This is a genomic window from Caldimonas taiwanensis NBRC 104434 (genome assembly GCF_001592165.1).
Taxonomy (GTDB): domain Bacteria; phylum Pseudomonadota; class Gammaproteobacteria; order Burkholderiales; family Burkholderiaceae_C; genus Caldimonas; species Caldimonas manganoxidans.
In genome coordinates this window covers 1-115,343 of record NZ_BCWK01000008.1, presented here as the reverse complement: position 1 = coordinate 115,343, position 115,343 = coordinate 1, and the positions used below count along the sequence as shown (strand labels likewise).

The 115,343-nt window shown below is 65.4% G+C and carries 97 protein-coding genes, 1 other RNA gene and 1 pseudogene (1 of these 99 running past the window's edge); 75 read left to right on the top strand and 24 right to left on the bottom strand.

Annotated features, from left to right (window positions below; translation table 11 throughout):
- Positions 1–5,882, top strand: partial view of a hybrid sensor histidine kinase/response regulator gene (locus CTA01S_RS08965; RefSeq protein WP_062194697.1) — the 3' portion only. 247 nt of this gene lie to the left of the window's left edge; 5,882 of the gene's 6,129 nt are visible here — the last part of the coding sequence; its start codon lies off the left edge, out of view; it ends in the stop codon at positions 5,880–5,882.
- Between the two features lie 22 nt (positions 5,883–5,904).
- On the top strand, positions 5,905–6,966 hold the full coding sequence (locus tag CTA01S_RS08960; RefSeq protein WP_062194694.1) for a GGDEF domain-containing protein: 1,062 nt from the start codon (positions 5,905–5,907) through the stop codon (positions 6,964–6,966).
- Here the strand turns inward: CTA01S_RS08960 and CTA01S_RS08955 are convergent.
- Positions 6,963–8,453 carry a cryptochrome/photolyase family protein gene (locus CTA01S_RS08955; RefSeq protein ID WP_062194691.1) on the bottom strand — a complete coding sequence of 497 codons (1,491 nt, stop codon included), beginning with the start codon at positions 8,451–8,453 and terminating at the stop codon, positions 6,963–6,965. The genes CTA01S_RS08960 and CTA01S_RS08955 overlap by 4 nt on opposite strands.
- A 36-nt stretch (positions 8,454–8,489) precedes the next feature.
- Between CTA01S_RS08955 and CTA01S_RS08950 the strand changes: the two genes are divergently transcribed.
- The 6 genes from CTA01S_RS08950 to CTA01S_RS08925 are packed head-to-tail and all read left to right on the top strand — an operon-like array spanning position 8,490 to position 13,010.
- A complete protein-coding gene (locus CTA01S_RS08950) occupies positions 8,490–9,071 on the top strand; it encodes a YqgE/AlgH family protein (protein ID WP_019560845.1) in 582 nt (193 codons plus the stop codon).
- Positions 9,064–9,471, top strand: coding sequence for a Holliday junction resolvase RuvX (gene ruvX, locus CTA01S_RS08945; RefSeq protein WP_198150838.1), 408 nt, complete (start codon positions 9,064–9,066; stop codon positions 9,469–9,471). Before CTA01S_RS08950 ends, ruvX begins: the two co-directional genes overlap by 8 nt.
- Positions 9,468–9,974, top strand: a complete 507-nt coding sequence (gene pyrR / locus CTA01S_RS08940; RefSeq protein ID WP_062194684.1) for a bifunctional pyr operon transcriptional regulator/uracil phosphoribosyltransferase PyrR — start codon at positions 9,468–9,470, stop codon at positions 9,972–9,974. The genes ruvX and pyrR overlap by 4 nt, the downstream gene beginning before the upstream one ends.
- A 20-nt stretch (positions 9,975–9,994) precedes the next feature.
- On the top strand, positions 9,995–10,957 hold the full coding sequence (locus CTA01S_RS08935; protein ID WP_019560842.1) for an aspartate carbamoyltransferase catalytic subunit: 963 nt from the start codon (positions 9,995–9,997) through the stop codon (positions 10,955–10,957).
- On the top strand, positions 10,954–12,273 hold the full coding sequence (locus CTA01S_RS08930) for a dihydroorotase (RefSeq protein WP_062194682.1): 1,320 nt from the start codon (positions 10,954–10,956) through the stop codon (positions 12,271–12,273). Before CTA01S_RS08935 ends, CTA01S_RS08930 begins: the two co-directional genes overlap by 4 nt.
- A gap of 2 nt (positions 12,274–12,275) precedes the next feature.
- Complete coding sequence (locus tag CTA01S_RS08925) at positions 12,276–13,010, top strand: lysophospholipid acyltransferase family protein (RefSeq protein WP_062194681.1); 735 nt, start codon at positions 12,276–12,278, stop codon at positions 13,008–13,010.
- A gap of 12 nt (positions 13,011–13,022) precedes the next feature.
- Here CTA01S_RS08925 and gpmA read toward each other — a convergent pair whose 3' ends face one another.
- Positions 13,023–13,766, bottom strand: coding sequence for a 2,3-diphosphoglycerate-dependent phosphoglycerate mutase (gpmA, locus tag CTA01S_RS08920; protein ID WP_019560839.1), 744 nt, complete (start codon positions 13,764–13,766; stop codon positions 13,023–13,025).
- Between the two features lie 135 nt (positions 13,767–13,901).
- On the opposite strand from gpmA, the gene CTA01S_RS08915 reads away from it, so the two are divergent.
- From CTA01S_RS08915 to CTA01S_RS08895, 5 genes are all read left to right on the top strand, one after another.
- The gene (locus tag CTA01S_RS08915; RefSeq protein WP_062194679.1) at positions 13,902–14,312 is read left to right on the top strand and encodes a rhodanese-like domain-containing protein; all 411 of its coding nucleotides are present in this window, start codon (positions 13,902–13,904) and stop codon (positions 14,310–14,312) included.
- A gap of 10 nt (positions 14,313–14,322) precedes the next feature.
- Entirely contained in the window at positions 14,323–14,592 is a 270-nt protein-coding gene (grxC, locus tag CTA01S_RS08910) for a glutaredoxin 3 (protein ID WP_019560837.1), read from the top strand.
- A 101-nt stretch (positions 14,593–14,693) separates the two neighbouring features.
- Positions 14,694–15,164, top strand: a complete 471-nt coding sequence (secB, locus tag CTA01S_RS08905; protein ID WP_019560836.1) for a protein-export chaperone SecB — start codon at positions 14,694–14,696, stop codon at positions 15,162–15,164.
- A 21-nt stretch (positions 15,165–15,185) separates the two neighbouring features.
- Entirely contained in the window at positions 15,186–16,178 is a 993-nt protein-coding gene (locus CTA01S_RS08900) for an NAD(P)H-dependent glycerol-3-phosphate dehydrogenase (RefSeq protein WP_026330174.1), read from the top strand.
- Positions 16,179–16,218: 40 nt separating this feature from the next.
- The gene (locus tag CTA01S_RS08895; RefSeq protein ID WP_026330173.1) at positions 16,219–17,190 is read left to right on the top strand and encodes a Bug family tripartite tricarboxylate transporter substrate binding protein; all 972 of its coding nucleotides are present in this window, start codon (positions 16,219–16,221) and stop codon (positions 17,188–17,190) included.
- Positions 17,191–17,203: 13 nt separating this feature from the next.
- Here the strand turns inward: CTA01S_RS08895 and CTA01S_RS08890 are convergent, their stop codons facing one another.
- Positions 17,204–17,674: a tRNA (cytidine(34)-2'-O)-methyltransferase gene (locus tag CTA01S_RS08890; RefSeq protein ID WP_019560833.1), complete on the bottom strand. Its 471-nt coding sequence runs from the start codon at positions 17,672–17,674 to the stop codon at positions 17,204–17,206.
- 34 nt (positions 17,675–17,708) lie between these two features.
- Positions 17,709–18,434, bottom strand: a complete 726-nt coding sequence (locus CTA01S_RS08885) for a ComF family protein (protein WP_062194677.1) — start codon at positions 18,432–18,434, stop codon at positions 17,709–17,711.
- A gap of 24 nt (positions 18,435–18,458) precedes the next feature.
- Between CTA01S_RS08885 and CTA01S_RS08880 the strand changes: the two genes are divergently transcribed.
- The 8 genes from CTA01S_RS08880 (at position 18,459) to CTA01S_RS08850 (ending at position 24,907) form a co-directional block, all read left to right on the top strand.
- Complete coding sequence (locus CTA01S_RS08880; protein ID WP_371326089.1) at positions 18,459–19,370, top strand: class I SAM-dependent methyltransferase; 912 nt, start codon at positions 18,459–18,461, stop codon at positions 19,368–19,370.
- A gap of 219 nt (positions 19,371–19,589) precedes the next feature.
- The gene (locus CTA01S_RS08875) at positions 19,590–20,054 is read left to right on the top strand and encodes a DUF2244 domain-containing protein (protein WP_062194844.1); all 465 of its coding nucleotides are present in this window, start codon (positions 19,590–19,592) and stop codon (positions 20,052–20,054) included.
- Between the two features lie 29 nt (positions 20,055–20,083).
- Positions 20,084–21,256 carry a cytochrome c oxidase subunit II gene (gene coxB / locus CTA01S_RS08870; protein ID WP_371326090.1) on the top strand — a complete coding sequence of 391 codons (1,173 nt, stop codon included), beginning with the start codon at positions 20,084–20,086 and terminating at the stop codon, positions 21,254–21,256.
- A 26-nt stretch (positions 21,257–21,282) separates the two neighbouring features.
- Positions 21,283–22,932: a cytochrome c oxidase subunit I gene (gene ctaD, locus CTA01S_RS08865; RefSeq protein WP_019560828.1), complete on the top strand. Its 1,650-nt coding sequence runs from the start codon at positions 21,283–21,285 to the stop codon at positions 22,930–22,932.
- A 25-nt stretch (positions 22,933–22,957) separates the two neighbouring features.
- Positions 22,958–23,068: a cytochrome oxidase small assembly protein gene (locus CTA01S_RS16895; protein ID WP_019560827.1), complete on the top strand. Its 111-nt coding sequence runs from the start codon at positions 22,958–22,960 to the stop codon at positions 23,066–23,068.
- Between the two features lie 4 nt (positions 23,069–23,072).
- Entirely contained in the window at positions 23,073–23,702 is a 630-nt protein-coding gene (locus CTA01S_RS08860; protein WP_019560826.1) for a cytochrome c oxidase assembly protein, read from the top strand.
- Entirely contained in the window at positions 23,699–23,956 is a 258-nt protein-coding gene (locus CTA01S_RS08855; RefSeq protein ID WP_084362369.1) for a DUF2970 domain-containing protein, read from the top strand. Before CTA01S_RS08860 ends, CTA01S_RS08855 begins: the two co-directional genes overlap by 4 nt.
- Before the next feature lie 66 nt (positions 23,957–24,022).
- Complete coding sequence (locus CTA01S_RS08850) at positions 24,023–24,907, top strand: cytochrome c oxidase subunit 3 (protein ID WP_019560824.1); 885 nt, start codon at positions 24,023–24,025, stop codon at positions 24,905–24,907.
- A gap of 100 nt (positions 24,908–25,007) precedes the next feature.
- Here the strand turns inward: CTA01S_RS08850 and CTA01S_RS08845 are convergent, their stop codons facing one another.
- Complete coding sequence (locus CTA01S_RS08845) at positions 25,008–25,229, bottom strand: twin transmembrane helix small protein (protein ID WP_019560823.1); 222 nt, start codon at positions 25,227–25,229, stop codon at positions 25,008–25,010.
- Between the two features lie 29 nt (positions 25,230–25,258).
- On the opposite strand from CTA01S_RS08845, the gene CTA01S_RS08840 reads away from it, so the two are divergent.
- The 5 genes from CTA01S_RS08840 to CTA01S_RS08820 are packed head-to-tail and all read left to right on the top strand — an operon-like array spanning position 25,259 to position 29,374.
- Positions 25,259–26,008, top strand: coding sequence for an SURF1 family protein (locus tag CTA01S_RS08840; RefSeq protein WP_019560822.1), 750 nt, complete (start codon positions 25,259–25,261; stop codon positions 26,006–26,008).
- Positions 25,965–26,672 carry an SCO family protein gene (locus tag CTA01S_RS08835; RefSeq protein WP_019560821.1) on the top strand — a complete coding sequence of 236 codons (708 nt, stop codon included), beginning with the start codon at positions 25,965–25,967 and terminating at the stop codon, positions 26,670–26,672. The genes CTA01S_RS08840 and CTA01S_RS08835 overlap by 44 nt, the downstream gene beginning before the upstream one ends.
- Before the next feature lie 9 nt (positions 26,673–26,681).
- Entirely contained in the window at positions 26,682–27,839 is a 1,158-nt protein-coding gene (locus CTA01S_RS08830; RefSeq protein WP_062194674.1) for a COX15/CtaA family protein, read from the top strand.
- Positions 27,840–27,857: 18 nt separating this feature from the next.
- Complete coding sequence (gene cyoE, locus CTA01S_RS08825; RefSeq protein WP_062194671.1) at positions 27,858–28,757, top strand: heme o synthase; 900 nt, start codon at positions 27,858–27,860, stop codon at positions 28,755–28,757.
- 8 nt (positions 28,758–28,765) lie between these two features.
- Positions 28,766–29,374 carry an SCO family protein gene (locus CTA01S_RS08820; protein ID WP_232301031.1) on the top strand — a complete coding sequence of 203 codons (609 nt, stop codon included), beginning with the start codon at positions 28,766–28,768 and terminating at the stop codon, positions 29,372–29,374.
- 93 nt (positions 29,375–29,467) lie between these two features.
- Here CTA01S_RS08820 and CTA01S_RS08815 read toward each other — a convergent pair whose 3' ends face one another.
- From CTA01S_RS08815 to CTA01S_RS08800, 4 genes are all read right to left on the bottom strand, one after another.
- Entirely contained in the window at positions 29,468–30,919 is a 1,452-nt protein-coding gene (locus tag CTA01S_RS08815; protein ID WP_062194664.1) for a GntP family permease, read from the bottom strand.
- A gap of 20 nt (positions 30,920–30,939) precedes the next feature.
- Positions 30,940–31,977 (bottom strand): patatin-like phospholipase family protein, encoded by a 1,038-nt coding sequence (locus CTA01S_RS08810; protein ID WP_062194661.1) that lies wholly within the window; start codon positions 31,975–31,977, stop codon positions 30,940–30,942.
- 108 nt (positions 31,978–32,085) lie between these two features.
- Positions 32,086–33,015: an RNA polymerase sigma factor RpoH gene (gene rpoH / locus CTA01S_RS08805; protein ID WP_019561373.1), complete on the bottom strand. Its 930-nt coding sequence runs from the start codon at positions 33,013–33,015 to the stop codon at positions 32,086–32,088.
- A gap of 116 nt (positions 33,016–33,131) precedes the next feature.
- Positions 33,132–34,148, bottom strand: coding sequence for an LLM class flavin-dependent oxidoreductase (locus tag CTA01S_RS08800; RefSeq protein ID WP_062194654.1), 1,017 nt, complete (start codon positions 34,146–34,148; stop codon positions 33,132–33,134).
- A 147-nt stretch (positions 34,149–34,295) separates the two neighbouring features.
- Between CTA01S_RS08800 and imuA the strand changes: the two genes are divergently transcribed.
- The 26 genes from imuA (at position 34,296) to CTA01S_RS08670 (ending at position 63,955) form a co-directional block, all read left to right on the top strand.
- Positions 34,296–35,075, top strand: coding sequence for a translesion DNA synthesis-associated protein ImuA (imuA, locus tag CTA01S_RS08795; RefSeq protein WP_062194650.1), 780 nt, complete (start codon positions 34,296–34,298; stop codon positions 35,073–35,075).
- Positions 35,011–36,336, top strand: coding sequence for a Y-family DNA polymerase (locus tag CTA01S_RS08790; protein WP_062194647.1), 1,326 nt, complete (start codon positions 35,011–35,013; stop codon positions 36,334–36,336). Before imuA ends, CTA01S_RS08790 begins: the two co-directional genes overlap by 65 nt.
- A gap of 11 nt (positions 36,337–36,347) precedes the next feature.
- The gene (locus tag CTA01S_RS08785) at positions 36,348–39,509 is read left to right on the top strand and encodes an error-prone DNA polymerase (protein WP_062194840.1); all 3,162 of its coding nucleotides are present in this window, start codon (positions 36,348–36,350) and stop codon (positions 39,507–39,509) included.
- A gap of 63 nt (positions 39,510–39,572) precedes the next feature.
- A complete protein-coding gene (locus tag CTA01S_RS08780) occupies positions 39,573–40,664 on the top strand; it encodes a 6-phosphofructokinase (protein ID WP_062194838.1) in 1,092 nt (363 codons plus the stop codon).
- On the top strand, positions 40,661–41,584 hold the full coding sequence (locus CTA01S_RS08775; RefSeq protein ID WP_019561379.1) for an ion transporter: 924 nt from the start codon (positions 40,661–40,663) through the stop codon (positions 41,582–41,584). Before CTA01S_RS08780 ends, CTA01S_RS08775 begins: the two co-directional genes overlap by 4 nt.
- 33 nt (positions 41,585–41,617) lie before the next feature.
- Positions 41,618–42,658 (top strand): dihydroorotase, encoded by a 1,041-nt coding sequence (pyrC, locus tag CTA01S_RS08770; protein WP_062194644.1) that lies wholly within the window; start codon positions 41,618–41,620, stop codon positions 42,656–42,658.
- Positions 42,659–42,666: 8 nt separating this feature from the next.
- On the top strand, positions 42,667–43,419 hold the full coding sequence (locus CTA01S_RS08765) for a DUF3025 domain-containing protein (RefSeq protein WP_062194641.1): 753 nt from the start codon (positions 42,667–42,669) through the stop codon (positions 43,417–43,419).
- Positions 43,418–43,748: RNase P RNA component class A (gene rnpB, locus CTA01S_RS08760), an RNA gene on the top strand. The genes CTA01S_RS08765 and rnpB overlap by 2 nt, the downstream gene beginning before the upstream one ends.
- A 16-nt stretch (positions 43,749–43,764) precedes the next feature.
- Positions 43,765–45,021 carry a multidrug effflux MFS transporter gene (locus tag CTA01S_RS08755; RefSeq protein WP_019561382.1) on the top strand — a complete coding sequence of 419 codons (1,257 nt, stop codon included), beginning with the start codon at positions 43,765–43,767 and terminating at the stop codon, positions 45,019–45,021.
- Between the two features lie 240 nt (positions 45,022–45,261).
- Entirely contained in the window at positions 45,262–45,693 is a 432-nt protein-coding gene (mraZ, locus tag CTA01S_RS08750; protein ID WP_019561383.1) for a division/cell wall cluster transcriptional repressor MraZ, read from the top strand.
- Between the two features lie 5 nt (positions 45,694–45,698).
- Positions 45,699–46,661 carry a 16S rRNA (cytosine(1402)-N(4))-methyltransferase RsmH gene (rsmH, locus tag CTA01S_RS08745; RefSeq protein ID WP_019561384.1) on the top strand — a complete coding sequence of 321 codons (963 nt, stop codon included), beginning with the start codon at positions 45,699–45,701 and terminating at the stop codon, positions 46,659–46,661.
- A complete protein-coding gene (gene ftsL, locus CTA01S_RS08740; protein WP_019561385.1) occupies positions 46,658–46,954 on the top strand; it encodes a cell division protein FtsL in 297 nt (98 codons plus the stop codon). Before rsmH ends, ftsL begins: the two co-directional genes overlap by 4 nt.
- On the top strand, positions 46,951–48,774 hold the full coding sequence (locus tag CTA01S_RS08735) for a peptidoglycan D,D-transpeptidase FtsI family protein (protein WP_019561386.1): 1,824 nt from the start codon (positions 46,951–46,953) through the stop codon (positions 48,772–48,774). The genes ftsL and CTA01S_RS08735 overlap by 4 nt, the downstream gene beginning before the upstream one ends.
- A complete protein-coding gene (locus CTA01S_RS08730) occupies positions 48,774–50,255 on the top strand; it encodes a UDP-N-acetylmuramoyl-L-alanyl-D-glutamate--2,6-diaminopimelate ligase (protein ID WP_019561387.1) in 1,482 nt (493 codons plus the stop codon). Before CTA01S_RS08735 ends, CTA01S_RS08730 begins: the two co-directional genes overlap by 1 nt.
- Positions 50,252–51,697: a UDP-N-acetylmuramoyl-tripeptide--D-alanyl-D-alanine ligase gene (locus tag CTA01S_RS08725; RefSeq protein ID WP_062194635.1), complete on the top strand. Its 1,446-nt coding sequence runs from the start codon at positions 50,252–50,254 to the stop codon at positions 51,695–51,697. Before CTA01S_RS08730 ends, CTA01S_RS08725 begins: the two co-directional genes overlap by 4 nt.
- Positions 51,691–52,869: a phospho-N-acetylmuramoyl-pentapeptide-transferase gene (gene mraY / locus CTA01S_RS08720; RefSeq protein ID WP_019561389.1), complete on the top strand. Its 1,179-nt coding sequence runs from the start codon at positions 51,691–51,693 to the stop codon at positions 52,867–52,869. The genes CTA01S_RS08725 and mraY overlap by 7 nt, the downstream gene beginning before the upstream one ends.
- A 22-nt stretch (positions 52,870–52,891) precedes the next feature.
- Positions 52,892–54,676: a UDP-N-acetylmuramoyl-L-alanine--D-glutamate ligase gene (gene murD / locus CTA01S_RS08715; protein ID WP_019561390.1), complete on the top strand. Its 1,785-nt coding sequence runs from the start codon at positions 52,892–52,894 to the stop codon at positions 54,674–54,676.
- Entirely contained in the window at positions 54,673–55,941 is a 1,269-nt protein-coding gene (gene ftsW / locus CTA01S_RS08710; protein WP_062194631.1) for a putative lipid II flippase FtsW, read from the top strand. The genes murD and ftsW overlap by 4 nt, the downstream gene beginning before the upstream one ends.
- A gap of 17 nt (positions 55,942–55,958) precedes the next feature.
- Complete coding sequence (gene murG, locus CTA01S_RS08705; RefSeq protein ID WP_084362380.1) at positions 55,959–57,044, top strand: undecaprenyldiphospho-muramoylpentapeptide beta-N-acetylglucosaminyltransferase; 1,086 nt, start codon at positions 55,959–55,961, stop codon at positions 57,042–57,044.
- Positions 57,041–58,450, top strand: a complete 1,410-nt coding sequence (murC, locus tag CTA01S_RS08700; RefSeq protein ID WP_062194625.1) for a UDP-N-acetylmuramate--L-alanine ligase — start codon at positions 57,041–57,043, stop codon at positions 58,448–58,450. The genes murG and murC overlap by 4 nt, the downstream gene beginning before the upstream one ends.
- Positions 58,447–59,415 carry a D-alanine--D-alanine ligase gene (locus CTA01S_RS08695; protein ID WP_019561394.1) on the top strand — a complete coding sequence of 323 codons (969 nt, stop codon included), beginning with the start codon at positions 58,447–58,449 and terminating at the stop codon, positions 59,413–59,415. Before murC ends, CTA01S_RS08695 begins: the two co-directional genes overlap by 4 nt.
- Before the next feature lie 24 nt (positions 59,416–59,439).
- Positions 59,440–60,180 (top strand): cell division protein FtsQ/DivIB, encoded by a 741-nt coding sequence (locus CTA01S_RS08690; protein ID WP_310732002.1) that lies wholly within the window; start codon positions 59,440–59,442, stop codon positions 60,178–60,180.
- A gap of 8 nt (positions 60,181–60,188) precedes the next feature.
- The gene (gene ftsA / locus CTA01S_RS08685) at positions 60,189–61,418 is read left to right on the top strand and encodes a cell division protein FtsA (RefSeq protein WP_062194622.1); all 1,230 of its coding nucleotides are present in this window, start codon (positions 60,189–60,191) and stop codon (positions 61,416–61,418) included.
- Between the two features lie 72 nt (positions 61,419–61,490).
- Positions 61,491–62,702: a cell division protein FtsZ gene (ftsZ, locus tag CTA01S_RS08680; RefSeq protein WP_019561397.1), complete on the top strand. Its 1,212-nt coding sequence runs from the start codon at positions 61,491–61,493 to the stop codon at positions 62,700–62,702.
- 116 nt (positions 62,703–62,818) lie between these two features.
- The gene (gene lpxC, locus CTA01S_RS08675; protein ID WP_062194619.1) at positions 62,819–63,754 is read left to right on the top strand and encodes a UDP-3-O-acyl-N-acetylglucosamine deacetylase; all 936 of its coding nucleotides are present in this window, start codon (positions 62,819–62,821) and stop codon (positions 63,752–63,754) included.
- 12 nt (positions 63,755–63,766) lie between these two features.
- The gene (locus tag CTA01S_RS08670; RefSeq protein WP_019561399.1) at positions 63,767–63,955 is read left to right on the top strand and encodes a hypothetical protein; all 189 of its coding nucleotides are present in this window, start codon (positions 63,767–63,769) and stop codon (positions 63,953–63,955) included.
- On the opposite strand, the gene ruvC is transcribed toward CTA01S_RS08670, so the two are convergent.
- Genes ruvC through dusB form a run of 6 tightly spaced genes read right to left on the bottom strand, consistent with a single transcriptional unit; the run spans position 63,949 to position 69,007 of the window.
- On the bottom strand, positions 63,949–64,500 hold the full coding sequence (gene ruvC, locus CTA01S_RS08665) for a crossover junction endodeoxyribonuclease RuvC (protein WP_019561400.1): 552 nt from the start codon (positions 64,498–64,500) through the stop codon (positions 63,949–63,951). The genes CTA01S_RS08670 and ruvC overlap by 7 nt on opposite strands.
- Positions 64,497–65,486, bottom strand: coding sequence for a phosphatidate cytidylyltransferase (locus CTA01S_RS08660; protein WP_019561401.1), 990 nt, complete (start codon positions 65,484–65,486; stop codon positions 64,497–64,499). Before CTA01S_RS08660 ends, ruvC begins: the two co-directional genes overlap by 4 nt.
- On the bottom strand, positions 65,483–66,112 hold the full coding sequence (locus CTA01S_RS08655; RefSeq protein ID WP_019561402.1) for a lysophospholipid acyltransferase family protein: 630 nt from the start codon (positions 66,110–66,112) through the stop codon (positions 65,483–65,485). Before CTA01S_RS08655 ends, CTA01S_RS08660 begins: the two co-directional genes overlap by 4 nt.
- A gap of 19 nt (positions 66,113–66,131) precedes the next feature.
- Positions 66,132–67,718 carry a bifunctional phosphoribosylaminoimidazolecarboxamide formyltransferase/IMP cyclohydrolase gene (gene purH, locus CTA01S_RS08650; protein ID WP_062194618.1) on the bottom strand — a complete coding sequence of 529 codons (1,587 nt, stop codon included), beginning with the start codon at positions 67,716–67,718 and terminating at the stop codon, positions 66,132–66,134.
- Positions 67,719–67,733: 15 nt separating this feature from the next.
- The gene (locus CTA01S_RS08645; protein WP_019561404.1) at positions 67,734–67,970 is read right to left on the bottom strand and encodes a Fis family transcriptional regulator; all 237 of its coding nucleotides are present in this window, start codon (positions 67,968–67,970) and stop codon (positions 67,734–67,736) included.
- Entirely contained in the window at positions 67,967–69,007 is a 1,041-nt protein-coding gene (gene dusB, locus CTA01S_RS08640) for a tRNA dihydrouridine synthase DusB (protein WP_062194617.1), read from the bottom strand. Before dusB ends, CTA01S_RS08645 begins: the two co-directional genes overlap by 4 nt.
- A 116-nt stretch (positions 69,008–69,123) precedes the next feature.
- Here dusB and CTA01S_RS08635 point away from each other — a divergent pair, with 116 nt between their 5' ends.
- A complete protein-coding gene (locus CTA01S_RS08635; protein WP_019561406.1) occupies positions 69,124–69,618 on the top strand; it encodes a YqaA family protein in 495 nt (164 codons plus the stop codon).
- Here the strand turns inward: CTA01S_RS08635 and CTA01S_RS08630 are convergent, their stop codons facing one another.
- From CTA01S_RS08630 to ugpB, 7 genes are all read right to left on the bottom strand, one after another.
- Positions 69,619–70,398, bottom strand: coding sequence for a slipin family protein (locus CTA01S_RS08630; RefSeq protein WP_062194616.1), 780 nt, complete (start codon positions 70,396–70,398; stop codon positions 69,619–69,621).
- Entirely contained in the window at positions 70,388–71,815 is a 1,428-nt protein-coding gene (locus tag CTA01S_RS08625; protein WP_062194612.1) for an NfeD family protein, read from the bottom strand. The genes CTA01S_RS08630 and CTA01S_RS08625 overlap by 11 nt, the downstream gene beginning before the upstream one ends.
- A 98-nt stretch (positions 71,816–71,913) precedes the next feature.
- Positions 71,914–72,672, bottom strand: a complete 759-nt coding sequence (gene ugpQ, locus CTA01S_RS08620) for a glycerophosphodiester phosphodiesterase (protein ID WP_062194610.1) — start codon at positions 72,670–72,672, stop codon at positions 71,914–71,916.
- Positions 72,669–73,739 carry a sn-glycerol-3-phosphate import ATP-binding protein UgpC gene (locus CTA01S_RS08615; protein ID WP_062194608.1) on the bottom strand — a complete coding sequence of 357 codons (1,071 nt, stop codon included), beginning with the start codon at positions 73,737–73,739 and terminating at the stop codon, positions 72,669–72,671. The genes ugpQ and CTA01S_RS08615 overlap by 4 nt, the downstream gene beginning before the upstream one ends.
- Before the next feature lie 12 nt (positions 73,740–73,751).
- Positions 73,752–74,606, bottom strand: a complete 855-nt coding sequence (gene ugpE, locus CTA01S_RS08610) for a sn-glycerol-3-phosphate ABC transporter permease UgpE (protein ID WP_019560938.1) — start codon at positions 74,604–74,606, stop codon at positions 73,752–73,754.
- 1 nt (position 74,607) lies between these two features.
- Positions 74,608–75,489: a sn-glycerol-3-phosphate ABC transporter permease UgpA gene (gene ugpA, locus CTA01S_RS08605; RefSeq protein ID WP_062194606.1), complete on the bottom strand. Its 882-nt coding sequence runs from the start codon at positions 75,487–75,489 to the stop codon at positions 74,608–74,610.
- A 110-nt stretch (positions 75,490–75,599) separates the two neighbouring features.
- Positions 75,600–76,916: a sn-glycerol-3-phosphate ABC transporter substrate-binding protein UgpB gene (gene ugpB / locus CTA01S_RS08600; protein ID WP_019560936.1), complete on the bottom strand. Its 1,317-nt coding sequence runs from the start codon at positions 76,914–76,916 to the stop codon at positions 75,600–75,602.
- Positions 76,917–77,193: 277 nt separating this feature from the next.
- On the opposite strand from ugpB, the gene CTA01S_RS08595 reads away from it, so the two are divergent.
- The 12 genes and pseudogenes from CTA01S_RS08595 (at position 77,194) to CTA01S_RS08540 (ending at position 92,946) form a co-directional block, all read left to right on the top strand.
- Positions 77,194–81,114: a DUF3683 domain-containing protein gene (locus CTA01S_RS08595; RefSeq protein WP_019560935.1), complete on the top strand. Its 3,921-nt coding sequence runs from the start codon at positions 77,194–77,196 to the stop codon at positions 81,112–81,114.
- Positions 81,115–81,129: 15 nt separating this feature from the next.
- Complete coding sequence (locus CTA01S_RS08590; protein ID WP_062194604.1) at positions 81,130–81,609, top strand: HIT family protein; 480 nt, start codon at positions 81,130–81,132, stop codon at positions 81,607–81,609.
- 98 nt (positions 81,610–81,707) lie between these two features.
- On the top strand, positions 81,708–83,405 hold the full coding sequence (locus tag CTA01S_RS08585; protein ID WP_062194601.1) for a ShlB/FhaC/HecB family hemolysin secretion/activation protein: 1,698 nt from the start codon (positions 81,708–81,710) through the stop codon (positions 83,403–83,405).
- Positions 83,406–83,478: 73 nt separating this feature from the next.
- Positions 83,479–83,895, top strand: a complete 417-nt coding sequence (locus tag CTA01S_RS08580; RefSeq protein ID WP_062194598.1) for a gamma-butyrobetaine hydroxylase family protein — start codon at positions 83,479–83,481, stop codon at positions 83,893–83,895.
- Between the two features lie 73 nt (positions 83,896–83,968).
- On the top strand, positions 83,969–84,700 hold the full coding sequence (gene ubiE, locus CTA01S_RS08575; RefSeq protein ID WP_062194595.1) for a bifunctional demethylmenaquinone methyltransferase/2-methoxy-6-polyprenyl-1,4-benzoquinol methylase UbiE: 732 nt from the start codon (positions 83,969–83,971) through the stop codon (positions 84,698–84,700).
- Positions 84,701–85,130: 430 nt separating this feature from the next.
- Positions 85,131–85,511 (top strand): annotated as a pseudogene (locus CTA01S_RS17060) (Tim44 domain-containing protein); the annotation flags it as partial.
- A gap of 204 nt (positions 85,512–85,715) precedes the next feature.
- Entirely contained in the window at positions 85,716–86,510 is a 795-nt protein-coding gene (gene epsE, locus CTA01S_RS08565) for a polysaccharide export protein EpsE (RefSeq protein ID WP_019560930.1), read from the top strand.
- Between the two features lie 9 nt (positions 86,511–86,519).
- The gene (locus CTA01S_RS08560; protein ID WP_084362367.1) at positions 86,520–87,932 is read left to right on the top strand and encodes a Wzz/FepE/Etk N-terminal domain-containing protein; all 1,413 of its coding nucleotides are present in this window, start codon (positions 86,520–86,522) and stop codon (positions 87,930–87,932) included.
- Positions 87,933–87,934: 2 nt separating this feature from the next.
- A complete protein-coding gene (epsG, locus tag CTA01S_RS08555; RefSeq protein ID WP_062194589.1) occupies positions 87,935–88,831 on the top strand; it encodes a chain length determinant protein tyrosine kinase EpsG in 897 nt (298 codons plus the stop codon).
- A gap of 37 nt (positions 88,832–88,868) precedes the next feature.
- Positions 88,869–90,455 carry an O-antigen ligase family protein gene (locus tag CTA01S_RS08550; RefSeq protein ID WP_062194585.1) on the top strand — a complete coding sequence of 529 codons (1,587 nt, stop codon included), beginning with the start codon at positions 88,869–88,871 and terminating at the stop codon, positions 90,453–90,455.
- Between the two features lie 35 nt (positions 90,456–90,490).
- Complete coding sequence (locus CTA01S_RS08545; protein WP_062194579.1) at positions 90,491–91,990, top strand: oligosaccharide flippase family protein; 1,500 nt, start codon at positions 90,491–90,493, stop codon at positions 91,988–91,990.
- A gap of 233 nt (positions 91,991–92,223) precedes the next feature.
- Positions 92,224–92,946, top strand: a complete 723-nt coding sequence (locus CTA01S_RS08540; RefSeq protein ID WP_062194575.1) for a hypothetical protein — start codon at positions 92,224–92,226, stop codon at positions 92,944–92,946.
- Positions 92,947–92,967: 21 nt separating this feature from the next.
- Here CTA01S_RS08540 and CTA01S_RS08535 read toward each other — a convergent pair whose 3' ends face one another.
- Both CTA01S_RS08535 and CTA01S_RS08530 read right to left on the bottom strand, forming a co-directional pair.
- Positions 92,968–94,314, bottom strand: a complete 1,347-nt coding sequence (locus CTA01S_RS08535) for a PIG-L deacetylase family protein (protein WP_062194572.1) — start codon at positions 94,312–94,314, stop codon at positions 92,968–92,970.
- Positions 94,311–95,381 carry a glycosyltransferase family 4 protein gene (locus tag CTA01S_RS08530; protein WP_062194567.1) on the bottom strand — a complete coding sequence of 357 codons (1,071 nt, stop codon included), beginning with the start codon at positions 95,379–95,381 and terminating at the stop codon, positions 94,311–94,313. The genes CTA01S_RS08535 and CTA01S_RS08530 overlap by 4 nt, the downstream gene beginning before the upstream one ends.
- Before the next feature lie 387 nt (positions 95,382–95,768).
- Here CTA01S_RS08530 and CTA01S_RS08525 point away from each other — a divergent pair, with 387 nt between their 5' ends.
- From CTA01S_RS08525 to CTA01S_RS17015, 10 genes are all read left to right on the top strand, one after another.
- Positions 95,769–100,457, top strand: a complete 4,689-nt coding sequence (locus CTA01S_RS08525; RefSeq protein ID WP_062194564.1) for a MupA/Atu3671 family FMN-dependent luciferase-like monooxygenase — start codon at positions 95,769–95,771, stop codon at positions 100,455–100,457.
- Between the two features lie 36 nt (positions 100,458–100,493).
- Positions 100,494–107,072 (top strand): type I polyketide synthase, encoded by a 6,579-nt coding sequence (locus tag CTA01S_RS08520; protein WP_062194561.1) that lies wholly within the window; start codon positions 100,494–100,496, stop codon positions 107,070–107,072.
- A gap of 74 nt (positions 107,073–107,146) precedes the next feature.
- Positions 107,147–108,133, top strand: coding sequence for a glycosyltransferase family 2 protein (locus tag CTA01S_RS08515; RefSeq protein WP_062194558.1), 987 nt, complete (start codon positions 107,147–107,149; stop codon positions 108,131–108,133).
- A 50-nt stretch (positions 108,134–108,183) separates the two neighbouring features.
- Positions 108,184–109,293 carry a DegT/DnrJ/EryC1/StrS family aminotransferase gene (locus CTA01S_RS08510; protein WP_084362365.1) on the top strand — a complete coding sequence of 370 codons (1,110 nt, stop codon included), beginning with the start codon at positions 108,184–108,186 and terminating at the stop codon, positions 109,291–109,293.
- A complete protein-coding gene (locus CTA01S_RS08505) occupies positions 109,280–110,011 on the top strand; it encodes a 4'-phosphopantetheinyl transferase family protein (protein ID WP_062194551.1) in 732 nt (243 codons plus the stop codon). The genes CTA01S_RS08510 and CTA01S_RS08505 overlap by 14 nt, the downstream gene beginning before the upstream one ends.
- Before the next feature lie 26 nt (positions 110,012–110,037).
- Positions 110,038–111,099, top strand: a complete 1,062-nt coding sequence (locus tag CTA01S_RS08500; RefSeq protein WP_198150832.1) for a glycosyltransferase 61 family protein — start codon at positions 110,038–110,040, stop codon at positions 111,097–111,099.
- On the top strand, positions 111,096–112,367 hold the full coding sequence (locus tag CTA01S_RS08495; RefSeq protein WP_062194544.1) for a glycosyltransferase family 4 protein: 1,272 nt from the start codon (positions 111,096–111,098) through the stop codon (positions 112,365–112,367). Before CTA01S_RS08500 ends, CTA01S_RS08495 begins: the two co-directional genes overlap by 4 nt.
- Positions 112,368–112,389: 22 nt before the next feature.
- Entirely contained in the window at positions 112,390–113,370 is a 981-nt protein-coding gene (locus CTA01S_RS08490; RefSeq protein ID WP_062194541.1) for a glycosyltransferase family 2 protein, read from the top strand.
- Positions 113,371–113,464: 94 nt separating this feature from the next.
- Entirely contained in the window at positions 113,465–114,727 is a 1,263-nt protein-coding gene (locus tag CTA01S_RS08485) for a glycosyltransferase family 4 protein (RefSeq protein ID WP_198150830.1), read from the top strand.
- A partial coding sequence (locus CTA01S_RS17015; protein ID WP_371326087.1) for a PKD domain-containing protein occupies positions 114,708–115,343 on the top strand: 636 nt, incomplete at its 3' end. The genes CTA01S_RS08485 and CTA01S_RS17015, both read left to right, overlap by 20 nt.

The window sequence follows — 115,343 nt, the reverse complement described above, 5'->3', positions numbered from 1 at the left end:
TGCTGCGGGCCAGCGAGGCGGCCATCCAGCGCTACATCCAGAAGCCCCAAAAGCTCGACGCCGCAGCGGTCGAGACCCTCGAGAAAGCTTCGTTCGGCTTGTTGGACTACCTCTCGCGCGTGCTGGCGGGCCGCAAGGTGTCCTGCGTGTCGTTGTTCCCCCAGTACCGCGCGGTGCAGGAGTTGGCCGGGGCCGATCGCATCCATCCGGCCGACCTGTGGAGCGTCGACTGGCATTGGACCGAAGTGGCCGATGTCGCCGGGGTTGGGCCGCGCAGTCCCGATGCGACCACGCGAGGCGAACTCGAGGCGTTGCTGCTGACGTTGATGCGGGGACGGTCCACGGCCCGTACGGCCCAACGCATGAGTGATTTGTGCGCCGGCCTCGGACTCAGTGCGCCGACGATGCACGCGGCCACGTTCTGGCGGCTGGCGGCGGCCTTCTTCGAAGCCCTGGCTCAGGGCCTGTTGCCGCTGGACGTCTATAGCAAGCGTGTGGCTTCGCGCATTCTGGCGCAGTTCGGCATGATCGAGCGCGGCGAGTCGGCCGTCTCCGAGCGCTTGGCGCAGGATCTGCTGTTCTTCTGTGCCCAGTGCCGCCCTCAGGAGGGGGCGGCCCCGCGTGTGCAGGCCGTGCGTCGCGCCTATGGTCTGGAAGACCATGAGCCGGTGGACTACGAGGTGTCGCACCTCGGCCGCTTCGATCCGGCGTTGTTGGTGCAGGCGCGCAAGCGTGTGGCCGCCGCCAAGGATGCCTGGTCGGCCGTGGCCGGTGGGGAGATGCATCGCCTGACCGGCTTGAACGAGCAGTTCAGCCTCGTGGGAGATTCCCTGCGCAAGATTTACCCCGCCGGTGAGTCTTTGGCCGAAGCGCTGATGCGCGCGGCGGCGCAGACGGTGGAGTCGGCCGCGGCGCCTGCGGCCGCACTGGCCATGGAGGTGGCCACCAGTGTGCTGTATCTGGAGGCCTCGCTCGAGGATGCGGACTTCGATGACCCACGGCTTGCAGAGCGCAGCCATCGCTTGGCCGAACGCATCGAGTCGGTACGTCAGGGGCAGCCCGCGCAGCCGCTGGAGCCCTGGATGGAGGATCTGTACCGCCGGGTGTCGGATCGCCAGACCATGGGCAGCGTGGTTCAGGAGCTGCGCGCTTCTTTGGCCGAGGCCGAAAAGCAGATCGATCAGTACTTCCGCCATCCGTCCGATCGCTCCGTGCTGGCGCCGGTGCCGGGCCAACTGGCCGCCATGCGTGGCGTGCTTTCGGTGCTGGGCATGGATCAAGCCTCGCAGGCCGTGCTGCGCATGCGCGACGTGGTCGACGAGTTGTTGGCCACCGAGGTCGATCCGCAATCGCCGTCGGCAGTGGCCACTTTCGAGCGACTGGCCGGCAATCTTGGGGCGCTGGGCTTCCTGATCGACATGCTCAGCTACCAGCCGCAGCTGGCCAAGTCGCTGTTCACCTTCGATGCCGAGCGGGGAGAGCTGCGCCCGGTGATGGGCCGCTCGACCGAGCCGCCGGCGCCGTCAGTGACGCTGGTGGAGCCCCGGCTGATCGAACAGGCCCAGGCCTTGGCCGCCCAGGTCGAGCGTGAAGATCTCTCGCTCGAAGCCCTGTCGGCCGAGCTGCAGCGCTTGTCCGACCAAGCCATGGTGGCGGACCAGCCGTCCCTGGTCGAGCCGTTGAATCAGGCCCATGCCGCCGTCGAGCAGGCCGCTCGCGGCCAGGCCGATCTGCAGACGGTGCGCGAGCAAATCGTGCAGGCGGTCACCGATTTCGTGTCCACCGCCTCCGATGCGGCGACCCTGGCGGCCGAGCCTCCCGTTGCTGCGGCGAGCGCCCCGGCGCCTGACGGGCGCTCGGGCCTGGAAGACGACGACGAGATGCGAGCCGTCTTCCTCGAGGAGGCCCAGGAGGTCATGGCCACGGCCGGGGCGGCCTTGGACCTGTTGACCCGCGCGCCCGACGACATCGAGCAGCTGACCACGGTGCGTCGCTCGTTCCACACGCTCAAGGGCAGCTCGCGCATGGTGGGCCTGCACGACTTCGGCGAAGCGGCCTGGGCCTGCGAGCAGCTGTATAACACCTGGCTGGCCGACCAGAAGCCTGCCACCGAGGACTTGTTGGCCTTCACGGGCGAGGTGCTCGATTATCTGGCCGCCTGGGTCGGTGAAGTCGCTGCGCGGGTGGAGCCCACGCATCACAGCGCCCCGGTCCGTGCGGCAGCCGACGCGATGCGTCTGGAGGGGCGGCGTCTGCCCGTGCATGCGCCGGGTGGACCGACGGCGGTATCGATGCCGGCGGAGTTGCCCGCGGCCGAACCGGCGCCGCCGCAAGCCGTGCCAGTGGACGTGCCGGCCTTGCACTTGGACCTGTCCGCGTTCGAGGATGCCGCAGCGCCCGTGGCGCCTTCCGAGCCGGCCGCAGCCGAGCTGCCGCTGGCGGTCGAGGACGAGCCGGTGCGCGAACCCTTGCCCGAGGTGAGTCTTGACTTCGGCAGCCTGGACCTGGATTTGGGGCTCATCGAAGCCTCCGAGCCTGCAGCCGCTGCGCCGCAGTCCGCCCAGCCGGGGCCCTTGCAGAGCGTGGCGCCGACCGAAGGCGCCGAGCCAACGTCCCACCCGGCGCAACCGAGTTCCGAACCGGTGAGCGACCAGGTCAAGATCGTCGGGCCCTTGCGTATCGGCATTCCGCTGTTCAACATCTATTTGACCGAGGCCGACGAGCTGTCGCGCCGGCTGAGTACCGAACTGGCCGAGTGGGCCTTGGAGCTGGACCGCCCGGTCGGCGAGGCTGCCATCGCCCACGCGCATTCGCTGGCGGGTTCCTCGGCCACCGTGGGCTTTACCGATCTGTCGCAATTGGCGCGCCGTCTGGAACATGCGCTGATGCGCGTGCAAGCCATCGGACATGGCGATGCCGAACAGGCCCGGCTGTTCGTCGATGTGGCCGACGAGATCCGTCGCTTGCTGCATCAGTTCGCCGCGGGTTTCCTGAAGGAGCCTTCGCCGGAGTTGCTGGCGCGGTTGGACGAGCATGAGCAGCAGTTGGCCCATGCGCTGGAGTCGATGCAGGCGGGGGGCGAGCTCCAGGATTCCACGCCGGGTGAGCTCCAGGATTCCACGCCGGGCGATTTGCTCCCGCGTGACCAAGCCACTGCCCGGGCTGAAGCCGAATCGGTCGGTGAGGCTGTCGGGCCGGCGGACGGGGAATTGGCCGCGCCGAGCTCGTCGGCCGAGCCGCCGTCTCGGTGGGATGCGCTGCCCGACTTGGGGCGCGCCGAGCTGCGGGACTTGTCGTCTTTGCCGAACTGGGCCCAGACCCAGGCCAAGCATGTCACCGGACTGCCTGGGCAGGGGCTGGACATCGACGACGACATCGATGCCATCGATGCGGTCGATGCCGACCTGTTCCCCATTTTCGAAGAAGAGGCCCAGGAACTGTTGCCTCAGCTGGCCAGCCAGTTGCGCGAATGGCTGCAGCAGCCTGGCAATGTCCAGGCAGGGCAGGCTTGCATGCGCACCTTGCACACCTTCAAAGGTGGCGCTCGTCTGGCCGGGGCGATGCGTTTGGGCGAACTCGCCCACCGCCTCGAGACCTCGATCGAACGCCTGCTGGCCCGTGGCGATGTGACCGCCGAGGAGGTGGAGCCGCTCCAGGCCCGCGCCGACGTGATCATGGCGGTGTTCGAAGCGCTGCGTCGCCAAGACGCCCAGGCCTATGCCGATGCCACGGCGGCGATTCAGGCCAGCCCCGAGGACGCGGCGGTGCTGGAGGCCCCGTCCTCGCCCTCGCCTTTGATGGAACACGTGGACCTGCCGATCGAGGAGCGGCCGGCCGAAAGCGTGGCGGCGACGGATCGCGGTCCTGCCCCTGCGCCGGAAGGGGGGGCGGCGCACGCTGCTGCGTCCGATGTCGAGCCGGAGATCGACTGGTCGCGGTTCGTGCAGACGGCCTCTGGGGCAGGGGCCGTCCAGACGGCCACGGCACGTGCCGCGGTGCACACCGGCCAAGCGGCCGTGCGGGTGCGCGCCCAGTTGCTCGACCGCTTGGTCAACCAGGCCGGCGAGGTGAGCATCACGCGCGCCCGGCTGGAGTCCGAGGTGCGCCAGATCAAGGGCTCGCTGAACGACTTGACCGACAACCTGGAGCGCCTGCGCCAGCAGCTGCGCGACATCGAATTGCAAGCCGAAACGCAGATGGCCTCGCGCATGGAGCAGGCCAAGGCCGAAGGCTTGGCTTTCGACCCGCTGGAGTTCGACCGCTTCACCCGCTTCCAGGAAATCACTCGCATGATGGCCGAGTCGGTGAACGACGTGGCCACGGTGCAGCGGGCGCTGCAGCGTGCGCTGGAGACCACCGAGGATGAGCTGGCGGCCCAGGCCCGTCTGACACGTGAATTGCAAGACGACCTGCTGCGCACCCGCATGGTCGAATTCGAAGGCTTGTCCGAACGCCTATACCGTGTCGTGCGGCTGGCGGCCAAAGAAACCGGCAAGCAAGTGCGCTTGGACATCGTGGGCGGCTCGATCGAAGTCGACCGCGGCGTGCTCGACCGCATGACCGCGTCTTTCGAACACTTGTTGCGCAATTGCGTCACGCATGGCATCGAGCTTCCGCAAGATCGGGTGGCGGCGGGCAAAGACCCGGTCGGAACCATCGTCGTGGCTTTGCACCAGGAAGGCAACGAAGTGGCCATCGAGTTCCGTGACGATGGGGCCGGCCTGAACCTGGCGCGCATCCGCGAGCGAGGCCGGGCCATGGGCCTGATCGGGCCGGATGAAGACCCCAGCGATGCCGATCTGGCCAACCTGATCTTCACGCCGGGCTTCTCCACGGCCGAGACGGTCACCGAACTGGCCGGCCGCGGCGTGGGCATGGATGTGGTGCGCTCGGATGTCCATGCCATGGGGGGCCGTATCGAAACCGCCACGGCACCCGGACAAGGCACGAGCTTCAAGCTGGTGCTGCCGCTGACCACGGCGGTCACGCAGATCGTGATGCTGCGTTGTGGCACCGTGACGGTGGGGGTGCCGGCCAACCTCATCGAGATCGTGCGGCGCGCCACCCCCGAGGAGGTTCAGCGGGCGTACGAGACCTCGGTCTATCTGCTGGGTGAGCAGATGCTGCCCTTCTTCTGGCTGGGTGCCTTGCTGCAAGCCAGCGGTCGCGGTCAGGAAGGGGGGCGCACCCAGCCCATCGTGGTGGTGCGCAGCGCCCAGCAGCGCGTGGCCCTGCATGTGGATGAGGTGCTGGGCACGCAGGAAGTGGTGGTGAAGAACCTGGGGCCCCAGCTGTCGCGACTGCCGGGTCTGGCCGGCATGACGCTGTTGGCCTCGGGGGCGGTGGCGCTCATCTACAACCCCGTGGCCCTGGCCACGGTCTACGGCGAGGAGGCCCGGGCCCTCACCGCGGCGGCGATGCAGCCGGGAGCCGAGGCGCAGCGCCAGGCCGACGCGGTCGAACGCCAACGGACTGCGGCTGGCGAGCCGACCACGCCGCTGGTGCTGGTGGTGGACGACTCGCTCACGGTGCGCCGCGTGACTCAGCGCTTGCTGGCCCGCGAGGGCTACCGCGTGGCGTTGGCCAAAGATGGCTTGGAGGCGCTGGAGCGGCTGGCCGAGGAGCGTCCCGCGGTGGTGCTCAGCGACATCGAGATGCCCCGCATGGACGGCTTCGACCTGGTGCGCAACCTGCGGGCCGATGCGCGTCTGGCCGATTTGCCGGTCATCATGATCACCTCTCGCATCGCGCAGAAGCACCGCGACTACGCCGCCGAGCTCGGGGTCAATCACTACCTGGGCAAGCCCTACAGCGAGGAGGAGCTGCTGGCATTGATCGGCCGATATGTCGCTCAAGCGGCCAGCGCCGAGCCGGTGCACTGACTCTGGACGGAGGGTGCCGCACATGCCTCGCACCGTCCCGTCGGCCATCGACCACCTGGCGGCCCTCACGGGCTACCGGGACCGCGATTTGCTGGACGTGACCCTGGCCCATGCCTTGATGGACCTGCTGGCGCCACTGAGCGTGGCGGTGTACAAGCTGGTCGGGGATGAGGTCGATCAACGCTGGCTCTTGCGTGCTCGGATCGATGCCGGGCAGCCGACGGCAGTGTCCGATCCGCCCTGGGTGGCTTTCGAGACCCTGCCACCGCGCGACACCCTGCCGCAGCACGAGGTCAGCCTGCGCCGACAGGCCCTCGTGGAACTCGGCCCAGACCCTCAGCAGAACCGGCCGATGGCAGTGACGATCTTCCCGCTGGTGGCCGACGGGGAAGGCTTGGGGGTGATCGAAGTGCGCACGGCGCAACGCTTGACGGCCGCCATGAAGCGCATGGTCGGCAGCATTCTGCGCATTTATCGCAACTTCCATGGTCTGCTCGACTACAGCGAGCGCGACACCCTGACCGGCCTGCTCAACCGCAAGACCTTCGATGAGGCCTTCCTCAAGACGGCCCACCAAGGCGGCGTTGCGGTGGCCGCCTCCGATGGCGATCGCCGCCACGGCGGGCTGGGCCCGACCAAGCACTGGCTGGGGGTCGTGGACATCGATCACTTCAAGCATGTGAACGATCGCTTCGGCCACCTCATCGGTGACGAGGTGCTGCTGTTGGTGGCCCGCATCCTGCGCAACACCTTTCGCTTCCACGACCGGCTCTACCGTTTCGGTGGCGAAGAATTCGTCGTGCTGCTGCGCTGTCCCCAGGAGGCCGATGCGGCCCATGCCTTCGAGCGCCTGCGCGCCAACATGGAGGCCTACACCTTCCCTCAAGTGGGGCGGGTGACGGTCAGCATCGGCTTCACCGAAGTCCAGCCCGGCGATGCGCCCAGCGCTGCGTTCGAGCGGGCCGACCGCGCCGTCTATCACGCCAAGCAACACGGCCGCAACCAAGTCTGCAACCACGAGGCCTTGGTGCGCAGTGGCGTGCTTGCGCCCAGTGGCAAGGTCGGAGACATCGAGCTGTTCTAAGGCTTGGAGCGTCCCACTTCCTTCACCACGGCATAGCGAGCCAGCGTGCGCTGGCGCGCCTGTTCATGCTGGACCAGCGGTGCCGGGTAGGTGGTGCCCAGCGTGATGCCGGCGGCAGCCAGGTCCACGGGCCGTGCCTTCCACGGCGCATGCACCAGCGCGTCGGGCAGTCGTGCCAATTGCGGCAGGTAGCGGCGAATGAAACGGCCGGCTGCGTCGAACTTCTCGCTTTGGGTCACCGGATTGAAGATGCGAAACCACGGCTGCGCATCGCAGCCGGTGGAGGCTGCCCACTGCCAGCCGCCGTTGTTGGCCGCCAGGTCGAAGTCGTTGAGCTTCTCGGCGAAGTAGCGTTCGCCCCAGCGCCAGTCGATGCCCAGATCCTTGACCAGGAAGCTGGCCGTCACCATGCGCAGGCGGTTGTGCATGTAGCCGGTCTGGTTGAGCTGGGCCATGGCCGCGTCCACCAGCGGGTAGCCGGTTCGCCCCTCGCACCAGGCGCGAAACAAGGCCTGGGCGGCTTTGCCTTGTTCCCAACGAATGCGGTCGTATTCCGGGCGGAAGGCACGGTCCACCACATGCGGATGGTGGTACAGGATTTGATGATAGAAATCGCGCCAAATCAGCTCGCTCAGCCAGACTTCGGCGCCCCGGGAGCCGGCCTGCGCACGCTGCCAAGCCAGGCGGACGAGCTCCCGAATCGACACCGTGCCAAAGCGCAGATGCACCGAGAGATAGCTGGGGCCTTTGATGGCTGGGAAATCCCGGTTCTCGTGGTAATGGTCGATGCGCCCCAGGAAATCCTCCAGCAGCCGGCGCGCACCCCAGCTGCCGGTGGGAATGGGCAAGTCGTGCAAGCCGCTGCTGGCAAAGCCCAGCGCGGCCAGCTCCGGCACGCCGGTGCGCAGGGCTTCGGGGCGCGCGGCCAGCGCATCGGCATGACGGGCCACCGGATAGGCGTACAGGTCCTCGGGTCTGAGCTTCTTCAGCCACGCGGTTTTGTAGGGCGTGAACACGCCGTAAGGCGTGCCGGCGGCCGTCAGCAGTTCGTCGGCCTCGAACACCACCTGATCCTTGCTCGAATGCCAGGCGATTCCCGCCTCGGCCAGGGCGCCTCGCACACGGGCATCGCGTTCGCGTGCCGCAGGCTCGTAGTCGTGGTTGGCATAGACCGCTTGGACCTGGAGCTGGCGCGCCAGTGCGACGATTTCCTCGCTGGCGCGTCCATGCCGCACGATCAACCCTCCGTCTTCGCGGCCGTGGCTGCGGGCCAAGTCGCGCAGCTGAGCGTCCAGATCGACCAGGCTGTCGCGGATGAACTCGACCCGGCGGTCGGCCCGGGGCAGGGGGTCGAGGATGTCCGTGTCGAAGACGAACGCACACCACACCTGCCGCGCCGAGCGCAGCGCATGGTACAAGGCGGCATGGTCCTGCGAGCGCAGGTCCCGGCGGAACCACACGAGTGCGGTGTCAAGGGACTTTTCCATGGGGTGCGATGTTGGCAGAGGAATAGAATTCCGACCATGGCTGCAGACCACCGTATCGACCTGACCAACCAGTTCCTGATCGCCATGCCCGGCATGGCCGACGACACCTTTGCCGGTGCGGTGGTCTACCTGTGCGAGCATACCGACAAGGGGGCGCTCGGCTTGGTGATCAACAAGCCCATCGACATCAAACTCAAAAGCCTGTTCGAGAAGGTCGATCTCACACTCGATCGGCCGGATCTGGTCGACGAGCCGGTCTATTTCGGCGGTCCGGTGCAGACCGAGCGCGGCTTCGTCTTGCACGAACCCCTGAGCGACGAAGGCGGCCACTACAACTCCTCGCTGCGGATTCCAGGCGGCTTGGAGATGACCACCAGCAAAGACGTGCTCGAAGCGCTTTCTCACGGCGCAGGTCCGAAAAAGGTGCTCGTCACGCTGGGCTACAGCGGCTGGGGCGCCGGTCAGCTCGAAGACGAAATCGCCCGCAACGGCTGGCTCACCGTGCGGGCCGAGCCGTCCATCATCTTCGACACCCCAGTCCATCACCGCTACGAGCGCGCGCTGTCTCTGCTGGGCATCGACCCTGGCATGCTCACCGGCGAGGCCGGTCATGCCTGAGCGGGCTCGGCAGTTCCTGGCCTTCGATTTCGGCACGAAGCGCGTCGGGGTGGCCAGCGGCAACACCTTGCTGTGTCTGGCTCAGCCCTTGGGCACCGTGACGGCCCAGGGCGAGGCCCGTTTCGAGGCCCTGGGTCGCTTGATTCGACAATGGCAACCCGAGGCGCTGGTGGTGGGCGTGCCCTTCCACCCCGATGGGGCCGAACACGAGAACACCCGTCGCGCGCGGCGCTTCGCGCGCCAGCTCCATGGCCGCTTCGGTCTGCCGGTGCACGAGGTCGACGAGCGCTACACCACCACCGAGGCACTGGCGGCCGGCGCGCGTGACGCCGATGCGGCGGCCGCCTGCCTCATCCTCGAGCAGTATCTGCGCGAGGCCACTCGGGAGACCCCTCCATGACCATGCTGCACCTCGATGCCGAGGCCTTGTATCTCGAATTGCGCCAGGGAGTGCGTTCCCTGCTGCGCCCCGAAGCCGTGCTGGTGGGCGTGTGGTCGGGCGGGGCTTGGCTGGCCGAACGCCTGCAGCGCGACCTGGGCCTGCCCGGGGAGCACGGCGTGATTTCCAGCGCCTTGCACCGTGACGACTTCGGCTCGCGCGGCTTGTCCGGCGCGGCCGATCACACTCGGCTGCCCTTCGAGGTCAAGGATCGTCACATCGTGTTGATCGATGACGTGCTCTACACCGGGCGCACCACCCGGGCCGTGCTCAACGAACTCTTCGACTTCGGCCGCCCGGCCAGCGTGACCTTGGCCGTGTTGGTCGATCGGGGGGGACGCGAACTGCCCATCCAGCCGGCGTTTTCCGCCGCTCGCGTGAGGCTGCCGGCCACTCAGCGCCTGCGTCTGGCCCGCGACGCGGCCGGCCATTTCAGTTTCGACCTCCAGACCGCCCAGCTCTGAGCCCAGCAACGACGCCGCCCATGCTCTACAAACGCAACCCGCAGCTCAACAAAAACGGCGAGCTGATTCACCTGCTGTCCATCGAGGGGCTGCCGCGCGACGTGATCCACCACATCCTGGATACCGCGGGCACCTTCCTCAGTGTGAACGAGCGCGAGGTCAAGAAGGTGCCGCTGCTGCGCGGCAAGAGTGTGTTCAACCTCTTTTTCGAGAACAGCACGCGCACGCGCACCACCTTCGAAATCGCGGCCAAACGCCTGTCGGCCGACGTGCTCAACCTCGACATTGCCCGCTCGTCCACCGCCAAGGGCGAAAGCCTGCTCGATACCATTGCCAACCTCAGCGCGATGCATGCGGACATGTTCGTCGTGCGTCACAGTGAGTCGGGCGCGCCCTATCTCATTGCTCAGCACTGCGCACCGCATGTGCATGTGGTCAATGCCGGCGACGGTCGCCATGCCCATCCCACGCAGGGGCTGCTGGACATGTACACCATCCGGCACTACAAGCGCGATTTCACCCAGCTGACGGTGGCCATCGTGGGCGACATCGTGCACTCACGGGTGGCGCGCTCGGATATTCACGCGCTGTCCACCCTGGGAGTGCCAGAGATTCGCGCCGTCGGCCCCAAGACCCTGGTGCCCAGCGACTTGCGCGAGATGGGCGTGCGTGTGTGCCATGACCTCAGGGAAGGCCTCAAAGGCGCCGACGTGATCATCATGCTGCGCCTGCAAAACGAGCGCATGAGCGGCGCGATGTTGCCCAGTGCCGGTGAGTTCTTCAAAAACTTCGGGCTGACCCCTGAAAAGCTGGCCTGGGCGGCGCCCGATGCCATCGTGATGCATCCTGGGCCCATCAACCGTGGGGTCGAGATCGACTCGGCCGTGGCCGATGGGGCGCAAAGCGTGATCTTGCCGCAAGTCACCTTCGGCATTGCCGTGCGTATGGCCGTGATGTCCATCATTGCCGGAAACGAAGCATGAAGATTCTGATCAAGAACGGCCGCCTGCTCGATCCGGCCAGCCAGACCGACCGCGTGGGAGACGTGGCCATCGCGGCGGGGCGCATCGTCGCGTTGGGCGCCGTCAGTGCGGACTTCCATCCCAACCGCACCATCGACGCGCAGGGCCTGGTGGTCGCCCCGGGGTTGGTCGATCTGGCAGCACGGTTGCGCGAGCCCGGGCATGAACACGAAGGCATGCTCGAAAGTGAAATGGCCGCGGCGGTGGCCGGAGGCATCACCAGCCTCGTCTGTCCACCCGACACCGACCCCCCGCTGGACGAGCCCGGCTTGGTGGAAATGCTCAAGTTTCGTGCCCGCAACCTCAACCAGGCCCGGGTGTATCCGCTGGGGGCACTGACGCGCCAATTGGCCGGCACCACGCTGACCGAGATGGCGGAACTCACCGAGGCCGGCTGCGTGGGCTTCTCCCAGGCCGAAGTGGCCTTGGCCGACACCCAGGTGTTGCTGCGCGCTCTGCAGTACGCCGCCACGTTTGGCTACAGCGTGTGGCTGCGTCCGCAAGACGCCTACCTGGGCCGCGGCGTGGCCGCCAGCGGGCCGGTGGCCACCCGGCTGGGCCTGTCCGGCGTGCCGGTGGTTGCCGAAACCATCGCCTTGCACACCATCTTCGAGCTCGTGCGGGCCACCGGTGCGCGTGTGCACCTGTGCCGTCTGAGCAGCGCCGCGGGCCTTGCCTTGGTGCGCGCCGCCAAAGACGAGGGGCTGCCGATCACTTGCGATGTCAGCATCAATCACCTGCACCTCACCGATGTGGACATCGGCTACTTCAATGCCGACATGCGTCTGACCCCCCCGTTGCGCCAGCAGCGCGACCGCGATGCCATCCGCCAGGGCTTGGCCGACGGTACCATCGACGCCCTGGTGAGCGACCACACCCCGGTCGATGACGACCAGAAGACCTTGCCCTTTGGCGAGGCCGAGCCCGGCGCCACGGGCTTGGAGTTGCTGTTGAGCTTGGCGCTCCAATGGGCAGAGGATAGTGGTGCGGGGCTGATGCGGGCGCTGGCCGTGCTCACCAGCGAGCCGGTGCGGGTGCTGGGCGAGGCGCTGGGGTCGCTGGCTTCCAGCACCGGCCGCCTGGTCGAGGGCGGCGTGGCCGATGTGTGCATCTTCGATCCGCTGGCGCGCTGGCAGGTGCGTCCTGAGGTGCTGCGCAGCCAAGGCCGGCACACGCCCTTCAATGGCTACGAATTGCCTGGACGGGTGCGCTACACCCTGGTGGGCGGACAGCTGGCCTACGAGGCGACCGAACGACACGCCCCGACCACCGCTTGAGCATGCTGCGTTCGCTGCGTGCCCTTGGAAGGCTGCTGCGGGTGGCCGTGCATGTGTTGCATGGCTTGCTCATCGTTCATTGGACGTTCGGCCGGCTCGATGCGGCCGCACGGCAGCAGCGCGTGCAGTGGTGGTCGCGTGCCTTGCTGCGGCATCTGGGCATCACGCTGGTCGTGCGCGGGACGCCCCGGCCAGGGGCCAAGCTCTTCGTGGCCAACCACATCTCCTGGCTGGACATCGTGGCCATCAATGCCACGGCGCCAGCGCGATTCGTCTCGAAGGCCGAGGTGCGCCATTGGCCCGTGCTGCATCGGCTCGTCACGGCCGCCGGCACCCTCTATCTGGAACGCGAAAAGCGCCGTGATGCCCTGCGTGTGGTGCATCAAGTCGCCCAGGCTTTGCACCATGGCGATACCGTGGCCGTCTTCCCGGAAGGCACCACGGGCACGGGCCATCAACTGCTGCCGTTCCATGCCAATTTGTTGCAGGCGGCCATCGCCACTGGCGTGCCGGTGCAACCCATTGCGCTGCGCTACAGCGACCGCCGTGAGGCGATCAGCTGCGCGGTGGCCTATGTGGGCGACACCACCATCGTGCAGTCGCTGTGGTGGGTGGCCCGTGCCGACGGCCTGCAGGTGACGGTCCATCTGCTCGAGCCGCTGGGCACGCACCACGCCGAGCGTCGCGCCTTGGCGCAACGCGCGCGCCAGGCGATCGAGCAAGCCTTGGCGGCTTGAGCCGCTGCGACTTCAGCCTTTGCCCTGGTTGGCCACGGCTGCTGCGGCCTGGGCGGCGGCTTCGGCATCGCCCAGATAGTAGTGGCGGATCGGCTTCAGATCGGCATCGAGCTCATAGACCAGGGGGATGCCGTTGGGGATGTTCACACCGACGATGTCGGTGTCAGAGATGCCGTCCAAGTACTTCACCAGCGCGCGGATGCTGTTGCCATGAGCGGCAATCACCAAACGCCGGCCGGCGCGAATCGAGGGGGCGAGCGTCTCGTTCCAGTACGGCAGCACACGAGCCACCGTGTCTTTGAGACATTCGGTCAGCGGAATGTCCTGCGGGCGCAGCCGCGCATAGCGGATGTCGTGGCGCTGGCCGCGCGGATCATCGGGGTCCAGCGCCGGCGGTGGCGTGTCGTAGCTGCGGCGCCAGATCAGCACCTGCTCGTCGCCGTACTGGCGAGCCATCTCGGCCTTGTTCAGCCCTTGCAACGCACCGTAGTGCCGCTCGTTCAGGCGCCAAGACTTCATCACCGGCAGCCAGGTGCGGTCCATTTGGTCCAGCACATGCCACAGCGTCCAGATCGCTCGCTTGAGCACCGAGGTGTGGGCCACGTCGAAATCGAAGCCGGCTTCCTTCAGGAGTCGCCCCGCTTGTTTGGCCTGCTCCACGCCAGTAGGCGTGAGCTCCACGTCGGTCCAGCCTGTGAAGCGGTTCTCCAGGTTCCAGGTGGACTCGCCATGGCGGATGAGCACGAGCTTGTACATGCGGGCAATCTCCTTGGCAAGACGATGATGAAACGGGCCGTGGGTGCGGCCGGAAAACCGCAAATTCTATAATCCGCCCCCGTTGCAACCCGGCGCGGCTTGCCGCGCCCCTAGTCACCGAGGGCGGACGTTTCCGTGGACTTCTTCATCAACAACTGGATCCTCATCTTGGCGGCTTTCGTCTCGGGGGGCATGCTCGTGTGGCCGCTGGTCACGCGCGGTGTGGCCGGCAGCACGGTCAGCCCCAGCCAGGCCGTGCTCTTGATCAACCGAGAGAAGGGTGTGGTCATCGACGTGTCCGAACCGGCCGAGTTCGCCCAAGGGCACATCAAGGATGCCAAGCACATTCCCTTCGGACAGCTCGAATCGAGCACGCAACTGCCTTCGAACAAGGCCCTGCCCCTGATCGTGGTATGCCCCACCGGCGCACGTGCTTTGCGCGCTGCGGCTACGCTTCGCAAAGCCGGCTATCAGAACACCCATGTGTTGGCCGGTGGCATGGCCGGTTGGCGTGAGGCCAACCTGCCGGTCGAAAAGTCCAGCTGAGGAACAGTCCGTGCCGATCGTGACGATGTACACCACTCAGGTGTGCCCTTACTGCATTCGCGCCAAGCAATTGCTGCAGCAGCGCGGCGTGCGTGAACTGCATGAAATCCGTGTGGATCTGCATCCCGAGGAACGCCTGCGCATGATGGAGCGCACCGGCCGGCGCACGGTGCCGCAGATCTTCATCGGTGACGTGCACGTCGGTGGCTGCGATGATCTGTACGCCCTGGACCAGCGTGGCGGGCTGGAGCCCCTGCTGCGGGGGCAGACCTCCGCTTGAGGTGATCGAGTCGTCTGCGGCCTCGGCCATAATCGACGGTCTGCAGCCCGCACACCATCCGTCGGTTGCGGGTTTTTCACTTTCCGAGGACGAACCCCATCATGGCCGAGCAAGACCAGACCCCCGTGTTCCAAATCCAGCGCGTCTACCTGAAAGACCTCTCGCTCGAGCAGCCCAACTCGCCGCAGATCTTGCTGGAGCAGGAACAACCCCAGGTCGAGATCAACCTGGGCGTCGATGCCAACCCCGTGGTCGAAGGCATCTTCGAAGTGGCCGTCACCGCCACCGTGCACACCAAGATCAAGGACAAGACCCTGTTCCTGGTCGAGGCCAAGGAAGCCGGCATCTTCGAAATCCGCAACATTCCGCAAGAGCAGCTCAATCCGATCATCGGGATTGCCTGCCCGCAAATCGTCTATCCCTACTTGCGTGCGGTCGTGGCCGATGCGATCACCCGGGCCGGCTTTCCGCCGGTGCACCTGGCCGAGGTGAACTTCCAGGCCATGTACGAAGCCCAGCAGGCCCAAACACAGACCAACGGCGGCGGCTCGCCCATCATCACCAGCGCCTGATCGTCGGGGTGCGCCATGGCCCTGAGTCTGAGCATCCTCGGCGCCGGTGCCTGGGGCACGGCACTGGCCATCCGTGCGGCTGAACGGCACCCCACGATGCTGTGGGCGCGCGATGCGGCCCAGGTCCAGGCGATGTCGGTGCAGCGCTGCAACCCACGCTATCTGCCCGAGGCGCCTTTTCCGCCGGGCTTGCAACTCACGGCGGATTTCGAGGCCGCTTTGGCGCATGCCGAAGGCGGGCTGCTGGTGATTGCCACGCCGATGGCGGCTTTGCGCGAGACGCTGGCCCGGCTGCCACGCACGGCCCGGGCCTGGTGGCTGTGCAAAGGCTTCGAGGCGGGCACCGGCTTGTTGGGCCACGAGGTGGCGCGCGAGGTCTGCCCCGAGGTCAGCGTGGGCGTCCTGTCGGGCCCGAGCTTTGCGCAAGAAGTGGCGCGTGCTCAGCCCACCGCGCTGGTGGCCGCCAGCACCGACGAAGCCTTGCGAGAGGCGGCCATCGAAGCCTTCCATGGCGAGGCTTTGCGCATTTATCCCTCGTCCGATCCGGTGGGCGTGGAAGTTGGCGGCGCGGTCAAGAACGTGCTGGCCATCGCCACCGGTGTGTGCGACGGCTTGGGCCTGGGACACAATGCCCGTGCGGCCCTCATCACCCGTGGCTTGGCCGAGATGACGCGCCTGGGCCTGGCGCTGGGGGCGCGGGCCGAGACCTTCATGGGACTGTCCGGCCTGGGCGATCTGGTGCTCACCGCCACCGGCGATTTGTCACGCAATCGTCAGGTGGGCCTGCGCCTGGCCCGCGGGCAGGCCTTGTCCGACATCCTGCGTGAACTCGGTCATGTGGCCGAAGGGGTCTATAGCGCGCGCACGGTGGTCCAACGTGCCCGCCGTGCCGGCGTGGACATGCCCATCTCGGCTGCCGTGGTCGAGTTGCTCGATGCCCGGCTGACGGCATCGCAGGCCGTGCGTCTGCTGATGTCGCGTGCCGTTACCGAAGAATTCAAACCCCCGGCCTGAGCCTGTCAGAGGGCCGGCCGATTTCTAGCAGGAAACACCGATGCGTAGACGACAGCTCTTGAAGGCGGCGGCTGCCGCCGCGCTTGCCGGCACGTTCAGCGCGCGCGCCGCAGACTGGCCCGCACGTCCCATCCGCATGATCGTGCCATTTCCTGCCGGCACCTCGCCGGACCTCATCGCTCGCCTGATCAGCGAACCCCTGGGGGCCGCCCTGGGTCAGAACATCGTGATCGACAACCGCCCGGGCGCGGGCGGCAACATCGGCACCGGGCTGGCGGCCAAGGCGGCGCCAGATGGCTACACCTTGCTCTTGACCATCCAAGGGCCGCTGGTCACGGCCCCGATGTTGAACAAGAGCCTGCCCTATGACCCCGTCCGCGACCTGGCGCCGGTCACCCTGGTGGCCACCAGCCCCAATGTGCTCGTCGTCGATCCGCGCCTGGGCGTGGAGACTCTGGACGATTTCGTGCGCTTGGCCCGCTCGCGGCCTGGTCAGCTCAACTATGGCTCGGTCGGCAATGGCAGCGCCTCCCATCTGGCCATGGAGCTGTTCAAGACGCGCGCCGGCATCGACCTCGTGCACGTGCCTTATCAAGGCTTCCCGGCCGTGATCAATGCCATTCTGGCGGGCCAAGTGCAGGCCGGCTTCATGGTGCCTGGGTTGGCGATGGGTCAGGTGCGCGCCGGCAAGCTCAAAGCGCTGGGCGTGACCACGCTGGGTCGCAGCAGCGCCTTGCCGGAGCTGCCCACCGTGGCCGAGCAAGGCTATCCCGGCTTCGAGGCCATCTCCTGGCAAGCCGTGCTGGCACCGGCGGGCACGCCCAAGCCCATCATCGATCGGGTGGCCGCGGAGCTGGTGCGCATCCTCAAGAGCGATGAGGTGCGCACCAAGATACTCGGTCAGTACTTCAGCGCGGTGGGGACCGCGCCGCAGGCTCTGGCGCACCTCATGCGCAGTGAGCGCGAGAACTGGAGCCGGGTGATCCGCGCCGCGGGCGTCCAGCCCGAGTGAGGCGACCCGCCGTTCACACCCCGCCGGCGTAGCCGAGCTGACGCCAGGCATCGAAGACCGCCACGGCGACCGCATTGCTGAGGTTCAGGCTGCGTTGGCCGGGCCGCATGGGCAGGCGCACGCGTTGCGAGGGCGCGAAGCGTTCGAGCAAGGCGGCGTCGAGCCCGCGGGTTTCGCAGCCAAAGACCAGCCAGTCCCCGGCCCGCCACTGCATGGTTGACAGCAGCCGGCTGGCTCGGGTGGTGAAGGCGAACAGACGGTCCGGCGGCGGCTTGGCGACCTGGAGCAAAGCCTCCCAGGAGGCATGCCGCTGCACGCTGGCGTACTCATGGTAGTCCAGCCCGGCGCGACGCATCAGGCGGTCTTCCATCGAGAAACCCAAAGGCTCCACCAGATGCAAGGTGCATCCGGTATTGGCGGCCAGGCGGATCACATTGCCCGTGTTCGGTGGAATCTCGGGCTCGACCAAAACGATGTGAAACATGGCGTGCATTGTCGGGCACCCGGGGGCCGGCTGCTCAGTCGTGCGGGCTGGGCGTGCGTGTCAACACCCAGGCCTGCACCGAACGTGCGCCGGCCGCACGCAAGGCCTGCGCCACTGCCGACATCGTGGCGCCGGTGGTCATCACGTCGTCCACCACGGCCACGCGCAAACCCTGCAGCGCCGCGCGCCGGGGGATCGGCACAGCGAACGCCCCCCGCAGGTTGCGCAGCCGCTGGCTCAGATCGAGCCCCACCTGGCTGGGCGTTTCGCGCTGGCGCTGCAGCAAATCGCTGCGCGCCGGGCAGCCCAACAGGACGCCCAGGCGCCGCGCCAGTTCCCAGGCCTGGTTGTAGCCCCGTTCGGCCAGACGAGCCGGCGCCAGCGGGACCGGCACGATGCAGTCCACCTGCACCGGCGGCTCTTGTCGCCGCAGGGCTGCATGCAGCTGTTGCGCCAAGGCGTCGGCCAAGTCCAGCGCATCGTGGAATTTGAATCGCTCGACCAATTCCTGCCAAGGATAGACATGGTCCCAGGCTGCCACGGCGCGCTCGAAGGCCGGTGGGTGCGTCACACAGCGTCCGCACCGGGCTTGGCCCTCGGGCGCGGGCAATGCGCAGCTCTGGCAGCGCCAACGCGCGGGCGCAAACCGCTGCAGACAGTCGCCACAGATGCGGGCCTCCTGCCAGCTGCGACAGATGGCGCACTGGCTGGGCAGGTGGCGCCCGAGACGTTCGGCGGCATGAACCCAGCGGGTGAACATGGGCCCTCAATATACTGCCGGCCCATGCCGGATCCGATTGCACCGACGGCCGCCGCGCCGACTTCGCCCCGCTTGCGTGACCTCGACCCCGTGGCTTGGGCCGCCTCGTGTCGCCGATGGGGCCCCACGGCACCATGGCTGCACGAGGAAGTGGGGCGGCGCATGGCCTCGCGGTTGGACATTGTGAAAACCCGGCCGGCACGCATCCTCGACTGGTGGGCCGCTCGAGGCGGCAGCCACGAGCTGCTGCGGCGCCATGCCCCGACGGCACGCCTGCAGGCGGTCGAGACCCCGGCCGTGCTGCACAGACGGGCCCAGTCCACGGCCTGGTGGCAGCGCTGGTGGGCGCGGCGCGATGCCGTGCTGGCCGACGATGCCGTGCCGCCGCGCTCGGCCCAGTTGCTGTGGGCCAACATGATGCTCCACTGGGCTGCCGATCCGGTCGAGGTGATGCAACGCTGGCATGAGGCCCTGGACATCGACGGCTTCGTGATGTTTTCCTGTTTCGGGCCGGACACCTTGCGCGAAGTGCGCGCCGTCTTTCAGCGCATGGATTGGGGGCCGGCTGGCGTGGACTTCATCGACATGCACGACCTGGGCGACATGCTGGTCCACGTCGGCTTTGCCGATCCCGTGATGGACATGGAAACGCTCACGCTGACCTGGGACGACGGCCAGCGCATGCTGGCCGAGCTGCGCAGCCTCGGGCGCAATCTCCATCCGCAGCGTTTCGCCGGCTTGCGCACGCCGCGCTGGCGCGAGCGCTGGCTGTCCGAGCTGCCCCGCAGCCATGACGGTCGCTGGTCATTGACCTTCGAGATCGTCTATGGACATGCGTTCAAGCCGGCGCCCAGCGTGAAGATGGCGCCGCAAGCCCGTGTGTCTTTGGACGACATGCGCGCCATGGTGCGTCGATCCCGCCCTGCGGGCCGGTGAACGCCGCAGCCAGTGGAGCTGCCGCAGCCTTGAGCTGCCTCAAACGGCATTGTGAGGGTTGTTTGCGGTAAGTTAAACTCTCGTAGTTTGGTTGGGTGGCTTCCCCATCGGCTTCGTGTGCGGGCGCTTCCGAACCAGGTGAGTGGAGCAGTAGCACCCATGGCGGTGGCCACTTCGGCAAAGATCCCTCGCGACAGTGCCCCCGCAGCGGGAGCTGCCTTGGCATTGTCCGAAGACCCGCCGCAATGGCTACTCAAACGCAACTGCTGCCTCACGCCACGCCAACTGCTGAGGATCTATGCGGGGTTGTGCGTGGTGTCATTCGGCATCGCGCTGGTGTTTTGGGCCTTTGGGGCTCGTCTGGTGTTGCCGTTTGCCTGGCTCGAGATGGCCGGCCTGGGGCTTGCCTTGTGGGTCTATGCGCGCCATGCGCTCGATCGTGAAAGCATCGTCATCGAGCGCGGGCGGGTGCATGTCCGACAAGAAGTGGCAGGCCGCGTGACCCAAGTCACTTTCGAGGCGCATCGTGTCCGTGTGGGGCAGCGCGGTGGTTCGCAGGCGCTGGTCGAGCTGGCCAGCGCGGGCCAGGAAGTGGCGGTGGGGCGGCACTTGCGAGCGGAGCGGCGAGCCCAACTGGCCGACGAATTGCGCGCAGCCCTGCGCGGTCCGCACGGGCAGGGGTGAGCTGGGGTTTGGAAACTGAGATGACCACGATGAAGATCATGAAAGCTCTTTGGCAGCAGGCGCGACGTCTGGGCCTCGGTCTCGGGGCCTGGGCGGCCTCTGGCGCCGCGCTGGCGTCCGTCAACAGCCTGCCCGGCGGCCCGGCCGTCAATCAGCTCAACCTGCATCCGCCCGTCACGCGCATCGCCGAGGAGCAGCACTTCCTGCACTGGATGATGCTGATCATCTGTCTGGTGATCTTCGTCGGTGTCTTTTCGGTGATGTTCTACTCCATCCTGAAGCACCGCAAATCGGTCGGCGCCAAGGCCGCCAGCTTCCATGAGAGCACCACGGTCGAAGTGATCTGGACCATCGTGCCCTTCCTCATCGTGATTGGCATGGCCCTGCCGGCCACCAAGGTGGTGGTGGCGATGAAAGACACCACCAACGCCGACATCACCGTCAAAGCCACCGGTTACCAGTGGAAGTGGGGGTATGACTACCTCAACGGAGAAGGCGCGGGCATCTCTTTCCTCTCCACCCTGGACGTCACCCATCGCCAGATGTCCGACGCTGGCCAGCCCGCCGGTGACGACTACCTGCTCAAGGTCGACAACCCGTTGGTGGTGCCTGTCAACAAGAAAATCCGCATCATCACCACGGCCAACGACGTGATCCATGCCTGGATGGTGCCGGCCTTCGGGGTCAAGCAAGACGCCATTCCCGGCTTCGTGCGCGACACGTGGTTCCGGGCCGAAAAGACCGGCGACTATTACGGGCAGTGCGCCGAGCTGTGCGGCAAGGAGCACGCCTACATGCCCATCCATGTCAAAGTCGTCACCGAAGAGGAATACGGCAAGTGGGTCGACGAGCAACGCAAGCTCATGCAAGCCAAGGCCGATGATCCCACCAAGGTGTGGGAGCTGGCCGACCTCATCGCCCGTGGCGAGAAGGTCTATGCCGCCAACTGCGCGGCCTGCCACAAGGCCGATGGGTCTGGCGCCGGTCCGATCAAGGCCCTGGTGGGCTCTGCGGTGGTGCTCGACTCCGACAAGAGCAAGCAAATCCACATCTTGCTCAATGGTGCGGGCAACGGTGCGATGCCGTCCTGGAAACAGTTGAGCGACACTGAAATTGCCGCGGTGATCACCTATACCAAGAATGCCTGGACCAACCGAACCGGGCAGATCGTGCAGCCGGCTGAAATTACCGCCGCCCGCTGAGCAGTTGAAGAAAGGACCGACGAAACATGAGCGCTGTTCTCGACAACCACGGTCATGCAGTGGGCGGTCACGCCCACGGCGACCACGCCCATGACCATCCGCATGGCTGGCGCCGCTGGGTCTTCGCCACCAACCACAAAGACATCGGCACCCTGTACCTGCTGTTCAGCTTCACGATGCTGATGGTCGGTGGTGTGCTGGCCCTGCTCATCCGTGCCGAGCTCTTCCAGCCTGGGCTGCAAGTGGTCAACCCCGAGCTGTTCAACCAGCTCACCACGATGCACGGCCTGATCATGGTCTTTGGCGCCATCATGCCGGCCTTCGTGGGATTTGCGAACTGGATGATCCCGCTGCAGATCGGCGCCTCCGACATGGCCTTTGCGCGGATGAACAACTTCAGCTTCTGGCTGATGATTCCCGCGGCCATCATGCTCGTGGCCTCGTTCTTCATGCCCGGCGGCGCGCCTGCGGCCGGCTGGACGCTGTATGCGCCGCTGACGCTGCAGATGGGGCCCTCGATGGATGCCGCGATCTTCGCGATGCACATCATGGGCGCCTCGTCCATCATGGGCTCGATCAACATCATCGTGACCATCCTCAACATGCGTGCCCCGGGCATGACGTTGATGAAGATGCCGATGTTCTGCTGGACGTGGCTGATCACCGCTTACTTGCTGATCGCGGTGATGCCCGTGCTGGCCGGCGCCATCACGATGACGCTGACCGATCGTCACTTCGGTACGGCCTTCTTCAATCCGGCCGGCGGCGGCGACCCGGTGATGTATCAGCACATCTTCTGGTTCTTCGGCCACCCCGAGGTTTACATCATGATCCTGCCGGCCTTCGGCATCATCAGCCACATCGTGCCGGCCTTCGCTCGTAAGCGGCTGTTCGGTTACACCTCGATGGTGTATGCCACGGCCTCGATCGCCATCCTGTCGTTCATCGTGTGGGCCCACCACATGTTCACGACGGGCATGCCCGTGACGGGCCAGCTCTTCTTCATGTATGCGACCATGCTGATCGCCGTGCCCACGGGCGTGAAGATCTTCAACTGGATCGCCACGATGTGGAAGGGTTCGATGACCTTCGAGACCCCGATGCTGTTCGCCGTGGGCTTCATCTTCGTGTTCACGATGGGCGGCTTCACCGGTCTGATGCTCTCGATGGCCCCCATCGACATCCAGCTGCAAGACACCTACTACGTGGTGGCTCACTTCCACTATGTGCTGGTGGCCGGCTCGCTGTATGCCTTGTTTGCCGGTTACTACTACTGGTCGCCCAAGTGGACCGGCGTGATGTATTCCGAGACCCGCGGCAAGATCCACTTCTGGGGCTCGTTGATTTTCTTCAACATCACCTTCTTCCCGATGCACTTCCTGGGCCTGGCCGGTATGCCGCGTCGCTATGCCGACTACCCGATGCAGTTCGCCGACTTCAACGCGATCGCTTCGATCGGCGCCTTCGGGTTCGGCCTGATGCAGGTCTACTTCTTCCTGTTCATCGTGCTGCCGGCCATGCAGGGCAAGGGTGAGAAGGCGCCACAGCGCCCCTGGAACGACCCGGACGGCCAAGGTGCCGAGGGCCTGGAGTGGGAGGTGCCCTCGCCGGCGCCGTTCCACACCTACGAGACGCCGCCCAAGCTGAATGCGGCAGCCAACAAGGTGGTGGGCTGAGCCGACGGCGCGGAGGACTTGCACCATGACGCCTGAGCAGCGCAAGCGCAACGTTCGCCTGGCTTTGATCCTGGCGAGCGTCGTGGTGGCCTTCTTCGTCGGCTTCATCGTGCGCATGGTTTATTTCGGTGGCTGAGGACATGGCCGCGCAACACGAGGCAAACCGCAGCGCCATCCGCCGGGACAACCGGCGCATGGTGGGCAAGCTGCTGGTCATCACGGTGGTGATGTTCGGCTTCGGCTATGCGCTGGTGCCGATGTATCGGGCCATTTGCGATGCCTTGGGCATCAATGTGTTGTCCTTGAGCGAGCGGCAAGTGCCCGGGACTGCCTCCACTCGAGGCGCGGCCGTCAACACCCAAATCGACACTTCGCGCACCATCACGGTGGAGTTCGACGCCAACGCCCGCGGACCTTGGGACTTCAAGCCCGCGGTGCGTTCTCTCACGGTGCACCCTGGGGAATTGGCCACGGTCATGTACGAGTTTCGCAACGTGCAAAACCGTACGATGGCGGCGCAAGCCATACCGAGCTATGCCCCCAAACAGGCCACGGCCCACTTCAACAAGCTGGAGTGCTTTTGCTTCAACGAATACACCCTGCAGCCGGGGGAGTCCAAGCAGTGGCCGGTGGTTTTCGTGATCGACCCCAAGCTGCCTCGTGATGTGACGACGATCACCTTGTCCTACACCTTCTTCGAGGTCAAGGGCAAAGGCATGGCGTCGGACCGTTTGCAGTCGGCGGCCGTGGCGCAGGAGGCACGTCTGTGAGTGCGCCCGATCCACGGCCGGGGGCCGATTTGCGCGAAGCCGTGCGACGCCGCGGTTCGTGGTGGCAGACGGTCAAAGCCGTCGCTTGGTCGTTCTTTGGCGTGCGTCGCTCGGCCGACCATGCGCAGGACGTGAACACGCTCAATCCCTTGCATGTGGTGCTGGTCGGCCTGGTGCTGGCGGCGCTGTTCGTGCTGGGGCTCATCGCGCTGGTGAACTGGGTGGTCGGCAGTGGGGCGGCCGCCGGGGTTTGAGGACGATTGAACACGCTCCGTCCAAGATGCGGAGCCAAGAATCGAGAAGAGTTCTTAGGAGAAAACATGTCGGCAGCGACACATCAGGGCCAGACGCCTTACTACTTCGTTCCCGGGCCTTCGCGGCACCCGGTCATGGCCGCCATCGGCCTGTTTTTCGTGATCCTCGGCGCCGGACAGTGGGTCAATGGCCACACCTGGGGCGCCTACTCGCTGCTTTTCGGTCTGCTGTGGTGGGTGGTGGTGCTGTTCCAGTGGTTTGGCGATGCCATCCGTGAAAGCGAAAGCGGCTTGTACAGCGATCGGATCGATGTCTCCTACCGCTGGAGCATGAGCTGGTTCATTTTCTCGGAGGTCATGTTCTTCGCGGCCTTCTTCGGGGCTTTGTACTGGGCGCGCGTGCATGCCGTGCCGATGCTGGCCGATTTGAACCATCAGATCCTGTGGCCCGACTTCAAAGCCCTGTGGCCCAGCCAGCAGCCGGGTGTGACCGCCTCTCCGGCCGGTACCGTCGAGCCTTTCCAAACCATGGGGCCCTGGCCGCTGCCGACGATCAACACCGCCTTGCTGCTGGCCTCCGGTGTGACGCTGACGATCGCGCATCACGCCCTGCGCGAGAACCAGCGGGGCAAGACCATCGCCTTCATGTGGCTGACCATCTTGCTGGGCGCCACCTTCCTGGTCGTGCAGGGGTATGAATACATGCATGCCTACCGCGACCTGAACCTCAAGCTGTCCTCGGGCATCTACGGTTCGACCTTTTTCATGCTCACTGGCTTCCACGGCTTCCACGTGTTCGTGGGCATGTTGATGCTGTTGTTCATCACGTTGCGTCTGCACAAGGGCCATTTCACCGCGGAGCGCCATTTCGGCTTCGAGGGGGCCGCCTGGTATTGGCACTTCGTGGACGTGGTCTGGCTGGGCCTGTACGTCGTGGTGTACTGGATGTGATCCACGCGCGCCCCGGGATCCGAGGGGCGGCTTGTAATGCACAAACGCCGCTGCGCTTGCAGCGGCGTTTGTCCATCAGGGCAGACGGTCGGACCGGGGGCTACTTGACCAGCGGCACACCAGTGGGCTGAATCCAGCCGAGCTGGTAGGCCAACAGAATGCACAGGAACAGGGCGATGGACAGGCCAACGCGCAAGCTCAGTGAGCGCACCATGTTGTTGGTCTTGGGCTTGCCGTCGCGACCGTCTCGCATCATGAACACCAAAGCACTGGCCAGGCTGGCCAGGATGAGCACGAAGGCGACGACGATGAAGACTTTCATACACGGCATTATGCGCCGAGCCGCCGACCATGGCTGAGTCCTCAGGATCGCGGCGTTGGCGGGCCTGGGTCGTGCTGGCGGCCACATTGGTGGGCATGGCCGTCACGGCGTCCCTCGGGCGATGGCAGCTCGACCGGGCGGCGCAGAAGGAGGCTTTGCAGGCGCTGCTTCGTGAGCGCGCCAGTTTGCCACCGGTGCGTCTGGACACGCTCACGCCGGGAGCGCCGGTGCCAGAGGATTGGCTGCACCGCCGAGCGCTCGTGCGTGGGCAGTGGCTGAGCGGCCACACGGTGTTTCTCGACAATCGCCAGATGGTCGGGCCTCAGCCGGGTTTCTTCGTTCTGACGGCCCTGGTCGTCCAAGGGCGTGGTGATGTGCTGATCGTGCAGCGCGGATGGGTCCCGCGCGATGGGCGCGATCGCACACGCATTCCCAGCATTCCGACGCCCGAGCATGAAGTGGTCGAGCTGGTCGGCCGGATTGCCCCCCCGCCGGCCAAGCTCTATCAATTCGCGCAGGAGTCCTCGGGGGTGATCCGGCAAAATCTCGACCTTCAGCGCTACGCTGAGGAAATCGGCCGGCCGGTGTGGCCGGTCACTCTCGTCCAGACCGAATCGGCACCGGGCGTTGCAGATGGCCTGTTGCGCCAGTGGCCCGAACCCTCGGTGGATGTTCACAAGCACTACGGCTATGCGTTCCAGTGGTTCGCGCTGTGTGCACTGATGGCAGGTTTGTATGTCTGGTTCCAAGTCCTCCGTCCCCGGCGCCGACGCGGCTGAGGCCACCGTGGCGGCTCGTGAGCTCGAGCCCTTGAGTTTCACGGTGCACAGCATGCCGCGTCCGGGCCTGGACGAACGCAAGCGCCTGGGGCGCTTGAAAATGCTGCTGGTGCTGCTGGTTTGCGCCGCCCCGGTGATCGCTTCGTATTTCACCTACTACGTGATCCGGCCGGAAGGGCGCACGAACTACGGCCACTTGATCGATCCGCAGCGGCCATTGCCCGCGCTGAACTTGCGCGACTTGCACGGTCAGCCCGTGGCGGCCGACAGCTTGCGGCATCAATGGTTGATCGTCGTGGTCGGCTCCAGTGCGTGTAATGCCGTGTGCGAGCGCAACCTGTATTTGCAGCGCCAATTGCGCGAGATGACCGGCAAGGATCGAGACCGCATCGACAAAGTGTGGCTGGTGACCGATGAGGCGCCGATCGCACCGGCACTGCTGCAAGCGATTGCCGGGGCTCAGGTGCTGCGTGCCTCGCGTGAGGAGGTGGCCGCTTGGCTGGAGCCCGAGGCGGGGCACGCCCTGGAAGACCATCTGTACCTGGTCGATCCGCTGGGGCATTGGATGATGCGCTTTCCCGCCCAGGCCGATCCGGCCCGCGTCAAGCGCGATCTCACCCGCTTGCTCAATGCCTCGCAACACTGGGACCGGGCCGGTCGTTGAACGGCAACCATGGACACACAAGCGCTTTATGACCTGACTCCGATCGCGCGCCTGGCCTTGCTGGGCATCGTGATCGCTCTGGGCCCCTTGACCTGGGTATGGCTGCGCAACCGGGACGCAACGCCCGGTGTGCGCTTGGCCGCGTTGACGGCTTTGACGCTGTTCTTGACTTTCGACCTGGTCGTCTTCGGGGCTTTCACTCGGCTCACCGATTCGGGCTTGGGCTGCCCGGACTGGCCGGGCTGCTATGGGGCCGCCAGCCCGGTGGGAGCCCGTGCCGAAATCACCGCCGCCGAGACGGCCATGCCCACCGGGCCGGTCACCCACAAAAAGGCGTGGATCGAGATGATTCATCGCTACCTGGCCACCGGGGTAGGGGTGCTCATCGTGGTGATGGCCATCACGAGCTGGGTGGAGCGCCGGCGTTTGGCGTTGTCGCCCTGGTGGGCCACGGCCACTTTGGTGTGGGTGTGCATCCAGGGGGCCTTCGGGGCCCTGACGGTGACCATGAAGCTGTACCCGGCCATCGTGACGGCTCATTTGTTGGGCGGCTTGCTGCTGCTGGCGCTGTTGACGGCCCAGCATCAGGTGTACCGAGCCCGTCCACTCGCCCTGGGGACGGGCATGCGGCGCCTGGCCTGGGGGGTGTTTGCGCTGCTGTGGCTACAGATCGCCTTGGGCGGCTGGGTCAGCACCAACTATGCCGTGCTGGCCTGCCCTGATTTCCCCACCTGCCATGGTCAATGGTGGCCACCGATGGACTTCCAACAGGGGTTTCAGATCGCGCGACCGCTGGGTGAGCGTCGGGATGGCGGGTATCTGAGCTTCGATGCGTTGACCGCGATCCATTACACGCACCGCTTGGCGGCTTATGTCGTGCTGGCCGCGCTGCTGGCCTATGCGGCGCTGCTGTGGCGTGCAGGTCGGGCCTTTGCCCGGCAGGCCGGCTGGCTGCTGGCCGGTGCCGTGTGGCAATTCGTCAGTGGTCTGAGCAATGTGGTGCTGGGCTGGCCGCTGGTGGCCGCGCTGGCCCACACCGCCGGTGCGGCGGGCTTGGTGGTCGTGGTCACGGCCTTGTTGACCCGGGCGCACCTGGCTCGGCATGAGCGCTGCGCGGCGCAGGCCAATGCCGCCCTGGCGCACGGCGGCCGCCGGCTCACGACCTAGAATCCCAAGGCGACATTCATGTCCGGAACCCTTGCCACTTCCGCAGCCGTGACCTCACGGTTCTTGCAGTTCTACGCGCTGACCAAGCCGCGCGTGGTGCAGCTCATCGTCTTCTGTGCCGTCATTGGCATGCTGTTGGCCGTGCCCGGCTTGCCCGACTGGCGCGTCGCGCTGGCTGCCACGGTGGGCATCTGGCTGGTGGCGGGTGCGGCGGCTGCGTTCAACTGCCTGGTCGAACAACACATCGATGCACGCATGCAGCGCACCGCGTGGCGTCCGACGGCCAAAGGCGAGCTCACCAACGCGCAGACCTTGCTGTTTTCGGCCTTGTTGTGCGCGGCGGGCATGGCCTTGCTATACCTGGCCGTCAATCCGTTGACGATGTGGCTGACCTTCGGCACCTTCGTGGGCTATGCCGTGATCTACACCGTGGTGCTCAAGCCGTTGACGCCGCAAAACATCGTGATCGGTGGCGCCTCGGGAGCGATGCCGCCGGTGCTGGGCTGGGCGGCCATGCGCGGCGAGGTGGGCCCCGAGGCGCTGATGCTGTGTCTGATCATCTTTCTGTGGACACCGCCGCACTTCTGGGCTCTGGCGTTGTACCGTGCCGAAGACTACCGCAAGGCCGGACTGCCGATGCTGCCGGTCACGCACGGGGCCGAGCTGACGCGCTTGCACATCTTCCTGTACACGTTGATGCTGTTGTCGGCCTCCTTGCTTCCTTTCATCTATGGCATGAGTGGCTGGATTTATCTCGTGGCGGCGCTGGTGCTTGGCGGCTGGTTCATCGCTTACGGCTGGCGCCTGTGGCGGGCGTATTCCGATGCGCTGGCGCGGCGCACTTTTCGCTTTTCCATCGTGCACTTGTCGCTGCTGTTCGCGGCCTTGCTGCTCGATCACTATCTGAGGCTTTGGTGATGGTGGTAATGCGACGTCGATCTGTGCTGCTGCTCGGTGCAGCGTCCTTGGCCATGGCCGGCTGTGACCAGGTCAAGAGCCTGTTGGGGGTTGAGGCCCACCGATTCCACGCCATCGACATCACCGGCGCGCAGTACGCTCGCAATTTCGCGTTGAGCGATGCGCAGGGGCGCGAGCGCACCTTGGCCGATTTCAAAGGCAAGGTGGTGGCGATCTTCTTCGGCTTCACGCAGTGTCCCGATGTGTGTCCCACGGCTTTGCTCGAGCTGGCACAGGTCAAGCAGGCTTTGGGCGCCCAGGGCGATCGCTTGCAAGGGGTGTTCATCACCGTGGACCCCGAGCGCGACACGCCCGAGGTGCTCAAAGCCTATGTGCAGGCGTTCGACCCCAGTTTCGTGGCTTTGCGCGGGTCGCCCGAGCAGACGGCGGCCGTGGCCCGCGAGTTCAAGGTCTACTACAGCAAAGTCCCGGGCAAGACGCCCGATAGCTACACGATGGATCACACGGCCGGCTTGTATGTGTTCGATGCCCAAGGTCGCGTGCGTCTGTTCGCACGCCACGGCCTGGGAGCACAGGCACTGACCGAAGACATCCGTTGGCTGCTGGCCTCAGGCTGAGTCGGCCCGCCCTGGGTGCAGGTCTGGCGCGGCGGGCCGTCTGTTGCAGGACTGTTCTGCCAAGAGGCGGGTGGGGCGTGGGCGGAAGCCCGCTCAGAAGCTGCCGAAGAGGCTGCCCAGGGTCACCACCACGGCCAAGGATACCAGCGGCACCGCCACGGCCACCACGAAGATGTCGGCGTAGGACTGGCGGTGCGTGAGCCCGCAAATGGACAACAGCGTGATCACCGCGCCGTTGTGGGGCAGGGCGTCGAGCCCACCGGTGGCAATCGCCGTGACCCGATGCAGCAGCTCGGGTGCGATGCCGGCGGCCTGACCCAGTTCCAGGTAGGTCTGCCCCAGCGTGCTCAGCGCGATGCTCATGCCGCCCGAGGCCGACCCGGTGATGCCGGCCAGCACGTTCACGGCCACCGACAGCGAGATGAGCGGATTGCCGGGTGACAGGCCCAGCACCGCATCGCGGATCAGCGCGAAGCCGGCCAGGGAGGCGATCACCGCGCCGTAGCCCACCTGCGAGGCGGTGTTGAAGATGGGCAGCACGGCGGCCGACGCGCCGGCATCGACCGTCTCGCGCCACGAAGGCAGGCGCCGGCCCAGTGTGGCCAGCAGCCACATGATGGAGATGGCCAGTGCCGCGATGATGGCCCACACGCCGCGCACGGCGTCCAGCGAGGTGTTGCCATACATGGCCTCGGCGAGATAGGCCGTGTCCAGTCGCGGGAGCAGTTGTTCGGCCAGGATGTAGTTGAGCACCACGACCACTACGATGGGCGACAGCGCCAGGGCCAGGCCGAGCGGGGCTGTCGCCGCAGCACTGGGCGCGGCCTCGGCGAGGTCATAGCCCTCGCCCTGGGCATGCTCGCGCAGCTTGCGGTCCACGGTGACCGGCGTCTGGGCATCATCGCCGTAATGCTCGCCTGCAGCACGGGCCTTGGCGGCACGCCACAGCAGCCAGGCCAGCCCCAGCCCCAGCATCACCGCGCCACCAATCAGCCCCAGGCCGGGCGCCGCGAACGGCGTGGTGCCGAAGTAAGGCATGGGAATCGCGTTCTGGATGGCCGGTGTGCCGGGCAGGGCCGTCATCGTGAAGGTGAAGGCGCCCAGCGCGATGGCGGCGGGAATGAGCCGCTTGGGGATGGAGGCGGCTCGGAAGAGTTCTGCCGCAATGGGGTAGACCGCAAAGGCCACCACGAAGAGCGAGACACCCCCGTAGGTGAGCAACGCGCAGGCCATCACCACGGCGATGAGGGCGCGCTCATCGCCCAGGCGCGCCACGATGCCTTCGGCAATGGCCCGCGCCGCACCGGTGGCTTCCATGAGCTTGCCGAACAGGGCGCCCAGCAGGAAGAGCGGGAAGTACAGCACGATGAAGCGGCCCAGGGCTGGCATGAACACCTGGGTGTAGCTGGCCAGCAGCGGCGTGCCGGGGCTGAAGAGCACGGCCGCAAGCGCTGCCAGCGGCGCCAGCACCAGGATGCTCATGCCGCGGTAGGCCAGCACCATCAGGAGCGTCAGCGACAACAGGATCCCGGCGATGCTCAGCATGGGGTCTCCAGGGAAAGTTCTCAGCGATAGCTGGACAGGTCCAGCGTCGAGCGGCGGCCAATCTGCCCGAAGTGACGCGCCAGCCAGGCGTCGGCGGTGTCGTGGCCGAGGCGATAGAGCTGCTGCAGAAAGCTCCAGCCGGTGCGCAGCTTGCTCGCAGCGCCAAAGTCCACGAGCGCCTCGGTCGCATCGATGCGATGCAGCTTCAGTGCAGCAAGCTGTCGGAACAGGGGCTGACGGGTGGCGACGGTGGCAGGGTCTTCCTGGGCGAGCAGTTGCTGCAGCAGGGCGATCGATCGAAGCTCCTTGACCAGGCTGCTGTTGAAGGTGATTTCGTTGATCCGGTCGAGGATTTGCTGCGCCGTAGTGGGCACCGTCTCGCGGCACGTGGGGTTGATCTGCACCAGGACGAGATCGTGGGCCGGGCTTTCGGTGATGAGCGGCAGCAGCGACGGGTTGCCCAGGTAGCCGCCATCCCAGTAGGGTTCGCCATCGATTTCCACCGCGCGAAAGAGCATGGGCAGGCAGGCCGAGGCCATCACCACATCGGGCGTGAGCTCGTGCTGGCGGAACTCGCGCAGCCGCCCTGTGCGCACGTGGGTGGCCGAGATGAAGAGTTGTACCCGGTCGCAGCGGCGCACACGCTCGAAGTCGATCTCGGAAGTGACGATGTCGCGCAGCGGGTTGATGTCCAGGGGGTTGAGCTGCTGGGGCGAGAACATGCGGCTCAGCCAGTCGAGGTAGCCTTGCAAAGGGGACGCCGCCAGGGTCCAGCCGCCGAAAAAGGCGGCGAAGGGCTCGGCCAGCGTGCTGCCGCCGGCCCGGCTCACGCGCGACCAGAAGCGCCGCAGGGCCTCGCGCGCGCCGGCCCGGCCGCCGGCCATCAGGCCGTCAGCCAACACCACGGCGTTCATCGCGCCAGCGCTGGTGCCACTGATGGCATCGAATTCGATGCGCTCTTCCTCCAGGAGCCGGTCCAGCACACCCCAGGTGAAGGCGCCATGGGCGCCGCCTCCCTGCAGCGCCAGATCGATGCGTCGGATGCGTCGCCGGCTCATGCCGTTCAGTCTACGGGTCGACCCCTGATCGACCAAACCAAAAACCGAGCGGCTTGAACGACAACGGCCCCCGAAGGGGCCGTTGTGTGCGAGGCGCAGGGGGCCGGGTCAGGCGTATTCGGCCAGGGCCTTGCGCATTTTCTTCATGGCGGCCGCCTCGATTTGGCGAATTCGTTCGGCGCTGACGCCGTATTCAGCGGCCAGCTCGTGCAGCGTCTTACCGCCAGTGCCGTTGTCATTCACCTTGAGCCAGCGCTCTTCGACGATGCGGCGGCTGCGAGGATCCAAGCTGTCCAGCGCCCGGGCGATGCCATCGGTGGCCAGCAGATCACGGCGCTGGGCTTCGATCACGCGGGTGGGCTCACGGCTTTCATCGGCCAGGTAGGCAATGGGCGCGAAGTTGTCTTCGCCGTCGTCGAGGCTGGGCTCCAGGGCCACGTCCCCACCGGACAGGCGGGTCTCCATCTCGATGACATCCTCACGCTTGACCTTGAGCTCGCGGGCCACCGCATCGATTTCCCGGTCGGACAGGGTGCTGCGGTGCGTGTCGACCTCGTCGGCTTCGCCTTTGAGGCTTTGCTTGAGGGAGCGCAAATTGAAGAACAGCTTGCGTTGGGCCTTGGTGGTGGCCACCTTGACCATGCGCCAGTTCCTCAAAATGAACTCATGGATCTCGGCCTTGATCCAGTGCAGGGCATAGCTGACCAGGCGCACGCCCTGGTCGGGGTCGAAGCGCTTGACGGCCTTCATCAAACCCACATTGCCCTCCTGGATCAGGTCGCCATGCGGCAGGCCATAACCCAGGTACTGGCGCGAGACCGACACCACCAGTCGCAGGTGCGACAGCACCAGCTTCCCGGCGGCTTCCAGGTCGCGGTGATCTCGCCAGCGGCGCGCCAGCGTGGTTTCTTCTTCCTGCGTCAGCAGGGGCAAACGGTTGACGGCCGCGATGTAGGCATCCAGATTGCCCAGGGAGGGCACCAAGGCCCAGGGATCGCGGACGGTCAGGGCAGCGGTCGAGGTGTTCATGGTCGTCATAGACATCTCGAACCTCCTTTCAGTTCCCTTGATGTTAGCACTCGATGGCAGAGAGTGCTAATCCCTCCTCCGAGGGAACCCTTATGAATAGTAATAAACAATCGATTCGTTTGGGGTCATTGGGAAATTTCGAAGGCTTGGGCCAGCAGGGCATAAGACCGCCGGCGCACTGCCGGATCGTAGGCCCAGGTATTGATCACCAATTCGTCCAGGGCCAAGGCGTCGGCCAGGCGGCGCAGCTGCTCGGCCACCGTGGCGGCGCTGCCCACGAAGGCCTTGCGGCGCAGGGCGTCCACCGTGGGCCATTCCTCGGGGGTGAAACCGCGCTGGGCGATCTGGTCGGGGGGCTGCAGGGGACCGAGCCGCCCGTGCATGCGGTCCAGCCGCCAACGCTCCCGGCTGAGCGCATGGAAGCGGGCTTCTTCATCGGTGTCGGCGGCCAAGGCCCACACGCAGATCGTGGCTTGGGGCCTGGGGTGGCGTGGGCTGGGCCGGTAGAGGCGGCGGTAGAGGTCCAGGGCCTGTTCCACGCCCTGGCCATCCATGAAGAAATAGGCAAAGGCATAGGGCAGGCCCAGGTGGGCCGCCAGCCGGGCGCCGTAGTCGGAGCTGCCCAGCACCCACACCGTGGGGATACGCGCCCAAGGGGCCTCGGGCGAGGGGGCGGGCGCACGGGGGTGGGCGACGATGCCTCGGTGCGGCTGGCCGGCCAGCCAGGCTTGCAGGTCCTGGATTTGTTCCGGGAAGCTTTCGGCCGCGGCATGGGCGTTCGGGTTGAGGGCCAGCGCCGTGCGCATGTCGGCACCCGGCGCACGGCCCACACCCAGGTCGATGCGGCCCGGGGCCAGGGCCTCGAGCACACGGAACTGCTCGGCCACTTTCAGCGCAGCGTAGTGGGGCAGCATGACTCCGGCACTGCCCAGGCGTATGCGTTGGGTGCGTGCGGCCATGGCGGCCAGCAAGATCTCAGGGGCGGTGCCGACGATGGTGGGCAGGCTGTGGTGCTCGCTCACCCAGAAGCGGTGATAGCCCAGGGCTTCGCAGTGAACGGCCAGGTCGAGGGTATCGCGGATGGCAGCGTCTTCGCTGGCGCCGGCCAGCCAGATCGATTGATCGAGGACGGAAAGCTTCATGGGGGGCATTGTCGGCGCGTTGGGGGCGCTGGGCGGATGTGCGGACATCCGGCGGCTGGCCCGCCCCGCCGGGCCCACTTGACGACCGGGTGAAGGCAGGATCGCCGTGGCCAAATACTGTATATTTATACAGTTACTGGTGACGCCATGCTTTCACGGTCCTTGTCTTCCGAGGTGGCTGCCGCCGTCTGGCAGGGGGATGCCTTGCCCGGCGCCCATGAGCTGCCTGTGTGCCCGACCGGCTTTGCCGCGCTGGATGCCGTGCTGCCTGGCGGGGGCTGGCCGGTTCAGGGATTGAGCGAGATCCTGCTGCCGGCCTGGGGGCTGGCGGAATGCCGTCTGACCGCACCGGCCCTGTCTCGGGTGCTGGCCGACGAGGGGCCGGGCAAGGCCGTGCTCTTCATCGGCCCGCCCGCGCCGCCCCATGCGCCCGGTTGGCGTGCGGCGGGCCTGAACGCGGATTCGATGATTTGGGTGAATGTGGTCCAGCCCGAGCAGCGCCTGTGGGCGGCCGCACAGGCGCTGCACTGCGCGGAGGTGGCTGCCGTGTTGCTGTGGCTGCCTGTCCAGCGGGGGCAGGTGGCGGGCTTGCGGCGGCTGCAAGTGCGCAGCTTGCAGGGACAGCGGCTGGTGTTCGTGTTTCGGCCGCTGGCGGTGCAGGTCGAGGCTTCGCCTGCGCCTTTGCGTCTGGCCGTGCAAGCCAGTCGGCCGTTGAGCTTGGTGTTGCGTTTGCTCAAGCGCCGGGGGCCGCCCCATGACAGGCCGATCGAGGTGCCTGCGGCGCCGCAAGACTTGGCGGAGGTGCTGTCTCATGCGTTGGCGGCCCGCGGGGGGGGCTCCGCCGTTTCCATGCAGCGGTTCGATGTTGGCCGGTCCTTGCTGGATGGCGTTGTGCCTTCGCACGACCTGCGGGCCGTCACCGGCTGAGGAGCCGGCGCCGTCGCTGGCGGCTACGCCCGAGGCCTTGGGGTGGTGGGCGCTGCAGTTCACCCCTCGGGTGTGTCGCCATGAGGAGGCGGTGCTCATGGAGGTGGGTGGCAGCCTGCGCTTGTTTGGCGGGCCCCAGGCTTTGCGTGCACGCATCGAGACCGCTGCGGCCGAGCTGGGCTGGAAGCATTGCGCTGCCGCACCCACCGCTTTGGGGGCGCTGGCCTTGGCGCGTGGCGGACAAGTGGGCGCCTGGGGCGGTGAGTTGAGTGCTTTGCTGGATGGGTTGCCGCTGGACAGCTTGCGCCAGGTGGCCCTGCAAGCGGCCTGGCTCAGCCGCCTGGGCTGCCGGTGTCTGGGCCAGGTGCGCGCGCTGCCTCGTGCGGGCTTGGCGCGTCGCGCGGGCCCCGATGTATTGCGGGAGCTGGACCAGGCATATGGCGAGGCGCCCTGGTCGGCCCCATGGATCACGCCGCCCGAGGTGTTCGAGGCCCGGCTGGAGTTGCCCGGGCGGGTGGAATCGGCCCCGGCCTTGATGCTGGGGGTCCGCCGCTTGCTGCTGCAGCTGTGCGGCTGGTTGGCGGCCCGCCAGGCCGGGCTGCGCTGCTTCGTGCTGCGCTGGCGATACGACGGCCACGGCCGCGACGATGCGTGGGTGGGCGAGCTGCCGGTGCGCACGGCCGAGCCCACTCGTCGGGTCGATCACTTGTTGCGCTTGTCGAGCGAGTGGTTGGCCCGGGTGCGGCTGGCCGCGCCGGTGGGAGAGCTGTCTTTGTGCTGCGACGAGATCGAACCGCTGGCCGAGACGGCGTCTTCGCTGCTGCCCGGGGCCGTCGAGATCACCAGGGGAGAAAGCCTGTCGCAGTTGCTGGAGCGCTTGTCGGCCCGTTTGGGCCCGGATCGGGTGTGCCGCCCGGTGCCGCGTGCCGACCATCGCCCCGAGGCTCAGCAGACGTGGCAGCCAGCCATGCAGGTCGACAAGGTCGCAATGCCGTCTGGTCTGCCGGGGCCGCAGCCCGCCTGGCTGTGGCGTGAACCGCTGCTGCTGGACATTTGCCGGGAGCGACCGCAGCTGCAGGGCGATTTGAGGATCTTGGCCGGTCCGCACCGGCTCGAGGCCGGCTGGTGGGACACCCCGGGCACGGTGGCCGCGCGCGACTACTACGTGGCTTGGAATGAGCGCAGCGGGCTGGTGTGGATTTACCGCGAACGTCGTCTGCGAGACGGCGGCAGCTGGTTCCTGCATGGGGGGTTTGGATGAGGTCGGCCATGATGGTGCTGCCAGACTATGCCGAGCTGCATTGCCTGAGCTACTTCAGTTTCCAGCGCGGGGCCTCGTCGCCGAAGGAGCTGGTGGAGCGTGCGATCGCGCTGGACTATCACGCGCTGGCGATCACCGATGAGTGTTCGCTGGCGGGGGTGGTGCGGGCCCATCAAGCCTTGGCCGAGGCGTGCGAGGAGGCCAAGGCTGAAGGTCGTTGCAAGCCTCGTCTGCGCTTGCTGATCGGCAGCGAGTTTCGGGTGGAGGCTTCGCTGCCCTTCCGGCTCGTGGTTTTGGCTCGCGACCGCGGGGGCTACGCACGCCTGAGTCAGTTCATCACCGACCTGCGTCGCGCCAGTCCCAAAGGTCACTACCGCCTGGACGTGGGCGAGCTGTGCGCCGACCGCTTGGCGGGCAACGAGCTGCTGTGGGTGCCCAAGCGCGGTGCGGCGCTGGAAGCCCTGTGCGCTCAAGCCGCCGAGTTTCGACGGACTTTCGGCGCGGCGGCCTGGGGCGTGGTCGAGCTGTTCCACGAGATCGATGATGCGCTGTGGCTGCACACCTTGCGCCAGGTGTCGCGGCGCAGCGGGCTGCCGCTGGTGGCCGCTGGCGACGTGCACATGCATGTGCGTTCGCGCAAGCCCTTGCAGGATGTGCTCACTGCCATTGGTCTGGGCCGTCCGCTGGCTGAGTGCGGCACGGATTTGCAGCCGCATGGTGAGCGTCATCTGCGAGCGCGCGCCACGCTGGCGCGTCTCTACGGCGCCGAGCTGATGGCCGCCACGATCGAGGTCGCTGCACGCTGCCATTTCTGCTTGGATGAGCTGAAGTACGAGTATCCCGAGGAGGTGGTGCCGCCGGGCTGGCATCCGGCGGCTTGGTTGCGTCACCTCACCGAGCAAGGCGCCCGCCAGCGTTATCCCGCAGGCGTGCCCGAAGGCGTGCAAAGCCAGATCGACCAGGAGTTGGCGCTGATCAGCGCCAAGCACTACGAAAAGTACTTCTTGACGGTGCACGACATCGTGCAGTTCGCTCGCTCGCGCGGCATCCTTTGCCAGGGGCGTGGATCGGCGGCCAATTCGGCGGTGTGCTATTGCCTGCACATCACCGAGATCGACCCGGCGCGAGCGAACTTGTTGTTCGAGCGCTTCATCAGCATGGAGCGCGACGAGCCGCCGGACATCGATGTCGACTTCGAGCATCAGCGCCGCGAAGAGGTCATTCAGTATCTGTATGCCAAGTACGGTCGCCACCGCACGGCGCTGGTGGCCACCGTCATTGGCTATCGCACGCGCAGCGCCATTCGGGATGTGGGCAAAGCGCTGGGTTTCGAGCAGGCGCAGGTCGAGGCCCTGGCCAAGAGCCATTTCTGGTGGGATCAGCCGCAGGTGGTGTCCCAGCGTCTGGCCGAACTGGGGCTGGACGCCGCCGATCGCCGCGTGGCGCAGTGGATCGAGCTGGTCGAGCAGTTGCGCGGCTTTCCGCGCCACTTGAGCCAGCATGTGGGCGGTTTCGTGATCGCCAAGGGGGCGTTGTCGCACATCGTGCCCATCGAGAATGCCGCGATGCCCGAGCGCACCGTGATCCAGTGGGACAAGGACGACCTCGAAGCCTTGCGCTTGATGAAGGTCGATGTGCTGGCGCTGGGCATGCTCAGCGCGCTGCGCCGCGCGCTCGAACTCGTCAGCCTTCGGCGCGGTGTGCCGTTTGGACTGCAAGACATTCCCGACGGGGACGAGGCCACCTACGCCATGATCCGCCGTGCCGATACCGTGGGCGTGTTCCAGATCGAAAGCCGCGCGCAGATGAGCATGCTGCCGCGTTTGCAGCCGCGCACCTACTACGACTTGGTGGTGCAAGTGGCCATCGTGCGCCCAGGCCCCATTCAAGGGGGCATGGTGCATCCCTACCTGAAGCAGCGCGAAAGACAGCGCGCCGGATGCGACGTGGTGGCCGAGTTGCCCACTCCGGCCTTGCGCAAAGCCCTGGGTCGCACCCTGGGCGTGCCAATCTTTCAAGAGCAGGTGATGCAGCTGTGCATGCTGTGCGCGGGCTTTACCGCTGGCGAGGCCGACCGCCTGCGCCGCGCGATGGCCGCTTGGAGGCGCCACGGCAACGTCCATCCGTTTCGTCAGCGCATCATCGATGGCATGACGGCACGGGGCTACGAGCGTGCCTATGCCGAACGGATCTTCCAGCAGATCGAAGGTTTCGGGGAGTACGGCTTTCCGGAAAGCCATGCCGCGTCATTTGCGCTGCTGGCCTACGACAGCGCCTGGCTGAAATGCCATGAGCCCGCTGCCTTTCTGGCCGCGCTGCTCGATGCGCAGCCCATGGGGTTTTACTCTCCCAGCCAGCTCGTGCAGGACGCGCGCCGCCATGGGGTGGAGGTGCGCCCGGTGGACGTGAGTCACAGCGAGGTCGAATCCACGCTGGAGGACCTCGCGCGCCAGCCGCAGCCGGCGGTGCGCTTGGGGCTGCAGCTGGTGGCCGGCCTGAGCATCGCAGCGGCCCGGCGCATCGTGCAAGCGCGTGCCGCAGGCCCGTTCATCGACGTACAAGACCTGGCACGCCGCGCTCGACTGCAGGCCCAAGATCTGCGTCACCTGGCCGCCGCCGATGCCTTGAGGAGCCTGGCAGGCCATCGCCGTCAGCAGGTTTGGCAGGCCACGGCCTGGATGCCTCTGCCAAACTTGCTGCAAGACGCGCGCATCGACGAGCCGCCTTTGCAACTGCCGCTGGCGGCCGAGGGCGAGGAAATCGTCTTCGACTACGCGGCATTGGGCCTGACGCTGCGCCGCCATCCGCTGGCTTTGTTGCGTGGGCAGCTGCGCCGCCGGGGCTTGCTCACGGCGCGTGAGATGCGCGACCTGCCGCACGGCCGGTGGGTGCGTGCCTGCGGGCTCGTCACGGTTCGCCAACGGCCTCAAACCGCCAAGGGCACCGTCTTCGTGTCCTTGGAGGACGAAAGCGGCATGGTCAATGTCATCGTCTGGCGCGATGTGCAAGAGCGCTTCGGCCGCGAGCTGTTGCTCTCGCGCCTGCTGGCCGTGCAGGGCTGGTGGCAGCGTGAGGGCGAGGTGCGCCACCTGGTGGCGCAGCGGCTGGAAGACCTCACGCCGCTGCTGGGCCGCTTGGCGCACGCAGGGCTGCAAAGCCGGGACTTTCATTGAGCCGTGGCCGCGGCCCGCTGCGGCCGCGCTACGCTTGCGTCTTCACCGATACGATGAATGATGATGATGACGAAGACGGCTTCCCTACACGTGGGCGTGCTCACCGGTGGAGGCGATTGTCCCGGCCTCAATGCCGTGATCCGCGCAGTCACCAAGTCCCTCATCAATGATTGCGGCGCGCGCGTCACCGGCATCGAGCGGGGCTTTCTCGGCCTGATCGAGCGTCGCGTGGTGGCGCTGGACCGCCGGGCCGTCAGTGGCATCCTGCACCAAGGCGGCACCATCCTCGGGGCGAACAACCAGGCCGATCCGTTCGCTTGGTTCGGCGCCGGCGGGGCCGATGTCTCCGGTGCGGTGATGGACTACGTGCGCGAGCTCGGCCTGGACGCGCTGGTGGCCATCGGCGGCGATGGCACCATGGGCATTGCCCACCGTTTCCAGCAGCTGGGCTTGCCCGTGGTGGGCGTGCCCAAGACGATCGACAACGACCTGATGCACACCGAGCGCAGCTTTGGCTTCGACAGCGCGGTGGCCGTGGTCGCCGAGGCCCTGGCGCGGCTGGAAACCACGGCGCGCAGCCACGGCCGGGTGATGATCGTCGAGACCATGGGGCGCTATGCAGGCTGGATCGCGCTGGAAGGCGGCTTGGCCGGTGGGGCCGACGTGATCCTGCTGCCTGAGATTCCCTACGACCTGGAGGCCGTGGCAAGGCTGTGCCGCCAGCGCGAGGCCGCCCAGGGCTTCACGCTCATTTGCGTGGCCGAAGGCGCCCGGCCGGTGGGCGGCACCATGACCGTGGCGGCCCATTGGGCCGACCGCCCCGACCCCATCCGTCTGGGCGGTGTGGGCCACGTGCTGCGCGAGCAGTTGCAGCCGCACCTGCGCAGCGAGGTGCGCAGCACCTTGCTCGGTCATGTGCAGCGCGGCGGCTCGCCCACCCCCTACGACCGCGTGCTGGCCACCCGCTTGGGCTGCCATGCGGCCGCCATGGTGGCCCGTGGCGAGTTCGGCCGCATGGTCGTGTTGCGTGGCGATGCGTGCGACAGCGTGCCCCTGAGCGAGGTCGCCGGTCGCAACCGCACCGTGCCGCTGGATCACCCCTTGCTGAAAGCTGCACGGTCACTGGGCATTTCTCTGGGGGAGGGCCGAGCTTGAAAGCGCATCCACACCATCGATCTGGGGACCATGGGCACAGCCCCGCGCAGGCTGCTGCTTGGGCTGACGCGCAGCGCTTTGGCAAACCCGAGGCTGGCTGGCGACACAAGGCTTATGTGGTCATCTTCGAAGCCGATACCCGAGCCGGCAAGCGTTTCGACCAGTGGTTGATCGCGCTGATCCTGCTCAGCGTGTTGACCGTGGTGCTCGACAGTGTGGCCAGTGTGCGCGCCCAGCATGGCGCCATGCTGCGCGTGCTGGAATGGGGGTTCACGGCTGTCTTCACGGTCGAGTATCTCGCGCGCTTGGTGTGCGTGCGTCGCCCCTGGCGCTATGCCACGAGCTTCTTTGGCCTCATCGACTTGATCGCCATCTTGCCTTCATACATTGCGTTTTTCGTTCCCGAGGCCCATCTGTTGATCGATGTTCGCATCCTGCGGCTGTTGCGCGTCTTTCGCATCTTCAAGCTCACGGGGTATGTGGCCGAGTACACGGCCTTGGGGCAGGCCTTGAAGGCCAGCCGGCGCAAGATCGCGGTGTTTTTGTCTTTCGTGTTCATGGTGGTGCTGGTGATGGGCACCTTGATGTATGTGGTGGAAGGGCCGGAACATGGCTACACCAGCATTCCCGTGGCCATGTACTGGGCCATCACCACGATGAGCACCGTGGGCTTTGGAGACATCACGCCGCAAACCGAGTTGGGCCGATTCATCGCCTCGGTGATGATGCTGTTGGGCTGGGGGGTGCTGGCCGTGCCCACCGGCATCGTCACCACCGAGATGGCGGCGCAGCGCTTGCGACGGCCGACCACGACTCGAACCTGTCCGGAATGTCTTTCCGAGGGACATCTTCCCGATGCGAAGTTCTGTCGCGACTGTGGTGCGCGCCTGCCGCGCTACGCGCACGATCCACAGGCCTGAGCGCCGAATCGCGAGGGTGGGACAATCGCCTCCATGAGCTCGACCTCTTTGACCTTCACCCGCCCGGACGACTGGCATTTGCATGTGCGCGACGGCGCCGCCATGGCCTCGGTCGTGCCGCACACGGCGCGACAGTTCGCTCGCGCCATCATCATGCCCAACCTCAAGCCGCCGGTGACCACGGCCGAGCAGGCATTGGCCTACCGGGCGCGCATCCGTGCGGCCGTGCCCCCAGGGCTGAGTTTCGAGCCGCTGATGACGCTGTACCTCACTGACAACCTGCCTGCCGAGGAGATCGAGCGGGCCAAGAATGCCGGGGTGGTGGCGGTCAAGCTGTATCCGGCCGGGGCCACCACCAACAGTGACGCTGGCGTCACCGACATCCGCAAGACCTACAAGACGCTGGAAGCCATGCAAAAGCATGGCTTGTTGCTGCTGGTGCATGGCGAGGTGACCGACCCCGAGATCGACCTCTTCGACCGCGAGAAGGCCTTCATCGACGACAAACTCATCCCGCTGCGCCGCGACTTTCCCGAGTTGAAGATCGTTTTTGAGCACATCACCACGAAGGAAGCCGCGCAGTACGTGGCCGAGGCCGATCGCTTCGTGGGTGCCACCATCACGGCGCATCACTTGCTCTACAACCGCAACGCGATCTTCCTGGGCGGCATCCGGCCGCACTACTATTGCCTGCCCGTGCTCAAGCGCGAGGAACACCGCCGCGCCCTGGTGGCTGCGGCCACCTCGGGCTCGCCGAAGTTCTTCCTCGGCACCGACAGTGCGCCGCATCCGGCCCACCTGAAAGAGCATGCCACCGGCTGCGCCGGCTGCTACACCGCGCTGTCGGCCTTGGAGCTTTATGCCGAGGCGTTCGAGGCAGCCGGTGCGCTGGACAAGCTGGAGGGGTTTGCCAGCTTTTTCGGTGCCGATTTCTACGGCCTGCCGCGCAACACTGGCACCGTGACGCTGAAAAAGACGCCTTGGCAGCTGCCCGAGACCCTGCCCTTCGGCGAGGCCACGCTCAAGCCGTTGCGTGGTGGCGAGACCCTGGCGTGGCGCGTGATGGAGCGCTGAACCCGGCGATGACCTGGCCGGCTTTGGATTGGCGCAGGCCCTGGTGGGCGCCGTTGGCCCAGGTGGGGGCTTCGGTCGAAGCGCGGGTGCGTGCCGGCGCCAGCGTGGCCGACGCACTCAACACCTGTGGCGGCTCGGTGCGTTGCCCGGTGCGTTTCGTGCCCCAGGAGGCCTTGCCCGACGGCGAGCCCTATGAGGCTTTCATCTTCCGCACCGGTTGTGTGCCCACGCGCAACAACCTGCACGATTTCTTCAATGGCTTGATGTGGCTCGTGCGGCCTGCGCTGAAGCGCCGCTTGAATGAGCTGCAAGCCGCCGAAATCGCGCAGCGCGGGGTGGGCGCCACCCGTGGGCCGGTGCGTGATGCCTTGACGCTTTTCGACGAAAACGCCGCCTTGCTGCGCGCGCCGGTCGAGCTGGTCCAGGCGCTGCGCGAGCGACGCTGGCGCGCGCTCTTCATCGATCACCGTACGTTGTGGGCCCAGGCGCGCTTGGAGCTCTTTGGCCACGCGCTGCTGGAAAAGTTGGTCACCCCCTACAAAAGCCTCACCGCCCATGTGTGGGTGGTGGAAGAGGGTGCCGCGCCCGACCTCGGGCTTACCCCCGAACGCCTGGCGCCCAAGCCTTTCCTGCCGCTGCCCGTGCTCGGGGTGCCCGGCTGGTGGCCGGCCAATGAGGAGGCCGCTTTTTACGACGATGCCGAGGTTTTCCGCCCGCACCGCCGGCGGCCTGGCCACCAGCCTGAGATAATGACGATGTGAAGCAAGCCAGACCGCCGCTGGTGCAAGTGCCGAAAGGCCGCACTGGAGGAAGGTCCGGACTGCGCAGGGCAGCGTAGCAGGTAACACCTGTCCGCCGTGAGGCGAGGATCAGAGCAACAGAGACGAGTCGGGCCGCGGCGCAAGCTGCGGTTCGGGTGAAACGGGCAATCTCTACGCGCAGCAACACCAAATAGGCACACGTCGATCCGGCCCGGGGAGTGTGCGGGTAGGTGGCATCGAGCCGCATCCGTGAGGGGCGGCCCAGAGGAATGGCGGTCACGGCGGGGCGACCCGCCGCACAGAATCCGGCCTATCGGCTTGTTTCACACACGCCAAAGAACGCCGATGAATCCCGACGCCCACAAGATCTGGCCCGCTCCGCGCTGGGCCCTGGCCCTGTTGCTCGCGCTGCTGGGCATGCTCGGGCCGTTTTCCATCGACACCTATCTCCCGGCCTTTGCGGGCATTGCTGGCGCATTGGGCGCCACGCCGGTGCAAATGCAGCAGACGCTGTCGGCCTATTTGTTGGGCTTTGCCTTCATGAACCTCTTCCACGGCGCGCTGTCGGACAGCTTCGGACGCCGCCCGGTGGTGCTGTGGGGGCTGGCGGTGTTTACGATCGCCTCGGCGGGCTGCGCGCTGTCGCAAACCATCGGCCAACTCGTCTTCTTCCGTGCCTTGCAGGGCTTGTCCACCGGGGCGGGCATCGTGGTTTCGCGCGCCATCATCCGTGACATGTTCCCGCCCGCGGATGCCCAGCGCGTGATGGCCCAGGTGACGATCTATTTCGGCGTGGCACCGGCGATCGCTCCCATCATCGGCGGCTGGATCTTCGTGCTGTCGGATTGGCACTTGATTTTCTGGTTTCTTGCCTTGCTGGGCGTGGCATTGTGGGTGGCCAATCACCGGCTGCTGCCCGAGACGCTGCATATGGACCATCGCCAGCCCTTCGAGCTGCGCCACCTGATGCGCGGCTACTGGCAGCTGTGCAGCGACCCGCGCTTCGTGCTGCTGGTGCTGGCCAGCGGGGTGCCCTTCAATGGGCTGTTCCTGTATGTGCTGTCGGCGCCGGCCTTTCTGGGCGTGCACTTGGCGCTCGCGCCGACCCAGTTCTTTTGGTTCTTCGTGCTGAGCATCGGCGGCATCATGGCCGGGTCGTGGTGCAGCGGTCGGCTGGCCGGCCGGATCGCGCCCAAGCGACAGATCCGCCACGGTTTTCTCATCATGACCGTGGTGGGGGGGCTCAATCTGGTGGCCAATGTGCTGTTCCAGGCCCATGTGTCCTGGGCCCTGTGGCCGATCGCGGTGTTTGCCTTCGGCTGGGCGCTGATGGTGCCGGTGGTCACACTGCTGGTGCTGGACCTGTTCCCCCAGCGCCGCGGCATGGCCTCCTCGCTGCAGGCGGCCGTGGGCTCATTGGCCAATGCCCTCGTGGCCGGGGTGCTGGCGCCGCTGGTGATGGGCAGCACGGTCGCGCTGGCCGCCGCCTCGCTGGGCTTGATGGGCGTGGGGCTGGCGGCTTGGGTCTATCTCCATCACCGCTGGCCTGAGATCGGCCGCTGCACGCATCGGTCCGAAGCCATCGCCTCGGCGGCGTCCTGAGCGCGCCCGCCGGGCGGCGCTTGCTGGCGCCCCCTCGTTCCGGCGGGTGAAGCTCCTCAAACTCCACTTTCACACCTGTTTGCAAGTCCTTATTTTTGCTGGACTTTTTTTGTCTTCGTTTCTTGGAAATCAATTGTAAGTAGTTGATTTCATTGGCAATTTTTCAAAATTTCCTTGACCGCCGAAGGGGCGCTCGCTAAAGTGGGAGAAAGTGCAACTTAGTGGGGCTTTGTGTCTTCAGTGGTCTTCCAAGGGGCGTCTGCCCTGTCGCTCGATGCCAAGGGGCGCCTGACCGTCCCGGCGCGGCATCGCGACGTGTTGGCCGCCCTGTGCGCGGGACGGCTGACCCTGACCAAGCATCCCGAGGGTTGCCTGATGGTCTTTCCTCGTCCGGCCTGGGAGCAGTTTCGCGACAAGATCGCGGCGCTGCCGATGTCGGCGGCTGGCTGGAAGCGCATCTTTCTGGGCAATGCCCAGGATGTGGAAATCGATGGGGCCTCGCGCGTACTGATCTCGCCCGAATTGCGCGCAGCGGCCGGCTTGAACAAGGACGTGATGCTGCTGGGCATGGGCAGCCATTTCGAGCTATGGGATGCCGAGCGCTATGCCGCCCACGAGGCGGCGGTCATGCAGCAGGGCATGCCCGAGGTGCTCAAGGACTTCAGTTTCTGACGGCCATGAGCGGCGCCACGCCCCCTGTTCACGAGCATCGCACGGTCTTGCTGCACGAGGCCGTGCAGGCTGTGCTGACCACGCCCGACGGCACCTATATCGATGGGACCTACGGCCGCGGCGGCCACTCAAGGTTGCTGCTGTCGCGTCTGTCGCCGCGTGGCAGGTTGCTGGTCTTCGACAAGGACCCACAAGCCATTGCCCATGCCGCGCGGGTCCAGGACCCGCGTTTTGCCATCGAGCATGCGGGTTTTTCGACGATGGCGCAGGTCTGCGCGCGCCGCGGTATCGACCGCGTGGATGGCGTGCTGCTGGATCTGGGGGTCTCCTCGCCGCAGATCGACGATCCTGCGCGCGGATTTTCTTTCCGTCACGACGGCCCCTTGGACATGCGCATGGATCCGTCGCGCGGAGAGTCTGCGGCCGAGTTCCTTGCGCGCGCCGACGAAAAACTCATCGCGGAGGTCATACGCCATCATGGGGAAGAACGGTTTGCTGTACAGATTGCAAAGGCGATTGTTGCTCGCCGCCAAAGCGGGCGCCCGGTTCGAACCACGGGCGAGCTTGCCGAGCTCGTGGCTCGTGCGGTCAAGACGCGCGAGCCGGGCCAGGATCCCGCCACGCGCACCTTTCAGGCTCTTCGGATTTTCGTCAACGCCGAGCTTGAGGAGCTCGAACAAGGGCTGAACGCCGCGCTGTCGCTGTTGGCGCCAGGGGGGCGGCTGGCGGTGATCAGTTTCCACTCGCTGGAGGACCGTCGCGTCAAGCAGTTCATCGCGGGTCATGCGCGTGCCCCCATCGAGCGCGGCAGTCCTCAGGCGCTGGGTCTGGCGCCCGTGCCCGAGCCGCTGCTCAAGGCGGTGGCGCGCATTCGTCCCTCACCGGCCGAGGTCGAGGCCAACCCACGTGCGCGCTCGGCCATCTTGCGCGTGGCCGAACGCACCGCCGCGCCTTTGGGGGGAGCATGAGCCGTCTCAATGTCCTCCTGTTCGTGGGCTTGATCGTCAGTGGCTTGTACTTGGTGCATGTGTCGCACCAAGCCCGCCGGTTGTTCGTGCAAGTCGAGCGTGCCCAGGCCGAGGAGCGCGCGCTGGAGACCGAGCACGAGCAGCTTCAGCTGGAAAAGCGCGCGCAGGCCACGCCGTTGCGGGTGGAAAAAATCGCACGCGAAAAACTGCAGATGCGCACGCCCACGGCGGCCGTGACGCAGTATGTCCATTACGAAGGGGCGGCTTCGGCTGCGCAGGGGGGCGCTCGATGAGCTGGCTTGCCCGTCTGGTGTCGCGTTCGGACCGCCGGCCTTCGGCACCGCGGCGCCGCCCTCGCAAATGGGCCACTCATGCGCTGCACGAGGTGCGGTATGCCACCAGTCCGCTGCTGGCGTCCAAAACGCCGCCTTGGCGCTCGAAGTTCCTCGTGGCTTGCATCGGCTTGTCGTTCATGGTGCTTTTGTGCCGTGCGGCCTACGTGCAAATCTTTGGCAATGACTTCTTCCAGCGTCAGGGCGAGAGTCGCTATGCGCGCACCCTCGAGCTGCCGGCCAACCGCGGTCGCATCCTCGACCGCAACGGCCTGATTCTTGCCTCCAGCGTGCCGGCGCCGTCCATTTGGGTCATTCCCAAGGACTTCGAGGCCGACCGAGCGCAACGCCGCGAACTCGCCCGTCTGCTGGGCATGACCGCAGCCGAGTTGGAAAAACGTTTGAGCGACAATCCGAATTTCGTCTGGCTGCGTCGGCAGATCGACGAAGACGTGGCCGAGCGCGTCAAGGCGCTGGGGCTCAAGGGTGTGCACCAGGTCAAGGAGTACAAGCGCCGTTATCCCGAGGGTGAGGCCGTGGCCCATGTGGTGGGCTTCACCGACATCGAGGATCGCGGCCAGGAAGGCGTGGAGTTGGCCTTTCAGCGCGAGCTGGCCGGCCGCCATGGGCAGCGTCGTGTCATCCGCGATCGGCTGGGGCGCATCGTCGAGGACATCGGCGAGAGTGTGGCGCCGGTCGATGGGCAGGACATTCAGCTGTCCATCGACTCGAAGATCCAGTTCTTTGCCTATCAGCGTCTGCGCGATGCCGTGGCCGAGCACAAAGCCCAGGCCGGTTCGGTGGTGGTGCTGGACGTGCGCAGCGGCGAGGTGCTGGCCCTGGCCAATTACCCGAGCTACAACCCGGCCAAGCGCGAGAATCTCAGTGGCGCCCAGTTGCGCAACCGGGCACTGACCGACACCTTCGAGCCTGGCTCGACGATGAAGCCTTTCGTGGCGGCCTTGTCGATGGAAACCGGGCGCGTCTCGCCCAATACCGTGATCGACACCGGGGCCGGCTGGATCAGCATCACCGGTTCGACCATCCGAGACACCCATGCCTATGGCCGCCTGACGGTGGCCGAGGTGATCCAAAAATCCAGCAACGTCGGCACCGTCAAGTTGGCTCAGCAAATTCCCTCGCGCGAGCTGTGGGAGATGTTCACCGAGATCGGTCTGGGGCAAAAGCCCCAACTGCCGTTCCCGGGCGTGGCCAGCGGGCGGCTGCGGCCTTACAAGACGTGGCGGCCCATCGAGCATGCCACGATGAGCTACGGCTATGGCCTGTCGGTCTCGTTGTTCCAGTTGGCACGGGCCTATACCGTGTTTGCGCGCGATGGGGAGCTCATCCCCGTCACCTTGTTGAAAAACCCCGATCCGGCCCCTGGCGTGCGGGTGTTCTCTCCGCGTGTGGCCCAAACCACGCGACGCATGTTGCAGATGGCTGCCGGCCCGGGCGGGACGGCGCCGCTGGCCCAGACCGTGGGCTATTCGGTCGGCGGCAAGACCGGCACGGCGCGCAAGCAAGAGGGCAGGGGCTATGCCGACAAGAAATACCGAGCGTGGTTCGTCGGCTTGGCGCCGGTGGAACAGCCGCGCATCGTCGTGGCGGTGATGATCGACGAGCCTTCGGCGGGCAAGTTCTACGGTGGCGTGGTGGCGGCGCCCGTGTTTGCCGAAGTGGTGCAGCAAAGCCTGCGCATGTTGGGTGTGCAGCCCGACATTGCCGTGCAGCCGCAAATCGTCGCGCGCCATGCCTACAGCGTGGAGGAGAGTTTTTGATGTCCGTGCGCGTCTTTGACACCGTGATGGCCGCGCAAGACTGGCTGCGCCAGCAGGGCTGCACCGACCTGGCCATCGACAGCCGGCGCATCCGCGGTGGTGAGGCTTTCATTGCCTGGCCGGGGCATGCCACCGATGCGCGCCAGCACGTGGCTGCGGCCCTGGCGGCGGGCGCGCGGGCCTGCCTGGTGGAGCGGCACGGGGTCGAGGCCTTCGGTTTCGACGATGAGCGCATTGCCGCTTTGTCTGGCTTGAAGGCCGCCGCCGGCGTGCTGGCCGACCATTGGTTTGGGCACCCTTCGTCCCAGCTGGACCTCGTGGCCGTGACGGGCACCAATGGCAAGACCTCGACCGCGTGGTGGGTGGCGCAGGCATTGACGGCCTTGGGGCGCCCCTGTGGTTTGGTCGGCACCTTGGGCGTGGGGCGGCCGGGCGCGCTCAGCGCCACCGGGTTGACCACGCCCGACCCCGTCACGTTGCACCGCAGCTTGCGCGCCTTCGTCGATCAGGGCCTGCAGGCCTGTGCCATCGAGGCCTCCTCGATCGGCCTGGAGGAGCGGCGTTTGGACGGCACACGCATGGCTGTGGCGGCGTTTACGAACTTCACGCGCGACCACTTGGACTATCACGGCGGCATGGCTGCCTACTGGGAAGCCAAGGCGCAGCTCTTTGCTTGGCCGGGGTTGCGTGCGGCGGTCGTGAACCTCGACGACCCCAAGGGAGAAGACCTGCTGGAGCGCTTGCGTGGACGTAGCGCCGATGTGTGGACCTATGGCCTGCACGGCGCAGCCGGCTTGCAGGCCCGCGCAGTGGGCTACGGCAGCAGTGGCCTGGGCTTCGATTTGTGTGAAGGCTCGCAGTGCGTGCCGGTGCGCACCGCGCTGATCGGCCAGTACAACGTATACAACCTGCTGGCCGTGGCCGGGTGTCTGCGAGCCCTGGGGGTGCCGCTGGAGCAGGCCGCGCATGCTTTGCAGTCGCTGGGGCCCGTGCCCGGGCGCATGCAGCGCCTGGACGAAGAGGGCGTGGCCTCGGTGGTCGTGGACTACGCCCACACGCCCGATGCCTTGGACAAGGCGCTGAGCGCCTTGAGGCCCTTTGTTCGCGAGCGAGGCGGGGCGCTGTGGTGTGTCTTTGGCTGCGGCGGCGATCGCGACAGCAGCAAGCGTCCCCAGATGGGCGCGATCGCCCAAGCGCGTGCTGACCGTGTCATCGTCACCAGCGACAACCCGCGCAGCGAGCCGCCGATGCGCATCATCGAGCAGATCGTCGCGGGCATGCGTCCGGCTCCCACGTTGCAGGCGATCGAAGACCGGCGTCTGGCGATTGCCACCGCGGTGGCGGCGGCCGACCCGCGCGACGTCATCTTGCTGGCGGGCAAGGGCCACGAGGACTATCAAGAGATTGCCGGCCAACGCCTGCCCTTCTCGGACGTGGAGGAGGCCCGCGCGGCGCAGCGGGCGCGGAGGTTGCGCGCATGATGACCTTGTCCTTGGCTCACAGCCTGCTGCCCGGCTCCACTCTGGTGGGCGATGGGCAGACTCGGCTGCTGCGCGTGCACACCGACACGCGCAGCTTGCAAGCGGGGGACTTGTTCGTGGCGCTGCGCGGCCAGCGCTTCGACGCGCACGAGTTCTTGGCGCAAGCGCGCGCCGCCGGTGCGGCCGCCGCCGTGGCCGAGCGCGGGCTGAACGAGGCCGGTCTGCCGGGCTTGTTGGTGCACGACACGCGCGCTGCGTTGGGACAGCTGGCCGCCGGATGGCGAGCACGCATGCAATTGCCGCTCATTGCGGTGACCGGCAGCAACGGCAAGACCACCGTCACGCAGATGATCGCCTCCATCCTGCGGGCCTGGGTGGGAGACGCGGCTGCTTTGGCCACGCAAGGCAACTTCAATAACGACATTGGTGTGCCACTGACCCTGTTGCGCCTGCGGCAGGACGACCAGACCTGGCACCGGGTGGCCGTGGTCGAGCTGGGCATGAACCACCCGGGCGAGATCGCTCAGCTGGCGCGCTGGGCTGCCCCCACGGTGGCCTTGGTCAACAACGCGCAGCGCGAACACCAGGAATTCATGCACGGTGTGGAGGCCGTGGCTCGCGAAAACGGGGCGGTGATCGAGGCCTTGGGGCCCAAGGGCGTGGCCGTCTTTCCAGCCGAGGATGCCTACACGGAACTGTGGCGCAGCTTGGCGGGCGCGCGGCCGGTTTGGGTCTTCGGCGAGCAGCAGCAGGCCGATGTGCGAGGTCAAGCCCAGTGGAGCGACACCGGTTGGATGCTGCAGGTCGATACACCCATGGGCCGGTTCGAGACGCAGCTGCACATTGCCGGGCGTCACAACATCCACAACGCGCTGGCCGCCACGGCCTGTGCCTTGGCGGCCGGTGCGCCGCTGGAAGCGATCGCGCAAGGCCTGCAACGCTTCGTGCCCGTGCGTGGGCGCTCGCAACTGCAGGCGCTGGTGCTCGACGGGGCCCCGCTGCTGCTGGTCGATGACAGCTACAACGCCAACCCTGACTCCGTGCGGGCGGCCATCGACGTGTTGGCCGAACTGCCTGCTCCGCGTTGGTTGGTGCTGGGAGACATGGGCGAGGTCGGAGACCAGGGCCCGGCCTTTCACGCCGAGGTCGGGGCTTATGCGCGCGAGCGCGGCATCGACATGTTGTGGGCCGTGGGAGCGCAAAGCCTGCATGCCGCCCGTGCGCATGGGGCGGGGGCGGTCCATTTCGCCTCCACCGCCGATGCCGTGGCGGCGTTGGGGCAGCGGCCAAGTGGCGCACGCAGTGTGCTGGTCAAAGGATCGCGATTCATGAAGATGGAACAGATGGTGCAGGCGCTGCAGGCACGGGCTGCTGCGGTGCCTGCCGAGGCGGGCCGTTTCCAAGGGCCCACCCATGTGCAGGGAAAGGACCAGCCATGCTGATCACGTTGGCGCAATGGCTGCAAGGGCTGTCGCCGGAACTCGGGTTCTTGCGGGTGGTGCAGTACCTCACCTTCCGCGCGGTCATGGCGGCCATGACGGCATTGCTCATCGGCTTGGTGTTCGGTCCGTGGGTCATCCGCAAGCTCACCGAGCTGAAGATCGGTCAGCCCATCCGCGAGTACGGTGTGCAAGCCCATCTGTCCAAGCGCGGCACGCCCACCATGGGTGGCGTGTTGATCTTGCTGGGCATGACGGTGTCGACCCTGCTGTGGTTCGACTGGTCCAACCGCTTCGTCTGGATCGTGTTGCTGGTGACCTTGGGGATGGGCGCCATCGGCTGGGTGGATGACTGGCGCAAGGTCGTGCAGAAGAACCCCGAGGGCATGCGCTCGCGCGAGAAGTACTTCTGGCAATCGGTGATCGGTTTGACCGCGGCCACATTCTTGGCGTTCGCGGTGTCGGAGTCGTCCAACCTGCGCGTGCTCGAACTGTTCGTGCGCTGGGTGCAGTCGGGATTTTCCAACCCGCTGCCACCCAATGCGGATTTGTTCGTGCCCTTCTTCAAGACGGTGAGCTATCCGCTGGGGGTTTGGGGCTTCATCATCCTGAGCTATCTGGTCATCGTCGGTTCGAGCAATGCCGTCAATCTCACCGACGGCCTGGACGGCCTGGCCATCATGCCGGTGGTGATGGTGGGCTCGGCCCTGGGGGTGTTCGCCTACGTGGTGGGCAATGCGGTGTACTCGCGCTATCTGCTGTTTCCCTACATCCCTGGCGTGGGCGAGCTGTTGATCTTCTGCGCGGCGATGGCCGGTGCGGGGCTGGCGTTTCTGTGGTTCAACACCCATCCGGCCCAGGTTTTCATGGGCGATGTCGGGGCCTTGGCCCTGGGCGGTGCGCTGGGCACGATCGCCGTCATCACGCGTCAGGAGATCCTGCTGGCCGTCATGGGGGGCATCTTCGTCGTCGAAGCCCTGTCCGTGATGGTGCAAGTCGTCTATTTCAAATACACCAAACGCAAGTACGGCGAGGGCCGGCGCATTCTCAAGATGGCGCCACTGCACCACCACTTCGAGAAATCCGGCTGGGCCGAGACGCAGGTGGTGGTGCGCTTCTGGATCATCACCATGCTGCTGTGCCTGATGGGCTTGGCCTCGTTGAAGCTGCGTTGAACGGGAACATCGCACACTGACCATGAAGGACCTGCAAGGCATCACCGTTCTCGTGCTCGGGCTGGGCGCGTCGGGCTTGGCCATGGCGCGCTGGTGCGTGCGTTGCGGGGCCCGGGTGAAGGTCTGGGATTCGCGTGCGCAGCCCCCGCAGGCCCAGGTGCTGCGCCAGGAACTGCCGCAAGTCGAGTTGTTCTGTGGCGAGGCCATGCCCTCGTGGGTCGAGGGCGTGCAACGCATTCTCAAGAGCCCTGGTCTGTCCCCCCACGACCCGCGGTTGCAGGGCCTGCTGGCCGAAGCGGCGCGGCGGTCCGTGCCGGTGCAAGGGGAATTGGATCTCTTTGCCCGCGCACTGGCCGATCTGAAGGCCGAGCGCCGCTATGCGCCCAAGGTCGTGGCCATCACCGGGACCAATGGCAAGACCACCACCACGGCGATGGCCGCGCTGCTCATCGAGCGTGCCGGCCGTCGCGTGGCCACGGCCGGCAACATTGGGCCGACCATGCTCGACACCCTCGGGCAGGCCTTGGACCTCGAACCCGAGGTGCCCACCGCAGTCGAGCCGACGCACACCGGCCCGCAAGCGCAGGACACCGCGCCGCTGGCCGAGGCGGCCGAATCGCATAAAGACGTCGCCGCCCCGGACGAAGACGCCCAGGCCGTCGATGCCATCCATGCGGCCGAACGCCACATCGAGGAGACGCTGGAGGCCGTTGCGGCCCTCACCGGTGAAAGCGAGCCAGTGCTGCCGCTGGCGCCGCCCCCGCCTGCGCCGCCGGTGTTCGAGCACCTGCCAGAGGTGTGGGTGTTGGAGTTGTCGAGCTTTCAGCTCGACGGCGTGCAAGGCTTCGAGCCGAGCGCGGCCACGGTGCTCAACCTCAGCCAAGATCATCTGGACTGGCACGGCAGCATGGATGCGTATGCGGCGGCCAAGGCGCGCATCTTTGGTCGCGAGGCGGTGATGGTCATCAACCGTGACGACCCTCGGGTCGAGGCGATGGTGCCGGCGCCACAGACCGTCGGCAAAGGGCGTACGGCCAAAGTGATCGAACGGTCCGTGGTGCGATTCGGGTTGGATGCGCCCAGCCATCCGGGTGATTTCGGGTTGGTCGTGGATGCGGGCATGGCCTGGCTGGTGCGAGCCCTGCCCAGCGATGAGCCGCACAAAGCGACCCGTCGCCGCAAGGATGAAGCCGATGAGGAACTGGTGCTCCAGCGCTTGATGCCCGCCGATGCGCTGCGCGTGCGAGGCCGACACAATGCCGCCAACGCCTTGGCGGCCCTGGCCTTGGCCACGGCCATCGGCTGTCCGTTGGCGCCCATGCTGCACGGCTTGCGTGAGTACGCCGGCGAGCCCCACCGGGTGCAGCATGTGGCCACCGTCGGCGGTGTGGACTATGTGGATGACAGCAAGGGCACCAATGTCGGCGCCACGGTGGCGGCGCTGCTCGGGCTGGGGGCCGACCGCCTGGGGCGCCGGCTGCTGGTGATCTTGGGCGGTGACGGCAAGGGCCAGGATTTCACGCCACTGGCCGATCCGGTGTCGCGTCATGCACGCTTCGTGGCATTGATCGGGCGTGATGCCCCGGCCTTGGAGGCGGCGCTGGCCGGCACTGGGGTGGCGCTTGCGCGTTTCGACAGTCTGGAAGCCGCCGTGCGCGGCTGTGCCGAGCGGGCCGAAACTGGCGATGTCGTGCTCATGAGTCCGGCGTGTGCGAGCCTGGACATGTTCCGCAACTACGAGCATCGCGCCGAAGTGTTCGTGGCGGCCGTGCGCGCTTTGGCCCAAGAGCGGGGTGAGGTGGTATGACCGCGGCGTCTCGCACCACCGGCTGGGACGCCTTCAAGGCGCGCCTGCGCTGCCTGTGGCCGGCCGCCGGCGGCCGAAAAGGGCGCGACGTGCCGGTGCGCGACTGGGTGGCCACTGGCCGGCCTGCTCGTCTGCAAGGCTTCGACCAAACCTTGGTGTGGGTGGTCGTGGCCTTGCTCGCGCTCGGCTTGGTGATGGTGTATTCGGCTTCCGTGGCTTTGCCGGACAATCCGCGCTTCTCGCGTTATGCGTCCACGCATTTCCTCCTCCGGCATGCACTATCGATCGGACTGGCTTTCATCGCCAGCCTGGCCGTGCTGCAAGTCCCGATGCAGGCCTGGGAAAAATACGCGCCTTGGCTGTTCGTGGGGGCGCTCGCGTTGTTGGTGGTCGTGTTGCTGCCCTTCATTGGCAAAGGCGTCAATGGCGCGCGTCGCTGGATTCCGATGGGCTTTTTGAATTTCCAGCCCTCCGAGCTGGCCAAGCTGGCCATCGCGATGTATGCCGCGGGCTACATGGTGCGAAAGATGGAGGTCAAGCAACGCTTCTTCCAGGCCGTGGCGCCCATGGCCGCCGCGCTGGTGGTGGTGGGCCTGCTATTGCTGGCCCAGCCCGACATGGGGGCCTTCATGGTGATCGCCGCCATCGCGATGGGCATTCTTTTCCTGGGTGGGGTGAACGGACGCATGTTCTTCCTGATGGCTGCGCTCATCGTGGCGGCCTTCGTCGTGATGATCAGCGTCAGCGAGTGGCGGCGCGAGCGCATCTTCGCCTATCTCGATCCGTGGAACGAGGCTTACACCCTGGGCAAGGCCTACCAGCTGTCGCATTCGCTCATTGCCTTCGGTCGCGGCGAGATTTTTGGCCAGGGATTGGGCTCCAGCGTCGAGAAGCTGCACTACTTGCCCGAGGCTCACACGGACTTCCTGCTGGCCGTGATCGGCGAGGAGCTGGGCTTCGTCGGCGTGGCTGCGGTGATCGTCGCATTTTTCTGGCTCACGCGACGCATCTTTCACATTGGTCGCCAAGCCATTGCGCTGGACCGCGTCTTTTCGGGTCTGCTGGCCCAGGGCATCGGTATTTGGATGGGGGGGCAGGCCTTCATCAACATGGGCGTGAATCTGGGCGTGCTGCCCACCAAGGGCTTGACCTTGCCGCTGTTGAGCTACGGTGGGTCGGCCATCTTGATGAATTGCATCGCCATTGCCGTGGTGCTGCGCGTGGACATCGAAAACAGGCAGCTCATGCGGGGGGGACGCACGTGAGCCATCACCTCGTCATCATGGCCGCCGGCACCGGGGGGCACATCATTCCAGGGTTGGCCGTGGCCCAGGAGATGCAGCGCCGGGGATGGAGCGTGAGCTGGCTGGGCACCACCACCGGCATGGAAAACCGCTTGGTGCCGGCCGCCGGTATCGCGCTGGATACCATTGCCTTCACGGGGTTGCGCGGCAAGGGCTGGTGGCACACCCTCACCGGAGGACTGCGTTTGCTGGCAGCCTTCGTCTCCTGCTGGCGCATTCTGGGCCAGCGCCGGGCCGATGCCGTGCTGGGCATGGGCGGCTATGTGTGTTTCCCTGGTGGCCTGATGGCCGCTGCGCGTCTGAAGCCGCTGGTGTTGGTGAACGCCGACGCCTCTTTGCTGATGAGCAACCGTGCGCTGTTGCCCGTGGCCGATGCGGTGGCGTTCGGCTTCGACGGCGCCGCTGCGGTCAAGACCAAGCGCGCGGTGGTCACTGGCAACCCGGTGCGCGAAGACATCGAAGCCATGCCCGGCCCCGAGGAGCGCTTTGCCGGCCGACACGGGCCCTTGCGCGTGTTGGTGGTGGGCGGCAGCCTGGGCTCGCGCGTGCTCAACGAGACGCTGCCCAAGGCACTGGCGCGGATTCCCGTGGACCAGCGGCCGCGCGTCGTGCATCAGACCGGTGCGCTCAACCGCGATGCGGTCAAGGCCCTGTACCGGGCCGAAGGCTTGGATCCCGACCACGAGGTCGAGGTGCTGCCCTTCATCGATGACATGGCGCGCCGCTTGGCCGAGTGCGATGTGGTCGTGTGCCGAGCCGGCGCGGTCACCGTCAGCGAGTTGTGCGCCGCCGGCGTGGCCAGCGTGCTGGTCCCGCTGCTGGTGAGCACCACTTCCCACCAGCGCGACAACGCCCAGTACATGGCTCAGCATGGGGCGGCCCTGCACCTGCCGCAAGACGAACTCACGCCCGAGCGTTTGGCCGAGCTGCTGTGCGGCCTGGACCGCGACACCCTCGTGGCCATGGCGCGCAAAGCCCGCAGCCTGGCACGCCCGCGTGCAGCCGCCCGCGTGGCCGACGAAATCGAAAAGCTGGTGCAAGCCCACCATGGAGGGGCGCGATGAAACACGCCGTCAAACACATCCATTTCGTCGGCATCGGTGGGGCCGGGATGAGCGGCATCGCCGAAGTGCTGTTCAACCTGGGGTACACCGTGTCCGGCTCCGACCAGGCCGACAGCGCCACCGTGCGCCGATTGGCCGCTTTGGGCCTGAAGGTGATGATCGGCCACGATGCGCAGAACATCGCTGGAGCCGACGCCATCGTCATCTCCACGGCGGTGCGTGGCGACAACCCCGAGGTGATCGCCGCGCGCGCGCGCCGCGTGCCGGTGGTGCCGCGCGCGGTGATGCTGGCCGAGTTGATGCGGCTCAAGCAGGGCATCGCCATCGCTGGCACGCATGGCAAGACCACGACCACCAGCTTGGTGGCCAGTGCGTTGGGCGAAGCCGGCGTCGATCCCACCTTCGTGATCGGTGGGCGCTTGAACAGTGCCGGCGCCAACTCTCGATTGGGATCGGGTCAGTACATCGTCGTCGAGGCCGATGAATCCGATGCTTCATTTCTCAACCTGATGCCCATCGTCTCGGTCGTCACCAACATCGATGCCGACCACATGGAAACCTATGGGCACGACTATGCGCGGCTGAAGGCGGCTTTCGTCGATTTCCTGCACCGCATGCCGTTTTACGGCGCGGCGATTCTGTGCGCCGACGACCCCGGTGTGCGCTCGATCATTCCGATGATTTCACGCCCGGTGATCACCTACGGTTTCGGGGAGGATGTGCAGGTGCGTGCCGTCGATGTTCGCGCCGAGGGGGCGCAGATGCGCTTCGTCTGCCAGCGTCGCAATGGCGTGGCCATGCCCGACCTGGAAGTCACGCTCAACCTGCCGGGTGAGCACAACGTGCTCAACGCCCTGGCCGTCATCGCAGTGTGCACGGAGCTGGAGCTGCCCGATGCGCCGGTGCTCAAGGCCTTGGCCGAGTTCAAAGGGGTGGGGCGGCGCTTCCAGCGCTATGGGGACCTGCCGGCCAAGGGGGGCGGTCGATTCACCCTGATCGACGACTATGGCCATCACCCGGCGGAGATGGCTGCCACGCTGGCGGCTGCACGCGGGGCGTTCCCGGGCCGCCGACTGGTGTTGGCGTTTCAGCCGCACCGCTACACCCGCACGCGCGACTGCTTCGAAGACTTTGTCAAGGTCATTGGCCAAGGGGCCGATGTGGTGCTGCTCACCGAGGTCTATGCCGCTGGCGAGACGCCCATCGTGGCTGCCGATGGGCGCTCGCTGGCGCGTGCCCTGCGTGTGGCGGGCAAGCTCGATCCGGTGTTCGTCGACGAGATCGGCGACATGGCCCAAGCCATCCTGGACCATGCGCGCGATGGCGATGTGGTCATCACCATGGGGGCGGGCAGCATCGGCGGGGTACCCGCCCAGGTGCTCGAGTTGTTGAAGGAAGCCGCATGAAGTTCGATCCGTCTTCGATCGATGTCAAAGCGCTGGGCAAGGTGGCCGTGCTGATGGGCGGCCTGTCTGCCGAGCGCGAAGTCTCGCTGATGTCTGGCACCGGGGTGCTGCAGGCGCTGCTGTCTCAAGGGGTCGATGCCCACGCCTTCGATCCGGCCCAGCGCGACTTGTCCGAACTCAAGCGGGAAGGCTTCGATCGCTGCTTCATCGCCCTGCACGGCCGCTTCGGTGAGGACGGCACCGTCCAAGGCGCCCTGGAGCTGCTGCGCATTCCCTACACGGGCTCGGGCGTGATGGCTTCCAGCATGGCCATGGACAAGGTCATGGCCAAGCGAGTGTGGCGTTTCGAGGGGCTGCCTACGCCGGATTGGCGTTTGGTGACCAGTGCCGAAGAAACCCGCGCGGCCTTGCAAGCCCTGGGCGCGCCGATGATCGTCAAGCCTGCGCGGGAAGGCTCCACCCTCGGACTGACCAAGGTGGAACGTGTGGAGCAATGCGACGCTGCCTATGCGCTGGCCTCGTCCTATGACACCGAGGTGTTGTGCGAGGAGTTCATTGCCGGAGACGAGACCACCTGCCCGGTGCTGGGGGAGGGGGCCTCGGCCCAGGCGCTGCCGGTCATCCGCATCGTGGCGCCGCAAGGCAATTACGACTATCAGAACAAGTATTTCACCGACACCACGCAGTACCACTGCCCAAGTGGTCTGCCCGCCGAAGAAGAGCGCGAGATTCAACGCATCGTCGTGCAGGCCTATCGCACCCTGGGGTGCCGAGGGTGGGGGCGTGCCGACGTGATGATCCGCGCCAGCGACCGCCGTCCGTTCCTCTTGGAGATCAACACATCGCCGGGGATGACGGGCCATTCCTTGGTGCCCATGTCGGCGCGCGCGGCCGGTTTGTCGTATGAGCAGCTGTGCCTGTGGTTGGTGTCGCAGGCCGCGTTGGAACACACCGTGCACCCCTGAACCATGCCGCTGGACATTCGCCTCATGAACGCCGCTGCCGCCGTGCTGTGCGCACTGGCTGCGCTGGTCTTTCTATGGGCTGCGGCCAGCTGGGTGGTGCGTTGGCCTGTGTTCTCGATCCGGGCCATCCGCATCGATGGTGACGTGGCGCGCAACTCGGTGGCCACGATTCGTGCCAATGCCTTGCCGCGTTTGAGTGGCAACGTGTTCACGATGGATTTGGCGCAAGCCCAGCAGGCTTTCAAGGCCGTGCCATGGGTGCGTCAGGCCGTGGTGCGCCGCGTGTGGCCCAACCGGCTGGCCGTCACGCTGGAAGAGCACGTGCCGGCCGCTTATTGGCGTGGTCCGAAGGGCGAGGACCGGATCGTCAACACTTTCGGCGAGGTGTTCGAGGCCAACCTGGGCGACATCGAAGACGAAAGCCTGCCCACTTTGACCGGCCCCGAAGGCAGCGCGGCGCGGGTGTTGGCCTTGTACCGCGAGGTGGCCCCCGTGTTGGCCCGACTGGGTTCGCCAGTGGTGCAGCTTGGGCTGTCCGAGCGAGGGCACTGGCATGCGCAGCTCGACAGCGGCGCGCGCATCGAGTTGGGCCGAGGCAGCGCCGAGGAAGTGCTGGCGCGCGTGGACCGGCTGGTGGCCACCATCGGTCAGGTCACCGCCCGCTACCCCGGACCGCTCGAATATGCCGACTTGCGCCACCGCGAAGGCTATGCCGTGCGCATCCGCGGGGTGACCACACAGACGATCCCGGCAGCAAAGAACTGAGGAACTTCATGGCCAAGGAATACAAGGATCTCGTCGTCGGCTTGGACATCGGCACGGCCAAAGTGATGGCGGTCGTGGCCGAAGTGTTGCCCAGCGGGGAACTGCGCTTGGCGGGGCTGGGCGTGGCTCCTTCACACGGACTCAAGCGTGGTGTGGTGGTCAACATCGACGCGACCGTGCAGTCCATCCAGCAAGCGCTGAAAGAGGCCGAGATGATGGCCGACTGCAAGATCACGCGCGTCTATACCGGCATCACCGGCAGCCATATCCGAGGGCAAAACAGCACGGGCATGGTGATCGTGCGCGACAAAGAGGTCACGCCCACCGATGTGGCGCGCGTCATCGAGACCGCCAAGGCGATCAACATTCCCAACGACCAGAAGCTGTTGTTGGTCGAGCCGCAAGAGTTCGTGATCGATGGTCACGAAGTCAAGGAGCCCATCGGCATGAGCGGTGGGCGCTTGGAGGTCAAGGTGCATATCGTCACCGGGGCTCAGAGCGCGGCCGAGAACATCGTCAAATGCGTGCGCCGTTGCGGCTTGGAGGTCGAGCAGCTCGTGCTCAACCCCAGCGCCTCGGCTGCGGCCGTGCTCACCGAGGACGAGAAGGACCTGGGGGTGTGTCTGGTCGATATCGGTGCGGGCACGACCGACGTGTCCATCTACACCGATGGTTCCATCCGTCACACGGCGGTCATTCCCATCGCGGGCGACCTCATCACCAGCGACATCGCGATGGCCTTGCGCACGCCGACGAAAGACGCCGAGGAGATCAAGGTCGAATCCGGCGTGGCCAAGCAGATGCTGGCCGACCCGGACGAGCAGGTCGAAGTGCCCGGGTTGGGCGATCGTGCCCCGCGCATGCTCAGTCGCCAAGCCTTGGCCGGCGTGATCGAGCCTCGCGTGGAAGAGATTTTTTCGCTGGTGCACCAAGTCATCCGCGAAAGTGGCTACGAGGAACTGCTGTCCTCGGGCATCGTGCTGGCCGGCGGCTCGGCGGTGATGCCGGGGATGGTCGAGCTGGGCGAAGACATCTTTCTCAAGCCCGTGCGCAAAGGCATCCCGACCTATTCGGGGGCCTTGCATGACATGGTGGCCAATCCGCGCTCGGCCACCGTGATGGGCTTGTTGGAGGAGGCGCGACTGTCGCGCGTGCGCGGTCACCGGGCGGCCCAGCAGGTCGGTTCGGTGCAGTCGTTCTTTGGTCGCGTGAAAGACTGGTTCATTGGGAATTTTTGAGCGTGGGGCCGACAGAAGACCCCGCATGTTTTTCTTGTGTGATGGCAACTGCAACGACGAAGGAGGTTCATCATGGCTATCGAGATGATTGAAGAGTTCAACCTGGGCACGCAGATCAAGGTGATCGGTGTGGGCGGCGGCGGCGGCAACGCGGTCGAGCACATGATGGCCCAGGGCGTTCAAGGCGTGGAGTTCATCTGCGCCAACACCGACGCCCAGGCGCTCAACCGCTCGTCGGCGCACAAGCTCATCCAGCTTGGCACCACGGGCCTGGGCGCCGGCTCCAAGCCCGAGGCCGGCAAGGCTGCCGCCGAGGAGGCCGTGGACCGCATCCGCGAGGCCGTCGATGGCGCCCACATGCTCTTCATCACCGCCGGGATGGGCGGTGGCACGGGCACGGGGGCGGCGCCCGTGATCGCCCGGGTGGCCAAGGAAATGGGCATCCTCACCGTCGGCGTGGTGACCAAGCCGTTCGATTTCGAGGGGCCGCGTCGCATGAAGCAGGCCGATGCCGGCCTGGCCGAGCTGGAGGCCAATGTCGATTCGTTGATCGTGGTGCTCAACGAAAAGCTGCTGGAAGTCCTCGGCGATGACGTCACCCAGGAAGAGGCGTTCGCCAAAGCCAATGATGTGTTGAAGAACGCCGTGGGCGGCATCAGCGACATCATCCACATCCCTGGCTTGGTGAACGTCGACTTCGAAGACGTGAAGACCGTGATGAGTGAGCCTGGCAAGGCCATGATGGGCACGGCGGTGGCCTCCGGCCCGGACCGCGCGACCAAAGCGGCCGAAGCGGCCGTGGCCTGCCCGCTGCTCGAAGGCATCGACCTGTCTGGCGCCCGTGGCGTGCTGGTGTTGATCGCAGCCAGCAAGAGCAGCTTCAAGCTGAGCGAGTCGCGCAACGCGATGAACACCATCCGTCGTTACGCGGCCGAGGACGCCCACGTCATCTACGGCACCGCCTACGACGAGAGCCTGGGCGACCAATTGCGCGTCACCGTCATCGCCACGGGCTTGTCGCCGCAGGCGCGCCGCCAGCAGGCCCCCATCAGCGTGGTGCACTCTCAGCCGGCCTTGCGCACGGGGACCGACAACATCCCGGTGCTCAATGCCACGGTCTCGATGCCTGCGACGGCAACCTCCACGCACGACTACGCCAGCCTGAACACCCCCAGCGTCTGGCGCAATGGGCGCACGCAAGCCGCCGCCAAAGTCGATGCCTTGGCCAGCAACGGCATGGACGAAATCGAGATTCCGGCGTTCTTGCGCAAGCAGGCCGACTGAAGCGCCCTCAAGGGGGGCGGTCGGACGTGGGCTATCGACACGATAGCCTGCGCCGGCCCGCCCTTGCGTCCATGGACACTGCAAGGGCTATAGGCATTGCCTAAAATCGAGGCATCATGCTCCAACAACGCACCTTGAAGTCGCTGACTCGCGCCGTCGGCGTCGGGCTGCACAGCGGACAGCGCGTGGAACTCACGCTGCGCCCCGCAGCCCCAGACACCGGCATCGTGTTTCGGCGGGTCGACCTGCCCGTGCCGGTCGAGATTCCCGTGTCGGCCACTGCCATCACCGACACGCGCTTGAACTCGACCTTGTCCGCCGGGGGGGACCCCGGAGCGCCGGGGGTGCACACCGTGGAGCACTTGATGTCCGCGTGTTGCGGCTTGGGCATCGACAATCTCTACATCGATATCACGGCCGAGGAAGTTCCGATCCTGGACGGCTCTGCCGCCTCCTTCGTCTATCTCCTGCACAGCGCCGGGATCGAACTTCAGCGCGCGCCCAAGCGCTTCGTGCGCGTCCTCAAGCCCGTGGAGGTGCGCGAAGGGGAGGGCCGCAGCCTCAAGTGGGCGCGGCTCGACCCGTACCATGGATTCAAACTCAGTTTCGAGATCGATTTCGACCATCCGGCCGTCAACCAGACCGGCCAGCGCTACGAGTTCGACTTCGCCAGCGGCCGCTACAGCCGTGACATCGCTCGAGCCCGCACTTTCGGGTTCACCAAGGACGTCGAGATGATGCGTTCGCGTGGCCTGAGTCTGGGCGGCAGCATGGACAATGCCATCGTCGTCGACGACTACCGAGTGCTCAATGCCGAGGGCCTGCGCTATGACGATGAGTTCGTCAAGCACAAGATCCTGGATGCCATCGGCGACCTCTATGTCATTGGCAAACCCATGCTGGCGGCCTACAGCGCCTACAAATCCGGCCACGCCTTGAACAACAAGCTGCTGCGAGCGCTGCTGGCCGACGCCAGCCAGTACGAGATCGTCAGCTTCGAAGACGAACGCCAGGCGCCACAAGGCTTTGCGCAACTGGCGCCGGCTTGGTGAGCGGCCCCGCCGATGGTCGTCTTTCGCCTGGCGATCCTGCTGTTGCTGTTGGCGGCGATCGTCTGTTTGGGTCTGTATTTGCTGCGCAACGATCGGCGCTGGCTCCACCTGGGGGTGGCCATCATCAAATGGACCCTCGTGGCGGCGCTGGGCTTCTTTGCGGTGTTGATCGTCGAGCGGATCTTCTGGCCTGCTCAGTAGGTGCGACCGCCCTTGATCTGTGCGTGCGTGCGCCGACGTGGTTTGCCGCCGGCTTGACTCAGGGCGGCAAAGGCCGAGCTGGCGTGGGCATGGCAAATCGCCAAGCCCAGCGCGTCTGCGGCATCTTTGCCGGGCTCGCCGGGCAAACGTAGCAGCCGCCTCACCATGGCCTGGATTTGATCCTTGCGCGCCAGACCATGGCCCGTGATGGCCTTCTTCATCTGCAAGGCGGTGTACTCGTACACCGGCAGCTCGCAACTCACCAGGGCTGCCAAGGCCGCGCCGCGGGCTTGGCCCAGCAGCAAGGTGGACTGCGGGTTGACGTTGACGAAGACGATTTCCACGGAGGCCGCGGTGGGTCGATAGCGTGCGACCACTTCGCGGATGCCCTCGTAGAGGATCTTCAGGCGGGCGGGCAGGTCGCCCTGGTCGGCATGGCGGGTCTGGATGGTGCCGCTGGCCACGTACTGCAGGTGCGGGCCTTCCACGTCGACCACGCCAAAGCCCGTGGTTTGCAAGCCCGGGTCGATGCCAAGCACCCTCATGGCCGCAGCTCGAAATACCAACGCACCGAGTGCAGGAACACCGGTGCTGCGAAACTCAGCGCGGCGATGCGGTCGAGCAGCCCCACGGCGCCGGTCACGGGGTGGCCCTCGGCATGCCACGCGGACTGCACCCCCGCGTCTCGTTTGAGTGCCTTCATCACGAAATGCCCGAACATGCCGGCGGTGCAAGCGATGAAGCTCATGGCAAAGGCCTGACCGGCCTTGAACGGCGTGATCCAGTACAGCAGGGCGCCGCACAGGCTGCCGACGCACACACCGGCGCCGGCCGCCCCCCAGGAAAACGAGGTGCTGATGGCCGGGGCCACGGGTGTGAGCCGATGATGGCGGGCCACGTAGGCTTGAACCAACAGGCTCGTCTGCACCACGAAGACCAGCAGGAAAAGCAAGAAGGCGCCACGCTGCGCATAGCCGGCAAACTCCAGCAGCAACAGCGCAGGGGCGTGGCTGAGGCCGTAGATGCAAACCATGATGCCCCACTGGATCTTGGCGTTGCGCTCCAGAAAGCGTTCGGGGTCGTTGGCCAGCGCGCTGATCACCGGGATTGCGAAGAAGACATAGACCGGAATGAACACCGAAAACAGGTCGAACTGGCGCGTGCCAACGAGCCAGTACTGCAGCGGCAGCACGATGAAGAACGCCAAGATGAGGCTGCGGTGATCGCCGCGCCGGGTGTGGCTGAGCGTGATGAACTCCCGCAGTGCGTAGAACGACAGCAGCCCAAACAACAACATCGAAACGAAGGCGCCAGCGACCCACGCGATCCAGAACACCGACACCCACACCCATGAATCGCGCAGCACGCGCTTGAAGCGCTCGACCCGGGCATGCTGCGCATCGGTCTGCGCCTTCAAGCTCATCACCATGGCGAGCATGGAGGCCAGCACCAGCAGGCCGAACACGATGAGAAAGAGCAGGCCGATCTGCTCGCTGGCGGACCAGCTGCGCAGGGTCTTCAGGACATTCATGCCGTGCCTCTCCCGGGCCTGCGCAGGCCGACCACCGCGGCTCGGGCGCGTTCCAGGAAGTCGCGCTTGTCCTCGCCAGGCGCCAGCTGCATCGGTGCGCCGAACGTCACCGAACACAGAATCGGCACCGGCACCACCTCGCCCTTGGGCATGACGCGTTGGACGTTGTCGATCCAGCAGGGAATCAAGGGAACGTCAGGGAATTGCTGGGCCAAGTGATACAGCCCGGACTTGAAGGGCTGAGGTTCTCCCAGGTTGTTGCGTGTGCCTTCAGGAAAGATCACCAGCGAGTCGCCGTGTTGCAGGGCATCGACCAGCGGCTCCAGTGGGTCTTGGTCATCGGTGCGGTGACGGTTCACATACACCGCGTTGAACACTTCGCGGGTGATCCAATGCTTGAACCTGCCGGACGTCCAGTAGTCCTTGGCGGCGATCGGTCGCGTCCGGGTGCGCAGCTCGTGCGGCAGCGCGCACCAGATCAGCAGCCAGTCGAGGTGACTTTGATGATTGGCAAAGTAGATGCGCTGCTCGGCTTTGGGGATGCAGCCCAGCCAGTGGCCCTGCGCGCCGGTAATCAGGCGGGCCAGGGCCGACAGCAGCAAGCCGGTGGCATGCGCAAGCGTCATGGACTTTGCCAGGCCGGGCTCAGTGACGGAAGTGACGCACGCCCGTGAACACCATGGCGATGCCCCGCTCATTGGCTGCGGCGATCACCTCGTCATCGCGCACGCTGCCGCCGGGCTGGATCACGCAGGTGGCACCAGCGTCGCACACCACATCCAGTCCGTCGCGGAAGGGGAAGAAGGCGTCGCTGGCCACGACCGAGCCTTGCAACGACAGCCCTGCATTGGCAGCCTTGATGGAGGCGATGCGCGCCGAGTCGATGCGACTCATCTGACCCGCCCCCACGCCCAAGGTCATGCCGCCGCCGCAGAACACGATGGCATTGGACTTTACATATTTCGCCACACGCCAGGCGAACAACAGATCGGCCAGTTGCTCGGGCGTGGGCTGCTTGTGCGTGACGACCTTCAGCTCGTCCAGGCGCACGTCGCGGTTGTCGGCCGTCTGCAGCAGCAGGCCCGAACCCACGCGCTTGACATCCATCTGATTGCGACCCTGTTCCCAGGCCGAGGGGCCTCCTGGCGGCAGGGCAATCTCGAGCAGGCGGGTGTTGGGTTTGGCGGCGAAGATGGCGCGCGCTTCGTCCGAGAAGCCCGGGGCGATGAGCACTTCGACGAATTGCTTGGCCACCAGCTGTGCGGCTGCGGCGTCGACCGGGCGGTTGAATGCGATGATGCCGCCAAAGGCAGAGGTCGGATCGGTCTTGAAGGCCTTGGCATACGCTTGCGCAGGATCGGCGCCCAGGGCCACACCGCACGGATTGGCATGCTTGACGATCACGCAGGCCGGCGTATCGAAGGACTTGACGCACTCCCAGGCCGCGTCGGCATCGGCGATGTTGTTGTAGGAGAGCTCCTTGCCTTGGAGCTGTCGGGCCGTCGCCAAAGAGCCGGCAGCGGGGTGCAAGTCGCGGTAGAAGGCCGCTTGCTGGTGAGGATTTTCGCCGTAGCGCAGGTCCTGCACCTTCACGAAGCGGCCATTGCTTTGGCCCGGGAAGAGGCTGCGGGTGCCGTCGGGTTGCAGCGACGAGAGGTAGTCGCTGATGGCACCATCGTAATCGGCGATGCGGTTGAACGCTGCCACGGCCAGCTTGAAGCGCGTCTCGGCTCGCGTGGTGCCATGGCGTTGCAGCTCGTCGATGACCTCGGCGTATTGGCTCGGATCGGTCAGGACGGTGACGTCTTTCCAATTCTTGGCCGCCGAACGCACCATGGCCGGCCCGCCGATGTCAATGTTCTCGATGGCTTCCTCCAGCGTGCAGCCGGGTTTGGCCACGGTGGCCTCGAAGGGATAGAGGTTGACCACCAACAGATCGATGGTGCCGATACCGTGCTCATTCAGTGCGGCCATGTGCTCAGGCACGTCGCGACGGGCCAGCAATCCGCCGTGCACGCGCGGATGCAAGGTCTTCACGCGGCCGTCGAGCATCTCTGGGAAGCCGGTGAGCTCGGCCACCTCGGTGACCTTCAAGCCTGCATCAGCCAGCAGCTTGGCCGTGCCGCCGGTGGAGACCAGGCGGACGTTGAGCGCTGCCAGCGCACGGGCGAATTCGACGATGCCGGTCTTGTCCGAGACCGAAAGCAAGGCGGTAAGGGCTGGGTTCGACATGGTGGGGCCTGGGGCTTACTTGATCAACTTGTGTTCGATGAGCTTGCGTCGCAGGGTGTTGCGGTTGATGCCCAGCCATTCGGCGGCGCGCGATTGGTTGCCCTGCGCGTGCTGCATCACCACCTCCAGCAAGGGCTTTTCCACGACGGAGATGATCATCTCGTGCATGGAATGCGGCTCCTCCCCGCGCAAATCCTTGAAATAGGACTCCAGACTCGCGCGGATGCATTCTTCGATTTGCTTCTTGCTCATGCGACCTCGGCATCGAACGGCTCGTCTTGGAGGGCCGGTGCATCGGGCAGATGCACATGGCGCTCCGACAGCGCTTCAAAGTATCGATTCAGGGCGGAGAGCTGCGCATCGCAGCTCTCAAGGGTATTGATGTGCCGGCGCAGGGCTTCTCCGCCGGGCAGGCCACGCACGTACCAGCCGATGTGCTTGCGGGCAGTGCGCACGCCGCTCCATTCGCCGTAGAGACTGTAGTGGTCGTGCAGGTGCTCGATCAGCCAGGCTTGCACTTCACGCACCCGCGGCGGCGCGCGATGGGTGCCGGTGGCCAGGAAGTGCTCGATCTCTCGGAAGATCCAGGGCCGCCCCTGGGCCGCGCGCCCGATCATCAGGGCATCGGCCTGGGTATATCGCAGCACGGCCAGCGCTTTCTCGGGCGAATCGATGTCGCCATTGGCCACCACCGGCACCTTCACCGCCGCTTTCACCGCGGCGATGGTGTCGTATTCGGCCTGACCGGAGTAACCTTGCTCGCGGGTGCGGCCGTGCACGGTGATCATCGCCACACCGGCCTGCTCGGCTGCGCAAGCCAGACGGACCGCGTTTTTGTGTCGCTGGCACCAACCAGTGCGCATCTTCAAAGTCACTGGCACGCCCCGCGGGGCACAAACCTCCACCACCGCCTCGATGATGGACAAGGCCAGAGCTTCATCTTGCATCAAGGCCGAGCCGGCCCACTTGTTGCACACCTTCTTGGCCGGGCAGCCCATGTTGATGTCGATGATTTGCGCGCCGCGGTCGATGTTGTAGAGCGCCGCCTCGGCCATCATGGCCGGCTCGGTGCCGGCGATTTGCACGGCAATGGGTTCGACCTCGCCGTCGTGGTTGGCCCGGCGCGAGGTCTTCAGGCTGTGCCACAAGTCCTTGCGCGAAGTCACCATTTCGCTCACCGCATAGCCCGCACCCAGCCGCTTGCACAACTGGCGGAAGGGCCGATCGGTGACCCCGGCCATGGGCGCGACGAACAGCGCGTTGGGCAGCTCGTGAGGGCCGATGCGCATGGGAGTGTGGCAGGGGATGTGCTGAAAAAGGAGGCAGAGTATAGCCTTGCCAGCTTTCAGGAAATGAAATGTGCGGTCTGCAGCCTTGCTGCAGCGCACACCGATAATCGCCAGCCATGGAAGCCTGGCTCTATTCCTTGCTCAGCGCCCTGGCTCTGCCGCAATTCGGCTTGAGCACCGTGTTTGTCGTGGCCTTCGTCTCGGCCACCCTGCTGCCCATGGGGTCGGAGCCAGCGGTGTTTGGCCTCATCAAGCTCAACGCCGAGCTGTTCTGGCCGGCGATCCTGGTGGCCACGGTGGGCAACACTTTGGGCGGGGCGCTCAACTGGTGGTTGGGCTACGGGGCGCATGAAGCCTATGACCGCCTCACGCACAAAGAGCATCCGGTCAAGGCGCGTGCGCTGCTGTGGCTGCGCGATTTTGGTCCCCGGGCCTGCTTGCTGTCATGGTTGCCGGGGGTCGGTGATCCCTTGTGCAGTGTGGCCGGCTGGCTCAAGCTGCCGTTTTGGCCTTGCGTGTTCTACATGGCCGTGGGCAAGTTCCTGCGCTATCTGATCATGACCTCGGCGCTGCTGTGGCTGTTCCCGGGCATGGTCGAGTTGCCGCGCTAGTCATTTCTTGGGCTGCTCGGGGCCGGATGACTTGATCAGCGTCAGCAGGTCGATGGGCATCGGAAAGACGATGGTCGAGGCCTTGTCGCTGGCGATGGTGCTCAGGGTCTGCATATAGCGCAACTGCATGGCGCCGGGTTCTTGGCCGAGCATGCGGGCGGCCTGCATCAGCTTTTCCGAGGCTTGCAGTTCGCCATCGGCATGGATGATCTTGGCGCGCCGCTCGCGCTCGGCCTCGGCCTGCTTGGCAATGGCCCGCACCATCGACTCGTCGAGATCCACATGCTTGATCTCCACGTTGGCCACCTTGATGCCCCAGGCATCGGTCTGGGCGTCCAGCACCTGTTGGATGTCCAGGTTGAGTCGTTCGCGCTCGGCCAGCATTTCGTCGAGCTCGTGTTTGCCCAAGACGGCGCGCAAGGTGGTCTGTGCAAGTTGGCTGGTGGCCACCATGAAGTTCTCGACCTGGATGATGGCTTTCTGCGGATCCACCACCCGGAAATAGACCACCGCATTGACCCGCACCGACACGTTGTCGCGCGAGATCACGTCTTGCGTGGGCACGTCCAACACGATGGTGCGCAGGTCTACCTTGACCATCTGCTGCACGCCGGGGATCACGATCACCAAGCCTGGGCCCTTGACCTTCCAGAAGCGGCCGAGCTGGAAGACGACACCGCGTTCGTACTCGCGCAGGATGCGCAATGAAGCGGCCAGCAACGCCAGCACTGCAATGGGCAGCAGGCCGCCAAAGCCGAGCGAACCGAGGTCAACGATCATGATCACTCTCCTGGAGGGGGGCGACAGGTCGAACATGCAGAACCAGGCCGTCGCGACCGTGCACGAGCACGGTCTGCCCGGTGTGCAGCTTGGTGTGGCTGCGCGCGCGCCAGCGTTCGCCGGCCACCTCGACCCAGGCCTCGTCAACGCCAACCTCGAGGACCCGGGCCTGCTGGCCGATGACCGTGGCATCGCCGCTGACCACGGCGCGCTGGCGCGAGCGCACGGCCATGGCCGTCAGGCCGATCACCACTGCAGCGCTGAGCACCGCCATGGCGGCGATCAAACCCAAGGGGATGCCGAAGCCGGGCACTTCCGTGTCGATGAGGATGACCGCGCCCAGCACGAAGGCGACGATGCCGCCCAGGCCCAACACCCCGAAGCTGGGCATCAGCACTTCAGCCACCATGAAAGCCAAGCCCAAGGCGATCAAGGCCAGCCCGGCGTAATTCACCGGCAGCAACTGTAGGGCGTACAGCCCCAGCAGCAGACAGATGCCGCCCAACACCCCAGGCACCAGCGCGCCGGGGTTGGAGAACTCGAAAAACAGGCCATAGATGCCCAGCATCATCAGGATGAGCGCCACGCTGGGATCGGTGATCACGGCCAACAGGCGAATGCGCCAGTCGGGCTCCTCGTGCACGAGGGCGGCACCCGCGGTGCGCAGTGTCAGTGAGCGGCCCTCGATGTCCAGGCGCCGGCCGTCGATCTGAGCCAGCAGCGTGGGCAGGTCGCGCGCCACGAACTCGATGACGCCTTGCGCGAGCGCTTCCTCGGCGCTGAGGCTGGCGGCTTCGCGCACGGCCTTCTCAGCCCATTGGACATTGCGTCCGCGCATCTGCGCCAAGGAACGGATGTAGGCAACCGCGTCGCTGAGCTGCTTTTGGCCCGACACGGTGGGCGTGGGTCCGGTCTGCGGTGCCGGCTCCGAAGCCCCCGAGGCCGCCGGCTGCGCAGGGCGCCCGGAGCGCGCTGGAGGCGGCGCCGGTTCGGGCGAGCCGCCCAGGGCCACCGGCGTGGCGGCGCCGAGGTTGGTGCCTGGGGCCATGGCTGCGATATGGCTGGCGTAGAGGATGTACGTGCCGGCACTGGCCGCGCGCGCGCCGCTGGGCCCCACGAAGCTCGCCACGGGCACCGGGGAGGCCAGGATGTCGCGGATGATGCGGCGCATCGAGGTGTCCAGGCCCCCGGGGGTGTCCATCTGCAGCACCACCAATTGGGCGCCGTCGCGCTGGGCATGGGTCAGTCCGCGCCGCACATGCTCGGCCGTGGCCGGGCCGATGGCTCCCTCGATCGTGACGACCCTGACGGGGGCAGGCGGCGCCGCAGGGGCTGGCGGCGCCGCGGCACCGGCTCCGAGCACAAAGGCCACCCACAGGGTGGCGCACCACCACAGGATCAGGGGCCGCCGTGCCATCTTCATGGTCCGTGGATCCGCACACCCGCCGTGGGTGTGCGGATCATTATGAGAGGCCCGCTCTTCGGCGTCTACCCGGGGCGAGGCCCCGGGCAGTGTCAGTCGTGCACCCCGGTGCCCGGAGAGAAGCGGTCCACCGCGTCGGTGATCAGGCCATCGATGCCCAGGCCGAGCAGGCGGTGTGCTTCGGCCGGATCATTGACCGTGTAGGCCAGGGCTTTCATCCCCGCTGCATGGATGGCTTCGATCCGACCGCGGTCGAGCAAGGCGTACTGGGCCACGATGGCCACGCATTGCAGCGCTTGGGCCTGGGCCAGACTGTCGGCGCACCAGTGTTCCAGCAGCAGCCCGCGTGGCAAGGCGGGCTGGACCGCTTGGGCGGCTTGCAAGGCCGCCGGTTGGAAAGACGTCAGCAGCGGTGGGGCCACCGGCACGGTGCGGCTGTCCGCCCACAGCTGGGCGCAGCGCCGAGCCACGGCTGCGCCGGTGAGACTTTCGGTGCCAGGGGTGGGCTTGATCTCGACATTGAGCATGAAGCCATTGCGCAGCACGTAGCGGGCAATGGCCTCCAAGGTTGGCAGCGGCTCACCGGCATACGCCCGGCTGTGCCAGCCGCCTGCGTCCAAACGGCTCAAAGCCGACCAGTCTTGTTCGCCCGCCACCCCTTGACCATCGGTGGTGCGATCCAGCGTGGCGTCGTGCAGCAAGAAGGGCTGTCCATCACGGCTGAGCTTGACATCGCATTCGAAGGCCCGGTAGCCGAAGCTGGCGCCCTGCCGAAAAGCCGCCAAGGTGTTTTCCGGGGCCAGCCGGCCGGCGCCGCGGTGGGCGATCCACAAGGGGTAGGGCCAGATCATGGGATGCGCTTGTGCGTGTTGATGTCGAACCAGTGCAGCTTGCCGGGCTGGGGGGTCATGTACAGCGTCTCACCGATTCGTGGGTGTTGGTGGCTGTCGTCGGCGCGCACCACCATCATGGCCGTGCCCAGCTTGCCGTAGATCAACCGCTCGGCGCCCAGCACTTCGACCATCTCCACGACCAGAGGCCAGCCCGAATTTCCCAGCACCAGATGCTCAGGGCGCACGCCGAGAATGACGGCTCCGGACACCGGCGAGCCTTCACCCGATGGCAGGTCGATCTCCAGGCCGCCCACGGCCAAGCGCCCGGCTGCCGTGGCCTGACCTTCCAGCAGGTTCATCGGCGGCGAACCGATGAAGCCGGCGACGAACGTACTGGCCGGTTCGGCGTAGACCTCGTCGGGCGTGCCGATTTGCTCCATGTGGCCAGCGTTCATCACGATCATGCGCTGGGCCAGGGTCATGGCTTCGACCTGGTCATGGGTGACGAACAGCGAGGTGATGCCCAGCTCGCGGTGCAGTTTCTGGATTTCCAGCCGTGTTTGCACGCGCAGCTTGGCATCCAGATTGGACAGCGGCTCGTCGAACAGAAAGACCTGCGGCTCGCGCACGATGGCTCGACCCATGGCCACGCGCTGGCGCTGGCCGCCCGAGAGCTGGCGTGGCTTGCGGTCCAGCAGGTGCGACAGCTCCAATATGCGGGCGGCCTTGTCCACCCGCCGGCGGATCTCCTGCGCGGGCAGTTTGCGAATCTTCAGGCCATACGCCATGTTCTCGAACACGCTCATGTGCGGATAGAGCGCGTAGTTCTGGAACACCATCGCGATGTCGCGATCGGCCGGCTCCAGGTCGTTGACCACGCGTGAGCCGATCAAGATGTGCCCTTCGGACACTTCCTCCAGACCAGCGACCATGCGCAGCAGCGTGGATTTGCCGCAGCCGGAGGGGCCGACGATCACGATGAACTCGCCGTCGGCGATTTCTGCAGTGACCCCATGGATGACCTGCAGCGATTGCTTGCCCTGCTGGTAGCGCTTGACGACGTTCTTGAAAGTCAGGGATGCCATGAATTGGGTGCTTTACTTTTCGGTGTCGACCAGGCCCTTGACGAACCACTTTTGCATCAGGATGACCACCAAGGCCGGCGGCAGCATGGCCAGGAAAGCCGTGGCCATCAACACGTTCCACTCGGTGTAGGCCTCGCCCGAGACCAAGCGCTTGATGCCCAGCACGATGGGATACATGTCTTCGTTGGTCGTGATCAGCAGCGGCCACAGGTATTGATTCCAGCCGTAGATGAACTGGATCACGAACAGCGCGGCGATGCTGGTGCGCGACATGGGCAGCAGCACGTCCCAGAAGAAGCGCATGGGGCCTGCGCCGTCGACCCGTGCCGCTTCCACCAACTCGTCGGGAACCGTCAGGAAGAACTGCCGGAACAGGAACGTGGCGGTGGCCGAGGCGATCAGCGGAATGGTCAGGCCCGCGTAGGTGTTGAGCATGCCCAGGTTCGATACCACTTCGTAGGTCGGCCCGATGCGCACCTCCACCGGCAGCATCAGCGTGACGAAGATCATCCAGAACACCAGGTTGCGCAGCGGGAAGCGGAAGTAGACGATGGCAAAGGCCGACAGCAGCGAGATCACGATCTTGCCCACGGCAATCACCACGGCCATCACCAAACTGACTCCCATCATGGGCAGTGCTGCCGGCACGGTGCTGCCGGCGGCGGTTTCCCCACCGAACAGCGCGATCTTGTAGGTTTCCCAGAAATGCGTGCCCGGCCGCAGCGACATCGGCACGGTGGAGGCGATTTCTTGGGCCGTCTGGGTGGAGGCCACCAGCGTCAGGTACACCGGAAAGGCCACGATGGCCACGCCGGCGATCAAGATGAAATGGGACAGAAAGGTCAGCCCCGGGCGTCGTTCGATCATGTCAGTACTGAACCTTTTTCTCGACGAAGCGGAACTGGATCACCGTCAAGCCGATGACGATGGCCATCAGCACGACCGACTGTGCGGCCGATCCTCCCATGTCCAAAGCCTTGAAGCCATCGTAGTAGACGCGATAGACCAAGATGGAGGTCGATTTGCCGGGCCCACCTTGCGTGGCCGCATCGATGATGGCGAAGGTGTCGAAAAAGGCGTAGACGATGTTGATGACCAGCAGGAAGAACGTGGTGGGTGACAGCAGCGGAAAGACGACGGTCCAGAACCGCCGCCAAAAGCCGGCACCATCGATGGCGGCTGCTTCGATCAGCGATTTGGGGATGGATTGCAAACCCGCCAGGAAGAACAAGAAGTTGTAAGAAATCTGCTTCCATACCGCCGCCATCACGATCAGCGCCATCGCATGGTTGGGGTTGAGCAAATGGTTCCAGTCCAGGCCCAGCAGGCGCAGCAAGTAGGCGATGGTGCCAAAGGGCGAGGCGAACATGAACAGCCACAGCACGCCGGCCACCACGGGCGCCACGGCGTAGGGCCAAATCAGCAGCGTCTTGTAGAGGCCGGCCCCTTGGATCACGCGGTCGGCCATCACGGCCAACAGCAGCGACACCGTCAGGCCGATGACGGCCACCGAGATCGAAAACACCGCCGTGGTCCGGAAGGAGGCGATGTAGGTCTCATCGTGGAGCAGGCGCTCGAAGTTCTCCAGCCCGACGAACTCGGTGGACATCCCAAAGGCATCCTGGGACAGCACGCTTTGGTACAGCGCTTGTGCCGCCGGCCAAAAGAAAAAGACCAGCACCACGGCCATCTGGGGGGCCACCAGCAGCCAGGGCAGCCACCAGGATTTGAATCGGACGCGTTTTTCCATGGTTCAAACCATCAGCGCCTGCCGCATGCACGCAGGCATGGGCAGGCGCAGCAGGAGCAAAGCCCGCAGGGAGTTTTCGGGCAAAGGCGCGAGATTTTACGAGCGACCCATTACGAGCGACCCTTGTTGGCGCGCTCGAAGCGCTCCAGCTGTTCGTTGCCGCGGCGCACCGCGTCATCCAGGGCTTGCTTGGCGGTCTTGCGTCCGGCCCAGACCTGTTCCAGCTCCTCGTCGTTGATGGTGCGAATCTGCACGAAGTTGCCCAGGCGGATGCCGCGCGACTTGTCGGTCGTCTTGCGGATCATTTGCTCCACCGACACGTCAGTGCCGGGGTTTTGCTTGTAGAAGCCCGATTTTTCCGTCAGCTCATAAGCTGCTTTGGTCACTGGCAGATAGCCGGTGCGCTGATGACTCTTGGCGGCCACCTCGGGCTTGGACAGGTGAGCGAAGAACTCTGCCACGCCCTTGTACTCGTTGTCTTTCTTGCCAGCCATCACCCACAGGCTGGCTCCGCCGATCACGGTGTTTTGTGGCGCGCCAGGCACGTCGGGGTAATAAGGCAGGGTGGAGATCCCGCTTTCGAACTTGGCGTTGCGCTTGATGTTGCCGTACAAGGCCGACGAGCCGGTCATCATCGCGCACTCACCCGAGACGAAGGTCGCGTCGGCCGCATTGCCGCGCCCCTTGTAGACGAACAGTCCCTGCTTGGCCATGTTGGCCAGGTTCTCGATGTGGCGCACGTGCAGCGGGCTGTTGAAGGTCAGCCGCGCATCGATGCCGCGCATGCCATTGCCCTTGGTGGCGAACTCGGTGTTGTGCCAGGCCGAGAAGCTCTCCAGTTGGGTCCAGCTCACCCAGCTCGTGGTGAACGGGCACTTGTGGCCACTGGCTTTGAGCTTGGCTGCGGCCAGCGCGACTTCGGGCCAGGTCTTGGGCGGATTGTTCGGGTCCAGTCCGGCTGCGCGGAAAGCATCTTTGTTGTAATGAAACACCGTGGTCGAGCTGTTGAAGGGGAAGCTCAGCATCTGACCGTTGGGGGCGGTGTAGTAGCTGGCCACGGCCGGCACGTAGGCATTGGGGTCGAAAGTCACGCCCGCCTTCTTCATCACTTCTCCCACGGGCACGATGGCATTGCGGCTGGCCATCATGGTGGCGGTGCCGACCTCGAAGACCTGCAGGATGTGCGGCGCGTTGCCGGCCCGGAAGGCCGCGATGGCCGCCGTCATCGACTCATCGTAGCTGCCCTTGAAAATGGGCACGACGCGGTAAGTGCTCTGGCTGGCATTGAAATCCTTGGCCAGATCGTTCACCCACTCACCCAGGGCGCCGCCCATCGAATGCCACCATTGGATTTCGACCTGGGCCTGGACCGGTGTGGCCACAACGGCGGCCAGGACCGAGGACAGCGCGAGAAGTTTGCGTTTCATGACGACTCCGTGAAAAAAGGATGCAGGACCACTCAAAGTCCGCGAAGGCTAGTGCCTGTTTGTGACAGCAGCGTTTCTGTCATGGAAGGTGCAGGCCCGCAAGCGGGTTAGTCCCATGGTTTGAGCCGGCGCAAAGGCGTCAACTTGCGCCAACGCAGGGCAGGCATTAGGCACGGTGCGCACACGGTTTCCCCGGCGGGGCCCCGGCGGGCTTGCTGCGCTGCGGTACGATTCGCCTTTGCGCCCTCACACTCTCAGCCCCACGCGCCAGGCGCCCATGAATGCACCGCTGCCTCTGAAGGATCTTGTCGCTTCCGCGGACGCCCCGCTCGACGCGCAGCCGCGTCTGCGCGAGATTCCCTATAACTACACCTCCTTTTCAGATCGCGAGATCGTCATTCGCATTTTGGGGGCGCGTGCCTGGGAGGTGTTGCAGCGCCTGCGCGACGAGCGTCAGACCGGCCGCTCGGCTCGCATGCTCTACGAGGTGCTGGGCGACATCTGGGTGGTTCAGCGCAATCCCTATCTTCAGGACGACTTGCTGGACAACCCCAAGCGCCGGCGGCTGCTGATCGAAGCCCTGCATCACCGTTTGCGCGAGATCGAAAAACGCCGCACGCCGCAGCTCGATCCCGAACGGGATGCCTTGGTGGGCGAGCTGCTGGACTGCGCCGGCCGTGCCGTCGAGACCTTCGCGCGCCGCTTCGAGGAAGTGGCCGCCCTGCGCCGCCGGGCCCTGCGCGTGCTGGGTCGTCACACCCGGCGCGACAACATCAAGTTCGATGGCCTGAGCCGCGTGGCCCATGTCACCGATGCCACCGACTGGCGGGTGGAGTACCCGTTCGTCGTGCTCACCCCCGATACTGAAGCCGAAATGGCCGCCTTGGTGAAGGACTGTATCGAGCTGGGGCTGACCATCATCCCGCGCGGCGGTGGCACTGGCTACACCGGCGGGGCTGTGCCACTGACGTGGAAGAGCGCGGTGATCAACACCGAGAAGCTCGAAGCCATGACCGAGGTCGAGATGGTCATGCTGCCGGGGGTGGACCATCCCGTACCCACCATCTGGACCGAAGCCGGTGTGGTCACCCAGCGCGTGGCCGATGCCGCCGAGCGGGCCGGCTATGTGTTCGCGGTGGATCCCACCTCGGCCGAAGCGTCCTGCGTGGGCGGCAACATCGCGATGAACGCCGGGGGCAAGAAAGCCGTGCTGTGGGGCACTGCGCTGGACAATCTGGCTTCCTGGCGCATGGTGACGCCCGACGCCCAGTGGCTGGAGGTGGTGCGTCTGAACCACAACCTGGGCAAGATCCACGACGTCGAGGTGGCCAGCTTCGAGCTGCGCTACTACGAAGCCGATGGCAAAACGCTCCTGCGCACCGAGCGTCTGGACATCCCGGGGCGGGCCTTCCGCAAGGAAGGCCTGGGCAAGGACGTGACCGACAAATTCCTGGCCGGTTTGCCCGGCGTGCAAAAAGAAGGCTGTGACGGCCTGATCACCAGCGCACGCTGGGTGGTGCATCGCATGCCCGCGCATGTGCGCACGGTCTGCCTGGAGTTCTTCGGCAATGCTCGTGACGCCGTGCCCAGCATCGTCGAAATCAAAGACTTCATGTTCGCCGAGGCGAAGAAGCCCGGTGGCGCCATTCTGGCGGGGCTGGAACACCTCGACGACCGCTACCTCAAGGCCGTGGGCTATGCCACCAAATCCAAACGCGGCACCTTGCCCAAGATGGTGTTGATCGGCGACATCGTGGGCGACGACCCCGACGCCGTGGCCCGTGCCGCTTCGGAAGTGGTGCGCATTGCCAATGCCCGTTCGGGCGAGGGTTTCATCGCCATCTCGGCCGATGCGCGCAAGAAGTTTTGGCTCGACCGCAAGCGCACGGCTGCCATCAGCCGCCACACCAACGCCTTCAAGATCAACGAGGACGTGGTGATCCCCCTGCACCGCATGGGTGAGTACACCAACGGCATCGAGCGCATCAACATCGAGTTGAGTCTGCGCAACAAGCTGGCGCTGCTCGACCGCTTGGAGGCGTTTTTTACCCAGGGCAACTTGCCGCTGGGCAAGACCGACGATGCCAGCGAGATCCCAAGCGCCGAATTGCTGGAAGACCGCGTGCAACAGGCCTTGGCGCTGTTGCGCGAAGTGCGCGAACTGTGGTCGCGCTGGATGCATCAGCTCGACGTGGTGCAACCCGGGGCCGATGGCCAACCGGGTCGCAGCTACTTCGAACAGCTGCAAGACCACAGTCTGCGCGCCTCGTGGAAGACGCAGGTGCTCAAACCCCTGCAAACGATCTTCGCCGGGGCGGCGTTTGCGCCCATCCTCGACGCATGCCGGCGCATCCACAAAGAGGTCTTGCGCGGCCGCGTCTGGGTTGCCTTGCACATGCATGCCGGCGATGGCAATGTACACACCAACATCCCGGTCAATTCCGACGATTACGAGATGCTGCAAACCGCCCATGAGGCGGTGGCACGCATCATGAAGCTGGCGCGCAGCCTCGACGGGGTCATCTCGGGCGAGCATGGCATCGGCATCACCAAGCTGGAGTTCCTCAGTGACGAGGAGATCCGCGACTTCATCGCGTACAAGCAGCGTGTCGATCCCGAAGGCCGCTTCAACAAAGGCAAGCTGATGCGCGGTGTGGCCGTCGGCGGCGAGACCTTGCATGCCGACCTGACCAATGCCTACACCCCGAGCTTCGGGTTGATGGGGCATGAGTCGCTGATCATGCAGCAGTCGGACATCGGCGCCATCGCCAACTCGGTCAAGGACTGCCTGCGTTGCGGCAAGTGCAAGCCGGTGTGCGCCACGCACGTGCCGCGAGCCAACCTGCTGTACAGCCCGCGCAACAAGATCCTGGCCACCTCGCTGCTGGTCGAAGCCTTCCTGTACGAAGAGCAGACTCGCCGCGGCGTGTCGATCCGGCACTGGGAAGAGTTCGAGGACGTGGCCGACCACTGCACGGTGTGCCACAAGTGCCTCTCCCCATGCCCGGTGAAAATCGACTTTGGCGACGTGTCCATGAACATGCGCAACCTGTTGCGCAAGATGGGCAAGAAGAGTTTCCGTCCGGGCAACAAAATGGCGATGATGATGCTCAACGCCACACGCCCGGAGACCATCAAGCTCCTGCGCACGGCCATGGTGGGCGTGGGCTTCAAGGCCCAGCGTTTGGCCAATGACTTGCTCAAGCGCGTCGCGCGCAAACAAACCGTCCGTCCTCCGGCCACGGTGGGCGCCGCGCCAGTCAAAGAGCAGGTGATTCACTTCATCAACAAGAAGCTCCCGGGCGGGCTGCCCAAGAAGACCGCGCGCGCCTTGCTGGACATCGAGGACAAGAACTATGTCCCGATCATCCGCAACCCCAAGACCACCACGCCGGAGACGGAGGCGGTGTTTTACTTCCCCGGCTGTGGCTCGGAGCGCCTGTTCAGCCAGGTTGGTTTGGCCACCCAAGCCATGTTGTGGCATGCCGGCGTGCAGACCGTGTTGCCGCCGGGCTACCTGTGCTGCGGCTACCCGCAGCGAGGTTCGGGTCAATATGACAAGGCCGAGAAAATCATCACCGACAACCGGGTGCTGTTCCACCGCGTGGCCAACACGCTCAACTATCTCGACATCAAAACCGTGGTGGTGAGCTGCGGCACGTGCTACGACCAGCTCCAGGGCTACGAGTTCGACAAGATCTTCCCCGGCTGCCGCATCATCGACATCCACGAATACCTGCTGGAGAAAGGCATCAAGCTCGAGGGGCAGGGGGCCTACCTGTACCACGACCCCTGCCACAGCCCGATGAAGCAGCAAGATCCGATGAAGACCGTCAAGGCCCTGGTGGGCGAGCAAGTGCTCAAAAGCGAGCGCTGCTGCGGTGAATCGGGCACGCTGGGCGTGACCCGGCCGGATATCGCCACCCAGGTTCGCTTCCGCAAAGAGCAAGAGATCCGCAAGGGCGAGGCCGCGTTGCGCAGCACCGGTGCCGTGCGGCCGCAGGACAACATCAAGATCCTGACCTCCTGCCCGAGCTGCTTGCAAGGGTTGTCGCGCTATGGCGAGGATCTGAACCATGGGCTGTTGGAGGCGGACTACATCGTCGTGGAGATGGCTCGCAAGATCCTGGGCGAGAACTGGATGCCCGACTACGTGAAAGCCGCCAACGATGGGGGCATCGAGCGCGTGTTGGTTTGAAGCGGAAAGCCTCCCATGCAAGCGGAAGCGTCTTGGCGCGACGACTTTGAAGCCGCTCAGCACCCGGTGGCCGGTTGCCCGCTGTGCCATCACCCGGGGGGCTGGATCGTCACGCAACTGCCGGGTTGGCGCGTGATTCGAGTGGACGATGCAGCCTTTCCGGCCTTTTACCGGCTCGTGCGCCGTGAACACGCCTGCGAGATGAGCGATCTGGAGCCGGCCGAGCAGCAGCGTTGCCTGGCATGGCTGATGACCATCGAGGGCGTGCTGCGCCGTGAGTTGGCGCCGACCAAGATCAACCTGGCCTCGTTGGGCAATGTCGTGCCCCACCTGCACTGGCATGTGATCGCCCGCTTCGAGTGGGACAGCCATTTTCCGCAGCCCGTGTGGGGCGCTGCCCAGCGCGGGGTCGAGGCCGCGGCGCTTGGTCGTTTGCGAGAGCGTCTGCCGGCGGTGGATCGGGCCATGGCCTTGGCCTTGGGCGGGTGGCCCTGAGCGGCGGCGCCCTCCCCAAGGACGAGGGTTGGCCACCGAAGGCTTCGGTGATGTAATCCGTGGTTTGGACCTCCGGCAGCCATGCCGGCCACAGGCTCATGGATTTCGCTTGCATCGATCGTTTCCTGACACGCCTGCAGGATGGCCTGAGGGTGCATTCCCGGGACATTCTTCTGATGGCGCGTGGTGCCGCCCTGCGGTTGGGGGGGCTTACCCTGGCGTTGGCGGCTGCAGGACCGGCGGCGTCTGCCCAACTGCAGCACGGGGACGCGCCATCGACCATCAAGGGCTTTGCGATCACGGGGGACAATCCGCTCAGCGCGGCCGATACCGCGGCATTACTGGCGCCTTTCCTGCACCGTGAAAGCTCGCCGGCCATGTTGCGACGGGTGGGGGCGGCGCTGGAGCAGGCCCTGCGTGACCAAGGCCATGGGCTGTACCGGGTGGTGTTGCCGCCGCAGAACCTCTCCGACACCATCACTTTGCAGGTGCTGCGGCAAACCATCGACAGCGTCCGGGTCGAAGGGGCGGGGCGGTACTTCGACGTCGCCGAAGTGCGCGCGGCGCTGCCCGAACTTCGAGAGCAGACCACCCCGAACCTGCGGCGGCTGGCACGCGAGATGGTCATCGCCAATGACAATCCCTCGCGCCAGTTGCAAGTGGCGCTTTCGCCAGGGGCCCGCGCCGACACCGTCTCGGCCACCGTGCAGGTGCAAGAGCGTCGGCCCTGGCACGCCGGCGTGGCGTGGAACAACGACGGCACGCCAGACACCGGGCGCGATCGCCTGGTCATGGCCTTGGGGCATGACAAGCCTTTCGGCTTGGACCATCGTCTCGTGGGGGTTTACGCCAGCTCGACGGATCGCCCTCATGACATCGATCAATTCGGCCTGCGCTACCGCGTGCCGGTGTATGCCTGGGGGGGCGTGGTGTCGGTCGAGCACATGCGCACCGATGGGGTCGGCCCTTTCGGGCTCGAGCCGGCCGAGCAGGCGCCTTCGACCTTTGTGTCCGCAGGGGCGGGCCACGAAACGGCCTTGGGTTATACCTACCATTTGGCCGCTGCCATCGACTGGCGTGCCAAAGCCTCGGTGAGCCTCAGAGACCGTCTGTTTCGTGCTGGCGAGCTGGCCGGCAGCGGGTCGTGGGCTTCGGATCGCCGCACCCGGGTGCTGGCGCTGGAGTATGCGGTGCAGCAAGAAGAGCCCGACGGGCTCTGGTCTTGGGAGGGGCGCTTGGGACTGGCGTTCAACCTGCCGCACGGTCGGGCCAACGAGTTGGCTGCCTATCAGACCGAGAACCCCTCGATCGAGACCACCCGTTGGACGGCCTGGCGGGGCGCGGCCCAGGCCACGACCTCGCTGGGCCCTGGCTGGCAGTTGTCGGGTCGCTTGCAGGCGCAGAGCAGTACCGACCTGTTGTTGGCCGGTGAAGCTTTTGCGCTGGGCGGCATCGGTTCGGTGCGCGGCGTGCCCGAGCGCGCGCTGTATGGGGACTCCGGCTTGGCAGCCACACTGGAGCTGACCGCCCCGACACGGTGGCCGGGGCTGCGTGCGCTGGCCTTCATCGACGCCGGTTGGGTGCGCAGCGATCAGCCCGACAGCCCTTTGCGCCGCCGCGAGGATCGCCTGGCCAGCATGGGGCTGGGCTTACGATATGCCCACGCCAGCGGGGCAAGCCTGCGGGCCGACTATGCCCGCGTGGTGACGGGCAGCCGCGCCGACCACAACCTTCTTCCCACCTCGCCCATTCCAGGCGACGATAAACTGCATGTGAACGTGTCCCTGGTGTTTTGAGTCGCTCTTGCAGCTCATCCAAAGCACTGCATGCACTCTGTCTGCAAAGCCCCCGAGCGCTTGGAATGACTTCATGGCTGGCCTCGACAAATCCACCCCCGTTCCCACCGAGATCACGGTGCACCAGCGTTCGCGGGTGCTCGAGCTGCGTTTCAGCGATGGAGCGCATTTCCGCATACCGTTCGAATTGATGCGGGTGTATTCCCCCTCGGCGGAAGTGCAAGGCCATGGCCCGGGGCAGGAGGTCTTGCAGACCGGCAAGCGCGAAGTCGAGATCGTCGCGCTGGAACCGGTCGGCCACTATGCCGTGCAGCCCACCTTCAGCGACGGCCATGATTCGGGCATTTATTCCTGGGACTACCTTTACTTCCTTGGGGCCGAGCAGGATCGACTGTGGGCCGACTACGAGCGCCGCCTGGCCGAAGCCGGACTCGATCGCGACGCGCCCATGCCGGACAAGACCACGGGGGGATGCGGGCACCCTCATTGAGGACTTCCCCATGTCCCGTGGCCCCACGGGGTTGTCGGCGCGGTGCGCTGCGGCCGCACTTACGATGTGAATCATGAGCACCACACATTTCGGATTTCAGACGGTTGACGAAGCGGAAAAAGCGCAACGGGTGCGCGGCGTGTTCGACTCGGTGGCCAAGCGCTACGATGTGATGAACGACCTGATGTCGGCGGGCTTGCATCGGGTCTGGAAGGCATACACCTTGGCCGTCTCGGGCGCCCGTCCCGGGCACAAAGTGCTCGACATTGCCGGCGGCACGGGCGATTTGGCGCGTGGGTTCGCCAAACGGGTGGCACCGATTGGCTTGGTCGTGCACACCGACATCAACGAATCCATGCTGCGCGTGGGCCGCGACCGCCTCATCGACGAAGGCTGCTTGCTGCCCACCGCGTTGTGCGATGCCGAGGGCTTGCCGTTTGCCTCCGACAGCTTCGACATCGTCAGTGTGGCCTTCGGTCTGCGCAACATGACGCACAAGGACAAAGCGCTGGCCGAGATGTGCCGGGTGCTGGTGCCTGGCGGCAAGCTGCTGGTGCTGGAGTTTTCCAAAGTGGCAGCGCCCTTGTCCAAGGTGTACGACTGGTATTCCTTCAATGTGTTGCCGCGACTGGGCCAATGGGTGGCCGGCGATGCCGACAGCTACCGCTATCTGGCCGAATCCATCCGCATGCACCCGGACCAGCAGGCGCTCAAGGCACTGATGAAGGAGACGGGCTTTGGCCATGTGGACGTGCACAATCTCACGGCTGGCGTGGTGGCCCTGCATGTCGGTATCAAGTGCTGAGGTGGGCCCAAGAGACCGCCGGGCCACCAGTGGGCAAGCCGACCCGTGGCCGGGCCTGTGGCTGGCCTTGACCGGAAGTCTGCCTGGTCTGGCCCAGGCCCAGCCGCAGGCTGATGCAGGTGTGCTTTCCCGTTTGGCGTCTGGGCTCGGCCTGTCACAACTGACCCATTCCCTTGGATGGGGGGGTGGGGTGGCCGAATGGTTGCTTGGACTGGCTTTGGCTGCATTGGTCGGGGGGCTGGCCTGGTGGGGCTGGCGCCGCCGGCCCCTGGCCGGGCCGACCGCGTCGGCCGCAGTGCCGGGGCGTGGCCGTCGCCTGACGCGATCCTCGTTGGCGCACAGCGAATACGATCCTTCGCATTTCGCTCCCGAGTCCAGTGTGCACCTCGTCCGTACGTCGCAGCCCAGCGAACGTGTGCCGACCCCGTGGTGGGGGGTGCCTGAAGGTTTCGATTCGGTCAGCTTCCTGGATGCAGCCAAGCGCAACTTCGTCATCCTTCAGCAAGCTTGGGACGAGGCCGATCTGGTCCGACTGGGGGAGCTGATGACCGATGACATGCTGGCCAACGTGCGCGCGCAGCTTGCCGAACGGGGCGATCGGCCCAACCGCACGGATGTCGTGACCCTGCAGGCCACCTTGCTCGGCGTGGAAGACCTGGGGGGCCACTATCTCGCCAGTGTCGAATTCTCGGGAATGATCCGCGAGGAAGTGAGCGCTGGCGCCTCTCCCTTCCGCGAAATCTGGAACCTCACGAAAGCCCGTGGTGGGCATCAGGGCTGGCTGCTGGCCGGTGTCCAGGCCCTGCAGTGAGGTCTCATCCTCCCTTCTTCCTCGACCTTCTCCCTTAATTGAGGGCTGGCCCGCACCAAGGTGGCGGGGCTAGACTGCCTTCGAGTCCTATCCTGGGCGCTGGGTTGCGCCGGGTGGATGTCCAGGTGTGTGCTGCCGTGGGTTTCGCTTCGGTCCGTGAAGCCGTACGAGTCCACCCGTCGACTGACTCCTAGGAAACACACGATGATGCGACGCTGGCTGATCCTCCTGTCTTTCTTGCTCGGGCTGTGTTCGGCCGCCCAGGCTCAGCGCGCCGAGCATATCCTCGGCCCGGGCGACGTGATCCGCATATCGGTGTATCAGAACCCCGACCTCAGCCTGGAAACCCGCATCTCCGAGCTTGGCGAAATTGCGTTTCCTCTGGTGGGCACGATCAAGCTTGCTGGACGGTCCACGACCTCGGCACAGAGCGAAATCGCACGGTTGCTGCGTGAAGGCAACTTCGTCAACAACCCCCAAGTGAGCGTGCTGCTCGTGCAAGTGCGCAGTGCGCAGGTCTCGATCCTGGGTCAAGTGGCGCGGCCGGGTCGCTATCCCATCGAGAGCGTCAATACCAAGGTGTCCGAAATGATCGCCGCCGCCGGCGGCATCACCCCGGAAGGGGGCAACATCGTGACACTGACCGGCATGCGTGATGGTCAGCCGGTTCGGCTGGAGATCGACCTGCCGGCGGTTCTGCAAGGCGGGCGGGCCGATCTCGATGTCGTGGTGGCCCATGGAGACACCTTGTTCGTCGACCGCAACCCGGTCTTCTACATCTACGGCGAAGTCCAGCGCCCTGGGGCCTATCGGCTCGAGCGCGGCACGACCCTGATGCAAGCCCTGGCCCAAGGCGGCGGACTGACGCAGCGCGGCACCGAACGTGGCTTGCGTGTGCACCGCAAAGACGGCCATGGCAACGTGCGTGTGCTGGAGCTGAAGCTGACCGACGTCGTCGAGCGTGACGACGTGATCTATGTCCGCGAATCCATTTTCTAGGCCCGCACCATGCCCCAACTGACGCCTCTCCAGTACCTGCGGATGATCTGGGCCCGAAAGTGGCTGGTCCTGGCCGTGTTCGTGACCGTGGCGACTGCCGGCATCGCCACGGTGCTGAGCCTGCCCAAGCAGTACACCGCCGAGGCCAGGCTGGTGGTGGACATGCGACCCGACCCGGTCTTGGGTGGCTTGGCGGCGCCATTCAGCATGGCCACCGAGTTGGAAGTTCTGCGCAGCGATGTCGTTGCCGCACGGGTGGTCAAAGCCTTGGGCATGCTCGACGATCCCAAGGTGATCCAAGACTGGCGCGAGAAAACCGACGCCAAGATGCCGCTGGACCGCTACCTCGCCGGATTCATCCAGCGCAGCATGACGGTGGAACCGGTGCGCGGCAGCAATGTGATTGCAGTCAAGTTCTCGCATGGCGAGCCCGCTGTCGCGGCGGCCGCCGCCAATGCCTTGGCTCAGGCGGCCATCGATGTGTCGGTCGAGATGCGTGTGGGGCCGGCCCGGCAGTCGGCGTCCTGGTTCGAAGACCAAGCGCGTGCATTGCGCAACGAACTCGAGGCCGCCCAAGCCCGGCTTTCAAAGTTTCAACAGCAAGCAGGCATCGTGGTCACGGACGAGCGGCTGGACCAGGAGACGGCTCGTTTGAATGCCCTGACGGCCGAACTCGCGCTGGCCCAAGCCGAACGGCTGGATGCTCTCGGACGCCAGCGCAATGCGGGGGAAATGTCGCCGGACATTCTCCAGAGCGCACAAGTGCAGGCCATCCGAGGCCAGTTGACAGCTGCGGAAACGCGCCTGAGCGAGATAAGCCGCAACCTCGGTACGAACCATCCCCAACGCATCCAGATCGAGGCTCAGATTGCCGAACTGAGGCAGCAGCTCAATGCGGAGATGCAGCGCGTGTCGGGCAGCGTGACGGTGGCCAGCCGGGCCAGCGCTCAGAAGGTGGAGGCTCTGCGCGCGATGGTGGAAGCCCAAAAGCGCAAGCTGCTCGAGATGCGTTCGGCGAGAGACCAAATCGCTGTGCTGATGCGCGATGTCGAGACGGCACAGCGGGCTTACGACACGGTGAGTCAGCGCAGCAGCCTGCTCAACATCGAAAGCCAGTCCAGCCAATCGGTCCTGCGCCTGCTCAGCCCGGCCGTGGAGCCGCTCGAGTACACCAGTCGCAAGATCAAGCTCGGCATCTTGGGGGCGATCATGGGGGGGCTGATGCTGGCCATCGCAATGGCTATCGGTATCGAACTGCTCGACCGTCGCGTGCGTGGCGAGGAAGACTTGGCCGGCATCGATGGCGCACAACTCATCGGGGTGCTTGGGGACTCGGCGACGGCGAGACCGCTTCGTCGACTGGCTTCGACCGGGGGGCCATCGACCCGCCCGGCTCTGCCCATGTCGGGGGCTGGCGGATGAAAATGTCGATTTCCGTGGTACCGACGGTGCCGCGGGTCATCCGGCCCATCGGTGCGATCCTCGTCGATGCAGGTCGACTGTCTCGAGAGGATGTCGAGCGCATCCTGAATGCCCAAAAGCAGCGAGGCTTGAAGTTCGGCGAACTGGCTATCCAGATGGGACTGCTGACAGCCGACGATGTCCAATACGCCCTGGCGGAGCAGTTTTCTTTCCCTTACCTAAACCCTGGATCGGAGGGACGGCAAATCAGTCGTGAGCTTGAGGCGGCCTTTGAGCCTTACTCGCCGGCCGCCGAGCGACTGAGGTCCGTGCGCAGTCAGCTGCTGTTGCGCTGGTACAACAAGGGTGAGCGTCGCCAGGTGCTCTCAGTGGTGGGGACGCAACGCAGGGAAGGGCGGACCTACCTCGCCGCGAACCTGGCTGTGGTGTTCGCTCAATTGGGGGAACGCACCCTGCTGATCGACGCGAACTTCCGTTCGCCTCGGCTGCACGATCTGTTCTCGTTGCAAAACCGAAGTGGGCTGTCCACCCTGCTGTCAGGGCGCTCAGGGCACGACGCGATCGTCCACATCACCGAGTTGGCCGGCCTGTTCGTCCTGCCTTCCGGTCCAGTGCCGCCCAACCCTCTGGAGTTGCTGGGGCAGCCCGCATTCACCGACCTGCTCATGCATGCGCGCAACAGTTTCGACCTGGTGCTGATCGACACCCCGGGGGCTTCGGAAGGGGATGATGCCCTCATGGTTACCGTGCAGGCCGGTGCTGCCTTGGCGGTGGCGCGCAACGGTCACACCCGGGTGAATGCGCTACGTGGTCTGGTCGAAGGCCTGGGCCAGGTGGGGGTGGAGGTTGTAGGCACGGTCCTGAACGAAGTTCCCCGGCGCAAGAAGGCGGAAGGCTAAGTGTCGCCATCGTCGCCGACTGTGGTCCAGTTTCCCAATGCCAGAACACCTGCGCGCCCTGGTCGTGATCCTCGGGATCTCCGTGCCGGCCTTCTGGCTGGCAGGCATGGTCGCACCCTCCCGGTTGATGAGTCTCGAGGACTTCCGACGCAGGCGCAACCTCTGGTTCACGATCACCCTCCTGGCCTTCTTCTCGCACAGCTTCTGGCTGTACATCATCATGGCCGCCGGGGTGCTGCTGTGGCAGGTGCCCCGCGAGCGCAATCCTGTTGCGCTGTACCTGCTGCTTCTGTTCGCTGTGCCTGGTTTCGATCAACCCATCCCCGGCATGGGCCTGGTCAATTTCCTCTTCGACATCAACCATGGCCGGCTGCTCAGCCTGACGATCCTCCTGCCGGCCGCTCTGCGCTTATCGGCCCGAACGCCACCAATGCCGGCGATCACGCGCATTCCCGACGCAGCCATCCTATGCTTCATTGCCTACGTGTGCCTGCGGCAGATGGCCGTCGATACAGTGACCAATTCCCTGCGAGCGGGCTTCTATCTGATGACCGATGTCTGGCTGCTCTACTACGTGGCCAGCCGCAGTCTGCGTGACCGGGATCGCATGCGAGAGGCGGTGGCATGCCTCATTGTTGCTTTGGGTATTCTGTCCGTGATTGCGGTGTTCGAGACGTTCAAGCACTGGCTTCTGTACGAGTCGCTGCGCCCCGCCTTGGGATTGCCGCCGCAGCCCATCCTGATCTACCTGACCCGAGGAGAAGGTGGCGCTTTGCGGGCCAACGGTTCCGTGTTGAACGCCATCGCGCTGGGGTACACGATGATGATCGGGCTGGCCCTGCTCGTCTACCTCCTGCCATCCATCCGGCCCCGCTGGATGGGGCGGGCGGTGGTGCTCGTCCTCGCTGTCGGCCTGCTGGCCTCGTTGTCACGGGGCCCGTGGTTAGGAACTGCAGTCATGGTGCTGGGGGCATCGCTGGCGGGGCGGGGGGCGCTCAAGCGTGTGACCATCGCGGGCCTGGTGGGAGGTATCGCCCTGGGAGCCGTCCTGGTATCGCCCTGGGGAGGGACGGTGGTGGACCATCTGCCGTTTGTCGGATCGGTGGAGGCCGACAACGTCACCTACCGGCAAAGACTCCTGGACATCTCGTGGATCGTGCTGATGGAACACCCGGTCTTTGGAGCACGTGATTTCCTGCTGCATCCCATGATGGAGCAGCTCCGGCAGGGGCAAGGCATTATCGACATCGTGAACACCTATCTCGAGGTGGCGCTGGCCAATGGGCTGATCGGTCTGGGGCTGTTCCTCGTCGCCCCGTTGTTCGGGTTAGGGCGGGTTTGGTGGTCGGTACGAAACCTCAGTCCGGACGATCTCGAGGGGCTTGCATTGGGGCGAGCGTTGTTCGGATGCCTGGTCGGTGTGCTGTTCACCATCGGTACCGTCAGTTCCATCAGTGTCATCCCAACACTGCTGTGGTTCGTCACGGCGGCGAGCATCGCCTATCTCGGCCTGGGGCCGCGCGAGTCGGTCGCCACGAAAGTGGCGTCGTCGGTGGGCAAAGGCATGCCATGGCGCTTTCGGGGGCAGCTGGTCCGGACTGACAGGGCTCCACGAGGAAGCTGACCGATGCATGATGTCCCGAGTCTGAAGGAGGGGGTGTGAGCCTGCATGGAACGGAGGGTCTGAATGCCGATCCGGTTCTGTCCCGGGCTGGACTGCGTCGCTCAGCCCTGAGCGGAACGGCCTGGACCGCGCTTGGGTTTGCGCTGGCACAGGGCGGGCGGCTGTTCAGCAACATCATCCTGGCGGCGCTGCTCTTCCAGGAGGCCTTTGCGCTGATGGCGATCGTCGGGGCGATCATCCAGGGTCTGGCGATGTGCTCCGATCTCGGTCTGGGACAAACAGTGGTCCAGAACCGACGGGGGGACCAACGCGAATTCCTCGATACCGTCTGGACGCTGCAGATCGTGCGCGGAGTCGTCCTGGCCGTGCTGGCGGCGGCTGTGTCATGGCCGGTGGCCTCGTTCTATGCGGCCAACGATCCTGTGGCGCTGGAACTGCGTTGGCTGCTGCCGCTCGTGGCTCTCGGCCTGGTCATCGAGGGATTCCAATCCACCAAGACGAAGACGGCCGCACGCCACATGGACCTCAAGCGCGTGACGGCCATCGATCTCGGGGCCCAGCTGTGCGGGGTGGTGGTGATGGTGGGTGTCGCCTGGTGGACGCGGTCGGTCTATGCGCTGGCTCTGGGCAGTCTGGTCACGATCACGGTCAACTGCCTGCTGAGTCACTGGCTGCTGCTGGGGCCGGCGAATCGTCTGCGTTGGGATGGGCCGTCGGTGTCCGAGATCGTGCACTTCGGGAAATGGGTCTTCCTCAGCACCGTGATCTTCTTTCTGTCCCAGCAGATCGACAAGCTGGCGTTCGCCAAGCTGTTGCCGCTGGACCAGGTGGGCGTCTACGCGATCGCCGCCAACATTGCAATCCTGGTTCCCATGCTGATGGGGCGCATGCAGCATTCTGTGGCTTTCCCTCTGTACTCACGGCTGCTGGATCGTCAGGAATCACTGGCCACGGTTGTCGAGAGATCGAAGCTGCCCATGCTGGGCCTGGGGGCCTACCTGGTGGCTGGAACCATCGCCTGTGCACCTCAGTTTTTCGCGATTGCCTACGATGAACGCTACGCCGATGCGGGGAGGTATGTCCCGATCATGATGGTGGGCGCCTGGTTGGCAATCGTGGAAGGCATGTATGGTGCGGCCTTCCTGGCCAGTGGCCGGGCCCATTGGGTTGCCGCCGCCAGTGCGACCAAGCTGCTGGTCTTTTGCGGACTGCTCTGGCCGGCCATCCGTGCGGGGGGGCTCATCGGCGCGCTCTATGCCTTGGTGGCCGCAGAGTTCCTGCGTTTCTTCGTGGTTGCGTTGCTGGGGTGGCGCCTGGGCCTGCGCAATTTTGTTCCCGAGCTGTGGTTCACCGTTCACACCCTGGGTGCCGGGTTCGGTGTGTTGTGGCTGGGAGACTGGCTCTGGCCGACAGATTTGCCGCCGCGCAGCGCCGCGGGGATGGCACTGCTGCTGGTACAGGGGCTCCTGGTGACTGCTGCGTTTGCGCCGGTGCTGTGGCGCGTGATGCAGATGGTGCGTGCGGCCCGGGCCTGAAGGCGTTTCCCAACATCGTTGCTTCCATGCTGCTGCAAGACTCCGAACGTTGTGATGCCGGATCTTTGGGACCGGTGCCTGACAGATCCTTCGACGGACCGGGTTCTGTCGATGGCCTGAGGACCTTGTGGTCCTTTGAACCGTCCAGGACCGGACTGAGACTACGCCTGCACAGGCTCGTGCGGGGACCCGTGTATGCGAGGCCGCGCCCACCCCATCTCGAGCTTCGCCCTGTGGAGCCGAAGCCTCGCTGGGTCGTCTACTTCATCTACTTGCCCGATGGTCGTCTGCAGGCCAGCCATCGCTTCACGTTGGCACGATTGCATCATCGGCAAGGGCTTGCGTTGTGCGTCGTGTGTGCCACACCCAAGCCCGAGGGTATCCCGCCGGACCTGCATGAGCAGGCTGACGCCCTCTATTGGAAGGGCCTGTCGGGCTATGATTTTTCGGCCTATACCCTTGCCCTGGAAGTGTTGGCCCGCCGGTCGCCTGGCGCCGACGTGCTCGTGATGAACGATTCCGTGTTTGGGCCGTTCCGTGATCTTGAGGGCTTCATGGATGCCGCACCCTGGGACTTGACCGGCTTCACGGCCTCGGCCTTGTGCGAGAACCATCTGCAGTCCTACGCTTTCGTGCTGCGGCGAGTGACGCCGGACCGGCTTGAGCAACTGCGGCCGGTGTTTCCTCAGCACAAAGCCTACGATCGCATGGGTGAGGTGGTGCTGTGCCAGGAGTTGCAGCTCGCGCGCGTGGCCGCCCGGCACATGAGCGTGGGGGCCTGGTGGTACAACGATGCGCGCTGTTTCGACGACCCCTGCCTGCATCGTCCTTTCGAACTCCTGGACGCCGGGTTCCCCTTCCTGAAGAAGTCCCTATTGGGCAAGATGGGCGACTGTCAGGATCGCCGGTGCGTGATCGAATACCTGCGCCGCCAGGGACACCCCGTGGAGGCTTGAACGTTTTCCAGTCTGGCCGGCTCAGGACTGTGCCAGACGTTTGTGGTCCCGCATCCGATAGACGAAGAAGATCTCGCGGGCCCGCACGGCCCGCCGGACATAGCTGAATGTCCCCATGTGGGAGCGCAAGATGGCATCCCTTGCCTCCCAGACGGCCGACAACAGGCCCCATTCGTGCCGGCGAGTGATGGACGGAGGCGAGCGCCGCATGTCATGCATTGCCTCGATGGCAAAGAGTTTGTCGATTTGGTCGTGAGGTCCCAAGGGGTGCGAGTAGAAGCTGTACAGCGTCGCCATGGTTCCGGCGTTGGGTGGCAGTGTCACGTCCATGCATGGGGGGCCGCTGGGCCAACGGGCACTTTGCACCGGGTGATTCACGTACAGAAAAAGGGATCCGTCCTGAGGCTCGACCTTTGCAAGAGCTTCAATCAGGGCCTGGGTGGTCATGCGATGGTCGACGTGGGCATCGAGCTGCGGATGAGGAGCCACGATGATGCGGGGTCTAAGGGTCCGGATCAGATGGACCAGATCGGCGACCAAGCTGGTCCAGCAGGGGCGGGCGCCTGCCCGCAGCAACCCGGGCACGAAGGCGCGCCGCTGGGTCTGGAAGTCCACGCGCCCGGCCTGCGCTGGTCCGTGATCCCGGTCGGGATGGGCGCGCATAGACGCCAACGTCTCGTCGTGGTAGCCCAGGTTGGCGACTCGGTCGGGACCCAAACCTGCCCACAGCGGGACGGTCAGGCTGTCCCAGACGCGCAGGCGGCTTTTGAGGTCCCGCTGACGAGCCGGGTCGGGTTCGATGTGGCCATAGTTGGATCCCCCAGCATCGCCAGCCGTGATGGTGATGACGGTCGCGTCGGTATGGCGGTACAAGCCGTAGGCAGCGATTTCCGCATCATCCGGATGGGGAGCCAGCACCAGTGTGCGTTCACCCAGAACTGACGGCTCGGGGAACACGAGGAGTTCGGCGGCGTCCGGCCAGCGCATCCCGCGGGCATGGCAAAGGACTTGACGGCCTGCGTGCACCGGTTGCAGCAGTCCGCTGACGTCGAGGTAACGCATCCCTTGGATGCCTCGATCGAATGCGAATCGGCAGGTCGCGGTTCCCTCGCGCAACAACTCTAGCCGGGGCCCCTGCAAGCGACCGAGGCTGTTGGCTCGAATGGGCATCCGCAGTAATGCCGAGGATGCTCCCAAAGCGGATACGGGCAGATCGAATCCGTGGGGCTCCAGCCGCAAGGGGTGAACCTGCAGGCCGGCAACATCGAAGCTGTAGAGATCGTCCGTCGGGAGGCCGCCCTCGCCCGCGGGGGGGACGACACCCTCGCCGGAGGGGATGGTCTTCGCGGAGGGTGTCGAAGCGTTCATGTGAGATGCGTTCTCAGCAGGCCAGCCAGCCGGGTCGCAGCCGCGTGCTCGCTGTAGCGGGCTTCAAAGGTTTGCCTTGCGGCCTGGCCCATGCGCTGAACCAGGGACGGTTCCTGCGCGAACCGCTCCAGGTAGTGGAAACAGCCCTCGGTCAGAGTTTCCAGGGCTTCTTCGTAGCTGGGCCTGGGCGCGGGATTCAGGGCGACGATACCCTTCCACCGGCCGTCGGCATCGACCGGCAGGGCGATGTTGAACCCGCACCGGCCGTGCTCCACGATCTCGGGGAGGGCAAAGATGTTGCTGGTGATGACGGGCAGGCCCAGCCCCATCGCCTCGATGGCCACCCAGCCCAGGGATTCGTCCAGGGATGGAAAGGCGAACACGTCGCAGCGGGCCATCAGCCGAAGGACTTCAGCGTTGTCGAGCGCGCCGTGATATTCGACCCACGGCAGCCCTTGGAGCTGAGCCCGTGTGGTCTCGATGTCCTGATGATCGTCGGACATGATGCCCGAGCGCTGAAGTTCGCTGACGACCAGCAGGCGCACCTCGGCCCCCTGCCTGCGCAGACGGTCCACCGCTGCGAGGACGGCAGAGCCGCCCTTGTGCCAGAACAGCCGCCCGACAAAACCGACGGTCAGGCAAGCCGGCGCAGCCTGCAGGTGTCGCTGCCTGGCATCCAGGGCGTCCTGCGGGATGGACACCCCACCGCTGAAGGCGACGAGTTTGCGGGAGATCGGATCGCGCAGACCTGCTGGCAGGCGTCTGCTCAGGTGGCGGCGAGCAGCCTCGCTCATGGGCATGAGCAGGCGGCAATTGTCCGATGCCATGCATTCCAGAGCTTCTTCGCGGGCGCGTTCCGAGACCTTCCCGAAATAGCGCGGATATTCCATCTCGATGCTCGACACCCAGGGGAAACGGGCCACGCTGACGCCGTTGAACAGGTGCACGGCGTCGACGGCGGGACGAAACAGGAAGTCGTAGCGATGGGCCCAATAGGTGGGACTCCAGGGCAGCCTGTGCAGCGGAAGGCGTCGCACCCTCCTATAGCGGATGTGGTGCTCCGCCATGGGCAGATCATGGCTGACCCGTCGTGTGCCATAACACGTGCTCGGATAGCCGATCGTCAGTTCACAAGTCGAGTGAGCTTGCATCTGGAAATGACAGGGTCGGGCACCGCGTGCTGCTCATAGGCCCTCGCACCGTGCGAGGCTTGACGAAGTATCTCAACTCAAGCAGATCCTCATCTAGTCGTCGACCACGATTTGGTGGCGTCCCAATGGGGGGGAAACCCTCAATTGAGGGGGGGGGGCGGGACCGACACGGCGCGAATAATTGCCTCTGACCCGTCGTGGTTGCGGCCTTGGATTGACAACACGCCCGGAAGTGCAGCTCACGACGAGATTGAACTCGATCAATGGCTCGTCCCCGAAGCTCTCCTCTTAGCGGAAGTTCCCATGTCGAATCCTTGGCGTTGTGTCCTGATTGGCTCCGAATCCTTGCTCGCGCAGTGTGCGCAGACGCTGATGCAGGCGGGCCATCATGTCGTTGCGGTCGTGACCCGTCGCAAGGCCATCAGGCGCTGGGCAGCGGACAAGGGCATCCGTGTACTCACCCAGGCCGACGAACTGCTGGTGGCGAGCGACCTCCAGCCGATCGACTACCTGTTCAGCATTACCAACCTGTCGGTCGTGGCTGAACCCGTGCTGTCGCTGCCCCGGCGCGCTGCCATCAACTTCCACGATGGCCCGTTGCCCGAGTACGCAGGCTTGAACACCCCGGTGTGGGCCTTGCTCAACGGCGAGCGTGAATATGGCATCACCTGGCACTTGATGACCGACAAGGTCGATCAGGGGGCGATCCTCGTGCAGCGGCGCTTTGCGATCGATGAGAACGAGACGGCCTTGAGTCTGAACACCAAGTGTTTCGAGGCAGGGATTGCGGGTTTCGAGGAGTTGTTGCCTCAACTGACTTCGGCCCGCTTGTCGGCCTTGCCGCAGACAGCCCCACCGCAGCGCTATTTCCGCCGCAAGGACCGTCCGGCGGCCGCTTGTGCCTTGATGTTCGATCAAGAGGCCGAACGCCTCTGCACGTTCGTGCGAGCGCTCGATTTCGGCAGCTATGCCAATCCGGTGGGGTTGCCCAAGTTCGTTCACGGCGGCCGGCTGGTCTGCGTGGGCGAGGCGCGCATTTTGGAAACACGATCTGGCCTGCCCGCTGGCACGGTGTTGCGGCTGGACGATCAAAGCCTCGCGGTGGCGACGGCATCTTTCGATGTGGAGCTGCGGCGACTGAGCGATGCTTTGGGTCGGCCACTGACCCCGCAGTCTCTGGCGCAAGACGCCGCGCTGGTGCCGGGGGTGCGTTTGCAGGCGCCTGCCGGTGCGCTGGCACAGCGCCTGAGCGAGCTGGATGCCTTGGCCAGTGTGCACGAGGGTTTCTGGCGGGACCGCCTGGAAACCCGTGACCCGGTGGAATTGCCGTATGTGGATCGCAGCCGCCCGCATGCCGAGCCGGTCTATGTGCACCGGGATGCCGAGTTGCCAGGGGGCGACGTGGCCTTTGTCATTGCCGCGGTGGTGGCGCATCTGGCTCGTCTGGCCGATCGCGACGGCTTCGACCTCGGCTATGCCGATGCCCAGGCCGGACAGCGCGCCCAGGATCTCGGTCTCTGGTTTGCCCCGCAGGTGCCTTTGCGTGTCGTCGTGGACTTTGCACAGTCTTTTTCGCGGTGGTGCGAAACGCTGTGCGCCGAGCTGGGCGAATTGCGTCGTCGCGGCAGCTACCCGGTGGATTTGGTGGCTCGCAGCGTGGAGCTGCGCGCGCAGGCGGCTGCCGCCGGCGACCCCGGTGTCTTTCCAGTGGCCATCGAGGTGGTGGCAAACCTTGCCGACACGCGCGCCTTGCCCGGCAGCGAGTGCACGCTGGGCATCTCCGAGGATGGCCGGCGGATCCGCTGGGTGTTCGATGCGAGCAAGTTGACCCATCAACAGGTGGGCGAGCTGCACGAGCAGTTGCTCACCCTGCTGACCCATGCGCAAGCGCATCCGCAGTGCCCAGTGGGTGAATTGCCCTTGCTCAGTGATGCGGTGCGCGATCGCGTGCTTCGCGAATGGAACGACACTGCCTGGCCGGTGCGCGCCGATGCTTGCATCCATCACTTGATGGCCGAACAGGCGGCTCGCACCCCCGATGCGGTGGCCGTGGTCTGCGAAGACCAGTGCCTGACCTATGCAGAACTCGATCGCCGCTCGAACCAACTGGCTCGGCGCCTGGCTCGGCTGGGCGTGCGGCCGGACGCGCTGGTGGGGCTGTTCGTCGAGCGTTCGGTGGAAATGATGGTGGGTCTGTTGGCGGTGCACAAGGCCGGGGGAGCTTATGTGCCGCTGGATCCTGCCTATCCTGCCGATCGCATTGCCTACATGATCGAGGACGCCAAGGTTCCGGTGCTGTTGACCCAGGAGCGTCTGCGCGATGAGCTTCCCCCTCATCATGCCGCCGTGCTCTGCCTGGACAGCGACTGGCCGTCCATCGCCACGGAATCCGACGAGACCTTCGACGGTGGGGCGCAGCCGCACCACTTGGCGTATGTGATCTATACCTCCGGTTCGACGGGGCGCCCCAAGGGCGTGATGGTCGAGCACCGCAACGTGGTGAATTTCTTTGCGGGCATGGACCGCCATCTCGGTGAGGATGAACCGGGCACCTGGCTGGCCGTCACCAGCCTGAGTTTCGACATCTCGGTGTTGGAGCTGTGCTGGACGCTCACGCGCGGCTTCAAGGTGGTGATTGCCTCCGACGAAGACCGCAACGCGGCCTCGCCTGCCCGCGGGCCACATGCCGACCGTCCGGTGGACTTCAGCCTGTTCTACTTCTCCAGCGATGAATCCGAAGGCGGTGGTGACAAGTACCGGCTCTTGCTGGAGGGGGCCAAGTACGCCGACCAGCACGGGTTTGCGGCCGTATGGACGCCGGAGCGGCATTTCCATGCGTTTGGCGGCTTGTATCCCAACCCCTCGGTGACCAGCGCAGCGATTGCGGCGATCACGCAAAGGGTGAAGATCCGTTCGGGCAGCGTGGTGCTGCCGTTGCACCATCCGGCGCGCATCGCCGAGGAATGGGCGGTGGTGGACAACCTGTCCAAGGGGCGCGTCGGGATTTCCTTTGCATCGGGTTGGCAGCCCAATGACTTCGTGCTCAAGCCAGAGAACTTTGCCCACAACAAGCAAGTGATGCTCGAAGGCATCGACATCGTGCGCAGGCTGTGGCGTGGCGAGACCGTGAGTTTTCCCGGTGCGACGGGCCAGCCGGTGGAAGTGCGCACGCTGCCGCGCCCGGTCCAGGCCGAGTTGCCGTTCTGGGTGACGTCGGCGGGCAACCCGGAGACCTTCGTTGCAGCCGGGCGTCTTGGCGCCAATGTCTTGACCCATCTGCTCGGTCAATCGGTGGAAGAGCTGGCCGACAAGTTGGCTGCCTACAGGAAAGCCTGGAAGGAAGCCGGCCATCCTGGCGAAGGTCATGTCACCCTGATGTTGCACACTTTCGTGGGCCCCGACGAAGACAGGGTGCGTGAGACGGTGCGCCAGCCGCTGATCGAATATCTGCGCAGCTCACTCAACCTGGTGAAGCAATATGCGTGGTCGTTCCCGGCGTTCAAACGTCGCCAAGGCATGGACGAGGCCAGCGCCAACATCGATTTGCAAAGCCTCAGCCATGATGAGATGACCGCGCTGTTGGAACATTCGTTCAACCGCTACTATGAAACCAGCGGTTTGTTCGGCACGCCGCAGGGCTGTTTGGCGATGGTCGATCGCATCAAGGGCATTGGTGTGGACGAGATCGCCTGCCTGATCGATTTCGGGGTCGATACCGAGACCGTGCTGTCGCATCTGGAGTATCTCAACCAGTTGCGCAAACTGTCGGCCCCACGGCGTATCGTCACGGGTGATTATTCGCTGGCGGCTCAGATGGAGCGCCACTCGGTCACGCATCTGCAATGCACGCCTTCGATGGCTCGCATGTTGACGCATGACGACAAGGCCGTCGCAGGTCTGAGGCGGCTGCGTCGCATGATGGTCGGAGGCGAGGCGTTGCCTCCGTCCTTGGCCCGTGATCTCAAAGCCTTGGTGCCGGGCGTGTTGATGAACATGTACGGTCCGACCGAGACGACGATCTGGTCGGCCGTGCAGCCGGTGCACGCGGTCGATGGCATCGTGCCACTGGGCCGACCGCTGGCCAACCAGGAAATCTACATCCTCGATCGCCGGCAGCAGCCCGTGCCAGTGGGGGTGCCGGGCGAGCTGGTGATCGGCGGCCAGGGCGTGGTGCGGGGCTATTTGCATCGTCCCGAGTTGACCGCCGAGCGCTTTTTGCCGCACCCGTTCCGCGGTGCGGCCGGCGGGCGTGTCTATCGCACGGGGGACTTGGCGCGCCAGCGCCCGGATGGCACGGTCGAATTCCTGGGGCGATTGGACCACCAGGTCAAGGTGCGGGGCTATCGCATCGAGCTGGGCGAGATCGAGGCCCGGCTGCTGAGCCACTCGGCAGTGCGCGAGGCGGTCGTGGTGGCACGTGAAGACAGCCCGGGTGATGTGCGATTGGTGGCTTACTGCGCCCCCCATGCGGGCCAGACGCCGCCCGTGGGCGCCCTGCGAGAGCATCTGCGCGCCGGCCTGCCCGAGTACATGGTGCCATCGCATTTCGTTTGGCTGCCGGCCCTCCCGCAAACGCCCAATGGAAAGATCGATCGCAAGGCCTTGCCTGCCCCCGACCACGGACCGGCCGCAGCACCGGCGGCCGATTTCGTGGCGCCGGCCAGCGGTTTGCAAGAGGCCATCGCCGCGATTTGGAGAGACGTGCTCAAGCTGCCGCAGGTTGGGACGCGCGACAACTTCTTCGACCTCGGGGGGCATTCCCTGTTGGCCGTTCAGGCGCATCGCCGCCTGCGAGAGGCCCTGGGGCGAGAGCTGTCGATCACCGACATCTTCCGCTTCCCGACGATCGAGAGCCTGAGCGCTTACTTGGGCCGGGAAGGAGACGATGGCGCAGCCGCACAGCAAGGCCGAGATCGTGCTCAGGGGCGTCGGGCGGCCCTGCAGCGTCGTTTGGGCCAGCGTGCGGCGCTCACCACGGACCAGGGCACCTGAGCCCCTGGATCGATTGCTTGTCCATGGAATGATCGTATGAACGACACGTCTGCCCACGGCCTGGACACCGATATCGCCGTCGTTGGCATGGCGGGGCGATTCGCTGGAGCTCGTGACTTGGAGGAGTACTGGCGCAATCTGCGCGATGGCGTGGAGTCTTTGACCCGCTTCACCGAGGAGGAATTGCTGGCTGCAGGCGTCAAGCCCGCGCAGTTGCGCGACCCGAACTACGTGCCGGTGGGCGCCGTGTTGCCCGACATGGAGATGTTCGACGCCGCGTTTTTTGGCTTCAGCCCGCGCGAGGCCGCCATCATGGATCCGCAGCATCGGCATTTCCTCGAATGCGCGTGGGAAGCGCTAGAGAACGCCGGCCACATGCCCTCGCAGTTCAAAGGCTCGATCGGTGTGTTTGGCGGCTCTGGCCATAACGCCTACATGCCCTACAACCTGCTGACGAATCCGCAGCTGGTCTCGTCGGTGGGCTTCTTTCTGATCCGTCACACCGGCAACGACAAGGACTTTCTGACCACCCGGGTGTCGTACCTGCTCAACCTCAAGGGCCCGAGCGTCAATGTGCAGACGGCCTGCTCGACGTCGCTGGTGGCCATCCACCTGGCGGTGCAGAGTCTGCTCAACGGGGAATGCGACATGGCCCTGGCCGGCGGCGTGACCATCGAGCTGCCGCATCGCCAGGGCTATGTCTACCAGGAAGGCGAAATCCTGTCGCCCGATGGCCATTGCCATGCCTTCGATGCGGACTCCAAAGGCACGGTGTTTGGCAGTGGCGTGGGCGTGGTGGTGTTGCGTCGGTTGGCCGATGCCCTGGCCGATGGGGACTACATCCATGCGGTGATCAAAGGGTCGGCCATCAACAACGATGGCTCGATGAAAGTGGGCTACATGGCCCCCAGCGTCGATGGGCAGGCCCAGGCGATCGCCGAGGCGCTGGCGATCGCCAATGTCTCGCCGGAGACCATCACCTACGTGGAGGCGCATGGTACGGGCACGCCGGTGGGCGATCCGATCGAAGTCGCCGCGCTGACGCAGGCCTACCGTCAAGGCACCGACAAGGTCGGCTATTGCGGGATCGGCTCGGTCAAGACCAACATCGGGCACACCGACACGGCTGCCGGCGTGGCCAGTTTCATCAAGGTGGCTTTGGCGATGCAGCATCGACAATTGCCACCGTCTCTGAACTTTTCCAAGCCCAACCCGGCCTGCGAGTTCGAGCGCAGTCCTTTCTATGTCAATGCCCAGCTGAAGGACTGGACCCCGCCGCCGGGCGTGCCGCGCCGTGCAGGCGTGAGCTCTTTGGGGGTGGGGGGCACCAATGCCCATCTCATCATGGAAGAGGCGCCGCCGCGCCCACCGTCAGGGCCCTCGCGCCAGCACCAGCTGTTGCTGCTGTCGGCCAAGTCTCAGGCCTCCCTGGATGCGAACACGGCGGCGCTGGCCGCCCATCTGCGGGCACACCCGCAGATCAATCTGGCCGACGTGGCCTACACCTTGCAGGTGGGGCGCGAGCCCATGACGCTGCGGCGCTTCGTCGTCGCGCGCGATGTGGCCGATGCAGCTCAGGCCCTCGAGGCGATGGATCCGCAGCGCGTGATCAGCATGCCAGGCGCTTGCGGCACTCACCGTGTGGCTTTCATGTTCGCTGGCGGCGGCGCGCAGTACCCGGGCATGGGGGCCGATCTTTACCGCACCGAACCGGTCTATCGACAAGCCGTCGACGAATGCCTGGCCCTGTTGGCTCGGCGTGGCCGCGCCGAGTACAAGGAATTGCTCTTTCCCCCTGCCGGGCAAGAGGAGGAAGCCGCGCGTCGAATCGAGCGGCCGTCGCTGGCTCTACCGCTGTTGCTGACCACCCAATACGCGCTGGCGAAGTTGTGGATGTCCTGGGGTTTGATGCCCACGGCGATGATCGGCCACAGCATGGGCGAATACACGGCGGCCCATTTGGCCGGGGTGTTCAGCCTCGAAGATGCGCTGACCTTGGTTGAATTGCGGGGCCGCCTGTTCGAGACGCTTCCCGAAGGTGGCATGCTCAGCGTGCCGTTGCCCGAGGCCGAGGTGCAGGCACGCATCGGTCCACAGCTGTCGATCGCCGCGGTCAATGGCCCCTCACTGACCGTGGTGTCGGGGCCGGTGCATGCCATCGAGGCCTTGCAGCAAGCGCTACAGGCAGAGGATATCGAGGCGGCCCGAGTGCGCATCAACGTGGCTGCGCACTCTTCCATGCTCGAACCCATTCTGGAGGAATTCGGCGCGTTCTTCCGGCGGGTCACGATGAAGCCCCCGACCTTGCCCTTCGTCTCCAACCTCTCGGGCACCTGGATCACCCCGGCCGAAGCGACCGATCCGATGTACTGGGTGCGGCATCTACGCCATACCGTCCGTTTTGCCGATGGGTTGCAAGAACTGCTCAAGGACGACAACCTCATCCTGCTGGAGGTTGGCCCTGGCCGTACCTTGTCATCGCTGGCCCGCCAGCACAGTGCGCGCAAGCCTCGGCAGGTGGTCTTGAATTCCCTGCGTCACCCGGACGAGACCGTCGATGACCAGGCCTATGTGTTGGGCGTGCTGGGGCGGCTGTGGGCGGCGGGTGCGCCCATCGACTGGGCGCGCTTCCGCCAGGGAGAGCGCCGGCTGCGTCTGCCACTGCCCACGTATCGATTCGACCGGCAACGCCATTGGATCGAGCCAGGACTGTCCTTGCAGGCGGCCCCAACGCTGGAGGAACGTCTGGTGCGTCGTGCCGACATGGCCGACTGGTTTTACGAACCCGTGTGGAAGCGTGTGCCGCGGCCTGCGCCAGAGCCGATGGACGGTCCCGTGTTAGTGTTTGAAGACGAGGCCGGTCTGGGCGAGGAGTTGGCCCGCCAGTTGCGCGCGGCCGGTCATGTCGTCACGTGTGTGCGTGCGGGCAAGGCTTATGCGCAACGGGGCGACGGACGGTTCACCATCGTGCCGGACGCTGCCGGCGATTACGACCGGCTCTTTGCTGCCTTGCGTGCGAGTGCCGCCTTGCCCAATCGGATCTTCCACCTGTGGTCGGTGACCGGTGAACGCCGGCTCGACGGCAGTCTCAAGACGGCGGAGGAATTGCTCCGTTTGGGCTTTTACAGCTTGCTGCAACTTGCGCAGGCCATTGGGCGAGAGGACTTGAGCGAGCCAATGCGGCTTGCGGTGGTCACCGACAAGTTGCAGCGTATCGGGGCCGAATCCGGCCTGATGCCGGTCAAGGCCACGGCAGCAGCGGTCTGTCGGGTGATTTCCCAAGAGTTCCGCCACATTCGCTGCTGCACGGTGGATGTGCTGCTGCCTCCCAAAGGCTCGCCACGCATCGCAAGCCTGGCGGCCGATGTCGCTGCGGAGTTGGCGGCGGTGCCATCCGACGAGGTGGTGGCCTTGCGCGTGGGCGAGCGCTGGCTGCAAGACTTTGCGCCGGTGCGGCTGGAGCGAGCCCGCTCGTCTCAGGCCGGCTTGCGGGAGCGTGGGGTCTATTTGATCACGGGCGGGCTCGGGGGTGTCGGCTTGGCCTTGGCCAAGCACTTGGCGCGCTCGGTGCAAGCGCGGCTCGTGCTCGTGGGCCGCACCGGCCTGCCGCCACGCGACGATTGGTCTGACTGGATTCGCGTGAAAGGGTCGCACGAAGCCACCAGCCGGCGGATCCGGGATGTGATGGCGCTGGAATCCGCCGGTGCGGAAGTGATGGTGGTCCAGGCCGATGTGACCGATCTCGCGCAGATGCGCCAGGCCGTCAAGCAGGCGGTGGCGCGCTTCGGCGTTGTGCACGGTGTGCTGCACACCGCGGGGGTGCTGGATGATGGGGTCATCCAATTGAAGGATCCCCAGGCCGCCGCCGCGGTACTGGCGCCCAAAGTGCAGGGCACGCTCACGCTGGATGCAGTGCTGGGCGACATGCCGCTGGACTTTCTGGTGTTGTTTTCCTCGATCAGTTCGTTTGCTGGTCTGGCCGGGCAGTTCGACTATGCCGCGGCCAATGCCTTCCTCGATGCTTTTGCCCAAGATCGCATGACCCGCGAGGGGTGCCACACCGTGGCCATCAACTGGAGCCAGTGGCAGGAAGTGGGCATGGCGGCCGAACTGGCGCGCCAGCTGGGCCTGGGTGCGGCCGACGAGGCCTCGGACGACGGGGTGCCGGTGGATCATCCACTGCTGGAGCGCTGCTTGCTGGACACGGAAGAAGAGCGTGTGTACAGCACCCGCTTTTCCGTCGATCGGCATTGGCTGCTCGACGAACACCGCCTCCGCGGGGGGCATGCGCTCATCCCCGGCACGGGATACCTGGAGATCGTGCGGGCCGCAGCGACTCGGCGAGCCCAACCCCGCGCGCTGGAATTGCGCGATGTCACGTTCCAGTCTCCTTTCGTGGTGCGCGAGGGTGAGCAGCGTGAACTGCGCGTGCACCTGCGGTCGCTGCCGGGCGGTCAGTACGACTTCGCGTTGCGCAGCGCCACCGCCGGCGCTGCTGAAGGTGAATGGACCGACCACGTGCGAGGCGAAGTGGGCTATGTGGACGCCATGCCGCCGGTGACACCCGCACCTGCGGCGATTGCCGGGCGCTGCACCATGCGCGTGCAGAATTTCCGCGGCGATGAACAAGCGCTGCACTTGCAGTTCGGGCCGCGCTGGAGCAACTTGCGCCGCATCGAGTTTGGCCACGGCGAGGCCTTGGCAACCCTGGAGCTGCCGCCGACTTTCAGCGACGACTTGCTGCAGTTCGAGTTGCACCCGGCCATGATGGACATGGCCACGGCCGGTGCGCAGTCCTTGATTCCTGGCTTTGACGAGGCGCGCGACTTCTTCGTGCCCGCCTCGTATGGCTGCCTGCAGATTTTTGCCCCGCTGACGGCCAAGGTGTACAGCCACATCCGTTTACGCCCTCCGGCGCAGACCCCGCCGCAGTTTGCGGTCTATGACGTCACGATCATGGACGAAAGCGGCCGAGTGCTGGTGGACATTCGCGAGTTCACGATGGTGCGTGTGCGCGACAAAGCCTTGCTCGACGCGCCGGCCGATGCGGGCACCGTGGCCGCGCAGCGGCCCCGCGCGACGGCCAACAAGGTCTTGGAGATGGGCTTGTCCGAAGGACTGCGCAGCGTCGAGGGCGCCGAGGTGTTCGAGCGTGTCCTGGCGCATGGCCGCCTGGCCCAGGTGGCCGTGTCTCCGCAGGATCTGCACGCCACCCTGGAGAAGCTGCGCATGCCGGCAACGCCCCCGGCGTCGGTCGCGGCGCAGGCTGCAGCGGAAAACGCGCGCCCCAACTGGAAAGCGCCTCGAACCGACACCGAGCGTCTCATCGCGCAAATGTGGGCAGACATGCTGGGTGTGGCCCAGGTCAGTGCCAGCGACAACTTTTTCGATTTGGGCGGCCATTCGCTGCTGGCCGTGCAGGTCATCAACAAGCTCAAGCGCAAGACGGGCAAGGCGTTGCCACTGACGGCGCTGCTCGAGGCGCCGACGGTGGAGACATTGGCCGCTTTGATCGAGCCCCCGCCAGCCGATCCCGTCGCAGGCGGCGCGGCGCAAGGCGGCAGTGTCGCGTCGGCGGAGCGCACGGTCGGTGTGGATGCGCCGACCTTGCCCAAGACGGTGGTACGCATTCGTGCCGGCGGCGAGCGATTGCCGATCTTCTTCGTCCATGATGGCAAGGGAGAAACGCTGCTGTACCGCAGCTTGGCTCTCAAGCTCGATCAAGGCCATGCCGTTTACGGCTTGCAGCCCGAAATGCATCATGATGGCCGATACGTCCACACCCGCATCGTCGATATGGCCGCGGCGCATGTGCGGGCGATGCGCAGCGTGCAGCCCGAAGGGCCGTATCTGCTGACGGGGCTGTGTGCGGGCGGTGTGATTGCTTTCGAGATGGCGCGCCAGCTCGAAGACGCGGGACAGAAAGCCATCTTCGTCGGCATCATGGATGCCGCGGACGTGCAAGCCGAGGAGCGCCCCTTCCGACAAACTCAGAAACGGATTCACCGTTTCTTGGGCACGCTCAATGATCCGAGTGCCGGCTCGACCTTGCAGCGCATCGGCAGAGCCGTGCCGAAAATGCTGGCCAAGACCCGCAACCTCGCGCTGTACGAAGTGCAGTCCCGCCTGGAGCGCTTCCAGACGGCACGCAAAGTGAAAGCCATGCGGGATCAGGCCCAGCGCAGTGAGGTGGGCTCCTCGCCATCCGACGAGGAACATGGGCTGGACTTCCTGAAGATGTACGAAGTCGCTCACAGGGAGCATCGACCCCAAGGTCTGTTCAGAAGCGGGGACGTGGTGGTGTTCCGAGGCACTCAGGGCGATGGAAGCGAGGCCGATGAGCCGTACCAGAACATCTACAGCGACGACCAACTGGGCTGGGGGGCGCGTGTGGACGGCACCGTGAAAGTGATCGATGTGCCGGGGGGCCACACGAGCATGCTGCAGGAGCCGCACGTGGGCGTGTTGGCCCAGCACATGCAGCAATGCATCGATGAGGCCGTGTCGCGTCATGGGGGCTCGCATGAGCGTGTGCCACCTCGAAGCGATGGATCGGCCGCGGCCAGCCCGGCCTTCGTGCGGTCTGAGCAGCGCCAGCCGGCAGAGGTGGAATGATGGGTGTGTCGCCCGTACCGGCCCCCCACGTACAGTCGGACGATCGGTGTCCTGCCGGGGTAGAGACGCTGGTCGTGATCGTCAACTACCGCACGGCGGCTCTGGTGATCGACTGCCTTCGATCACTCGCATCAGAAGCCGGCGTTCCGGAGGCGCGCGCGCGCGTGGTCGTGGTGGACAATGCCTCCGGTGACGGCTCGGAGGCGCGGATCCGTCAGGCCATCGAGACGAACGGATGGCAAGCATGGGCGTCGGTCTTGGAGTCCAAACGCAACGGCGGCTTTGCTTATGGCAACAACCTCGCGCTGCGTGCGGCGCTTCGTTGCGATCGCCCCCCAGACTACTTCTGGCTGCTCAACCCGGACACCGTGGTGCGGCCTGGGGCCTTGGCCGCGCTGACCGAGTTTGTGAAGCGTCATCCGCGTGCGGGCATCGTCGGCAGTGGCATTGACGACGACGATGGTCAGCCATGGCCCTATGCGTTTTGTTTTCCTTCCATCGCCAGCGAGTTCGAGCATGCGATTCGCCTCGGTTGGGTGACGCGCTTGTTGCGTGCCAAGCTCGTGGCCCGACGCATGGGCTCACAGCCGCAAACGGTTGATTGGGTCTGCGGTGCCAGCATGATGGTGCGCCGTGAGGTGTTCGAGCAGGTGGGGCTGATGGACGAGGGCTATTTTCTCTATTACGAGGAAACCGATTTTTGCCGCCGCGCCCGCCGAGCCGGATGGGAGGTGTGGTACGAGCCGACCGCCCGCGTGATGCACATCGCCGGGCAGAGCACTGGGGTGACCGCTCGTCTTGCGGTCGTACCACGACGGCCGGCGTATTGGTTCGAATCTCGCCGTCGCTATTTCGTGAAGCACCATGGTCGGCTTTACGGCTCGATCGCGGATCTTGCGTGGATCTTGGGATTTTCTCTTTGGCGAGTGCGCCGGCGTTTGCAGGGCAAGGAAGATCCGGACCCTCCGAAGATGCTGAGTGACTTCATTGCTCATTCGGTGCTGTGGCGTCCTCTGTGGAAGCCCGACGCCGAAGACGGGCTCACGCTCATCCACCGCTAGCGGTCTGCGCGATCGGTGGTGGCTGCATGCGAGACGGGGTCAGGAACACCATGCATCGAGTACACGTGGCGCGACCGGAACTGCCCCCTCTGGAATCCCTGCTGCCCAGCCTGCAGGAGATTTGGTCCAGCCGGGTGCTGACCAATGGCGGCCCCTTTCACCAGAGATTCGAAGCTGCACTGATGCGTCATCTCGGGGTGGCGCATCTGAGCCTGTGCACCAACGCGACGATCGGGCTCATGTTGGCGCTGCGGGCGCTCGGTTTACGCGGCGAGGTCATCACGACGCCGTTCACCTTCGTGGCCACGGTTCAGGCCATCGAATGGGCTGGATTGACCCCTGTGTTTGCAGACATCGATCCTGTCAGCCTGAATTTGGACCCCGGAGCCGTCGAGCGAGCCATCACCACGGACACCTGTGCCATTCTTCCGGTGCATTGCTTTGGCCACGCTTGCGACGTGGATGCCTTCGAAGCGCTGGCAAGCACTCATGGCTTGAGGCTGGTGTACGACGCTGCGCATGCCTTCGGCGTGAGGCTGAGAGGACGTTCATTGATGTCTTGGGGCGACGTCTCGGTGATGAGCTTCCACGCCACCAAGGTCTTCAACACCTTCGAGGGGGGAGCGATGGTGGCTCGGGATAAACACACGAAGGCCGTGCTCGACCGGCTCAAAAACTTCGGGATCGTCGAAGACAACCATGTGGAAGGCCTGGGCCTGAATGGCAAGATGAACGAGTTCTGCGCTGCACTGGGCTTGTTGCAGCTCGAACACATCGATGCATCCATCAGGCAGCGGGCTCACATCGATGCCTACTACCGGGAAGGGCTCGCCGGTGTGCCCGGGATCGTCCTTCCAAGGGCGGTGCCGGAGGAAGAACCGAATCACGCCTATTTTCCGATACGGGTCGAGCCAGCGTATGGACAGACTCGGGACGATGTTCTGAAGCGCTTGAAGGCCAACGGCATCCATGCGCGCCGTTACTTCTTCCCGCTGGTCAGCGATTTGCCGCGTTACCGGGACCGCGTGTCGCCGGCATCGCGCCTGCTGCCCGTGGCCCGGGCCGTGGCCGATCAGATTTTGTGCTTGCCCATTTACCCGGGACTGCAAACGAGTGAACAGTCTCGCATCATCGAGTTGCTTCGACATGACCGAGCTTGAGCTGCCCGAGATGATCTCGCTACGTGTCGGAGATTCCCATCCGGTGTGCTGCGATGGGGTGGCGCTTTGGCTGGCGGGGCTGGAACATTGGCCCAGCGAGCAGGCGCAGGCCGGCTTGTCGCCACGAGAACGCGAGCGTGGCGAGCGATTCAGGTTGGATAGGGATCGACGTCGCTACGTGGCAGCCCATGTCGCCCTGCGGGATCGACTGGCCCGTCATCTGGGGTGCAGTCCGGTCGAGCTCCGGTTCGACACCGGGCCGCGTGGCAAGCCCTACTTGGCGAACCCGGCGTGGGCGTCATGGCACTTCAACCTCAGCCATAGCGTCGATGTGGCATTGATCGCGCTATGCAAAGACGGTGAGGTGGGTGTCGATCTGGAGGTGATGCGCAGCATCGAGGATGCGCACGATCTGGCCATGACCGTGTTTGGACCTCAGGAGCAAGCCGAGCTGCTCCGGGCAGACGGACCGGTTCGCGATCGGCTGTTCTTGCAGGGATGGACCCGCAAAGAGGCCTGCCTCAAAGCGTTGGGAGAGGGCTTCAACCTGAACGCCCGTTCGTTCGAGGTCGGCTTGAGCGGCGGCGTCACGCAGGTACAGATCCAGGTCGGGCAGCGCATCGAACGACTTCGCGTTCGAAGCTTCTGGGGCGGGGGTATTGGAGGCGGGACGGTCCGGTGGGTCGGGGCCCTTGCCCGGCGACTCGGGCCGGCGTGATCCAAGTCGTCTTGCGGAGCGATGTGATGCAACTGAACCTGCCCATGGTCAAGCGTGTGATTCGGCGTGTGGTGGCCGGCCGCTCACCGGAGTTTCACTGCATGGCCAGTCGTGAGTGGGTGCTGTGTCCTGCGCAGCGCACCATGGTGCCGCCTGCGCTGTTCTTGCCTGGTGCGATCGAGCGGATTGCTGCCCTGTCGCCGTGGCGGAACTGGGATGCCGAGCACACGCTATTGGCCGGCGGTTTCATCGAACATGCGGCCTCGGTGGCGCATCTGGTGACCGACGTCGACCTGGTTGGAGCGTTTCTCTACCGCGGCGCGTCCAAGCTCAAGGTCGGATATGGCGACGAAAAAGTGCTCGACATGCGGGCAGCCCCTGTCGAAAGCTTGGACGAAGTGCACTTGATGACCAGCCACTCCGGCAGCCATTTCTTCGGAACCATGATGCTCGACGACATGCCATTGAGCCTCATTCCTGAGCCTGGCAGCCCGTGCATCGCGATGGTCTCCAAGCCCTACCTTCACGAAGCGGGCTATCGGAGTTTGCTGCAACTGCCGCAGCACCATGTGCCGCTGAGGGCGCGCATCCGGCGCTTGGTCTACTACACCGACTTTGCGCAGAACACTTTCAAACTCCGGCGTTACGTAGAGCTGCGTCGCCGCTTGCGGGCAGGCCTGAAGCAGCAACCGAATCGATCACCGCCCGCAGGGGTCTATTTGCGCCGTGGCGTTCGGGGTGAGCCGCGCAACCTGGTCAATGAAGACGACCTGGAGCAGACCCTGCGCGCGCTGGGGTATGACATTCTCGACCCGGAACACCTGAGCGCGAACGAGATTGCGTGGCGCTCTTTGGATGCTCCCGTGGTCGTTGCCGTCGAGGGGAGCCATTTGTCACATGCCATCTTCTCGGTGGCCGACGGCGCGAGCTTCCTGGTCATCCAGCCGCCCGACCGCTTCGCTTTGGCGTACAAGGAATACACCGATCGCATGCATATGCGGTTTGCATTCGTGGTGGCCGAGCCAGCCCCCGGTGGGTTCAAGGTGGTGATCGACGAGGTTCTTCGCTTGTTGGAGCGGCTGTCATGAATCACGTGGTCGAGTTCATGCCAGCGCCGTGGCAACAGCCGCTCTCAGCCGAGGTTCAATCAGATCCCAGCCACGAACTTATCTTGCTGCCCAGCCTGAGGGCTGCCCGTGGGTCCCATGGAGGCTTGATCCTCACCCAAAAGTTCATCGATGGTGTGAATTCTTATGCGCAGTCTTGGCCTGGGCCGGTGACCACGCTGGTTCGACTCACCGACACCATGGGGACGGACATGGACCATGTCGAGATCATGCCAGAGAAGTTTTTTCCGGCGTTCGAGCTGCGCCCGAGCCGTCTGGACGATCTGGCATCGCGCATTCATCGGGCCGCCCTGGTGATGGCCTTCTTGTCACCCTTCGAGTTGGAGACGGCACGCTTGTGTCGACGCCTCGGCGTTCCCATCGTGTTCACCAGTGAGTACACCTTGAAGACGGAAATGCAAATCGTCGATGCGGAGGTGAGCAACCCCATTCGTCGCTGGCGGCGCAAGTTGTGGTTGATGCAGGCCGAGGCGAAGCGTCGCCGTGCGTTGGCGCTGTCAGCCGGATTGCAGTGCAGTGGATCACCAACATATGAGGTCTATCGTCACCTTCACTCGAATGTGATGCTCTTTTTCGACAATCGTGTGTCACGGAGCAACGTGATCGATGAGGATAGTCTGAATATCAAGCTGGCGGCGCTAAGGGAAGGTAGGCCATTGCGCTTGGTGTTTGGTGGACGTTTGATTCCAATGAAGGGGGTGCTCGATTTACCGCGCTTTGCGCAGGCACTCAAACGACTGGGTATTTCATTCACACTTGATATCTATGGTCGGGGTACTCTCGAAGAGCGCCTCGCGCGAGAGATTGATCGGCGGGGAGTGTCCAACGAAGTCCGTCTGATGGGTGTTCTGGACTTCAAGCAGCAATGGATTCCTTTGCTCAAACAAAGCACTGATCTATTCATCTGCTGCCACACGCAAGGTGATCCCTCGAGCACCTACCCTGAGGTGATGTCCTGTGGGGTTCCGATCGCCGGGTATGACAATGAGGCGTTCAAAGGCATCGTCCAGCATTCCGGCAGTGGATGGCTCAGCCCCATGGGGAACGTGGAGCATTTGGCCCAGCAGGTAGCGCGTTTGTCTAGGGATCGTGAGGAGCTTGCGACTGCTGCTCGCCGCGGGCGTGAGTTTGCCCTGCGCCATGCGTTCGAAGACACCTTTGCGGCCAGGGTCCGGCACATGATGGCCGCAAGTCGCTTGCCGATGGTTAGCAAAGCACTTCAGGTGTGAGTATTGCTTGAGCGGGGCGCGCATGGAACGATCGCAACTGGGTGTGGTGGTCATCGGCCGCAACGAGGGGGAACGCTTGCGGCGCTGCCTGGAGTCGGTGTGCTCGCAGGCCGACCATGTGGTGTATGTGGATTCCGGTTCGACCGACGGGTCGCTGGCCTTGGCGCAGGGGATGGGTGTGGCCTGCGTCGAGCTCGACATGACCCTTCCCTTCACTGCAGCTCGCGCGCGCAACGCCGGCTGGCGCCGGCTGTTGCAGTTGGCCCCTGAGATCCGGTGGATCCAGTTCGTCGATGGGGACTGCGAGGTCGTTCCGGGCTGGCTGACTCTGGCGAGGACCTACCTGGTTGAGCACCCCCGTGCCGCGGCAGTGTGCGGCCAGCGCCGGGAACGGCATCCCGAGCGGTCGGTTTACAACCGACTGTGTGACCTGGAGTGGATCAAGCCACCAGGAAAAATCCCGGCATTCGGTGGCGACGTGATGCTGCGTGCCGAGGTCCTGCGCGCCAGCGGAGGCTACCGCGACGACCTGATCGCTGGTGAGGAGCCGGAACTGTGCGTCCGGTTGCGCCGGGCGGGCTGGGAAATCCACGCCTTGCCCGATGACATGACACTTCACGATGCGAATATGACACGCTTCTGGCAATGGTGGCGGCGTGTCGTGCGCAGTGGTTATGCGTATGCAGCGGGCATGGCGCTCCATGGGGGGGCTCCCGAAAGGCACTGGGTGCGCGAGTCGGCGCGCACATGGTTCTGGTCGCTGGGGCCCATGGCGCTCGTCTTGGTGTTGCTGCCTGCCTGGGGCCTGGGTTCGCTGGCCATTCTCGGTGTCTATCCCTTGCAGGTCCTGCGCTTGTTTCTAAAAGGTGAAGGCTCATGGCGAGATCGTGGCCTGCAGTCTGTGTTTCACACGCTCAGTCGATTTCCCGAACTCGTGGGCCAATGCCGCTACCTGTGCGATCGATGGCTGCGGCGGCCTACACAACTGATCGAGTACAAATGATCGACATTCTTCGATGGCAAGCCCTGGTCCGGTCTTGCGCGATGCAGGACCGACAGCGTCGTCCTGGTGGTTGACTATGGGCACAGACTATCTCATGGCCGTCCAGGCGGCTGCATTTCCCGTCTCCCCTACTGCTTTTGCCACGGAAAGTGCCTTTGCGCAGCACCTGCGCGAGCTGCGTGCCGGTCTGGGCGAGCGGTTCGATCGGCTCGTGCTGGTGGCCCCGAGCATGACCGAGGAACAGTACGAGGCGCAAAAAGCCCACCTTGGCATCGTCGACCTGGAGGCGGACCGTATAGCATTCCTTCCGGCGCACACGACGGCCACGACACCTTGGGAGTTCTGGCGACGCGAGGTGAAGCGCATCTGGCGGGAAGTCGGCGTTGCCGTTTCGAAGGCGGCGGTCGTGCATTCGGGCATGTCCACCGATTTGTGGCGTCCGTTGATGGGATTGGTCAATCTGCGGGCGTGGTGGGCTGGCAGGCCGGTGATCTTCATTGTGGACATCGACTTCCGCCAACACTCAAAGCGCTATTACCGGCTGGGCCTGTGGGGTGTGCGCGGCTATTGGGTGAACCGCTTGTTCTACGACCCACTCAAGTGGATACAGGTCTGGCTCGCGCCGAGGATGTTCCAGTTGGTGTTGCTCAAGAGTGCCAGCATGGTGCAGGACTTCGGGCGGGGCCGGCCCAATGTGCGCAACTTCTTCGACACTGTCCATGGCCCTGACGATGTCCTCGACGACCTCTCCCGGCAGGCTCGCCTGAAATGGTTGATGCAGGACGCGAAGGCGCTGAAGGTGGTATTTTTTGGACGGCTGGTGCCATACAAGGGCTTGGATCGGGCGGTCGAGGCCGTCCGCCTCGCCAGCCAGCAGGGTTGCGATGTGAGACTGACGCTGATCGGCGAAGGTGAGTCCCTGGAGCCGCTGCGTCGGCAGGTGGCACAGGCGGGCCTGGACGACCGGGTGAGGTTCGAGCCGCCGGTGCCTTATGGGGCCGCGTTGTTCGAGCGCCTGGCCCAGGCGCACGTCTGCGTGGCCTGTCCACTGGTCGAAGATACCCCGAGAGCAGCTTTTGACGCGATGGCACGAGGTCTGCCCATCGTGGCCTTCGACATTACCTATTTCCGGGATCTGGCCCAGCAAAGTGGGGCTGTGGCGCTGGCGCAATGGCCTTCTTCACAGTCGCTGGCAGATCAGTTCAAGGTCTTGCATGCCAACCGTGCCAGACTGGCCGAGATGGCCGATCGAGGACTCGCGTTTGCACGTCAGAATACACAGGCATACTGGTTGGCACGTCGGCGGGACTGGATGCTGGAGTTGCTGCATCTGCCCGATGCGCCGTCCAGGGCATGAACGGACCTTCGTCGGTGTTGGATCGCGGGCTCGGCGCAACCGTCCGTGCCGCAATTCGGAGGTATTGATGACCACCAAGAAGAACAGGGTTGGGCTGCGGGCGTCCGTGCACGTCGGCCTGATGCTGATGTTGGGGGCCTGTGGAGGAGGGCTAGGCTCGCAGGCCACGGCCGATCCCGCGGGGGTGCCCGTGACAACGTCTGGATCGATGGACCCCACTGTCACTGCACGCACTTGTACGCAGCCTACCGGTTGGTCCGGAGAGCAAACCAGGTCACAGCTCATTGTTGCGCGCGTGCAAGCTTCGCGAACCACAGGTGTGGCGCCGATGGCCGTCTTTGTCGATGCGACGGCCACGAGTGCGGCCGGCTCCGGCACGGACACTTTCAGAGAGGTGAGCTACGTCTTCGACTTCTGCGACGAGCGGGGGGAACGCTGGAACTCCACGGGCTTGCCGAAGAACTCGCAGACCGGTGGTCCATTGGCTGCCCATGTGTATGACTTGCCAGGTGTCTACACCATTCACGTTCGGGCAACCGATGTCGCGGGGGGGCATTCGGTGGCCACGGTCACGGTGGTGGTGCACAACCCAGATACCGTCTACGAAGGTCGCCGC

Excerpts from the sequence above, each read along its gene's own strand:
- CTA01S_RS08960 (WP_062194694.1), top strand. The coding sequence starts at position 5,905 with ATGCCTCGCACCGTCCCGTCGGCCATCGACCACCTGGCGGCCCTCACG.
- CTA01S_RS08955 (WP_062194691.1), bottom strand. The coding sequence starts at position 8,453 with ATGGAAAAGTCCCTTGACACCGCACTCGTGTGGTTCCGCCGGGACCTG.
- CTA01S_RS08950 (WP_019560845.1), top strand. The coding sequence starts at position 8,490 with ATGGCTGCAGACCACCGTATCGACCTGACCAACCAGTTCCTGATCGCC.
- ruvX (WP_198150838.1), top strand. The coding sequence starts at position 9,064 with ATGCCTGAGCGGGCTCGGCAGTTCCTGGCCTTCGATTTCGGCACGAAG.
- pyrR (WP_062194684.1), top strand. The coding sequence starts at position 9,468 with ATGACCATGCTGCACCTCGATGCCGAGGCCTTGTATCTCGAATTGCGC.
- CTA01S_RS08935 (WP_019560842.1), top strand. The coding sequence starts at position 9,995 with ATGCTCTACAAACGCAACCCGCAGCTCAACAAAAACGGCGAGCTGATT.
- CTA01S_RS08930 (WP_062194682.1), top strand. The coding sequence starts at position 10,954 with ATGAAGATTCTGATCAAGAACGGCCGCCTGCTCGATCCGGCCAGCCAG.
- CTA01S_RS08925 (WP_062194681.1), top strand. The coding sequence starts at position 12,276 with ATGCTGCGTTCGCTGCGTGCCCTTGGAAGGCTGCTGCGGGTGGCCGTG.
- gpmA (WP_019560839.1), bottom strand. The coding sequence starts at position 13,766 with ATGTACAAGCTCGTGCTCATCCGCCATGGCGAGTCCACCTGGAACCTG.
- secB (WP_019560836.1), top strand. The coding sequence starts at position 14,694 with ATGGCCGAGCAAGACCAGACCCCCGTGTTCCAAATCCAGCGCGTCTAC.
- CTA01S_RS08895 (WP_026330173.1), top strand. The coding sequence starts at position 16,219 with ATGCGTAGACGACAGCTCTTGAAGGCGGCGGCTGCCGCCGCGCTTGCC.
- CTA01S_RS08890 (WP_019560833.1), bottom strand. The coding sequence starts at position 17,674 with ATGTTTCACATCGTTTTGGTCGAGCCCGAGATTCCACCGAACACGGGC.
- CTA01S_RS08885 (WP_062194677.1), bottom strand. The coding sequence starts at position 18,434 with ATGTTCACCCGCTGGGTTCATGCCGCCGAACGTCTCGGGCGCCACCTG.
- CTA01S_RS08880 (WP_371326089.1), top strand. The coding sequence starts at position 18,459 with ATGCCGGATCCGATTGCACCGACGGCCGCCGCGCCGACTTCGCCCCGC.
- coxB (WP_371326090.1), top strand. The coding sequence starts at position 20,084 with ATGAAGATCATGAAAGCTCTTTGGCAGCAGGCGCGACGTCTGGGCCTC.
- ctaD (WP_019560828.1), top strand. The coding sequence starts at position 21,283 with ATGAGCGCTGTTCTCGACAACCACGGTCATGCAGTGGGCGGTCACGCC.
- CTA01S_RS16895 (WP_019560827.1), top strand. The coding sequence starts at position 22,958 with ATGACGCCTGAGCAGCGCAAGCGCAACGTTCGCCTGGCTTTGATCCTG.
- CTA01S_RS08860 (WP_019560826.1), top strand. The coding sequence starts at position 23,073 with ATGGCCGCGCAACACGAGGCAAACCGCAGCGCCATCCGCCGGGACAAC.
- CTA01S_RS08850 (WP_019560824.1), top strand. The coding sequence starts at position 24,023 with ATGTCGGCAGCGACACATCAGGGCCAGACGCCTTACTACTTCGTTCCC.
- CTA01S_RS08845 (WP_019560823.1), bottom strand. The coding sequence starts at position 25,229 with ATGAAAGTCTTCATCGTCGTCGCCTTCGTGCTCATCCTGGCCAGCCTG.
- CTA01S_RS08840 (WP_019560822.1), top strand. The coding sequence starts at position 25,259 with ATGGCTGAGTCCTCAGGATCGCGGCGTTGGCGGGCCTGGGTCGTGCTG.
- CTA01S_RS08835 (WP_019560821.1), top strand. The coding sequence starts at position 25,965 with ATGTCTGGTTCCAAGTCCTCCGTCCCCGGCGCCGACGCGGCTGAGGCC.
- CTA01S_RS08830 (WP_062194674.1), top strand. The coding sequence starts at position 26,682 with ATGGACACACAAGCGCTTTATGACCTGACTCCGATCGCGCGCCTGGCC.
- cyoE (WP_062194671.1), top strand. The coding sequence starts at position 27,858 with ATGTCCGGAACCCTTGCCACTTCCGCAGCCGTGACCTCACGGTTCTTG.
- CTA01S_RS08820 (WP_232301031.1), top strand. The coding sequence starts at position 28,766 with ATGCGACGTCGATCTGTGCTGCTGCTCGGTGCAGCGTCCTTGGCCATG.
- CTA01S_RS08815 (WP_062194664.1), bottom strand. The coding sequence starts at position 30,919 with ATGCTGAGCATCGCCGGGATCCTGTTGTCGCTGACGCTCCTGATGGTG.
- CTA01S_RS08810 (WP_062194661.1), bottom strand. The coding sequence starts at position 31,977 with ATGAGCCGGCGACGCATCCGACGCATCGATCTGGCGCTGCAGGGAGGC.
- rpoH (WP_019561373.1), bottom strand. The coding sequence starts at position 33,015 with ATGACGACCATGAACACCTCGACCGCTGCCCTGACCGTCCGCGATCCC.
- CTA01S_RS08800 (WP_062194654.1), bottom strand. The coding sequence starts at position 34,148 with ATGAAGCTTTCCGTCCTCGATCAATCGATCTGGCTGGCCGGCGCCAGC.
- imuA (WP_062194650.1), top strand. The coding sequence starts at position 34,296 with ATGCTTTCACGGTCCTTGTCTTCCGAGGTGGCTGCCGCCGTCTGGCAG.
- CTA01S_RS08790 (WP_062194647.1), top strand. The coding sequence starts at position 35,011 with ATGTTGGCCGGTCCTTGCTGGATGGCGTTGTGCCTTCGCACGACCTGC.
- CTA01S_RS08785 (WP_062194840.1), top strand. The coding sequence starts at position 36,348 with ATGGTGCTGCCAGACTATGCCGAGCTGCATTGCCTGAGCTACTTCAGT.
- CTA01S_RS08780 (WP_062194838.1), top strand. The coding sequence starts at position 39,573 with ATGATGACGAAGACGGCTTCCCTACACGTGGGCGTGCTCACCGGTGGA.
- pyrC (WP_062194644.1), top strand. The coding sequence starts at position 41,618 with ATGAGCTCGACCTCTTTGACCTTCACCCGCCCGGACGACTGGCATTTG.
- CTA01S_RS08765 (WP_062194641.1), top strand. The coding sequence starts at position 42,667 with ATGACCTGGCCGGCTTTGGATTGGCGCAGGCCCTGGTGGGCGCCGTTG.
- CTA01S_RS08755 (WP_019561382.1), top strand. The coding sequence starts at position 43,765 with ATGAATCCCGACGCCCACAAGATCTGGCCCGCTCCGCGCTGGGCCCTG.
- rsmH (WP_019561384.1), top strand. The coding sequence starts at position 45,699 with ATGAGCGGCGCCACGCCCCCTGTTCACGAGCATCGCACGGTCTTGCTG.
- ftsL (WP_019561385.1), top strand. The coding sequence starts at position 46,658 with ATGAGCCGTCTCAATGTCCTCCTGTTCGTGGGCTTGATCGTCAGTGGC.
- CTA01S_RS08735 (WP_019561386.1), top strand. The coding sequence starts at position 46,951 with ATGAGCTGGCTTGCCCGTCTGGTGTCGCGTTCGGACCGCCGGCCTTCG.
- CTA01S_RS08730 (WP_019561387.1), top strand. The coding sequence starts at position 48,774 with ATGTCCGTGCGCGTCTTTGACACCGTGATGGCCGCGCAAGACTGGCTG.
- CTA01S_RS08725 (WP_062194635.1), top strand. The coding sequence starts at position 50,252 with ATGATGACCTTGTCCTTGGCTCACAGCCTGCTGCCCGGCTCCACTCTG.
- mraY (WP_019561389.1), top strand. The coding sequence starts at position 51,691 with ATGCTGATCACGTTGGCGCAATGGCTGCAAGGGCTGTCGCCGGAACTC.
- murD (WP_019561390.1), top strand. The coding sequence starts at position 52,892 with ATGAAGGACCTGCAAGGCATCACCGTTCTCGTGCTCGGGCTGGGCGCG.
- ftsW (WP_062194631.1), top strand. The coding sequence starts at position 54,673 with ATGACCGCGGCGTCTCGCACCACCGGCTGGGACGCCTTCAAGGCGCGC.
- murG (WP_084362380.1), top strand. The coding sequence starts at position 55,959 with ATGGCCGCCGGCACCGGGGGGCACATCATTCCAGGGTTGGCCGTGGCC.
- murC (WP_062194625.1), top strand. The coding sequence starts at position 57,041 with ATGAAACACGCCGTCAAACACATCCATTTCGTCGGCATCGGTGGGGCC.
- CTA01S_RS08695 (WP_019561394.1), top strand. The coding sequence starts at position 58,447 with ATGAAGTTCGATCCGTCTTCGATCGATGTCAAAGCGCTGGGCAAGGTG.
- CTA01S_RS08690 (WP_310732002.1), top strand. The coding sequence starts at position 59,440 with ATGAACGCCGCTGCCGCCGTGCTGTGCGCACTGGCTGCGCTGGTCTTT.
- ftsA (WP_062194622.1), top strand. The coding sequence starts at position 60,189 with ATGGCCAAGGAATACAAGGATCTCGTCGTCGGCTTGGACATCGGCACG.
- ftsZ (WP_019561397.1), top strand. The coding sequence starts at position 61,491 with ATGGCTATCGAGATGATTGAAGAGTTCAACCTGGGCACGCAGATCAAG.
- lpxC (WP_062194619.1), top strand. The coding sequence starts at position 62,819 with ATGCTCCAACAACGCACCTTGAAGTCGCTGACTCGCGCCGTCGGCGTC.
- CTA01S_RS08670 (WP_019561399.1), top strand. The coding sequence starts at position 63,767 with ATGGTCGTCTTTCGCCTGGCGATCCTGCTGTTGCTGTTGGCGGCGATC.
- ruvC (WP_019561400.1), bottom strand. The coding sequence starts at position 64,500 with ATGAGGGTGCTTGGCATCGACCCGGGCTTGCAAACCACGGGCTTTGGC.
- CTA01S_RS08660 (WP_019561401.1), bottom strand. The coding sequence starts at position 65,486 with ATGAATGTCCTGAAGACCCTGCGCAGCTGGTCCGCCAGCGAGCAGATC.
- CTA01S_RS08655 (WP_019561402.1), bottom strand. The coding sequence starts at position 66,112 with ATGACGCTTGCGCATGCCACCGGCTTGCTGCTGTCGGCCCTGGCCCGC.
- purH (WP_062194618.1), bottom strand. The coding sequence starts at position 67,718 with ATGTCGAACCCAGCCCTTACCGCCTTGCTTTCGGTCTCGGACAAGACC.
- CTA01S_RS08645 (WP_019561404.1), bottom strand. The coding sequence starts at position 67,970 with ATGAGCAAGAAGCAAATCGAAGAATGCATCCGCGCGAGTCTGGAGTCC.
- dusB (WP_062194617.1), bottom strand. The coding sequence starts at position 69,007 with ATGCGCATCGGCCCTCACGAGCTGCCCAACGCGCTGTTCGTCGCGCCC.
- CTA01S_RS08635 (WP_019561406.1), top strand. The coding sequence starts at position 69,124 with ATGGAAGCCTGGCTCTATTCCTTGCTCAGCGCCCTGGCTCTGCCGCAA.
- CTA01S_RS08630 (WP_062194616.1), bottom strand. The coding sequence starts at position 70,398 with ATGATCGTTGACCTCGGTTCGCTCGGCTTTGGCGGCCTGCTGCCCATT.
- CTA01S_RS08625 (WP_062194612.1), bottom strand. The coding sequence starts at position 71,815 with ATGGCACGGCGGCCCCTGATCCTGTGGTGGTGCGCCACCCTGTGGGTG.
- ugpQ (WP_062194610.1), bottom strand. The coding sequence starts at position 72,672 with ATGATCTGGCCCTACCCCTTGTGGATCGCCCACCGCGGCGCCGGCCGG.
- CTA01S_RS08615 (WP_062194608.1), bottom strand. The coding sequence starts at position 73,739 with ATGGCATCCCTGACTTTCAAGAACGTCGTCAAGCGCTACCAGCAGGGC.
- ugpE (WP_019560938.1), bottom strand. The coding sequence starts at position 74,606 with ATGATCGAACGACGCCCGGGGCTGACCTTTCTGTCCCATTTCATCTTG.
- ugpA (WP_062194606.1), bottom strand. The coding sequence starts at position 75,489 with ATGGAAAAACGCGTCCGATTCAAATCCTGGTGGCTGCCCTGGCTGCTG.
- ugpB (WP_019560936.1), bottom strand. The coding sequence starts at position 76,916 with ATGAAACGCAAACTTCTCGCGCTGTCCTCGGTCCTGGCCGCCGTTGTG.
- CTA01S_RS08595 (WP_019560935.1), top strand. The coding sequence starts at position 77,194 with ATGAATGCACCGCTGCCTCTGAAGGATCTTGTCGCTTCCGCGGACGCC.
- CTA01S_RS08590 (WP_062194604.1), top strand. The coding sequence starts at position 81,130 with ATGCAAGCGGAAGCGTCTTGGCGCGACGACTTTGAAGCCGCTCAGCAC.
- CTA01S_RS08585 (WP_062194601.1), top strand. The coding sequence starts at position 81,708 with ATGGATTTCGCTTGCATCGATCGTTTCCTGACACGCCTGCAGGATGGC.
- CTA01S_RS08580 (WP_062194598.1), top strand. The coding sequence starts at position 83,479 with ATGGCTGGCCTCGACAAATCCACCCCCGTTCCCACCGAGATCACGGTG.
- ubiE (WP_062194595.1), top strand. The coding sequence starts at position 83,969 with ATGAGCACCACACATTTCGGATTTCAGACGGTTGACGAAGCGGAAAAA.
- epsE (WP_019560930.1), top strand. The coding sequence starts at position 85,716 with ATGATGCGACGCTGGCTGATCCTCCTGTCTTTCTTGCTCGGGCTGTGT.
- CTA01S_RS08560 (WP_084362367.1), top strand. The coding sequence starts at position 86,520 with ATGCCCCAACTGACGCCTCTCCAGTACCTGCGGATGATCTGGGCCCGA.
- epsG (WP_062194589.1), top strand. The coding sequence starts at position 87,935 with ATGTCGATTTCCGTGGTACCGACGGTGCCGCGGGTCATCCGGCCCATC.
- CTA01S_RS08550 (WP_062194585.1), top strand. The coding sequence starts at position 88,869 with ATGCCAGAACACCTGCGCGCCCTGGTCGTGATCCTCGGGATCTCCGTG.
- CTA01S_RS08535 (WP_062194572.1), bottom strand. The coding sequence starts at position 94,314 with ATGAACGCTTCGACACCCTCCGCGAAGACCATCCCCTCCGGCGAGGGT.
- CTA01S_RS08530 (WP_062194567.1), bottom strand. The coding sequence starts at position 95,381 with ATGGCGGAGCACCACATCCGCTATAGGAGGGTGCGACGCCTTCCGCTG.
- CTA01S_RS08525 (WP_062194564.1), top strand. The coding sequence starts at position 95,769 with ATGTCGAATCCTTGGCGTTGTGTCCTGATTGGCTCCGAATCCTTGCTC.
- CTA01S_RS08520 (WP_062194561.1), top strand. The coding sequence starts at position 100,494 with ATGAACGACACGTCTGCCCACGGCCTGGACACCGATATCGCCGTCGTT.
- CTA01S_RS08510 (WP_084362365.1), top strand. The coding sequence starts at position 108,184 with ATGCATCGAGTACACGTGGCGCGACCGGAACTGCCCCCTCTGGAATCC.
- CTA01S_RS08505 (WP_062194551.1), top strand. The coding sequence starts at position 109,280 with ATGACCGAGCTTGAGCTGCCCGAGATGATCTCGCTACGTGTCGGAGAT.
- CTA01S_RS08500 (WP_198150832.1), top strand. The coding sequence starts at position 110,038 with ATGCAACTGAACCTGCCCATGGTCAAGCGTGTGATTCGGCGTGTGGTG.
- CTA01S_RS08495 (WP_062194544.1), top strand. The coding sequence starts at position 111,096 with ATGAATCACGTGGTCGAGTTCATGCCAGCGCCGTGGCAACAGCCGCTC.
- CTA01S_RS08490 (WP_062194541.1), top strand. The coding sequence starts at position 112,390 with ATGGAACGATCGCAACTGGGTGTGGTGGTCATCGGCCGCAACGAGGGG.
- CTA01S_RS08485 (WP_198150830.1), top strand. The coding sequence starts at position 113,465 with ATGGCCGTCCAGGCGGCTGCATTTCCCGTCTCCCCTACTGCTTTTGCC.